Genomic DNA, 112,515 nt, shown 5'->3' on the forward strand with positions numbered 1-112,515 from the left:
CCGGAGGGCGGGCATTTTCTGGAAGCCGAGGGCTTCAAGACCTTTCCACGGGTGCTGGAAGAGCTGAAAAAGGAGATGTCAGTCCGGTAAATGCCTGAGAGCCCCGTTATCCGGGGGCTGACGGGCTTGTGGGTAACTTGGAATGAGCGGTATTAAATTGTGTCAAAGAAAATTAACTAGCTGAATTTAAAGGATTATCCACAAAATTCATGTCTTTTCGGTCAAATTCACAAAGCGCGCGCTTATCAAATACAAAATAACTTATTGATTTCATTTAGCTTAATCCCCATCCCTTGTGGGAGGCGGCGTGCCGGCGATTGAGCGCGAAGCGCTCACGGCAATCGATGAAACACATCTGCTGCACAACCGATCACCGGCAAGCGGGCCCCGGCAAGCCGTCTCCCACCGGTCCCATGTTTGCTGCGTGACAGTGCTCCGCCCTGCAGCGGCGTCAAGGCGGCAGACAGGATTTCTGTCCACAGCGCTTCGCCGGCAGAACCTGCTGCCGGTGTGCAAGATGAGATCGGATGATAATCGTGGGGCTGTGGACAATTTCTGTTGCGAAACAACGGCCGTTGCGGCCGCTGTTTATCCACAAACCGTCTGGTGTGGTCGCGTACGACTACTTGCCGATGCAGAAACTGGAAAAGATCCTGCCCAGCAAGTCATCGGAGCTGAACGCCCCGGTGATCTCGCCCAAGGCTTGCTGCGCATGGCGCAGGTCTTCGGCCAGTAGTTCGCCGGCGCCCGCCAGGGTCAGCTGTGCACGGCCGTGCTCCAGGAAGCGGCTGGCGCGGTGCAGCGCATCCAGGTGGCGGCGACGGGCGCTGAAGCTGCTTTCCGATGTCTGTTGATAACCCATGCAGGCCTTGAGGTGCTCTCGCAACAGATCCAGGCCGGTGCCTGCCGCCTTGGCGCTGAGGCTGATGGTGACATGACCGTCGTCGCTGGTTTCAAGCCCGACCGCATCGCCGCTCAGGTCCGCCTTGTTGCGGATCAGGGTGACTTTGGCCGGGTCTGGACGCTCTTCGAGAAATTCCGGCCACAGGGCAAACGGGTCGCTTGCTTCGGGTGCCGTCGCGTCGACCACCAGCAGGATGCGGTCAGCCTCACCAATGGCCTTGAGGGCACGCTGCACACCGATCATCTCCACCTGATCCTCGGTGTTGCGCAAACCGGCGGTGTCGACCACGTGCAGTGGCATGCCGTCGATGTGGATATGTTCACGCAACACATCGCGAGTCGTGCCGGCAATGTCGGTCACGATCGCCGCTTCACGCCCGGCCAGGGCATTGAGCAGGCTGGACTTGCCGGCATTTGGCCGACCGGCGATCACCACGTTCATGCCGTCCCGCAGCAAGGCACCCTGCCCGGCTTCGCGCACGACTGTGGATAACATCTCGCGCACGCCATCGAGCTTGCCCAGCACCACGCCATCGGCCAGGAAGTCGATTTCCTCCTCGGGAAAGTCGATGGCTGCTTCCACATACATGCGCAGGCCGATCAACAGCTCGGTGAGTTTATCCACACGCTGGGAGAATGCCCCCTGCAGCGAGCGCAGCGCATTGCGGGCAGCCTGGGCCGAGCTGGCCTCGATCAGGTCGGCGATGGCTTCAGCCTGTGCCAGGTCAAGCTTGTCGTTGAGGAATGCCCGTTCGCTGAATTCACCGGGTCGTGCCAGGCGGCACCCCAGTTGCACGCAGCGTTGCAGCAGCATGTCCAGCACCACAGGTCCGCCGTGGCCTTGCAGCTCCAGTACATCTTCACCGGTGAATGAATTCGGGCCGGGAAAATACAGGGCGATGCCTTCGTCCAGCACCTGCCCGTGTGCGTCTTCGAACGGACCGTAATGGGCATAGCGTGGCTTGAGTTCGCGGCCGGTGATGGCGCGTGCGGCCTTGCCGGCCAGCGGACCGGACACACGCACGATGCCGACGCCTCCCCGGCCCTGGGCAGTGGCAATGGCAGCGATGGTCTCACGAGGGGCGTTCATGGCGACTCCTGAAAAACTGACAGATAGCAAAACGCCCCACGAGGGGGCGTCTTGTACAACTTGTTCACAAGGTTAGATCAGACGACTGCTTTCTTGGAAGCCGCTTCGATCTTACGTGTGATGTAGGCCTGTTGCAGGATCGACAGGGTGTTGTTCACAACCCAGTACAGCACCAGACCGGCCGGGAACCACAGGAAGAAGAAGGTGAAGATGATCGGCATCATTTTCATCACCTTGGCCTGCATCGGGTCCGGTGGTGTCGGGTTCAGACGCTGCTGGATGAACATGGTCGCGCCCATGATGATCGGCAGGATGAAGAACGGATCCTTGATCGACAGGTCGGTGATCCACAGGATCCACGGGGCCTGGCGCATCTCGACGCTTTCCAGCAGTACCCAGTAGAGCGCCAGGAACACTGGCATCTGCACGAGAATCGGCAAGCATCCACCCAGCGGGTTGATCTTCTCTTTCTTGTACAGCTCCATCATCGCCTGGGACATCTTCTGGCGATCGTCACCGAACTGTTCTTTCAGCGCAGCCAGCTTCGGTGCCACGGTGCGCATGCGCGCCATGGACTTGTAGCTGGCGGCCGACAGCGGGAAGAACAGACCCTTGATGAGCATGGTCAGGACAATGATCGACCAGCCCCAGTTACCGAGCACGGCGTGGATATGTTGCAGCAGCCAGAAGATCGGCTGGGCAATGAACCACAGGATGCCGTAGTCGACTGTCAGTTCCAGGCCTGGGGATAACTCTTTGAGCACCGCCTGGCTTTTCGGACCGGCATACAGCGTGGCGCCGGTCTGGCCTTGCGCACCAGGCGCTACGGTCACAGTCGGGCTGGTGAAGCCGATGATGTAGTTGCCCTGGCTGTCCTTGCGGGTCTGCATGGCATTGCTGACATTGGACTCGGGGATCCAGGCAGTCACGAAGTAGTGCTGCAGCCAGGCCACCCAGCCGCCTTGCACGGTTTCACGCACCTGACCCTTGTCGATGTCCTTCATCGACACTTTCTTGTACGGCTCCGAAGGTGTCCACAGGGCAGCGCCCAGGTAAGTGGCGGTGCCGGTGGCGGTCGTCGACGATGGATCCGAGCTGGCATCACGCTTCAACTGGCCAAACAGGTTACCCGACCAGGGCTGTGCGCTCTGGTTATCCACAAGGTAGGTGACCTTCAGATCGTAAAGGCCGCGGTCCAGAGTGAAACGCTTGGTGTAATTGACGCCGTTTTCCGAGAATTTCAGGTCGACGACCAGTTCATTCTGGCCGTCAGCCAGTTGATAACTTTTCTGGGTCGACGAATAAACCGGACGACCGGTAGCACGTGCATCCGGACCGTTGGTGCCGGTCAGGCCACTTTGTGCCAGAAAAAGACGTTCGCCCCCGTTATCGAACAGTTGAAACGGGATTTCCGGACGGTCCTGACGACGTGGGTACAGCGGCAAACGCAGCTGGACAACGTCACCACCGACTGGATCGATGGCCAGATCGAGCACGTCTGTGCTGATTTTGATCAGATCCTTGCTGACTGCAACGGGGGTTTCGACAGGCGCCGCAGTGGCTCCGGCCGCAGTCGGTACATCAGCGTTCGCGGCACCATCGGTGGCGGCAGCCGGTACATCGGCATTGGTAGTGGTAGCAGCAACAGTCGGGGTCGGCAAAGCAGCCTGGCCGTAGTCTTCGTTCCATTTCAGAACGCCGACATAGGTCACGATTGCCAGGGCGCCGATCAGGATCGTGCGTTTAATATCCATGATTACTCGGCCATCGAAGAAGATCGGGAGGGAACGGGTGGAACCGGATCATAGCCACCGGGATTCCACGGATGACAGCGACCTAATCGTCTGAGGGTCAGCCAGCCGCCGCGCAGAACGCCATGATGTTCAATGGCTTCCAGGGCGTAGCAGGAGCAAGTGGGGTAGAAACGACAATGACTGGCCATCAATGGGCTGATGGCATAGCGATAGAACTGGATCGGAACGAGTGCCAGTTTACGCATCAGGATTGTCCACCCCTGCAGGTTCGGTTTTCTCTGGAGTCACAGGCCGGCTGCGTGCCAGACGCTTCCAGAGCTTGCCAAAATGCTGGGTCAGTTCTGGATTACCCAGGTCACCCAGCCCTTTACGCGCGACGATCACGATGTCCCAGCCGACCAGGTTGTCCTGGTGCAGGCGAAACGATTCGCGGATCAGGCGTTTCAGGCGATTGCGCTCAACCGAGAGCTTGACGCTCTTCTTACCGATCACAAGCCCGAGACGGGGATGATCAAGGTCGTTGTCGCGTGCAAGGATCAGGAGATTTTTTCCCGGAACCTTGCCGGTGGGGGAGTCAAAGACTGCCTTGAAATGCCGGGGGGTAAGCAGACGCTTTTCCCGACCGTAGTCCTGACTCACCACCTGTACCGGAGAATCAGACGGCCAGACGCTTACGGCCTTTGGCACGACGACGCGACAGAACGGCGCGGCCGTTTTTGGTGGCCATGCGGGCACGGAAACCGTGAGTGCGGGCGCGCTTGATAGTGCTGGGTTGGAAAGTACGTTTCATGGCGTGTTACCTGGTTCGTCGACAACGGGCCGGAATGGCCCCCGTTTTAAGAGACCGGCGATTCTAGAGAAAGCAAGCGGATAGGTCAATTTCCAACCAGCGTTTACTTCAACGAGTTCTCTATAAAGATGCTGCGCGCTGTCCACCAGGTTTCAGCGGTGAGCTGTAAAGCCTGCGTCGTTATAGAAACAAGAAGTCTTTTTATAAAGCTTTTTTGATACAGCTGTTACTCTTACGCACCCCCTCATCTGTGGATAACCATCTGTAAGCCTTTTATTACAAGGTGTACAGCGTTTCAAAAGGTTGTCGAGAAGCGGTGCTCTGGCTGTGCTGCGCCTCCGGATAAGCTGTGTATTAAAGTGCTTTTTATCCACAGGCAGGTTATGCACAGGCTTGACCCCCTACTTATGCAAAGACCTGAAGGGCGGTTATCCACAGGGCTTAAGTGTTGATATTTTCAGCAATCGGAGGGGATAAATTTTTTGGATAAAAGACGGTGCGGCCACCTACATGTGGATAAGTCGGTCGGTGATCGCTACAATGGCCGCTGTTTTTGCCTTAGCGGCTTTCAACTCAGGGGATATCCGTGTCAGTGGAACTTTGGCAGCAGTGCGTGGAGCTTTTGCGCGATGAGCTGCCGGCCCAGCAATTCAACACCTGGATCCGCCCGCTACAGGTCGAAGCCGAAGGCAGCGAGTTGCGCGTCTATGCACCCAACCGCTTCGTGCTCGACTGGGTCAATGAAAAGTACCTGGGCCGCCTGCTCGAACTCATTGGCGAGCACGGTCAGGGCATGGCGCCTGCGCTTTCCTTATTAATAGGCAGCAAGCGCAGCTCGGCGCCCCGTGCGGCACCCAACGCGCCTCTGGCCGCGGCGGCTGCAGCGGCCCAGGGCTCGCCAGCCAGCCCTGCACCGGTCAACAGTGCACCGGCGGTGATCACCACGCCGGCACCGGCACCGGTGCGCCAGGCCGAAAGCGACGAGCCTTCGCGTGACAGCTTCGATCCCCTGGCCGGCGCCGCCAGCCAGCAGGCGCCTGTGCGCGCCGAAGGGCGTACCGTGCAGGTCGAGGGTGCGCTCAAGCACACCAGCTACCTGAACCGCACCTTTACCTTCGAGAACTTCGTCGAGGGTAAGTCGAACCAACTGGCCCGGGCCGCGGCCTGGCAGGTGGCCGACAACCCCAAGCATGGCTACAACCCGCTGTTTCTTTATGGCGGCGTGGGCCTGGGCAAGACGCACTTGATGCACGCGGTGGGCAATCACCTGCTCAAGAAGAACCCCAACGCCAAGGTCGTGTACCTGCACTCCGAGCGCTTCGTGGCCGACATGGTCAAGGCGTTGCAGCTCAACGCGATCAACGAGTTCAAGCGCTTCTATCGTTCGGTCGATGCGCTGCTGATCGATGACATCCAGTTCTTCGCCCGTAAAGAGCGTTCCCAGGAAGAGTTTTTCCATACCTTCAACGCACTGCTTGAAGGCGGCCAGCAGGTCATTCTTACCAGTGACCGCTATCCCAAGGAAATCGAAGGCCTGGAAGAACGTCTCAAGTCGCGTTTCGGCTGGGGCCTGACCGTTGCGGTCGAGCCGCCCGAGCTTGAGACCCGCGTGGCGATCCTGATGAAAAAGGCCGACCAGGCCAAGGTCGAGCTGCCGCACGATGCGGCCTTCTTCATCGCCCAGCGTATTCGCTCCAACGTTCGTGAACTGGAAGGCGCGCTCAAGCGGGTCATTGCCCACTCGCACTTCATGGGCCGCGACATCACCATCGAGCTGATTCGTGAATCGCTCAAGGACCTGCTGGCCTTGCAGGACAAGCTGGTGAGTGTGGACAACATCCAGCGCACGGTGGCCGAGTACTACAAGATCAAGATTTCCGATCTGTTGTCCAAGCGTCGTTCCCGTTCGGTCGCCCGCCCCCGTCAGGTGGCCATGGCACTGTCCAAGGAACTGACCAACCACAGTCTGCCGGAGATCGGCGACGTATTTGGCGGGCGTGACCACACCACGGTGTTGCACGCCTGCCGCAAGATCAACGAACTCAAGGAATCCGACGCGGATATCCGCGAGGACTACAAGAACCTGCTGCGTACATTGACCACATGATGATGCCAGTGCAGTTTATCGAGGCAAGGGACTAGACCATGCATTTCACCATTCAACGCGAAGCCCTGTTGAAACCCCTGCAATTGGTCGCCGGCGTAGTCGAACGCCGCCAGACCTTGCCGGTGCTTTCCAACGTGCTGCTGGTCGTTCAGGGTCAGCAACTGTCGCTGACCGGCACCGACCTTGAAGTGGAACTGGTTGGCCGCGTCCAACTGGAAGAGCCTGCCGAGCCCGGTGAAATCACCGTGCCGGCGCGCAAGCTGATGGACATCTGCAAAAGCCTGCCCAACGACGTTCTGATCGACATCAAGCTCGAGGAGTCGAAGTTGCTGGTCAAGGCCGGTCGCAGCCGTTTCACCCTGTCGACCTTGCCGGCCAACGACTTCCCGACCGTCGAAGAAGGCCCGGGCTCGCTGACCTTCGACCTGGTGCAAAGCAAGCTGCGTCGCCTGATCGAGCGCACCAGTTTCGCCATGGCCCAGCAGGATGTGCGCTATTACCTCAACGGCATGTTGCTGGAGGTCAACAGCGGTGTACTGCGTGCCGTCGCCACTGATGGTCACCGTCTGGCCATGTGCTCGATGGCTGCCGAGATCGGACAGGCCGATCGTCACCAGGTCATCGTGCCGCGCAAGGGCATCCTGGAGATGGCCCGCCTGCTCACCGAGCAGGACGGCATTGTCAGCATCGTGCTGGGCCAGCACCACATTCGCGCCACCACCGGTGAATTCACCTTCACCTCCAAACTGGTCGACGGCAAATTCCCGGACTACGAGCGTGTACTGCCCAAGGGTGGCGACAAGCTGGTACTGGGCGACCGTCAGGCGCTGCGTGAAGCGTTCAGCCGCACCGCGATCCTGTCCAACGAAAAGTACCGTGGCATTCGTCTGCAACTGGCCAGCGGTCAGCTGAAGATCCAGGCCAACAACCCCGAACAGGAAGAAGCCGAAGAAGAAATCGGTGTCGAGTACAACGGCGACTCACTGGAAATCGGCTTCAACGTCAGTTACCTGCTGGACGTACTGGGTGTGATGACCACCGAGCAGGTGCGTCTGATCCTGTCCGACTCCAACAGCAGCGCCCTGGTGCAAGAGTCTGACAATGACGACTCGGCCTATGTCGTCATGCCGATGCGCCTGTGACCCTCTGATGCATAGCGCAGCCTGATGTCTCTCAGTCGCGTCTCGGTCACCGGGGTGCGCAATCTGCACCCGGTGACCTTCTCCCCCTCTCCGCGTATCAACATACTCCACGGCGCCAACGGCAGTGGCAAAACCAGCGTGCTGGAAGCCGTGCACCTGTTGGGTCTGGCGCGTTCGTTTCGCAGCAACCGGCTGCTGCCGGTCATCCAGTATGAACAGCCCAGTTGCACGGTATTCGGTCAGGTCGAACTGATTGAAGGCGGCCACAGCAACCTGGGCATTTCCCGTGACCGTCAGGGTGAATTCCAGATTCGTATCGATGGTCAGAATGCACGAGGCACGGCCCAACTCGCCGAAACCCTGCCACTGCAGTTGATCAACCCGGACAGCTTCCGGCTGCTGGAAGGGGCTCCCAAGATCCGCAGGCAGTTTCTGGACTGGGGTGTGTTCCACGTGGAACCTCGCTTCATGGCCACTTGGCAGCGCCTGCAGAAAGCCCTGCGGCAGCGAAACTCATGGCTGCGGCATGGTACACTTGACACCGCTTCGCAAGTGGCATGGGACCGGGAATTGTGCCTGGCCAGCAACGAAATCGACGAATTCCGGCGCGCTTACATCAAGGCCCTGAAGCCGGTTTTTGAAAAGACATTAAGCGAACTGGTCGACCTTGAAGGTCTGACCCTGAGCTACTACCGCGGCTGGGACAAGGAGAAAGAGCTGGGCACGGTGCTCGCCTCCTCCTTGCAGCGCGATCGGCAGATAGGCCATACCCAGGCCGGGCCCCAGCGCGCAGATCTGCGCCTGAGGCTCGGAGCCCACAACGCGGCCGACATCTTGTCCCGCGGTCAGCAGAAGCTGGTGGTCTGTGCCCTGCGCATTGCGCAAGGCCACCTCGTCAGCCAGGCGCGTCGAGGACAGTGCATCTACCTGGTGGATGACCTGCCCTCCGAACTGGATGACCACCACCGCCGCGCGCTTTGTCGCTTGCTTGAAGACTTACGCTGCCAGGTGTTCATCACCTGTGTAGATCACGAATTATTGATCGATGACTGGCAGACGGAAACGCCAGTTGCCGTGTTCCACGTGGAACATGGCCGTATCACCCAGACCCACGACCATCGGGAGTGATTGCATGAGCGAAAACCAAACGTACGACTCCTCCAGCATCAAGGTGCTGAAAGGACTGGATGCCGTACGCAAGCGTCCCGGGATGTACATCGGCGATACAGACGATGGCAGCGGTCTGCACCACATGGTGTTCGAGGTGGTTGATAACTCGATCGACGAAGCTCTGGCCGGCCATTGCGACGACATCAGTATCATCATCCACCCAGACGAATCGATTACCGTGCGCGACAACGGCCGCGGTATTCCGGTAGACGTCCATAAAGAAGAAGGCGTTTCGGCAGCCGAAGTCATCATGACCGTGCTGCACGCCGGCGGTAAATTTGACGACAACTCCTACAAGGTTTCTGGCGGCCTGCACGGCGTCGGTGTGTCGGTGGTCAACGCCCTGTCCGAACAGCTGCAACTGACCGTGCGTCGCAGCGGCAAGCTCTGGGAACAGACCTACGTGCACGGCGTGCCGCAAGAGCCGATGAAAATCGTTGGCGAGAGCGAAACCACCGGTACCCAGATCCACTTCAAGCCTTCGGCCGAAACTTTCAAGAACATCCACTTCAGCTGGGACATCCTGGCCAAGCGGATTCGTGAGCTGTCGTTCCTCAACTCTGGCGTCGGCATCCTGCTCAAGGACGAACGCTCCGGCAAAGAGGAAATGTTCAAGTACGAAGGCGGCCTGCGTGCCTTCGTCGAATACCTGAACACCAACAAAACGGCCGTGAACCAGATTTTCCACTTCAACGTCCAGCGTGACGACGGCGTGGGTGTCGAGATTGCCCTGCAGTGGAACGACAGCTTCAACGAGAACCTGTTGTGTTTCACCAACAACATTCCACAGCGCGATGGCGGTACGCACCTGGTGGGCTTCCGCTCCGCCCTGACGCGTAACCTGAACAACTACATCGAGCAGGAAGGTTTGGCCAAGAAGCACAAGGTCGCTACCACCGGTGACGATGCCCGTGAAGGCCTGACCGCGATCATTTCGGTCAAGGTTCCGGACCCCAAGTTCAGCTCGCAGACCAAGGACAAGCTGGTCTCGTCCGAGGTCAAGACCGCTGTGGAACAGGAGATGGGCAAGTACTTCTCCGACTTCCTGCTGGAAAACCCGAACGAAGCCAAGGCCGTGGTCGGCAAGATGCTCGACGCTGCCCGTGCCCGTGAAGCCGCGCGCAAGGCCCGTGAGATGACCCGCCGCAAAGGCGCGCTGGACATCGCCGGCCTGCCGGGCAAACTGGCCGACTGCCAGGAAAAGGACCCTGCCCTTTCTGAACTGTACCTGGTCGAGGGTGACTCTGCGGGTGGGTCGGCCAAGCAAGGCCGCAACCGCCGGACCCAGGCCATCCTGCCGCTCAAGGGCAAGATCCTCAACGTCGAGAAGGCCCGCTTCGACAAGATGATCTCGTCCCAGGAGGTCGGCACGCTGATCACCGCGCTGGGCTGCGGTATCGGTCGCGAAGAGTACAACATCGACAAGCTGCGCTATCACAACATCATCATCATGACCGATGCTGACGTCGACGGCTCGCACATCCGTACCCTGCTGCTGACCTTCTTCTTCCGTCAGTTGCCGGAGTTGATCGAGCGCGGCTACATCTACATCGCCCAGCCGCCGCTGTACAAGGTCAAGAAGGGCAAGCAGGAGCAGTACATCAAGGACGACGAGGCCATGGAAGAATACATGACCCAGTCGGCCCTGGAAGACGCCAGCCTGCACCTGAACGAATCGGCCCCAAGCATCTCCGGTGAAGCCCTGGAGCGCCTGGTCAACGAGTTCCGGACCGTGATGAAGACGCTCAAGCGCCTGTCGCGCCTGTACCCTCAGGAGCTGACCGAGCACTTCGTCTACCTGCCGGCGGTGACGCTGGAGCAACTGTCCGACCACGCCGCCATGCAAGACTGGCTGGCCAGGTTCGAAGTGCGCCTGCGCACGGTCGAAAAATCGGGCCTGACCTACAAGGCCAGCCTGCGTGAAGACCGCGAGCGTAACGTCTGGCTGCCGGAAGTCGAACTGATCTCCCACGGCCTCTCCAGCTACGTGACCTTCAACCGCGACTTCTTCGGCAGTAACGACTACCGGACGGTCACCGTGCTCGGTGCCCAGATCAGCTCGTTGCTCGAAGAAGGTGCCTACGTCCAGCGTGGCGAGCGCAAGAAGCCGGTCACCGAGTTCAAGCAGGCGCTTGAATGGCTGATGACCGAAAGCACCAAGCGTCACACCATCCAGCGCTACAAAGGGCTGGGCGAAATGAACCCGGACCAGCTGTGGGAAACCACCATGGACCCGAGCGTGCGTCGCATGCTCAAGGTGACGATCGAAGACGCCATTGGCGCCGACCAGATCTTCAACACCTTGATGGGCGACGCCGTAGAACCGCGCCGCGACTTCATCGAAAGCAACGCGCTGGCCGTGTCCAACCTGGACTTCTGATGTAAGCGCAACAATGAAAAGCCCCTGCCAGCCTCGCTGCCAGGGGCTTTTTCATGCCAGCGCACCGTAGGATCGGCTTCAGCCGCGAACACCCGCCTCCATCATCCCCCGCTCGATCCATCCCGCCAGATCCCGTGGCGCCGGCGAATCGGCATACCCCTGCGCAATCTCGAAAGGATCAATCATTACACCCTGCGGCTCGGCAAACGAAAAGTCCCCTACCCCATACCGGGCAAAGGTCGGCGACCCTGGCACGGTGTCCACCTGCCAACAACCCTGGTAGCGGCAGACCAGATACTCGCCGATGAAATAGCCGATGCGCGTAATGAACCAGGCTCTGTTCTGCTCGCTGATGTGCGCGTGACGAAAGCCGTCATCCAATAGCGGCAAGAACCTCTCCGGCCGGATCAGGACCTCATGCGGCTCGGCAAAGCCCAGGCTGGTGCAGAACTCATGCAGCACCGGCAAGCGCTCAGAGCGGAAGGCATCGAACCCGGCGATGCGCCGTGCAAGCAATGCCTCTGGCGTTTCTTCTGGAGCGTTCATGGCGGTTTGCCCTTCTTCAAGAAATACCTATGAGGGTTTGGATCTACAGCCTGTAGACGTGATACGCATGTTCAAGGATGGGCTCAGACGAACCTGAGCTTCCAGTAGTCCACACCCCTGGCCCAGTACCGATGCGTATCCGGTATGAGGTAATTGAAATCCGCACACTTGGCCAACCAGCCTGGGTGGGCCAGCGATTCGTGAAACCGGTCCTGATTCATGTGCAGGAAAATCTCACGATCAAAGTTGATGTAGAACAGTGGTAACCGTGAAGCCAGGACATTGGCAAGACAGAAATCTTCCCGGCTCAGCGCCACCCCGGACAGATAATGGTCTTCGACTCGTACCAACAAGGCGCACGTTGTCGACGGTATGAAAAAATGTTCAAGGTGCTCGCAGACGACGGCGGTCCCCTGTGGATCATTCAGGTACTGCAGAAAGGTATCGGCCGTAAGCTGTAGCACGCCATTTCTGAATTCCTCGCAGGACCGGGTGTATTGCTCAGGCGTGATATCGCCCTTCTCCAGATAGGCGCTGTAGTCTTTTTCGGCATCAAGGTCGAAATTGTAGGTATGGTCCAGCACCCAATAACACCTGCCTTGATGCACGAAAAAGCAGAGGCTTTTTTCGTGGATAAACAGGTCGGTGAGACAGGACTCATCCAGTTCAGCGGCTGATACCGTGCGAGGGTTCATTGAGGGCTCCTGCTATTGATCACGATGGTCCCGCCCAGCATGTCACCCAGGCGCCGACGATGACCAAAGAACACGAAGATCGCGTCCAGCACGCTGAACAGTATTTTCGGGAAGTTGCGCAGCAATGATCTGAAAGGCGTGCAGTAGGTCTCGAATGGAAACCCCACGACTGACATACGCATCACGCGTTTGCCCGGACTTTGTCCGCGCGGCAGTGCGTCAGCGAATAAAAGATACAGGTAAGGCACCAGAAAAGTGATCGTGAACAGGGTCATTTCAAGGGTGTGTGAAATCGAGACGAAGAACCAGGCTGCCAATAATCCCACTACCTTCTCGGTGACAATGAAAAGAATATGAGCTATCGATACATCAATCATGACCGCGTAAAAGCGCTTCAGGGGCGTGGCCAGATCATAGGTTGAAGGAAGACAGTCATGCATATACGTTTTCATTGATAACACCGGATAGAGTGACTGACGCCGCTACACAAGCGGCTCAGACGGCTTGTTGCCGTGATGGTTCCTGCGAACGACCAAAACTGTGGAGCAATACCCATTTTCAACCGGTGGTGGGATGGGGCCAGACGACCGATTTCCCTACCCGATTTAATCGCATCCTGCACCGGGAGGAACCTTCTTGCCGGTTTGACCCGATGCCAAGTGCGATACGACACGGAGCCTGCCAGCCGATGAAGCTTCTGATTTACTCCGACCTGCACCTGGAATTCGTCGACTTCCAGCCCCCTGCTGTCCAGGCCGATCTGGTGGTGCTGGCCGGGGATATCTCGGTGCGCAGCCGTGGGGTGACTTGGGCGACCGAAACCTTCAACGCTCCGGTGATCTATGCCTGCGGCAATCATGAGTTCTACAAAGGACACATCGATAAGACACTGATCAAGATGCGAGAGACCGCCGCCGGGCATGTGCATGTCCTGGACAACCAGACCCTGATCATTGGCGACACCCGCTTTCTGGTGGCTACGGCCTGGACAGACTTCACCGCCACCGGAAACTATCAGGTCGCAATGGGTGTATGTGCCGAGCGGATGAACGACTTCAAGCGCATTCGGATCGGAGAGCGCTACAGCAAGCTGCGCCCTGTCGACCTCATCGCCCGCAACATCGCTACGCGCCGTTTCCTGGCCGATGAACTTGGTAAGGCATTCGAGGGCAAGACAGTGGTGATCACGCATCACTGCCCGATTCAGGAGGTCGCAGGTAATGATCATGACGGTCACCTGGGCGCGGCCTACTTCAACCAATGGCATGACCTGGTGGCCCAAGCGGATGCCTGGATTTTCGGCCACACCCATCATGCCATCGACACCGTTGTCTCGGGCTGCCGGCTTGTTTCAAATCCGCGAGGCTATCCCGGCGAATGCACGGGGTTTATCCCGGACCTCTTGATTGAAGTCTGAGGCGGTTCGTCTTGAGTCTTTCATGACGCAACGTGTGTGAAACGCGGCTGGCTCATAGGAACCCAGGCCAGCCGGTGTGCAGAGAGAATTAGACCGAGTGTTCCACGTGGAACATATGAGAAATGACCGGGGTGAACAGCATGGCTTTCAGCCTCAGAACGAATACTTCAGCGACAGGATCAGATTCCTCGGCTCGCCATATACGCCGTTCTCGGTGATCGAGGCATAGTACTTCTTGTCGAGCAGGTTGCTGGCATTCAAGGTCGTTGACAGGTTCTGGTTGATGTCATAGCGGGTCATGGCGCTCAGCAACATGTAGCTGCCCTGTTCAGGGTAGCCTTCACCCTCGAAGCCATAGCGGCTTTTCCAGTTGAATCCGCCACCGATTGTGAGCCGGTGCAAAGCCCCCGACAGACGATAGGTGGTGAAGCCTTTGACGTTATGCCGAGGTATGCGGCTCATGGCCCGGTTGCCCTGTGCGTCCTCGCTCAGGCTGTAGGCATAGCCGCCCGCAATGTTCCAGCCTTCGCTCAGTTCGCCATTGGCTTCCAGTTCTACGCCTTCGGTGGTGATGCCTTGCAGCGAGCGGTAGGCGCTGAGGGTGCCGTCGTACTCGGCCACGTTGTCCTGCTCGACCTTGAACAGGGCCAGGTTGGCATTGAGCCGGCCGTTGTTGAAGGCGGCCTTTATCCCGGCTTCATAGGCGGTGCCTTCCTCCGGTTCAAGCGGACTGTTATTGATGTCGCGGACTGTGGCGCTTTGTGGATTGAATATCTGCGTGTAGCTGCCATACAGCGACCATGTGTCGTCCAGATCATAGATCAGGCCGGCAAAGGGTACGACCACACCGCTTTCAGTCTTGTCCTGCCGGCTGCGCACGCCTGTCGTGGAGACGGTGCGGGCATTGCGTTTCCAATCCATGACTCGAGAGCCGATGATGAGGTGAGTGGCATCGGTCAGGCTGAACCGTGAGGTCAGGTAGGCGCTGTACTGGGTTTCTTCGGTCGTGGTCTTGCCCGTGCGGTTGAAGTCCGGGCGGTTTGCACCGCGGCCATTCCAGTCCCACACATTGCCCAGCGTGCCGTCGTAGTTGCTGTTCCAGCTGTACAGCCAGCCATAGTTATCGGACTTGATATCGGTGTGCGACAAAGCCACGCCGGCGACCAGTTCATGCTCGCGGCCCAGGAACGAAAACGGGCCGGTGGCGTAGGCGTCCAGGCTGTTGACCGTATTGGTTTCAACCCACTTGGCCGGCGCAATACTGCTGCCCAGCCCGGTGGTGGCATCGATCTCGCCGTACTGGTAGTAGGAGATCGCATCCTGCTCGTTGCGACTGCGGCTGATTTCAACCTTGCCGTTCCAGCCGTTATCGAAGGCCTGATCCAGCGACACGAAAAGGTTGCTCTGGCGGGTGTCGTAATAGCTCCAGTCTGGCGCGTTGTTATACGAACGCGGCAGCTTGATCCGGGTGCCGGTGCTGTAGTTGTTGTCGTAAAACAATGGCACTCCGCTGCGCAGCGGCTGTTCATTGTCATTGCTCTGGTAGCTGAAACCGACGCTCAGCAAGGTCTGTTCGCTGAGGTCGAACTCAGTGATGCTATAAGCCAGGTCCGCACGGCTTTCATAGCGGTCCAGCCAACTGTTGCGGTCCTTGTGGTCGAGCACCAGGCGGCTGCGAATCGTGCCGGTGCTGTTGAGTGGGCCGGATACATCAGTGCCCACGCCGTACTGGTCCCAGCGCCCTGCCTCGGCACTGACGCTGGCCTGGTTCTGTGCCGTAGGACGCTTGCGAACCATGTTGATGGAGGCGCCCGGGCTGCCCATGCCGCTCATCAATCCGGTGGCGCCACGCACGACCTCGACCCGATCGAACATGGCGGTTGAGGCTTGCAGGCTGAACAGTTTGCTTGACGATTTCGGCAAGCCATCGACCAGATAATTGGAAATCATGAAACCGCGCGAATAGGGCTGGTCCAGGTCGGTGCCAATGCCCTGGTTGAAAGTGCTGATGCCCACCGTCGCCTCCAGCACGTCGGTGATGCTGGACAGCTTTTGATCATCCAGTCGCTGGCGGGTAATCACGGTGACCGATTGCGGTGTTTCCTTGAGGCTCAAGCCCAGTTGGTGGCGCTGCTTGAGGGGCGGGTCGAAACATACGCGCCAGTGTCTTCACTTTGCAGCTCCAGACCGGCGTCCTGAATGCGCGTCGCCCCCAGCTCCACCGCCTTTCCCGTCTCGACCGCCACCGCCAGCGCATAGTTGCCCCCGGTATTGATCGCCTGCAAACCGGTATCCGCCAGCAGCCTGGCCAGGCCCTCACCCACCCCGTAATTGCCATTCAGCCCCGGGCTGCGTTTACCGGCCGTAAGCTGGGCATCGGCCGACAGCAGAATGCCCGCCTCTCTGGCAAAATGATTGAGCGCCTGATCCAGATTGCCGGCAGGAATGGCATAGCCACGGCTCTGCTCACGGCTGGCCGACGGTTCGCCGGCCGCCAGCACCGGCAGGCCCGGGACGGCAGCCAACAGGCCGGTGAACAGCGCGCTGCGCACGCAAAGACTGAGTCGGGAACGATATGGGATGAGTAGATGCGGCACGCTGGGGATCCTCTGACGAAGGCGGCAGGATGAGTTCAAGAGGTATCCCGAGCGAGCATGCAAAACCGACAAGGCCAATCAAAAAAATTGTTGAATAACTGATTCGCAGGAGCGGACGGGCGGCGATCCGCTTCGGCCGGGAAAGCCATTCCCGGCTGAAGTCGGTCCTACAAGGTGGTTATTGCGGTGCGCTCACTGTTACCCAATAACGCGTCAGCCGGTGTACTTCGACCGGTAGCGACTGTTGCAACGCCAGCAGCACCCGGTCGGTATCGGCCAGTGGAAAGACTCCGGTCAGTGGCAGCCCGGCCACTGCCGGGTCGCAACGCAGCACGCCCGGCCGATGGCGCGACAGTTCATGGATGAAGCGCCCCAGCGGCATGCGTTCGGCCACCAGCCGGCCCTGGGTCCAGGCAATGGCATTGGTATCGGCTTCGATGACCTGCCCTGCCCGCTCGGTGCTGAACCAGCACTGCTGCCCGGCATACAAGCGTGTAGCCGCTGCCTTCAAGGGGCGCAGTTCCAGCTCACCCTCGAACAGCGCCACACGGCTGCCACCGTCGACCTCGTACACCGAAAAGCGCGTGCCCAGCGCCTGGATCTCACCAGCCGCTGTCTCGACGATCAAGGGTCCGCGGGCCGGATCATGTCCACTTTGTAGAAGGATTTCGCCACTCAATAACCGAATCCGCCGTTCGCCAGCGCTATAGCGAATATCCACCGCCGTGCCGCTGTTGAGGCTGAGCTGGCTGCCATCGACCAGGGTCTGGTTCATCGGCGTGCCGGCTCCACTGCGCAGGTCGGCCATGGCCTCGCGCCACGGCAGGCGGCTCTGGGCCAGGTAACCGGCACCACCGGCCACCGCCAGCAGGCCCAGCAGCTTGAGCGTCTGGCGCTTGTGGGTATCCGGTTGCTGACGCAACACTGCGCCGGCCATGTCGGCTGGCACGCCGCTCAAGGTGCCCTGCAACTGTTCGAAACGCTGCCAGGCCCTGCGGTGTTCGCTGTCGGCCGCCTGCCATGCATGGAAGCGGCGTTGCTGGTCGGCGTCCAGCTCGCCATTCCAGTGCAGCATCAGCCAGTGGCTGGCCTGCTCGACGACCGCCTCATCGATCGGGGCTTCGCGGGCCGGTTTCATTCGGCGTACAACACCTGGTAACAGGCGCTGATGGCACGCAGCATGTACTTCTGCACCGAGCTGACACTCACTTGCAGGCGCTCGGCAATCTGCGCGTAGTCCAGCCCTTCAAAACGCGACAGCAGGAAGGCTTCGCGCACCCGCGCCGGCATGGCGTCGAGCATGCTGTCGATCTGCAACAAGGTTTCGATGACCATGGCGCGGGTTTCCAGTGACGGCGTTTGCGGTTCCGGCAAGTGGGCCAGGCTGTCCAGGTAAGCCCGTTCGATGCGCTGGCGCCGCCACTGGTCGATCACCAGGTTGCGGGCAATCTGCGCCAGGTAGGTACGGCCCTCATCGATAGCGGGCAAGCGGCGGGTGATCAGCAAACGCAGAAAGGTGTCCTGAGCAACGTCGGCACCGCGTTCATGGTCGCCCAAGCGTTTGCGCAGCCAGCCTTGCAGCCAGCCATGATGATCGCGGTAAAGCATGTCGATGGACGAGGTTTCGATAGGCACCGCGCGGTCCGCCCTGAATGCATTTAAGAATTAGTCGCAATTCTATGATGGCTAAATGCAGATGAGCAATCACGGTACAGATGTGCTGATGACCGGCATAAAAAAACCGGCCCCCGCAAAGGGCCGGTCCAGAGGCTCATGAAAACTTATGCACGTTTTCAGGGTGTTTTGGCCCTTATGAAATAAGTAACCAAATCAATCAGATAGAGCGATTATTTGTGTGTTTCAGAAAATTCGCACACAGGTTATCCACAATTTCACGCAGGGACTTTTTCGTCATTCGTCATCAAGATGGCCGGCGATCCCATGGCCCGTTGCGTGGCTTCGTTCCAGGCCTGGACCCGGTCATTGAGCGCAGCAATGGCGCGTGGTCCGGTGCCTTCGGCGAACATCGGCTCGCCGATCACCACCTCGATGGTGCCCGGCGTCTTGTGCCAGCCTTCCTTGGGCCAGTACTTGCCGGCGTTGTGGGCAATCGGCAGCACCGGCAGGTTGGCGTTCACGGCCAGGGCAGCACCGCCCCGGGAGAATTTGCCGACCTTGCCATAGGGCACGCGCGTGCCTTCCGGAAAGATCAGTACCCAGACGCCGTCCTTGAGCAACTGGTCACCCTTGCGGGCAATCTCTTTGAGTGCCGCCTTGGGGTTGGAGCGGTCGATGGCGATGGGCCGCAGCATGGCCATGGCCCAGCCGAAGAACGGCACATACAGCAGTTCGCGCTTGAGCACCTGGCTGAGCGGCTCGAAGTACGCCGACAGAAAGAAGGTTTCCCAGGTGCTCTGGTGATTGGACACGATCACGCAAGGGGTGGTGGGCACGTTGTGCTCGCCGGTCACCTTGATGTTGATGCCCAGCAGCACCCGTGACAGCAACAGGGCAAACCGGCACCAGTTCACGTTGATGAAGCGGTAGCGGCTTTTGAACGATAAAAACGGTGCGATGAAAAAGCTCAGGGTGCACCAGGCGAAGGCGCTGGTGCCCAGCAGCAGGTAAAAGATAGAGATTCTGAGCGTCCGGATGATCGACATGCCTGCTTTTACCTAGGGGCGTGCGCCCGTTGATGGCCCGTGCCCGGAGTTCGCCGGTCAGGGCGTTACCGGTGACGGTTGTGGATAAGTTCTTCGGCAATGGCCGCCAGATCTTCGAAGATCAGCGTCCCGGCCGGTACCTGGCGGTCCATTGTCCGGCGACCCTTGCCGGTCAGCACCAGCACCGGCTGCGCCTCGACGGCCAGCGCCGCCTGCAGGTCACCGGGGCTGTCACCCACAAACCATACACCGGCAAGGTCGGTGTGGTAATGCCGGGCGATGGTCTGCAGCATGCCCGGCAGCGGCTTGCGGCAGTCGCAGCCGGCATCGGGGCCGTGTGGACAATAAACGATCAGACCCACCTCGCCACCCTGCTCCGCCACTAACATGCGCAACTGCGCATGCATGGCGTCCAGGGTGGCCAGGTCGTAATAACCTCGGGCAATGCCGGACTGGTTGGTGGCCACAGCCACTGTCCAGCCGGCCTTGCTCAATGCTGCGATGGCCTCGATGGAGCCGGGAATGGGAATCCACTCCTCCAGCGACTTGATGTAGGCGTCGGAGTCATGGTTGATCACCCCGTCCCGATCGAGAATCAGCAGCTTCACGCTCTACCCCTCAGCCCAGCAACGAGATGTCGGCCACGCCCAGGAACAGCCCGCGCAGACGCGCCAGCAGCGCATAGCGGTTGGCCCGTACGTTGGCGTCCTCGGCGTTGACCATCACCGCAGCGAAGAAGGCATCGACCGGCTCGCGCAGGCTGGCCAGACGCGCCAGCGACTCGGTGTACTTGCGCTCGGCGGCCAGTGGCTGCACGGCGTGGTCGGCCTGTTGCACGGCCGAATACAGCGAGAACTCGCTGGCGTTGTCGAAGTACTTGGGCTCGACGGTCTGGGCAACCTTGCCCTCGGCCTTGGCCAGCAGGTTCGAGACGCGCTTGTTCACGGCGGCCAGGGCCGCCGCCTGTGGCAGTGCACGGAAGGCCTGCACGGCCTGCACGCGCTGGTCGAAGTCCAGTGCCGAGGCCGGCTGCAGCGCACGCACCGAGAGGTACACGGCCACGTCGATGCCTTCGTCTTCGTAGCGTGCACGCAGGCGGTCGAAAATGAATTCCAGCACCTGTTCGGCCAGGCCGGCAGCCTTGACCTTGGCGCCGAACAGCGTGACCGCGAACTTCACGGTCTCGACCAGGTTGAGGTCGTACTGGGTGTCGATCAGGATGCGCAGGATGCCCAGTGCTGCACGACGCAGCGCGTAGGGGTCCTTGCTGCCGGTGGGCAGCATGCCGATGCCGAAGATGCCCACCAGGGTGTCGAGCTTGTCGGCGATGGCCACGGCGGCACCGGTAACGGTGGTCGGCAGTTCGGCGCCGGCACCGCGCGGCATGTACTGCTCGTTCAGCGCCAGGGCGACATCTTCAGGTTCGCCGTCGGCCTTGGCGTAGTAGTAACCGGCGATGCCCTGCATTTCAGGGAATTCGCCGACCATCTCGGTCGACAGGTCGCACTTGGACAGCAGGCCGGCACGCGCGGCACGCCCGGCGTCGCCGCCGATGCGCGGCGCGATGTAGGCCGCCAGGGTCGAAACGCGCTCGGCCTTGTCGAACACGCTGCCCAACTGGGCCTGGAACACGACGTTCTTGAGGCGCTCGTTGAAGCTTTCGAGCTTCTGCTTCTTGTCCTGCTTGAAGAAGAACTCGGCGTCGGTCAGGCGCGGACGCACGACTTTCTCGTTACCCGAGACGATCTGCGCCGGGTCCTTGCTCTCGATGTTGGCCACGGTGATGAAGCGCGGCAGCAGCTTGCCCTCGGCGTCCAGCAGGCAGAAGTACTTCTGGTTGTCCTGCATGGTGGTGATCAGGGCTTCCTGCGGCACTTCCAGGAAGCGCTCCTCGAAAGAGCACACCAGCGGCACCGGCCATTCGACCAGGCCGGTCACCTCATCGAGCAACTCGGGCGGCACGATGGCGGTGCCCTGGTGCTGGGCGGCCAGTTCGTCGACGCGCTTGGCGATGATCTGCCGGCGCTCGTTGGCATCGGCCAGCACATGCGCGGCGCGCAGGTCGGTCAGGTAACCGGCCGGCGAGCTGATGCGCACGTCTTCAGGGTGGTGGAAGCGGTGGCCACGCGAGTGACGGCCCGAGGTCTGGGCGAGGATCGTGCAATCGATGACCTGGTCACCGAACAGCATGACCAGCCACTGGGTCGGGCGCACGAACTCTTCCTTGCGCGCCGCCCAGCGCATGCGCTTGGCGATCGGCAGGTCGTTGAGCGAGTCTTCGACAATGGTCGGCAGCAGCGACGGGGTCGGCTTGCCGGCAATGCTCTGCACAAAACGCAGCTTGGGGCCGCTCTGGTCGATTTCGGCCAGGTCGACGCCACACTTCTTGGCAAAGCCCAGGGCGGCCTGGGTCGGGTTGCCCTCGGCATCGAACGCGGCCTGGCGTGGCGGACCGTCGAGGGTCACGCTGCGGTCAGGCTGCTGGTCGGCCAGACCGGTCACCAGCACGGCCAGGCGGCGCGGTGCGGCATACACCTGGCTGGCGGTGTAGGTCAGGCCGGCGCCTTGCAGGCCCTTCTCGATGCCGGCACGAAAGGCTTCGGCCAGGCTGCCCAGGGTCTTGGGCGGCAGCTCTTCGGTGCCCAGTTCGACCAGAAAATCTTGAGCACTCATTGTGCAGCCTCCAGCTTGGCCAATACTTCGTCGCGTAGATCAGGCGCCGCCATCGGGAAGCCCAGGCGGGCGCGCGATTGCAGGTAGCTCTGGGCGACCGAGCGGGCCAGCGTGCGCACGCGCAGGATGTACTGCTGGCGGGCGGTCACGGAAATGGCGCGACGGGCGTCGAGCAGGTTGAAGGTGTGCGAGGCCTTGAGCACCATTTCATAGCTTGGCAACGGCAGGTTCAGCTCGATCAGGCGGGCTGCTTCGCTTTCGTAGAAATCGAACAGCTCGAACAGCTTGTCGACGTTGGCGTGTTCGAAGTTGTAGGTCGACTGTTCCACCTCGTTCTGGTGGAACACATCGCCATAGGTGACCTTGCCGAACGGGCCGTCGGCCCACACCAGGTCATAGACCGAGTCCACGCCCTGCTGGTACATGGCCAGGCGTTCCAGGCCGTAGGTGATTTCGCCGGTTACCGGGTAGCACTCGATGCCACCGACCTGCTGGAAGTAGGTGAACTGCGAGACTTCCATGCCGTTGAGCCAGATTTCCCAGCCCAGGCCCCAGGCGCCCAGGGTCGGCGATTCCCAGTTGTCTTCGACAAAGCGCACGTCATGCACCAGCGGGTCGAGCCCGATGCGCTTGAGCGAGCCCAGGTACAGTTCCTGGAAGTTGTCGGGGTTGGGCTTGAGCACCACCTGGAACTGGTAGTAGTGCTGCAGGCGGTTGGGGTTCTCGCCGTAGCGGCCGTCGGTAGGACGACGGCTGGGCTGGACGTAGGCGGCATTCCAGGTTTCCGGGCCGACGGCGCGCAGAAACGTGGCCGTGTGGAACGTGCCGGCGCCTACTTCCATATCGTAGGGCTGAAGGACCACACAACCCTGCTCGGCCCAGTATTGCTGGAGGGCGAGGATCAAGTCTTGGAAGGTACGCACGGCTGGCGTAGGCTGGCTCACAAAATTCACCTGTGCTGGGCTGCGATTCGAAAGGCGGGGAGTATACCCGATTCGGCCGCGCATCGACCCGTGGGAGGGCTATGACACGCTGCTTTTGGTGCAATGAAGATCCGCTGTACATCGCCTACCACGATCATGAGTGGGGCGTGCCGCTGCGCGATGCTCACCGGCTGTTCGAACTGCTGTTGCTCGAAGGGTTCCAGGCCGGGCTTTCCTGGATCACCATCCTCAAGCGCCGCGCCCGTTACCGCGAAGTGCTGTTCGGCTTCGACGCGCCACGGCTGGCGCAACTGACCGATGCCGAGATCGAGGCGCTGATGCAGGACGCCACGATCATCCGCAACCGCCTCAAGCTCAACGCCGTGCGCACCAACGCCCGTGCCTGGCTGGCGCTGCCGGACCCGGTCGGGCTGCTCTGGTCGTTCGTCGATGGCACACCGAAAATCAACCACTTCAAGGACCGCAGCGAAGTGCCGGCCATCACGCCTGAGGCCCAGGCCATGAGCAAGGCCTTGAAGAAAGCCGGCTTCACCTTTGTCGGCCCGACCATCTGCTACGCCTTCATGCAGGCCAGCGGCATGGTCATGGACCACACCACCGATTGCGATCGCTACCCGGTGCTCAGCCGCTGATTGGGTACAATGCCCGCCTTGAACATGAGGAACTGATTCGTGGAAAAATTCAAAGGCGCCTTGATGGTCGGGGCGTTGCGCCTGTTTGCCCTGCTGCCCTGGCGTGCCGTGCAGGCGGTGGGGTCGGCCATCGGCTGGCTGATGTGGAAGCTGCCCAATCGCTCGCGCGAGGTGGTGCGCATCAACCTGGCCAAGTGTTTCCCGGAGCTGAGCCCCGCCGAGCATGAAAAGCTGGTGGGCCGCAGCCTGATGGACATCGGCAAGACCCTGACCGAAAGCGCCTGCGCCTGGATCTGGCCGGCGCAAAAATCCATCGACCTGGTGCGCGAGGTCGAAGGCCTGGACGTGCTCAAGGACGCGCTGGCCTCGGGCAAGGGCGTGGTCGGCATCACCAGCCACCTGGGCAACTGGGAAGTGCTCAACCACTTCTATTGCAGCCAGTGCAAACCGATCATTTTCTACCGTCCGCCCAAGCTCAAGGCGGTCGATGAGCTGCTGCGCAAACAGCGCGTGCAGCTGGGCAACAAGGTGGCGGCCTCGACCAAGGAAGGCATCCTCAGCGTCATCAAGGAAGTGCGCCGTGGCGGCCAGGTGGGCATTCCTGCCGACCCGGAACCGGCCGAATCGGCCGGCATCTTCGTGCCCTTCTGCGCCACCATGGCCCTGACCAGCAAGTTCGTACCCAACATGCTCGCCGGCGGCAAGGCAGTCGGCGTGTTCCTGCACGCCATGCGCCTGCCCGATGGCTCAGGCTACAAGGTGGTGCTAGAAGCGGCCCCGGAAGCGATGTACAGCACCGACACCGCGACCTCGGCCGCGGCCATGAGCCAGGTGGTGGAGAAATACGTACGCGCCTACCCCAGCCAGTACATGTGGAGCATGAAGCGCTTCAAGAAACGCCCCGCAGGCGAAGCACGCTGGTACTGATGTCCATACAACCCTTGTAGGAGCGCGCTTGCCGGTATGCCGGACCACCGCGACCGAGTGCGTAGCGCTCGCAAAAATTGTGTAGACGCTGAAAATTTACGACTGTAAATCTGCGAAACGCTACAAATTTACGATTGTGAACGTATTCAAAATCTGCGAAACGCTACAAATTTACGACTGCTACGCAGCCGGTCGCGGGCAAGCGCGCTCCTACACCAGGGCCCATGCAGGGCTCAGAAGAAGCTCAACCCCACCTGGAACAACCGCTCCGCATCGCGGATGTATTTCTTGTCGACCAGGAACATGATCACGTGGTCGCCCGATTCGATCATCGTGCTGTCATGGGCGATCAGCACTTCCTGGTCGCGGATGATCGCGCCGATGGTGGTGCCGCTGGGCAGGTTGATGTCCTTGAGCGGGCGGCCGATGACCTTGCTTGACTTGGCATCGCCATGCGCCACCAGTTCGATGGCCTCGGCCGCACCCCGGCGCAGCGAGTGCACGCTGACCACGTCGCCCCGGCGCACATGGGCCAGCAAGGTGCCGATGGTGGCCAGCTGCGGGCTGACCGCAATGTCGATTTCACCGCCCTGCACCAGGTCGACATAGGCCGGGTTGTTGATCAGGGTGATGACCTTGCGCGCGCCCATGCGCTTGGCCAGCAGGGACGACATGATGTTGGCTTCGTCGTCGTTGGTCAGCGCCAGGAACAGGTCGGTGTCGCCGATGTTCTCTTCCATCAGCAGGTCACGGTCCGAAGAGCTGCCCTGCAGCACCACGGCGCTGTTGAGGTTCTCCGACAGGTAGCGACAGCGCGCCGGGTTCATCTCGATGATCTTGACCTGGTAGCGGCTTTCGATGGCCTCGGCCAGCCGCTCGCCGATATTGCCGCCCCCGGCGATGACGATGCGCTTGTAGTTTTCGTCCAGGCGGCGCATTTCGCCCATCACTGCGCGGATATGCGCCTTGGCGGCGATGAAGAATACTTCGTCGTCGGCCTCGATCACGGTATCGCCTTGCGGCAGGATCGGCCGGTCGCGGCGGAAGATGGCCGCCACCCGCGTGTCGACGTTGGGCATGTGCGCCTTGAGCTGGCGCAGTTGCTGACCCACCAGCGGTCCGCCGTAGTAGGCCTTGATTGCCACCAGTTGCGCCTTGCCTTCGCCGAAGTCGATGACCTGCAAGGCGCCGGGGTATTCGATCAGGCGCTTGATGTAGTTGGTCACCACCTGTTCGGGGCTGATCAGCACATCCACCGGAATGGCGTCATTGGCGAACAGCTCATCTCGGGTCAGGTAGGCCGCCTCGCGCACCCGGGCGATCTTGGTCGGGGTGTGGAACAGTGTGTAGGCGACCTGGCAGGCGATCATGTTGGCTTCGTCGCTGTTGGTCACCGCCACCAGCATGTCGGCATCGTCGGCACCGGCCTGGCGCAGCACGGTCGGGAACGAGCCCTTGCCCTGCACGGTGCGGATGTCCAGGCGGTCGCCCAGGTCGCGCAGGCGGTCGCCATCGGTGTCGACCACGGTGATGTCGTTGGCTTCGCTGGCCAGGTGCTCGGCCAGCGTACCGCCGACCTGCCCTGCACCGAGGATGATGATTTTCAACCTTTCACTCCAGAGAAAATGCCTTGCCGCAGGATCGGTCGGGCGGTGATCCGCTTCAGCCGCGAAACAGACGGCACCAAGAGGCTGCCCTTCGCGTCTGAAGCCGCTCCTACGACGATTGCGACGATTGCGACGATTGTAGCGATGCGGCGATCTTGATCAGTTTGGCGTAGTAGAAGCCGTCGTGCCCGTCTTGCCGGGGCAATAGCTGACGCCCGTGTGGCTGCTTGAGGCCGGCAGCAGGCTGGCCTTGCTGGCCGGCGATGTCCAGCTCGCGGGCGCCCGGTGTGCGCGCCAGGAAGGCTTCGATCACCTCGGTGTTTTCGGTCGGCAGCGCCGAGCAGGTGGCGTACAGCAGGATGCCGCCTACTTCCAGGGTCGGCCACAGCGCATCAAGCAGTTCGCCCTGCAGGCTGGCCAGCGCAGGGATGTCGTCGGCCTGGCGGGTCAGCTTGATGTCCGGGTGGCGGCGGATCACGCCGGTGGCCGAGCACGGGGCGTCGAGCAGGATGCGCTGGAACGGCGTGCCGTCCCACCATTGCGCGGTGTCGCGGCCGTCGGCGGCGATCAGCTCGGCCGCCAGGCCCAGACGCTCGAGGTTCTCGCGCACCCGTACCAGGCGCTTGGCTTCCAGGTCCACGGCCACCACGGCGCTCAGCGCCGGCTGGATTTCCAGGATGTGGCAGGTCTTGCCGCCCGGTGCGCAGCAGGCGTCCAGCACCCGCTGGCCTGGTGCCAGGTCCAGCAGCTCGGCGGCCAGTTGCGCGGCCTCGTCCTGCACGCTGACCCAGCCTTCGGCAAAGCCAGGCAGCTCGCGCACGTCCTGCGCCTCGGCCAGCACGATGCCGTCCTGGCTGAACGGACTGGCCGAGGCCTCGATGCCGGCGCCTTTGAGGTGCTCAAGGTACTGGTCGCGGGTCTGATGGCGGCGGTTGATGCGCAGGATCATCGGCGGATGGGCATTGTTGGCGGCGCAAATGGCCTCCCAATGCTCGGGCCAGGCGGCCTTGAGGGCCTTTTGCAGCCAGCGCGGGTGCGCGGTGCGCACGACAGGGTCATGCTCCAGCTCGGCCAGCAGGCCTTCGCTTTCGCGTTGGGCGCGGCGCAGCACAGCGTTGAGCAGGGCCTTGGCCCAGGGTTTTTTAAGCTTGTCGGCACAGCCCACGGTTTCACCGATGGCGGCATGCGCCGGCATGCGGCTGTAGAGCAACTGGTACAGGCCGACCAGCAACAGGGCTTCGACATCGGCATCGGCGGCCTTGAACGGCTTTTGCAGCAATCTGGCTGCCAGTGCCGACAGGCGTGGCTGCCAGCGTGCGGTGCCAAAGGCCAGGTCCTGGGTCAGGCCGCGATCGCGCGCCTCGACCTTGTCCAGTTGCGCCGGCAGCGAGCTGTTGAGCGACGCCTTGCCACTGAGTACGGCAGCCAGGGCGCGGGCTGCGGCCAGGCGCGGGTTCATTGGCCCAGTACCGTGCCGCTGGCGAATTTCTCGCGGCGGCTGTTGAACAGGTCGGCAAAGCCCAGGGCCTTGCCGCCGGGCAGTTGCAGGCGGGTCAGGCGCAGGGCCTGTTCGCCGCAGGCGACCAGAAGGCCGTCCTTGCTGGCGTCCAGGATGGTGCCGGGGGCGCCCTGCCCGTCGGCCAGCGTGGCCGCCAGCACCTTGAGCGCTTCGCCATTGAGGGTGCTGTGGCAGACCGGCCACGGATTGAAGGCACGGATGAGTCGCTCAAGCTCGTCGGCCGGGCGGCTCCAGTCCAGGCGCGCCTCGTCCTTGTTGAGCTTGTGGGCGTAGGTGGCCAGGCTGTCGTCCTGGACTTCACCGACCAGCGTGCCGTCGACCAGTCCGGCGATGGCTTGCAGCACGGCAGGCGGGCCCAGTTCGGCGAGCCGGTCGTGCAGCGTGCCGCCGGTGTCCTGGGCGCTGATCGGGGTGATGGCCTTGAGCAGCATGGGGCCGGTGTCGAGCCCGGCTTCCATGCGCATCACGGTCACGCCGCTCTCGGCATCGCCGGCCTGCACGGCGCGCTGGATCGGCGCCGCCCCGCGCCAGCGTGGCAGCAGCGAGGCATGGCTGTTGATGCAGCCCAGGCGCGCGATATCCAGCACCACCTGGGGCAGGATCAGGCCGTAGGCGACCACCACCATCAGGTCGGGCTTGAGCGCCGCCAGTTCGGCCTGGGCCTCGGCGTCACGCAGGGTCGGCGGCTGCAGCACCGGAATGTCGTGTTGCAGCGCCAGTTGCTTGACCGGGCTGGGCATCAGCTTCTGCCCGCGACCGGCCGGACGGTCGGGCTGGGTGTAGACCGCCACGAGGGTGTGCGGGCTGTCGAGCAGGGCTTTCAGGTGTTCGGCGGCAAATTCCGGAGTGCCGGCGAAAACGATGCGCAGTGGCTCAGTCATGAATGTCTCGTTCAGTAAAAAAGCAAAAGGCCCGTGACAGGCCTTTTGGGGGTGATCGCGGATCAGGCGTTCTGCCTGTGCAGTTTTTCCAGCTTTTTCTTGATCCGGTCACGCTTGAGGGTCGACAGGTAATCGACGAACAGCTTGCCGTTGAGGTGATCGCACTCATGCTGGATGCACACCGCCAGCAGGCCTTCGGCAACCATTTCATAGGGCTGGCCTTCGCGGTCCAGCGCCTTGATGCGCACCTGCAGCGGGCGGTCGACGTTCTCGTAGAAGCCGGGCACCGACAGGCAGCCTTCCTGGTACTGGCCCATGTCCTGGGTCAGGGTTTCAAGCTCGGGGTTGATCAGCACCAGCGGCTCGCTGCGGTCTTCGCTGAGGTCCATGACCACCACGCGCTTGTGCACATTGACCTGGGTCGCGGCCAGGCCGATGCCCGGCGCCTCGTACATGGTTTCAAACATGTCGTCGACCAGCTGACGAATGGCATCGTCCACGACCGTCACCGGCTTGGCGATGGTGCGCAGGCGCGCATCGGGAAATTCGAGAATGTTGAGAATAGCCATATACGTAAGTGCTGCACTGTTAGGGTAAAGTCAGGAACGGCTGCCGGTTTGCGCAAGGCAATGCCCGCAGCCCCTTGAATACCACGCTGTCGGACGATTCGTAACAACTGCGATCTGGCGCACTGCTGCGATTTTCAAGCCGTCTTCTATTGTTGACGCGATGCCACATGATAAAGGGATTCACCGCATGAGGAAAACACTACTCGCCCTGCTGCTGTTGACCGCCAGTGGTCTTGCGCAGGCGCAAGTGCAGCTCAGGGAAGGTCATCCGCAGCGTTACACCGTGGTTGCCGGCGACACGCTGTGGGATATTTCCGGCAAATTCCTGCGCGAGCCCTGGCGCTGGAAGGAACTCTGGCGCGCCAACCCGTCGATCCGGGACCCGGACCTGATCTACCCCGGCGACACCCTGTCGCTGACCTACATCAACGGCGAGCCGCATGTGCAACTGACGCGTGGCGAATCACGCGGCACTATCAAGCTGTCGCCGCGCATCCGCAGCACGCCGACGGTCGAGGCCATCCCGAGCATTCCGCTGGGTGCGATCAACGCCTTTCTGATCAGCAACCGCATCGTCGACAGCCCCGAGCAGTTCCAGCAGGCGCCGTACATCGTCGCCGGCAATGCCGAGCGCGTGCTCAGCGGCCAGGGCGACCGCCTGTATGCGCGTGGCAACCTGGATTCTGTGAATCGGGTGTATGGCATTTTCCGCCAGGGCAAGACCTACACCGACCCGGTCACCAGGGAAGTGCTGGGCATCAATGCCGACGATATCGGCAGCGGCGAGGTGGTCGCCACCGAAGGCGATGTCTCGACCCTGGTGCTGCAACGCACCACCCAGGAAGTGCGCCTGGGCGACCGCCTGTTTGCCAGCGAAGAGCGGCCGGTCAATTCGACCTTCATGCCGACGCCGCCGGTCTCGAATATCGACGGGCTGATCATCGACGTGCCGCGCGGAGTGACCCAGGTCGCCGAGTACGACGTGGTGACCCTGGATCGCGGCCGCCGCGATGGCCTCGAAGAAGGCAACGTACTGGCCATCTACAAGACCGGCGAGCAGGTGCGCGACCGTGTCACCGGTGAGCAGGTGAAGATTCCTGACGAGCGCGCAGGGCTGCTGATGGTGTTTCGCACCTATGACAAGCTCAGTTACGCCTTGGTCCTGCACGCCACCCGATCCTTGGCCATTATGGACAAGGTCCGCAATCCATAAACGGGCGTGCCGCTGAGCTGTTTCAGTGGCAAAACCCTCAGTTATCAAATTGTTGTCAACAGAGTTATCCACAGGTTTTGCCGTTGTCAGAAATGCATCACAGATCAGGGACGATCGTATGCCATTGTTTGAAAATACCCCCGTTGCGCCTGCCGAACTGGAAGCGCGGTTGCGTCTGCACCGCCTGCCCGAGATCGGTCCTGCGCGTTTTATCCGGCTCATCGAAGCCTTCGGTTCAGCCTCGGCAGCCTTCAGTGCGCCGGCCAGTGCCTGGCGTTCATTGCGTATTCCGGCAGCGGCCAGCGAGGCGCGGCGCAGCCCTGAAGTGCGCGACGGCGCCAGCGCCGCACTGGCCTGGCTAGAGCGTTCGGGCCAGCATTTGCTGATGTGGGACGACCCGGGCTACCCGGCACTGCTGGCCGAAATTGCCGATCCGCCGCCTTTGCTGTTCATCGCCGGCAACCCTGAATTACTCGACCGGCCACAGCTGGCGATGGTCGGTAGCCGGCGCGCGTCCAGACCGGCGCTGGACACCGCCTGCGCGTTTTCGCGCAGCCTGGCGGCCAGCGGACTGGTGATCACCAGTGGCCTGGCGCTGGGCATCGATGGCGCCGCACACCAGGCTGCGCTGGACGTCGGCGGGGCCACGATCGGGGTGCTTGGCACAGGGCTGGAAAATATTTATCCACAGAAGCACTGCACGCTGGCTGCGCACATGCGCGAGCAGGGCAGCGCGGTGGTTTCCGAGTTTCCACTGGATGCCGGCCCGCAGGCCGCCAACTTCCCCCGGCGTAACCGGATCATCAGCGGCCTGTCACTGGCCGTGCTGGTGGTGGAGGCCAGTGTGCGCAGCGGCTCGCTGATCACCGCCCGGCTGGCAGCCGAACAGGGGCGCGAGGTGTACGCGATTCCAGGCTCCATCCACCACCCGGGGGCACGCGGATGTCACCAGTTGATTCGCGATGGCGCCATTCTGGTCGAAAGTGTCCAGCACATTCTCGAAGGCCTGCGCCACTGGCAAGTGACCAGCCCCGGACACCCCGCGCCCGAAGCCGCCCTGCCCGCACCGGCTGACCATCCCTTGCTGGCGCTGCTGCACGCCGCCCCGCAGACCAGCGAAGCATTGGCCCGAACCAGCGGCTGGCCATTGCCCCGTGTGCTGGGCGAACTGACCGAGCTGGAGCTGGATGGACGCATCAACTGTGAAGCCGGACGATGGTTCGCGTGCGTGCGCTGAGGTTAAACTGCCGCGCATGACTTATCTGGCACGATCTGCACTGGAGAAACGGCAATGATCAGCAGCTGGCGTGTGCAACAAGCCGCCCGGGAAATCCGGGCAGGTGCGGTGATTGCCTACCCGACCGAGGCGGTCTGGGGGCTGGGATGCGATCCTTGGGATGAGGAGGCGGTGTACCGGTTGTTATTGATCAAGTCGCGGCCGCTGGACAAGGGGCTGATCCTGATTGCCGACAACATTCGCCAGTTCGATTTTCTGTTCGAGGATTTCCCCGAGCTGTGGATCGACCGCATGGCCAGCACCTGGCCGGGGCCCAATACCTGGCTGGTGCCGCACCAGAACCTGCTGCCCGAGTGGATCACCGGCCAGCACGAAACCGTCGCCCTGCGCGTGACCGATCACCCGGTGGTACGCGAACTGTGCGCCCTCACCGGCCCTCTGGTGTCCACCTCGGCCAACCCGACCGGCCGCCCCGCGGCTCGCTCGCGGCTGCGCGTCGAGCAGTATTTCCGTGGCCAGGTCGACCTGGTGCTCGGCGGCAGCCTGGGTGGTCGCCGCAACCCGAGCGTGATCCGCGATATCGCCACCGGCCAGGTCGTGCGCGCCGGCTAGGCACGTCATACCCTGGATATGGGCTCGGTACACCACTTGTAGGAGCGCGCTCTGCCCGCGACCGGCTGCGTTAGCAGTCGTAAATTTTCAGCGTTTCATAGATCCCTGATGGGTTAGCAGTCGTAAATTTTCAGCGTTTCGCAGATTTTGCGGTTAACAATCATAAATTTTCAGCGTTTCCGAGATTTCTGCGAGCGCTACGCACTCGGTCGCGGTGGTCCGGCATACCGGCAAGCGCGCTCCTACCTGAGCCGGTGTTTGCGGGGCGCCGCCTTGGCCCTGTGTCAGTGACACAGGGCGGGCTCCCACAGCGAAAGGCTAAGGAATCAGGATCGCGGAACCGGTGGTCCTGCGCTCGGCCAGGTCGATCTGGGCCTGGGCGGCGTCCTGCAGGGGGTACTGCTGGATGTCGTTGACCTTGATCTTGCCGCTGATGAGCATGTCGAACAGTTCGTCGGCCATCGCCTGCAGGTTTTGCGGATTATTGGCATAGCTGCCCAGGGTCGGGCGTGTCACATACAGCGAACCCTTCTGCGCCAGCAGCCCCAGGTGCACGCCGGTGACCGCGCCGGAGGCATTGCCGAAGCTGACCATCAGCCCGCGAGGTGCCACGCAGTCCAGCGAGGCCAGCCAGGTGTTCTTGCCGACGCCGTCATAGACCACCGCGCACTTCTTGCCGTCGGTCAGTTCCAGCACCCGCTTGGCCACGTCTTCATGGCTGTAGTCGATGGTCTCCCAGGCGCCCAGTGCCCTGGCATGGGCGGCTTTTTCTGGCGAACTGACCGTGCCGATCAGGCGCGCCCCCAAGGCCTTGGCCCACTGGCAGGCAATCGAGCCCACGCCCCCGGCGGCGGCATGGAACAGGAAGATTTCGTTGGGCTTGATGGCGTAGGTCTGGCGCAACAGATACTGCACGGTCAGGCCCTTGAGCATCACGGCGGCGGCCTGCTCGAAGCTGATCGCGTCGGGCAGCTTGACCAGGTGCGCTTCGGGCAGCACATGATAATTGCTGTAGGCGCCCAGGGGGCCGGTGCCATAGGCCACGCGGTCGCCGACCTGGAAGCGCGTCACGTCGCTGCCGACCGCCTCGACCACGCCGGCACCTTCGTTGCCCATGCCGCTGGGCAATGGCGAGGGGTACAGGCCGCTGCGGTAATAGGTGTCGATGAAGTTCAGGCCAATGGCCCGGTTGTGCACGCGCACTTCCTGCGGGCCGGGTTCGGCAGGTTGGTAATCGAGGTATTCAAGGACCTCAGGGCCGCCCGTGGTGCTGAACTGGATACGCTTAGCCATTGTTCTCTCCATGATAAGTGCGACACACAATAGCCCTATCGGACCTGTTCACAGGATGCCCGTCAACTGCGAAGGCGCCTGTCGCGATGGTATGCTACGCGGCACTTTGCCTGTGGCCCCGTATTGTCGGGCTTCAGGGCCGTTTCGAGGATTTTCATGAACAGCCATACCGAAGCCGTCAAAGCCTACCTGCTCGACCTGCAGGACCGCATCTGCGCCGCGCTGGAACACGAAGATGGCGGTGCCCGCTTCGTCGAGGACGCCTGGACCCGCCCTGCCGGTGGCGGTGGCCGTACGCGCGTGGTCGAGAACGGCAAGGTGATCGAAAAAGGCGGGGTCAACTTTTCCCATGTGTTCGGCACCAGCCTGCCGCCGTCGGCCAGTGCGCACCGGCCAGAGCTGGCCGGTCGCGGTTTCGAGGCGCTGGGCGTGTCGCTGGTGATTCACCCGCACAACCCGTATGTGCCGACCTCGCACGCCAACGTGCGCTTCTTCATTGCCGAAAAAGAAGGCGAAGAACCGGTCTGGTGGTTCGGCGGCGGCTTCGACCTGACACCCTTCTATGGCGTCGAGGAAGACTGCATTCACTGGCACCAGGTGGCCGAACGCGCCTGCGCGCCCTTTGGTGCCGAGGTGTACCCGCGCTACAAGGCCTGGTGCGACACGTATTTCCACATCAAGCACCGCAACGAGCCACGTGGCATCGGTGGCCTGTTTTTCGATGACCTGAACCAGTGGGACTTCGACACCAGCTTTGCTTTCATGCGCGCCATCGGCGACGCCTTCCTGGAGGCCTACCTGCCCATCGTGCGTCGCCGCAAGGCGGCCGCCTACAGCGTGCAACAACGCGAATTCCAGGAGTTTCGCCGCGGGCGCTACGTCGAGTTCAACCTGGTCTACGACCGCGGCACGCTGTTTGGCCTGCAGTCGGGCGGGCGCACCGAGTCGATCCTCATGTCGCTGCCCCCGCAGGTGCGCTGGGGCTATGACTGGAAAGCCGTGCCAGGCAGTGAAGAGGCGCGCCTGACCGAATACTTCTTGCAGGACCGCGACTGGCTGGGCCTCGCGGTCCATCCGTGATCAACAGGAACCTGTATGGACGCTTACGTTGTCTTCGGTAACCCCATCGGCCACAGCAAGTCGCCGTTGATTCATCGCCTGTTCGCCGAGCAGACCGGCCAACACTTGGACTACCGCACCGCACTGGCGCCGCTGGACGACTTCCCGGCTTTTGCCCGGGCCTTTTTCCAGGCAGGACGCGGCGCCAATGTCACCGTGCCGTTCAAGGAACAGGCCTTCGCCCTGGCCGACAGCCTGACCGAGCGCGCCCGCCGCGCCGGTGCGGTCAACACCCTGGCCCGGCGCGACGACGGCACCCTGCTGGGCGACAACACCGACGGTGCCGGCCTGGTACGCGACCTGACGGTCAATTGCGGCCTTGAGTTGCGCGGCAAGCGGATCCTGCTGCTGGGCGCCGGCGGCGCGGTGCGCGGGGTACTCGAACCCTTGCTGGCCGAGCAGCCCGAAGTGGTGGTGATCGCCAACCGCACGGTGGCAAAGGCCGAGCAGTTGGTGCATGAGTTCGCCGACCTGGGCCCGGTGTCGGCCAGTGGCTTCGACTGGCTCGAAGAGGCGGTGGACGTGATCATCAACGCCACCTCGGCCAGCCTGTCCGGCGAGCTGCCACCGATTGCGCCGAGCCTGATCGCCAGGGATCACACCTTCTGCTACGACATGATGTACGCCAAGGCGCCCACTGCGTTCTGCCACTGGGCCGGCGAGCACGGCGCCGCGCGCGCGGTGGACGGCCTGGGCATGCTCGTCGAGCAGGCCGCCGAAGCCTTCCTGCTGTGGCGCGGCGTCCGTCCCGACTCCGCCCCGGTACTGGCCGAGATGCGCCGGCAGTTGGCGATGTCCTAGGCACTTCATCTGTGGGAGCCAACACAAAATAAATGACTGACTGCCCGCGACCGGCTGCGTTAGCAGTCGTAAATTTTCAGCGTCTACACAATTTTTGCGAGCGCTACGCACTCGGTCGCGGGCAAGCGCGCTCCTACAAGCCGGCGCCTACTGCACTTTCGAAGCGGATCGGGCAGCGCTCGGGCCCTTCGAGCTTGTGCAGTTCCTCGATCACATGAGGCCTGGCATGGCGCAGGATCAGGCTGCGGCCTTGCTGGCCCAGCCGGCGGGCTTCCTGATGCAGCATCTCGACGCCTGAATAGTCGATGAAGTTGATGTGTTGCGCCTCGATCACCACCTGCCGGCCTTCGCTGCGTTGCAGCCGGGTCTGCAAGTAATGGCTGGCGCCGAAAAAGATCGAGCCGCCCACCCGCAGGATTTCCTCGTCGCCTTCGCGCCATTGCTGTACGCGCGGCTGCGAGGTGCGCTTCAGATAAAAGAACAGCGACGCCAGCACACCGGCATAGATCGCCGCCTGCAACTCCAGCACCAGGGTGGCGGCGCAGGTCAGCAGCATGACGAAGAACTCGGCGCGGCTGACCCGGAACAGCGCCGCAATGCCTCGGCGGTCGATGAGCCCCCAGCAGATCAGCAAAATCGACGCAGCCATGGCCGGGATCGGAATGTGCGCGATCAGCGAGGCCCCGGCCACGGCGAACAGCGCCACCCACAGCGCCGAGAACACCCCGGCCAGCGGCGAGCGGGCGCCCGCCTCGAAGCTCAGGGCGGCACGGGTGAAGGAGCCGGCCGACAAGTAGCCGGAAAACAAGGCTCCGGCCATGTTCGATAGACCCTGGGCGCGCACTTCCTGGTTGGCGTTGAGCATCTGCTGCGAGCGGGTCGCCAGCGAGCGGGCAATCGACAGGCTGTTGACCAGCCCGAGCATGCCCACGGCCACGGCGGTGGGCAGCAGGCGAATGATCAGCTCGGCGTCCAGCGGCACCGGGCTGAACGGCGGCAGGTGACCGGCAAAGGCCTTGACCTGTTGCACATGGCCGAACATCGCAGGCCACAGCCAGACCAGCAGGCTGCTGGCCAGCAAGGTGATCATCAGGGTCGGCCACTTGGGCACCAGTGCCTTGAGCACGATGCCCAGGCTCAGGGTCAGCAGGCCCAGGGTCAGGGATGCGGTATCGACCTGGTGACGGTGCTCGATCAGGGCGACCAGGCTGCCCAGGGCGGTGCTTTGACTGGGCAGCTCCAGGCCCATCAGATTGGGCAATTGCCCCAGGGCGATGACCACGGCGGCACCCAGGGTGAAACCGATCACCACCGAATGCGAGACGAAGTTGACCAGCGCGCCGAAGCGCATCAGGCCGAGCAATAACTGGAAGGCGCCGGCAATGAAGGTCAGCAGCAGGATCAGGGTGATGTAGTCCTGGCTGGCCGGCACCGCCAGCGGGCTGACGCTGGCGTACAGCACCACGGAAATCGCCGCCGTCGGCCCACAGATCAGGTGCCAGGACGACCCCCACAGGCAGGCGATCAGCACCGGTACGATGGCCGCGTACAACCCGTATTCCGGTGGCAGGCCGGCGATCAGGGCATAGGCGATCGACTGCGGCAGTGCCAGGATCGCCCCGCTCAGCCCCACCAGCGCATCACGGCCGACGCTCTGACGGGTCTGCTGGGGCAACCAGGCCAGGAAAGGAAAAAGTTTATGGCGCTTGAGCCGGGCCATGAGCCTCTCGTTGTCAATGAATGAGCAAGGTCAGCGTACAACACCCGGCCTGCTGCCCCTACCGGTCGGTCAAGAACAACACGGTCCATGCGGGAGGCAAGCTCTGCCGGCGATGGCTATGGAACAGACGCAGCCGATATATCGGCCTTGCCGGCCTCATCGTCGGATCGCCGCCCGGAGCAAGCCGCCTCCCACCGGGTTGATGTGGCCCTGACTTTCAGGCCTGGCACCAGACTTTGGGAGGCGGCTTGCCGGCGATGGCGATGGAACAGACGCAGCCGATATATCGGCCTTGCCGGCCTCATCGTCGGATCGCCGCCCGGAGCAAGCCGCCTCCCACCGGATTGATGTGGTCCTGAATTTCAGGCCTGGCACCAGACTGTGGGAGGCAGCTCTGCTGGCGATTGCGATTCAGGATGCCGTGAAAATGCGCCGGTATCACTGGCCCGTTCGCGAGCAGAGCTCCCTCCCACAACAATCGGACCCACGTTTGACAGGGCCCGCATCAGCCGTTACAGACTGGCCTTCACCGCCGCCAGCCCGTCCTTGTCGTCGATGGTCTTCACGCCGTCCAGCCATTGCTCCAGCACCGCCGGGTTGGCCTTGATCCAGGCCTTGGCCGCTTGCGGGTTGCTGGTCTTGTTATTGGCCACCTCGGCCATGATGCTGTTTTCCATGTCCAGGGTAAATGTCAGGTTGGTCAGCAGCCTGGCCGCGTTCGGGCAGGCGTCGGCGTAGCCTTTGCGGGTCACGGTGTACACCGAGCCGGTGTCGCCGAAGTACTTCTCGCCGCCCTTGAGGTAGCGCATGCCCTTGACCTGCACGTTCATCGGGTGCGGCGTCCAGCCCAGGAACACCACGAACGCCTTGCGCTTCACGTTGCGGTTGACCTCGGCCAGCATCGCCTGTTCGCTGGACTCGACCAGCTTCCATTGTCCGAGGTTGAATTCGTTGGCCTTGATGATCTCCTGCAACGACAGGTTGGCCGGCGCGCCGGCGCCGATGCCGTAGATCTTGTTATTGAACTTGTCGGCAAATTTCTGCAGGTCGGCAAAATCATGCACGCCGGCCTCCCAGACATAATCAGGCACGGCCAGGGTGAATTCGGTGCCTTGCAGGTTCTTGCTCAGTCGGGTGACGTCGCCGGTGGCGATGAACTTGTCATGAAAGCCCTGTTGGGCCGGCATCCAGTTGCCCAGGAACACGTCAAGCTGCCCGTCCTTGAGCCCGCCATAGGTGATCGGCACCGCCAGCGTATCGACCTTGGCGGTGTAGCCCAGGCCCTCCAGCAGCAATCCGGCGATGGCGTTGGTGGCGCCGATGTCGCTCCAGCCGGGGTCGGCCATCTTCACGGTCTTGCAACTCTGCTCGGCGGCCTGCACGGTCAGGCCTGTGAGGGTCATGACACTGGCCACCAGCACTGCGGATAACGTCTTCATCGAGATGCCCTTTGTTGGTTTTCTGGGTTGGCAGGGTTCAAGGCTGTGGAAAGCGTGCGCGGCGCTCCAGGTCGTCCAGGTCAATGTGGTTGCGCATGTACTGTTGGCTGGCGTCGACCAGCGGCTGGTGATCCCAGCTCTTGAGTTTTCCGGTGGCCAGCGCCCGGGCCACCAGGCGGCGACGGCGCTGGCTGGCGAGCACTTGCTGATGAATGGCCGGGATGTCCCATTTGGCCCGGGCCTCGCCCAGCATCTGTTCGAACAGCGCCTGATGCGCCGGCGACTGGCTCAGCTCTTCGCGTTCCTGCGGGTCGTTGTGCACATCGAACAACAGGCAGGGGTCCGACTCGGAGTAGATGAATTTATAAGCACCGCGACGAATCATCATCAGCGGGCTGGTGGTGCCTTCGGCCATGTATTCACCGAACACTTCGTCATGCCCACCCTCGCCGTTCAAGTGCGGCACCAGCGAGCGCCCGTCCAGCGCCAGGCCACTGTCGGTGTGGCCGCCGGCCAGCTCGACCAGGGTCGGCAGCAGGTCGGCAGTGGACACCGCGGCGCTGACCCGCTTGGCTGCGAACTGCCCCGGCACATGGATCACCAGCGGCACCCGTGCGGCCATTTCGAACCAGTGCATTTTGTACCAGAGGCCGCGCTCGCCGAGCATGTCGCCGTGGTCGCCGGAGAAAACAATGATGGTGTCGTCGGCCAGGCCGGTTTCTTCCAGGGTCTGCAGCAGCCTGCCGATGTTGTGATCAATGTAGCTGCAGGCGCCGAAGTACGCGCGCCGCGCATCGCGAATCTTGTCGACGGGCAACGGCTTGTCCCACAGGTCATAGACCTTGAGCAGGCGCTGCGAATGCGGGTCGAGCGCGTCCTGGTCGGCGTGGGCCACCGGCATCGGAATCTCGTCGTCGCGGTACAGGTCCCAGAACGGCTTGGGAATGGTGTACGGGTCGTGCGGGTGGGTCATCGACACAGTCAGGCAGAACGGCGCATCGCCGTCCTGGCGCACATGGTCGTACAGGTACTGCTGGGCCTTGAACACCACCTCTTCATCGAAATCGAGCTGGTTGGTGCGCACGCAAGGGCCGGCCTGCAGCACCGACGACATGTTGTGGTACCAACTGGGGCGTACGTCCGGCGCGTCCCAGTTCACCGCCCAGCCGTAGTCGGCCGGATAAATGTCGCTGGTCAGGCGTTCTTCATAGCCGTGCAACTGGTCCGGGCCGCAAAAGTGCATCTTGCCGGCCAGGGCCGTGTGGTAGCCCAGGCTGCGCAGGTAGTGGGCGTAGGTCGGGATGTCGGCGGGAAAGTCCGCCGCGTTGTCATAGGCGCCGATCCTGCTGGGCAACTGGCCGCTGACCAGGGTAAAGCGCGACGGCGCACACAGCGGGCTGTTGCAGTAGGCGGCGTCGAACACCACCCCGCTGGCGGCCAGGCGGCTGAGATTGGGTAGCTTGATCGGCGACTCGGCATAGATTGGCAGGATCGGCGCGGCCATCTGGTCGGCCATGATGAACAAAATGTTTTTACGCTTCATTGATCCTGCATCCCATTGCCAGGGTTTATGCGAAAGTGCTGCATTCGAGGATGAAGCCCACGCTTTTTCCGGTAAAGCCCATGCACTGCAATGACTAGGATAAGCACAGCTTATGTTTGAACGCCTTGGCACCCTGTCGCTGGATTTGCTGCGTGCCTTCGAGTCCGCCGCCCGCACGCGCAGCTTCACCGCCGCCGCCATCGAGCTGGGCACCACCCAGCCTGCGGTCAGCCAGCAGATCAAGCGCCTGGAAGAGCAACTGGCCACGCGCCTGTTCGACCGTATCTACCGTGGCATTGCCCTGACCGAGGCCGGCGAGGTGCTGCTTGAATATGTGCAGACGGGTCTGCAGTCGATTGACCTGGGCCTGGAAACCATCACCGGCCAGCACCAGCATGAGGTCTTGCAGGTCGCCACTGATTTTGCCTTTGCCGCCTACTGGCTGATGCCGCGTTTGCATCGCTTCCATGCCAGCCACCCGCACATCGATGTCAGCCTGGTGACCAGCGAGCGCAGCCACAGCATGCTGCGCAGCGATGTCGACGTGGCGGTCCTGTTCGGTGACGGACGTTTTCGCCAGGGTGAAAGCCGCTGGCTGTTCAGCGAAGAAGTATTCCCGGTGTGCAGCCCGCAACTGCTGGCGGGTCGCGAGCGGCCCTTGCCGCTGGAGGCGCTGAACGAACTGCCGTTGCTGCACCTGCGTGGCGAAGGCAGCCACCAGTGGTTCGACTGGGCCGGGGTGTTCCGCGCACTGGGCATCCAGCAGGCGCCGGTGCCGGGGCAACTGCGCTTTGACAACTACACCTTGCTGATCCAGGCCGCCATCGGTGGCCAGGGCGTGGCCATCGGCTGGCGGCACCTGGTCGACGATCTGCTGGCGCAAGGCTTGCTCTGCCGGCCCATCGAAGCCTGCGCAATGTCGGCTTCGGGGTATTACGTGGTGCTGCCGCAGCGCAAGCGCCGCTTGCCGTTGATCGAGCAGTTTGTCGACTGGCTGACCAGTGAGCAGGCGCAAAGCAATCAGACGTCGTCGTGTGCGACCTTGCCGTCGATTGCGGTGTAAAGCACTGGCGTGGCATAACAGGCGCCTGTTCAGGTAGGGAGTACCGCAATGCCGACCATCCAGGGCTACCACGCCCACGTTTACTTCAACGAGCACACCCTCGAGCAGGGCCGCGCCTTGTGCGAGGCGGCCACTGCCGAGTTCGGCATCACGATGGGCCGTGTGCATGAGGGCCTGGTCGGCCCGCACCCGGACTGGAGCTGCCAGCTGTCGTTCGGGCATGAGCTGCTGGCCGACGTGGTGCTGTGGCTGGCGCTCAACCGCAAGGAACTGGTGGTGTTCCTGCACCCGCTGACCGGCGACGACCTGGTCGACCATACCGCCCACGCCATCTGGATGGGTGCGGTGCGACCGTTGAATCTTGAGGCGTTCAGGCTGCCTTGACCGCCTTTCCTACAGGGTATTCAGCCCGTCCTGACAGAAGCGTTTCAGCATTGCGGTGAAACTGGATCCTTATTGAATAAGGACATCGCCATGCTGATACCAAAGACACCCGACTGGGCCCCGAGCAAGAAACGATTGGCCACCCTGGCGTTGCCGGTGGCCTTTCTGGTCGCTTCGCCCCTGCTGTTCAACAGCATGTTTTTCTACAACGAAGCCGGTTACATGACCCATGTGCGCACGATCTTCGGCGACGAGAAGATCGTCGATGATGTCGGCTATGCCACCAAGTGGTTCGGTCGCGCAACGGCGTGGAAAAAAGCCATCAGCGTGCAGTCCGTGCTGGTGCTCGACAAGAAGGACGACAACCCCGAGAACGACGCGCTGGGGGCGACCATCGAGACCTTTCCCATTGTCTTTCTGGGCAATGTCGACGCCAAGGTCGAGTCGTCCGCACGGTTTCGCCTGCCCGGTGGCGAAGCCTTCCTGACCATCGCGCAGGAATACCGCAACCCCGACAACTTCATCCGCAGCGCCCTGCTGCCGGCCATCAAGGAAACCCTGCAGGCCACCGCTTCGCTGATGACCGCCGATGATTACTACGCCGGGGCGCGCAGCGAGTTTGCCGCCGAGTTCGAGAACCAGCTCAACGACGGCCTGTACCTGATCAAGCGCCGGGAAATCCGCACCACCCAGGGCACGGTGCCGCGCCAGACCGCCATTCTCCAGGCCGGCACCGAACAGGGCAGTTTTGGTCATAACACCGGCAGCCAGTACGTGACCGAAAAGGTCACCGATGACAAGAACGTTCCGATCCGCAAGCAGCAACAGTTCCGCCGCTTCGGCGTCGAGGTGGTCGAGGCGCGCATTACCCATATCGACCCCAACCCGCAATACCGCGAGCGCATGGTCAAGGTCCAGCAGGCGCTGGCCGAATTGGCGGTGGCCCGGCAGAACCGCTTGAAGGAAGAGGAAGAAAAGCGCCTGGTGACCGCGCGCGGCGAAAAGGAGGTCGAGGCCAAGCGCCAGGAAACCCTGCGCGACCAGATCGAGCGCACCACCCAGGCCGAGACCGAGAAGCAACTGGCGGTGATCAACGCCGAGCGCGAGCGCAGCCGCGCCGAAATCGAGAAGCAGACCGCCGAACTGCTGCGCGACAAGGCCACCACCACCGCGCAAGCCACCCGCATCACCGCCGACGCCGAAGCCCACGCCCGCGAGGCGTCGATCAAGGCCGATGGCGCGCTGCAATCGAAGCTCGATGCGCTGATCGCGATCAACAAGGCCTGGGCCCAGGCAGCTGCCCAGGCCCCGGTGCCCGGCGTGATGATGGGCAGCGCCGGCTCATCCGCCACCGTAGGGCGTCAGGATGAACTCAGCCAGTTCATGGGCATCCTGGCCACCAAGGCCGCCCGCGACCTGGCGCTGGACATGAAAATGAATCAATAACAGGCCACCCACCTGCCGTGCATGAAAACCACTGCGCAGAAGCGCCCAACGATCGCGAAGGCTGTCTCGTCTGGCAAGGATGGTATCCGGTTGTACGGCCTATGCCTTTCAAGAGCGGTCAATCGCTGATTGACCGTTTGCGGAACGGCGATTGCTTTTACAAAGGCACGCCGCTTTATAGCCATGGCGAAGATCAACCGTTTATGAATATAAGTGAACACTGCTTTATTAACTATGTGTATAGAGTTTGAGACACCGCTCACAACACGCTTTCCTTCGGAATTATCCTACATCCTCATCAGGAAAAGTTTTCTGTCCTCGGGTCGCTAAAGCTAAAGAATTCATACGTCAGAGAACGTCGCCATGAACATCATCGGCATTGCACCTGCCCTCACGTCCATTCAAATGCTGTCCAAGCCCGTCGTGGCGGGCACTGATCAGGATTTACCCGGCACCCAGAAAGCCGAAGATCCCGGGCAGGCTCGGGCAAAAGCGTTTTACAGCCGTGAAGAGGAGCCCTGGAAAGGGAAAACCTATTTTTATTCTGAGTTCGGAGGGCCCAAAGAAGAACGTCCACTGACCAAAGAAATGTACCTCGACGACCTTAAATCCTTTTCAAACCTGGAACTCAGGATCCAGCAATCCATCTACGCACGAATAGTGAATGAGTTGGGCGTCTTTAGGCCTGATCTGGCCAGTAAAAACTTCAGCTATACGTTGGGCGATAATGCCGAAATAAAAATTCTGAACCCTGACCGCTCGTTGAGTGAAAGCGATCTGCACGACCTGGAGAAAATATTTAACAGTCATAGAAAATTCAAAGGCAGTGTGAGTGCATACGCCAAGATGGCAATGAACTTGGTTGACCACGATGACAAGGCATTCGGTGGTAAGTATAAACTGGACCTTTCAAATATCCAGAACATCCTTGATTTCGGAAAGCTCATTATGGAAAAGCCGCAAGGTATGGGCGAAGCACTGGTGCGTCAGGTTCTTGAAAAGGGCGAAAAGCGTGATCAGGCGTTGGTTGATGTCATTGTGTGATTGTGAATGGAACGCTCTGCTGACACGCTACCAGCAGAGCGTTGTTAACCAGTCAGTTTCTTGACCAGTTGACCAACCATCGCTTGCAGACATGCCCAAAATCATAGCGGTGAGGTTTATCAGCGAGGGCACCGGGCAATACATTAAGTGCTTGATAGGCACCCACCTTGTATCGAGTGGCCCACGTATTTCTGCCGTTATTGATATGGACGAACGGTTCAGCGTATTCACCGCCTTCGCAGCGATTGAACTTTATAAGCGCTGCAATCTTTCCGTGACGGTCAGAACTGTACAGCGTTGTATCCGTGTTAACTTCGGCATTGGGACGAAAGGAAAAGGCGACTACCCCACCCTCAAGAGGATGCCCTTTACTGTCGGTAAAACTGACTTCCAGTAGCGCTTCGGTCAATGCCTGAGTGGCTAAAAAAGCCGGTGCGGTCAACCCATGAGGAATAGGCATGAATCCTTTTTCATGATGAAAGTCATAATACATGTGCGGGTAAGAACCGAACGCCAACGTGTAGCCCGCTTTGTCAAACTGGACGCCCCCGACAGCCATCACTCGAACTTCAACGCTCGTTCCCGGTGACAGATTCTCTATTTTTTCAGGCCCATTCCAGTGCTTGGTATTCCATTCTCCACTCGCGATCCGGTAATCAAGTCGCCAGTGTTTGCCATAGGAGCTGGCATCCGGGATGGCCAGTAAGACAGTCTGGCCGCGTACGGCCGTAAAATGATAATGGTGAATCGCCGTCACGCTCTCCAGTTCATTTCTGATCAAGTGAACACGGTCCTCCAGTGTCGTTGCTACAGGCGCTTGAGACGGCGGCTGGTCGGTCGTATTCAACACGATTGCCTGAGCGAATGCCGGCAAGGCGATGACGACTAATACACACGCCAGTAATGCGCTAAAACAGTTTTTGTTTTTATTCATCATTGTAAAGTTCCGCTTGATTAATTAGGTTGATCTTTGGCCATCTGGTTTTAATTCCAGAGCGTGGCTGACGTAATCACCTGCAAACCAAGTGTTCAACAACGATAAAGAAAAATCAGAAACGTCCTACAAGTCACCTCTAAACGCGTAGGCGAGACAGTCGAAAGCTGCCGACACGATCTTGCCCACGCTTCGATCATGCCGGCCCCTTCGCGAGCAGAGCGCCCTCCCCCTGGATCGGTGCCAGGCCAGAAGGCGATAACGGCCCCAGGATCACCCTCAATTCAACACGCCATCCAGAATTGCATACACGATCCCGGTGCCCACCGCGATCAGCACCACGTCGGTGCCCAGGCGGCGCCATTCGTAGCCGTCGTAACGCGGCAGTTGTTGCAAGGCACGGCTGTCCAGGCGCTTGCCGTAGCCCGGAGGCAGCGGCTTGCCCTTGACGATGCGTATGCCCGGCGGCAGCGGCTGGCCACGACCTATGATGTCGCGGTGTTGCTGGAAGGTCTGGCGCACCGGGCCGAAATCCTGCGGCGGACGGTTGCCGCCACGGTTGTCGTGCTGGGCGCCCTTGCCCGGGCCGTTGTCATGACCGCGTCCCGGATTATCGTCCTTGTGGCCCTGGTTGCCACCCTGCTGATGACCGCCGCGCTCGTCCTGGCCCTGATTGCCACGCCCTTCCGGGGGCGCAGCCTGCAACAGCGGGCTGGCGCTGATCATCAGGATACCCAGCCCGGCAATGAAGCGGTTCGGCAGTTTCATGGGTGATGCTCCTTGGTGTACCGCAATGAAAAAGGGTTCGCGACAATGGTCGCGAACCCTTTTGTGTCTTGCTGTATAGAGCGGTCTCAAGCTCCGGAATTCCTCTGTATCAGGAACTTTACCCAGGCTTACAAAACCGTTACCGGAGCGTGTGCGGCTGAAGTCGCACTCATCAAACACAACCTGTGACCGGCCTGAAAATCAACCCCGTAGGAGCGACCAGCGGTGGCGAAGAGGCCGGTTCAAGCCCAACCTCTTCTGTGCCTGGCAAATAGCCTTCGCGACCGTTGGTCGCTCCTGCGGCATACGGCGCAGCAGCGGTCGGCCTCAGCGGCGGGCGTTGCGCACGCCTTCGGCCAGTGCCGCGCACAGGCTCAGCACGCCATCCACTGCCTGCTCGGGCGATGTGGCTTTGGCGATCTGGTCGACCAGGGCCGAACCGACCACCACGCCATCGGCCAGCCGGGCAATCGCCGCGGCCTGTTCCGGGGTGCGGATGCCGAAGCCGACGCTGATCGGCAGCGATGTGTGCCGACGCAGGCGCTCGATGGCCTGGGTCACATGCTCGGTGGTGGCAGAGCCGGCACCGGTCACACCGGCCACCGACACGTAGTAGACGAAACCCGAGCTGCGTGCCAGCACCGTGGGCAAGCGTGCATCGTCGGTGGTCGGGGTGGTCAGGCGGATGAAGTCGATGCCGGCGGCCTGGGCGGGCGTGGCCAGTTCGCCATCGTGCTCCGGTGGCAAGTCGACGATGATCAGGCCATCGACGCCAGCCTCTTTGGCCTGGCTCACGAACGCCTCGACACCAAAGCGGTGGATGGGGTTGTAGTAACCCATCAGTACGATCGGCGTGGTGCTGTCGTCGACACGAAATTCACGCACCATCTGCAGTGTCTTGGCCAGGGTCTGGCCAGCGTCCAGGGCGCGCAGGGTCGCCAGCTGGATGGCCACGCCATCGGCCATCGGGTCGGTGAACGGCATGCCCAGTTCGATCACATCGGCGCCGGCAGCCGGCAGGCCCTTGAGGACCTTGAGCGAGGTGTCGTAGCCGGGGTCGCCGGCGGTGATGAAGGTCACCAGGGCGGCACGGCCTTCGGCCTTGAGCTGAGCGTAACGGTGTTCAAGACGGCTCATGCCAGTGTCTCCTGGGTCTTTTCAGTCGCGGCCATGTGGTTCATCACGGTTTGCATGTCTTTGTCGCCACGGCCCGAGAAGCACACCACCATCAGGTGGTCCTTGCTCAGGGTCGGCGCGCGGCGAATGGCTTCGGCCACGGCATGCGCGGTTTCCAGCGCCGGAATGATGCCTTCCAGGCGGCAGCACTTGTGGAACGCATCCAGGGCTTCGTCATCGGTGATGCTGACGTACTCGACGCGCTTCACTTCGTGCAGGAAGGCGTGTTCCGGGCCGATGCCAGGGTAGTCGAGACCGGCGGAAATCGAATGCGCATCGGTGATCTGGCCGTCCTGGTCCTGCAGCAGGTAGGTACGGTTGCCGTGCAGTACACCCGGCACCCCGCCATTGAGGCTGGCGGCGTGCTTGTCGGTGGTCACGCCATGGCCACCGGCCTCGACGCCGATGATCTGCACGCTGGCGTCATCCAGAAACGGATGGAACAGGCCCATGGCGTTGGAACCGCCACCGACGCAGGCGACCAGGCTATCGGGCAGGCGCCCTTCCTTGTCGTGCATCTGCTCTTTGGTTTCTTTGCCGATCACCGACTGGAAGTCGCGGACCATGGCCGGATACGGGTGCGGGCCGGCTACGGTACCGATCAGGTAAAAGGTGTTGTCGACGTTGGTGACCCAGTCGCGCAGGGCCTCGTTCATGGCGTCCTTGAGCGTGCCGGTGCCGGAGGTGACCGGGACGATCTCGGCGCCCAGCAGCTTCATGCGGAACACGTTGGCCTGCTGGCGCTCGATGTCGGTGGCGCCCATGTAGATCACGCATGGAATGCCGAAGCGCGCCGCGACCGTGGCGGTGGCCACGCCGTGCATGCCGGCACCGGTCTCGGCGATCAGGCGGGTCTTGCCCATGCGCTTGGCCAGCAGCACCTGGCCGATGCAGTTGTTGATCTTGTGCGCGCCAGTGTGGTTGAGCTCTTCGCGCTTGAAGTAGATACGCGCACCGCCCAGGGCATCGCTCAGGCGTTCGGCGTAGTACAGGGGGTTCGGACGGCCCACATAGTCACGCTGGAAATAGGCCATCTGCTCGGCGAATTCGGGGTCGGCCTTGGCCGCTTCGTATTCGCGGTTCAGGTCCAGCACCAGCGGCATCAGGGTTTCGGCGACATAACGACCGCCAAACGAGCCAAACAGGCCGTTGGCATCGGGGCCGCTGCGAAAGTGGGTCTGGGTCATGAACAAGCTCCAGGATCGAAAAAGGTTGAGCCGGATTCGGCAATGGGTTCACTTTACCCAGCGCAGGCCACGCTGAAAACCGATAAGATCGCGGCCACCTGTGAGAAAAACTCACATTTCCAAGCGAGGTCATCATGAGCCGCGACCTGCCCCCTCTCAATGCGCTGCGCGCCTTTGAAGCCGTTGCCCGGTTGGGCAGCGTCAGCCAAGCAGCGGAACAGCTGCACGTGACCCACGGCGCGGTCAGTCGACAGCTCAAGGCGCTTGAAGCGCATCTGGGCATACGTTTGTTCGACAAGGACGGACGCGGCCTGAAACTCACAGATGCCGGCAGCCGTCTGCGTGAGGTCTCCAGTGATGCCTTTGATCGCCTGCGCGGGGTGTGCGCCGAGTTGAGCCAGGACAGCCATGAGGCGCCTTTTGTGCTGGGCTGCTCGGGCAGCCTGCTGGCGCGCTGGTTCATTCCGCGCCTGGGCCGCCTGAATGCCGAATTGCCGGATTTGCGCCTGCACCTGTCGGCCGGTGAAGGCGACCTCGACCCACGTCGTCCGGGGCTGGATGCGTTACTGGTGTTCGCCGAGCCGCCGTGGCCGGCCGACATGCAAGTGCTGGAACTGGCAAGTGAGCGCATCGGCCCGGTGCTGAGCCCGCACTTTTCGCGTTTCGAGGCCTTGCGCCAGGCACCTGCGCAAGCGCTGCTCGATGAATCCCTGCTGCATACCACCTCGCGGCCCCAGGCCTGGCCCAGTTGGGCGCGCCACAACGGCATCGACCCGCAAGCGCTGCGCTACGGGCAAGGGTTCGAGCATTTGTATTATCTGCTGGAGGCGGCCGTGGCTGGCCTGGGGGTGGCCATTGCGCCCGAGCCGCTGGTCAGTGACGACCTGCGGGCCGGGCGCCTGGCAGCGCCATGGGGCTTCAGTGAAACCCCGGCGCAGCTGGCGCTATGGGTGCCCCGGCGGGCCGCTGACGGGCGTGCCCGGCAGTTGGCCCATTGGCTCAGGAACGAGCTGAAGGGCACCGCCTGAACAGGGCGGGCTGATCAGTCGCCGCGCTTGCACAGCAGGTAGGCGGCCAACAGGCCCAGCGCGCCCACGGCGACACCGGCGGTGGTCCATGGATGGTCCTGCGCGTAGTCGCGGGTAGCGATGGCATTTTCCCGGGTCTTGACCTTCACGTCTTCATAGACTTCGCCCAGGTCGCTGAGCAGACCGCGCGAGTGGCCCAGTGCACGTTCGGCGCTGGCCTTGAGGCTCTTGAGGGTCTTGTTCGACTCCTCGGAAGCATCGTTTTTCAAGCCTTCAAGAGACTTGAGCAGACTTTCGATCTCTGCTTCCATGCTTTGCAGCGAAGCCTTGCGGAGTGACGAACTGGCCATGGTGTATCTCCTGCAGTGATGAATGGGGTGTGTTGTGTCCGACTACAGGGTTGGCGGAAAGTGCAGTGGCATTTGCAGCGAGGTGCGCAGTGACATGCACGGTGCGCTGAACTTTTGCCCGGCTTTTCCACACAGATGCAGGGAGCGGCACGACTGCTACGCTCGTCAATGACCTTTGCACGGAGAACTGCCATGAGTGACCATCATACGTACAAGAAAGTCGAGCTGGTTGGCTCGTCGACCACCTCCATCGAGGACGCGATCAACAATGCCATCGATGAAGCGAGTAAAAGCCTGAACCACCTGGAGTGGTTCGAAGTGACCGAGACCCGTGGCCATATCGAAGACGGCAAGGTGGCGCACTTCCAGGTCACGCTCAAGGTCGGCTTTCGCATTGCCAAGAGCTGATTGCCAATAACGCCGGGTGAGCCCGCGACTGAACCTTCAGACCGGCTCACTGCTCTACCTGTTTGTGTCACCCCCTCATTTGATCAGCCCCGCATGCCGGTATCGCCCAGGCGACCTCATGCATGGCGCCTGTACCAGGAGATGTACTCATGAAGCGTTTCATGCTGGCGGTAGGGTTGTTGAGCCTGGCAGGCACTGCCATGGCGGCAGGCAAGCCTTGCGAAGAACTGAAGGCGGAAATCGACGCCAAGCTGCAGGCCAAGGGCGTGACGTCCTACACCCTGGAAGTGGTCGAGAAAGGCAGCACCGCCACCCACCAGGTGGTCGGCAGCTGTGAAGGCGACACCAAGGAAATCGTGTATTCGCGTGACTGAGCCTGATGCACGGCAAGCGCAAACCCCCGGGCCCGGCTGCTACGGAACTGCTGGGCCGGACGGCATGAAACCGCTGGCCCGGACGGCGCGAAACCGCTGGCCCGTACGATACGAAACCGCTGTCCCGGACGGCGCGAAACCGCGGGTGGCGTAGGAGCGCGCTTGCCCGCGACCGAGTGCGAAGCGCTCGCAAAAATCTGTGAAACGCTGAAAATTTACGACTGCTACGCAGCCGGTCGCGGGCAAGCGCGCTCCTACAGGGCACCAGCCTCGACGGTGTTGATCAGTTTTTGGCCACTTCGGCCAGGATCTCGAACGAGCGCAGGCGATCGGCATGTTCGTACAGGTCGCAGGTGAAGATCAGTTCATCGGCGCCGGTCTGTTCCAGCAGCACTTCCAGCCGGGCCTTGACCTTTTCCGGGCCGCCTATCACCGCAAGCCCCAGAAAACTCGCCACCGCTTCACGCTCGTGCGGTAGCCACAGGTCGTCCATCGATTTCACCGGCGGGCGTTGCACCAGGCTGTGGCCGCGCATCAGCGCCAGGATGCGTTGCTGCACCGACGTCGCCAGGTACTCGGCCTGCTCATCGGTGTCGGCCGCCACCAGTGGCACGCCCAGCATCACATAAGGCTGGTCGAGGACCTCGGACGGCTTGAAGTGATTACGGTACACACGAATCGCCTCATGCATGTAGCGCGGTGCAAAGTGCGAGGCAAAGGCGTACGGCAACCCACGCATCCCCGCCAATTGCGCGCTGAACAGGCTCGAACCCAGCAGCCAGATCGGCACCTCGGTGCCGTACCCCGGCACGGCGATCACTCGCTGGTCAGGGGTGCGTGGGCCCAGGTAGCTCACCAGTTCCTCGACATCATCCGGAAAATCATCGGCACTGCCGGAACGCTCGCGGCGCAGCGCCCGGGCGGTCATCTGGTCCGAGCCCGGCGCACGTCCCAGGCCCAGGTCGATACGACCCGGGTACAGGCTGGCCAGGGTGCCGAACTGCTCGGCGATCACCAGCGGTGCATGGTTGGGCAACATGATGCCACCGGCGCCGACGCGAATGGTCGAGGTGCCGCCGGCCAGGTAGCCCAGCAGCACCGAGGTGGCCGAACTGGCGATGCCGTCCATGTTGTGGTGCTCGGCCACCCAGAAACGGTTGTAGCCGAGTTTCTCGACGTGCCGGGCCAGGTCCAGTGAGCGGTGCAGCGCGTCGGCAGGGCCCTTGTCCTGGCGCACCGGCACCAGGTCGAGGGTGGAAATCTTGATATCGGACAAGCGTTTCATAGGCGGCAACAGCTCCTTGAAAGGGTCGGGTGCATCCCCGTAATGACTACAGGTGTAAGGCCGGACCGAGCACTTTTCAATGCCTGGTGCTGAAATTTCCTACTTTGGTAGTAGGAATTAAACCGTTGAACTTTCCATCCCCGGCTATTCTCAGAATCCTTGTCACTGCATAAAACATTGATCCGTCCACGAGGAGACACCATGAGCATCGTCAAGAAAGCATCCGCCCACTGGGCAGGTGATCTGAAAAGCGGTATCGGCAGTATTTCCACCGAAACTGGCGTGTTGCGCGAAGCGCCCTACGGCTTCAAGGCCCGTTTCGAAGGCGGCAAGGGCACCAACCCGGAAGAACTGATCGGCGCGGCGCACGCGGGCTGCTTCTCCATGGCCCTGTCGATGATTCTGGGTGATGCAGGCTTTACCGCCGACAGTATCGACACCGAGGCGCAGGTCACCCTCGATCAGGTAGACGGTGGTTTTGCCATCACCGATATCCATCTGGTCCTCAAGGCCAAAATTCCGAACATCGACGCCAGCAAGTTTGAAGAACTGACCACGAAGGCCAAAGAAGGCTGCCCGGTGTCCAAGGTGCTTAACGCCAATATCACCCTGGAAGCCACCTTGCTCTGATCGCCTCGTGCTGCGACCCGGTTCACGTCCGGGTCGTGTGCTGGCGAACTGCCGCAGAGGATGCAGGTCAAACGGTCATCGGCACAGTTCCTGTGCCTTGCCGTAGCGAAGGAATCGAAGATGAAACGTCTGATTGTCGCACTGACCTGCACCCTCATGGCCACCGGCGCCCTGGCTGCGCCCAAGTCCTGCGATGAGCTCAAGGATGAAATCGAGGCCAGCATCCAGGCCAATAATGTCACCTCCTACACGCTCGAAATCGTCACCAACGACGAGGTTCGCGACCAGAACATGGTCGTGGGCAGTTGCGAGTACGGCAGCAAGAAAATCATCTACCAGAACAACGACCGCTGATCAGATGCACTGGATATGTCCTTCCCGGGCCACCACCTGGCGCTGGGCGTCATAGAGCCTGGCTTCGATGTCATTGGTGAGCGAGCGCACCTCAAGCCGATAGCGCTGGCCGGCCTGGAAATGGTCGTAGTCGACCTCGATAAAGCAGGTGATCTCGGTGAAGTCGTCGCTGAACATGCCCAGCGCCGTGCCGGAACGGTATTCATAGTCGAAACGCACCTGCAACTCGTGCTTGCCGGGCGCGACCTGGAAATAACGCCCGTCCCAGGTGCGCTGGCCGTCGAGCTTGTCGGCCATCACCATCTTGCCGGTCGGGGTCGCAAGATCGACCCAGGCCTGTCCCGGATCATGGTTGGGCAAGGGGCCGGCGCATCCGGCCAGCAGGCCGAGGGCAAGAATCGATACGGTCAGGCGCATGGCAGACTCCGGTTGAATGGGGTGCGATGATAGTGACGTCTTGCGTCGATGTCCTGCCGGACATGTCTTCTTCCTGTTTCAAGGCCGTTTATGCCCGCACTCGATGTTGTGCGCCTGTGGCGCGTCGTGCCCGTCCTGGCGTTGTTGTTGCTCGGCGGTTGTTCCAGCCTCTCCTACTACAGTCAGTTGGCTTCAGGGCAATGGCAACTGTTGCAGGCGCGCACGCCGGTGGCCGAGGTGCTGGCCGACCCGGGCCGCGATCCCCGGCTGCGCCAGCACCTGGCCCTTGCGCAGCAGGCCCGGCGCTTTGCCAGCGAGCAGTTGCACCTGCCGGACAACCAGAGCTACCGGCTGTACGCCGACATCGGCCGCCCCTACGTGGTATGGAACGTATTTGCCACCGAGGAGTTCTCGCTCACACCCGTGACCCACTGTTTTCCGATTGCCGGTTGCGTGGCCTACCGTGGCTATTACAGCCAGGGGCGTGCGCGGGGGGCGGCGGCCTTGCAGAAGCAGGCCGGCCAGGATGTGTACGTGGCTGGCATCGAGGCCTATTCGACCCTTGGCTGGTTCAGCGACCCGATCCTCAACACCATGCTTGGCTGGGGCGATGAGCGCCTGGCCGCGCTGATCTTTCATGAGCTGGCGCACCAGCGCTTCTACGTGCAGGACGACACGGCCTTCAACGAATCCTACGCCAGCTTCGTCGAGCAGCAAGGCGCGCGCCAATGGCGAGCGGCGCGAGGCCTGCCGGCCCAGGATGACATTCGCAGCGCCCAGCGCGACGCCCTGACCGCCCTGGTGCTGGAGGCCCGCCAGCGGCTGCAGGCGCTGTATGCCCAGCCGTTGCCGGCATCGGTGATGCGCGAGCGCAAGGCTGCGCAATTCGAACGCCTGCGCCATGAATACCGCACACTGCGCGACCGGCGCTGGCCGGGCGACACCCGCTTTGACGCCTGGATCAACGCCCCGCTGAACAACGCCCGTCTGCTGCCGTTCGGGCTTTACGAGCATTGGGTGCCGGCGTTTGCAGCACTGTTCGCACAGGTCGGCGGTGATTGGCCCAGGTTTTACGCACGCGTCGAGCACCTGGGCAAACTGACCCCGGCCGAGCGCACGGCGGCCTTGCAGGCACTGATGCCCGCCGTGCAACATCCGTAGGCGCTCCAGCCTCCACGCAACATCCGTAGGAGATCATCCTGTGCCACTGGCACGCTTGCCCGCGACCGGCTGCGTTAGCAGTCGTAAATTTTCAGCGTCTACACAATTTTTGCGAGCGCTGCGCACTCGGTCGCGGGCAAGCGCGCTCCTACAAGGCCATAAACGCCTCATGTAACTGCGCCACCGTCGCAAACCGGTACTCCGGTGCCTCGGCGTCCAGTTCCTGGGCGCTGCCAAAGCCATACTCCACGGCTGCCACCTGCAGCCCGTTGCGCCGGCCACCGATCAAGTCGTGCTTGCGGTCGCCGATCATCAGGGTCTGCTGCGGGTCGAGCCCTTCCTCGGCCAGCAGATGGGCAATCAGCTCGACCTTGTCGGTGCGTGTGCCGTCCAGCTCGCTGCCGTAGATCACTTTGAAGTGCCGGGCAAAGTCGAAATGCCGGGCGATTTCCCGGGCGAATTCCCACGGCTTGGAGGTGGCGACATACAAGGTGCGGCCCTGCCCGCTCAGGGTGTCGAGCAATTGCGGGATGCCTTCGAACACCTGGTTTTCATACAGGCCGGTGACCTTGAAGCGCTCGCGGTAGAACCCCACCGCTTCCCAGGCCCGGGCTTCATCCATGGCATAGAACTGCATGAATGCCTGCAACAGCGGCGGGCCGATGAAGTGCTCAAGCCGGGTAATGTCCGGTTCATCGATGCCCAGCTTGCCCAGGGCAAACTGGATCGAGCGGGTAATGCCCAGGCGCGGGTCGGTCAGGGTGCCGTCGAGGTCGAACAGAATGTTTTGCTGATGCATGCGATGAATGCCTTGGGGTCATGGGCGGTGCGGATTCAGACCTGATCGTAACCCTCGGCCAGGTGCTGATCCTTGAGCTTCACGTAGTTGGCGGCGCTGTAGGGAAAGAAGGCAATTTCCTTTTCGGTCAGGGCCCGCACCTGCTTCACCGGGCGGCCCACGTACAGAAAGCCGCTTTCCAGCACCTTGCCAGGCGGCACCAGGCTGCCGGCGCCGATGATCACCTCATCCTCGACCACCGCGCCGTCCATGACCGTGGTGCCCATGCCCACCAGAATGCGATTGCCGATGGTGCAGCCGTGCAGCATGCACTGGTGGCCGATGGTCACCTCGTCGCCGATCAGCAGCGGGAAGCCGTCCGGGTTGAACGGCCCGGCGTGGGTGATGTGCAGCACGCTGGCGTCCTGCACGCTGGTGCGCGCGCCGATGCGGATGCGGTGCATGTCGCCGCGGATCACGGTCAGCGGCCACACCGAGCTGTCGGCGCCCAGCTCGACGTCACCGAGCACCACCGCCGAGGCGTCGACGAAGGCCCGCTCGCCAAGGTGCGGGGTGTGGTTCTGAAACTTGCGAATGGCCACGATAGCCTCCTTCTTTAGCGGTGATAGGGTGTCAATCAAGGTTTCGGGGCTGCGCGAGGCGGTGATTGTAATTAAGATGGCTCAGTGTTTCTTCCTGCCAAGGTGCAAAACGTGAGCGCGAACAACCCTCTTGTGCAACCGTACGACCTGCCGCCCTTCTCGGCGATCCGTGCCGAACATGTCAAACCGGCCATCGAGCAGATCCTGGCGGACAACCGTGTTGCCATCGCCGATATCCTTGCTCGCCAAGGCAATACCCCCGACTGGGCCGGCCTGATCCTGGCCATGGACGAACTCGACAGCCGCCTGGGCGCGGCCTGGAGCCCGGTGCGTCACCTCAATTCGGTGTGCAACAGCCCGCAGCTGCGCGAAGCCTATGAGTCGTGCCTGCCGGCCCTGAGCGCCTACTCCACCGAAATGGGCCAGAACCGCGCCCTGTTCCAGGCATACGAAGCGCTGGCCGCCAGCCCGCAAGCCGCCGGCTTCGACATTGGCCAGAAGACCATTCTGGAAAACGCCCTGCGTGATTTCCGTCTGTCGGGCATCGACTTGCCACCCGAACAGCAACAGCGCTATGCCGAAGTGCAGAGCAAGCTGTCGGAGCTGGGCAGCCAGTTCTCCAACCAGTTGCTCGACGCCACCCAGGCCTGGACCAAGCTCGTGGCCGATGCCTCGGCGCTGGATGGCCTGCCCGAGTCGGCCATCGCGCAGATGGCGGCCGCCGCCCAGGCCAAGGACCTGGAAGGCTACCTGATCACCCTGGAATTCCCCAGCTACTACGCGGTGATGACCTACGCCAACGACCGTGCGCTGCGTGAAGAGCTGTACACCGCCTACTGCACGCGCGCCTCCGACCAGGGCCCCAATGCCGGGCAGAACGACAACGGCCCGGTCATGGAGCAGATCCTTGATTTGCGCCAGGAGCTGGCCGGCCTGCTGGGCTTTGCCAACTTTGCCGAGCTGAGCCTGGCGACCAAGATGGCCGAGTCCAGCGACCAGGTGCTGAGCTTCCTGCGCGACCTGGCCACACGCAGCAAGCCGTTCGCCGCCCAGGACCTGGAGCAACTCAAGGCGTATGCCGCCGAACAGGGCTGCCCGGACCTGAAAAGCTGGGACACCGGTTACTACGGCGAAAAACTGCGCGAGCAGCGTTATAGCGTGTCGCAGGAAGTGCTGCGGGTGTACTTCCCGATCGACAAGGTGCTGGGCGGCCTGTTCGCCATCGTGCAGCGCCTGTACGGCATCGAGATTGCCGAGCTGACCGGCTTCGACACCTGGCACCCGGACGTGCGCCTGTTTGAAATCAAGGAAAACGGCCAGCACGTCGGCCGCTTCTATTTCGACCTGTACGCGCGCGCCAACAAGCGTGGCGGTGCCTGGATGGACGGCGCCCGCGACCGTCGCCGCACCGCAGGCGGCCAGTTGCAGAGCCCGGTGGCCAACCTGGTGTGCAACTTCACCCCGGCCTCGCCCGGCAAGCCGGCGCTGTTGACCCACGATGAAGTGACCACCCTGTTCCACGAGTTCGGCCACGGCCTGCACCACTTGCTGACCCGCATCGAGCATGCCGGTGTGTCGGGGATCAATGGCGTGGCCTGGGATGCGGTCGAGCTGCCGAGCCAGTTCATGGAAAACTGGTGCTGGGAACCCGAAGGGCTGGCACTGATTTCCGGCCACTATGAAACCGGCGAGCCATTGCCGCAGGACCTGCTGGAAAAAATGCTGGCCGCCAAGAACTTCCAGTCCGGGTTGATGATGGTCCGCCAGCTGGAATTCTCGCTGTTCGACTTCGAGCTGCACGCCACCCACGGCGACGGCCGCAGCGTGCTGCAAGTGATCGAGGGCATACGCGACGAAGTCTCGGTGCTGCGCCCGCCCGCCTACAACCGCTTCGCCAATGGCTTTGCGCACATCTTCGCCGGCGGTTATGCCGCCGGTTACTACAGCTACAAGTGGGCTGAAGTGCTGTCGGCCGATGCCTTCTCGAAGTTCGAGGAAGACGGCGTGCTCAATGCCGAGACCGGCCGGGCCTTCCGCGAAGCCATCCTGGCCCGTGGCGGTTCGCAGGCGCCCATGGTGTTGTTCGTCGATTTCCGTGGCCGCGAGCCGTCGATCGACGCGTTGCTGCGCCATAGCGGGCTGAGTGAGGAGGCGGCATGAGCGACACCCCGCTGATCACCCCGAAGCGCTTCATCGCCGGCGCCGTGTGCCCGGCCTGCAGCGAGCCGGACAAGCTCAAGATGTGGAGCGAGGACGGCGTGCCGCACCGCGAGTGCGTGAACTGCGGCTACAGCGACACGCTCAATGAGCAGGGGCTTTCGATCCCCAAAGAGCTGGGCACGCGGGTCAACCAACCGGTGGTCAAGCCGGCCAACCCCAAGGTTCAGGGTGTGCAGTTCTTCCCGAATCCGAAGTTGAAAAAGCCGGTCGATCCCGACTGATTACAGGCCAGGTCCGGGGCCTTGAGGTCGGGCTCCGGATCGGGCAGCGTTCAATCAAGGCAGCTCATGAACGTGGTTGCCAACTGCAGCAACACATCGTCTTCCGGAATGAAAGCCGGATTGATTTCTTCCTTGTCCACCACTTCATCAAACTCGTTGTCATCGTTCAAACTGGCGACCAGTAGCCAGCAGGTCAACTCACTGTCCTCGAAACACTCGATCAACACTTCAGGACGTTTGCGCCGATTAAAGTTTTCGATCGTCAAACGAATTTCAAGCGTCGCCATGTTTCACCTCGTTTATGTAAATGAACGCGATGACCGTTAGCTGCGTTTGTGTCGATTGAAAAACTGGATTTTTACAAAGGCGTTGGCCAGTGACAGAAGAATCCGCCGGTCCTCATCGCTATCACCTTCCTGCCCATCTATACCCACTGCCCGACGGACCCGGTTGATCGGTTTGTTTCTTCCGAACCCTGAGGCGTGTAATGCGTACCGGCTCATCGTTCACTTTATCTCGGGTCAGGCAGGCAGTTGATCCTGACTGCCGTCCGACGTTAGGCCCCTGTAAGGCCGGGTGTCTACTGACAGAAATGACAGGGCGCAGGCTTTGTCGATAAGGGGCTTATCAGGTCGATCAATACAGCGCTGGCCAGGCAGGATGCCAGCAGATGATCGACTGGGTATTGCAGGCGTGTCGTGCATGGTTTTTTGACTTCAGGTCAAGGCAGGAACCCACAGGCGAACATGACATCGCCTGTCGATTGATACCGTCGCTAATCAAGCGCCCGGATGTTCCTGGGGCGTTGTATCAGCGGCCTCATTCTTTTCGCCAAGATGGATCCGGACAAAGGCATTGGCCAGGTCCCGCAGAATATTATTGTCCTGCCGGTCACCGTAATCGCCATCGCCATCGCCATTGCCATCGGCATCGGCATCGGCATCGGCCCCCACGGTAACCTTGTCGTAGAAGCCGTCGTTCTGCGAAGAGGACACGAAGGCGGCGTAAGCCAGTTTATGGATCACGTAGTCTCGGTCGATAAACGCAGGGCGCTCCTGGCGGACATGAAACTCAATCATTACTTCAGGGTTGTCATCACCGTCCTGATCTTCCAGCGTCAGGATCAAATCATATCTGGCCATCATTCACCTCATTGCGTGCGTCCGTTGAATCGCCCGGGGATCGGGCCTGCTTACCCGCCTGACGTTAGGCCCGGATGCCTGTAGCGCCTACTGACAGAAATGACAGTCAGGCCTGGGTCCGGCTGGGTTTTCTATAAACGGTCAGTGGCACAACGAGACGGGTGGTGTACTGTATATAAAAACAGTTAAAGGCCTTTCTACATGTCCCCTCCTCCGATTCGCGGGCGCGGCACGGTCAGCAATCCGCACAATCGCTTCGCCCCGCAGCGCTCGGTGGTCGAGGACGATGGCTGGTATCAGGAAGCCCCGCTGACCCAGGGCACCGAGGTCATCTTCGAGACCGCCAAGAGCATCATTACCCGCAACACGTCGCCGGACATTCCCTTCGATCGCTCCATCAATCCTTATCGCGGCTGCGAACATGGCTGTATCTACTGCTACGCCCGGCCCAGCCATGCGTACTGGGACCTGTCGCCGGGGCTGGATTTTGAAACAAAGCTGATCGCCAAGACCAACGCTGCCGACCTGTTGGAGCAACAATTGTCGAAACCGGGGTATCGCTGCGCGCCTATCACGCTGGGGGCCAACACCGACCCGTACCAGCCCATCGAGCGCGAGCAGCGCCTGACCCGTGCCACGCTGGAGGTGCTGCTGCGCTATCGCCATCCTGTGACCATCATTACCAAGGGCTCGCTGATCCTGCGTGATCTGGACCTGCTGGCCGAACTGGCGCGCCAGCGGCTGGTGTCGGTGTTCATCAGCCTGACCACGCTGGATGACGCGCTCAAGTGCACGCTGGAGCCACGGGCCGCTTCGCCCAAGGCGCGGCTGCGGGCCATCCGGGTGTTGCGCCAGGCCGGCGTGCCGGTCGGGGTGCTGTGCGCGCCGATGATCCCGATGATCAACGACCACGAACTGGAAGCCTTGATGACCGAGGCCCGGGACGCCGGCGCCCTGAGCGCCAGCTATATTCTGTTGCGCCTGCCGCTGGAGGTCGCACCACTGTTCGAGGAGTGGCTGGCGACGCATTACCCGCAACGTGCCGCCCATGTCATGAGCCTGATCCGCCAGAGCCGCGACGGCGCCACCAACGACAGCCGCTTCGGTTCGCGGATGCGTGGCGAGGGTCCGTTTGCCGATCTGCTGGCGCAGCGCTACAGGCTGGCCATCAAGCGCCTGGGGCTCAACGGACGAGAAAGTTTTGTGCTCGACTGTGACTCTTTTTGCCCGCCCGGCGGTCAGATGTCATTGCTCTAGATTGCAAAGATGGCACTGGGCTATTGACAAGGCCCGATCTAGAGCGGTCGCATTCAGTTTCACTTAAGGTTTGACAGCTAGTCTGCAGTCAGGAATGTCCTTCGCAGGCACGTGCAACGGATCTGTACGTTTTTTCGAGTTGTTTCAGGGCATTGCCGCCATACGAACAAGCATGAAAATCCACACCAATCCGCCAGAGAGGATTCGACATGAGTGACAGGGAAAATCAGCCCTCGGCCAGTCCCCACCCCGAGGTGGAGACGGCCCAAGAGGCTTTCAAGCATATCGTGGACGGCTTCGTGCAGTTTCGTCATGAAGTGTTTCCACAGCAGGAAGAGCTGTTCAAGAAGCTGGCCACCGCGCAGAAGCCACGCGCCATGTTCATCACCTGCGCCGACTCGCGCATCGTGCCTGAGCTGATCACCCAAAGCTCCCCAGGCGACCTGTTCGTCACCCGTAACGTTGGCAACGTCGTGCCGCCCTACGGTCAGATGAACGGCGGCGTCTCCACCGCCATCGAGTACGCCGTGGTGGCTTTGGGTGTGCAGCACATCATCATTTGCGGTCACTCCGATTGCGGCGCCATGCGTGCGGTACTCAATCCGCACACCCTGGACAAGATGCCCACGGTCAAGGTCTGGCTGCGCCATGCCGAAGTGGCGCGCACCGTGGTCGAAGACAACTGCACCTGCGGCGACGAACACGAGAACATGCGTGTGCTGACCCAGGAAAACGTCATCGCCCAGTTGCAGCACCTGCGCACCCACCCTTCGGTGGCCTCGAAGCTGGCTAGCGGTCAGTTGTCGATCCACGGCTGGGTCTACAGCATCGAGACCAGTGAAATCCTGGCCTACGACGCCGAGCAGGACAACTTCCGTCCGCTCGACGGCGACGGCCCGGCCCCGATGGCAACGCCCAAGGCCCGCTTCTTCTGACACCGATGGCCTGCAGGGGGCGCCTGGCCCAGGCCAGGCGCCCCCTGCAGCAGGCATAAGTCAGTACGACCCGTTTAGTCACCCTTAAAAACAGCCATGACCGCTGCGCCTTGTGCGCACCGGCAGGCTTTGTCACGTCTGAAGAAAACCTGGAGAGAGCAGTCATGGATGCATCGGCCACCAAAGGCAGTGCCTCAATCAAATCTGTGCTGCCACGGGAGCTGCTGGCTTCCGTGGTCGTGTTTCTGGTCGCCCTGCCGCTGTGCATGGGCATCGCCATCGCCTCGGGCATGCCACCGGCCAAGGGCCTGATCACCGGCATCATCGGCGGGCTGGTGGTGGGCTTCATTGCCGGCTCGCCGCTACAGGTCAGTGGCCCGGCAGCGGGTCTGGCGGTGCTGGTGTTCGAGCTGGTGCGCGAACACGGCATGGCCATGCTGGGCCCGATCCTGTTGCTGGCCGGCCTGTTGCAGGTGCTGGCCGGACGTTTCAAGCTCGGTTGCTGGTTCCGCGTCACCGCGCCGGCAGTGGTCTACGGCATGCTGGCCGGTATCGGTGTGCTGATCGTGCTGTCACAGTTGCATGTGATGTTCGACAGCGGACCCAAGCCGTCCGGGTTGGATAACCTGATCGGTTTCCCGGCAACCCTGGTGCAGGCCATCGGGCCGGGCACGGGCCTGCAGGCCGGGCTGTTGGGCCTGGGGACCATCGCCATCATGTGGGCCTGGGAAAAGCTGCGCCCGCACTCGCTGCGCTTTGTACCCGGCGCCTTGCTGGGCGTGGGCATCGCGACGGCGGTCAGCCTGTTCATGGCCTTGCAGGTCAAGCGCGTGCAAGTACCGGCCGACCTGAGCGAAGCCATCGACTGGCTGCGCCCGGCTGATCTGGTCAACCTGGCCGATCCGGCCATTCTGATCGCTGCCTTCGCCGTGGCCTTCATCGCCAGCGCCGAGACCCTGTTGTCGGCCGCCGCGGTCGATCGTATGCATAACGGTGTGCGTTCGGACTTCGACAAGGAACTGAGCGCCCAAGGCGTGGGCAACATGCTCTGCGGCTTGCTGGGTGCCTTGCCGATGACCGGCGTGATTGTGCGCAGCTCGGCCAACGTGCAGGCGGGGGCCACCACGCGGATGTCGACGATTTTTCACGGCCTGTGGCTGCTGGCCTTCGTGCTGCTGCTGTCGAGCGTGTTGCAGAGCATTCCGGTGGCCAGCTTGGCAGGCGTGCTGGTGTACACGGGGTTGAAACTGGTCGACCTCAAGGCCTTCCGCGGCCTGGGTCGCTACGGTCGGATGCCGATGTTCACCTATGCGGCTACGGCAGCGGCGATCATCTTCACCGACCTGCTGACCGGTGTGCTGATCGGGTTCGCCCTGACCCTGGTCAAGCTGGCCTTCAAGGCGGCGCGCCTGAAGATCAGCCTGGTGCAGATGCCAGACAGCGAAGAGCTGGAACTGCGCCTGGTCGGTGCGGCCACCTTCCTCAAGGTGCCGGCCCTGACCCAGGTGCTGGGCACTATCCCGGCGGGCAGCACCGTGCATGTGCCGCTGAGCAACCTGACCTACATCGACCATGCGTGCCTGGAGTTGCTCGAACAGTGGGGACGTGCCAATGCCGCCCATGGCACGCGGCTGATCATCGAGCCGCGCGGCCTGAAGCGCCGGCTTGAAGGCCGGGTGCGCACCACCACCGGCATCGGGGCGGGTGCGCTGTAGCCACCGCCTCCTGCCACCCCCTCCCGCAGGAGCGGCTTCAGCTGCGATCCGCCTTGGCCGCGAAGGCTGCCCGCCCCCGGGCAGCCTTACGGGGCCAGGCCTTCCAGGTCCAGGCTGACCCCCAGCTGCATCGACAGGCACGGCCAGCGCTTCCAGGCCGCCTGGGTGCCGGGGCTGGCCAGTTGTTCGCGGTAGGCCTCGACCGATTCCAGAGCAAAGATTTCTTCGTCGAGCAGCGTGTGCACCGCGTGGTGCACCGCTTCATCGAGCTGGTTGGCGAAGCTTTCGCCGATCAACTGGTGAGCAATGACGTTGGCCACCGTCGAGTCCGAAGGAATCAGCGGCTGGCCCAGGTGGCGGATGTACAGGTCGTTGATTTCCTCGACCAGCCGGTGGGCCAGGTAAGCCTCGTCCAGCAGGCTGTCCAGGCCTTCGTGGCCGTCCATGATCGATGGCGGGCTGGTGAAGAACTGGGCGGCAATGCGCAGCACCGGTTTGATCTGCGCTTCGATACCGGCTTCGATCGAGGCATTGTGGGCCGCTTCGAGCAGGTCGGGCACGTGTTCGATATACGCCGAGACAAACCGGGTCAAGACGCTATGGGCATCGCCCTCGGGTAGCGCGATGGCGGGGTGCAGGTGCTGCAGTTGGCTTTCCAGCCGCTGAAACAGTTGGCCGGTCCGGGCTTCATGTTGCTGGGCACGCTGGATCTGCTCACGCAAGGCAGCGATGTTCATGGCGACTCCTGAGGCATAGGCCTGGGTATTTTCTAATGATCAAATGCAAGAAACGGCCTGCCCTCTTCAGACCGTCTTTGCGGCTTCTGGCCTGCAAATACTGGGTCGAACAAAGTTTGACGAATTTTCCTACCTGTATGGGATGACATACATTAGCTCGGTTGACACATTGGCTAAGACCGATTTGTCATAACAGATTCTTTTTTATATGGCTGGGTGGTCAAAAAAGAGCCGGCCGGTCACGCTTTTGCTCTTGCGCCACTGAGCCGATGCGGCTTGGCGAGCTGATACGCCTGTCTATACTGCTGAGCAGGAAGCAGCTGATGGCCTTCAAGGCCCGAGTCAGCCGTCCGCAAGCCGCTCCCTCGAGCGCAGGCTTTCGCTGCCTGCGCAGGCTCATGAGTCTGGGGGGTAAACCCGAATGAGGCGTCAGCCCGGGATAGGCGTATTGGCGGTGCTGTGGGCGAGCGGCGGCCCGGTGCAGGCGGCCTGGACCCTGAACATGACACCCGGTGTCACCGAGGTCAGCCAGGCGGTGCATGGCCTGCACATGACCATCTTCTGGATCTGCGTGGTCATAGGTCTCGTGGTGTTTGCCGCCATGGCCTGGAGCATGTTTGCCCATCACCGCTCGCGCCATGCGCAGCCTGCCAGCTTTCATGAAAACACCCGCATCGAAATTCTCTGGACCGTGGTGCCCTTGCTGATTCTGGTAGGCATGGCCGTTCCGGCCACCCGCACGCTGATCCATATGTATGACACGCGTGAATCGCAGGTCGATGTGCAGATCACCGGCTACCAATGGAAATGGCATTACCGTTACCTGGGTCAGGACGTCGAGTTCTTCAGCAACCTCGCCACCCCGACCGAGCAGGTCCATAACCGCGACGACAAGGGTGAGCATTACCTGCTGGAGGTCGACCAGCCACTGGTGCTGCCGGTGGGCGAGAAAATCCGTTTTCTGGTGACTGGCGCCGACGTGATTCATTCCTGGTGGGTGCCGGCCTTTGCGGTCAAGCGCGACGCCATTCCGGGGTTCGTCAACGAAGCCTGGACGCGCATCGACACGCCGGGCATCTACCGTGGCCAGTGCACCGAACTGTGCGGCAAGGACCACGGCTTCATGCCGGTGGTGGTCGATGCACGGCCTCAGGCCGAGTACCAGGCCTGGCTGAACGAGCGCAAGCAGGAAAGCGCCCGGCTCAAGGAGTTGACCCGCAAGGCGTGGACCCGGGAAGAGCTGATCGCGCAGGGTGAAAAGGTCTATCGCAGTACCTGTGTGGCCTGTCACCAGGCCGAGGGTCAGGGCCTGCCGCCGATGTTTCCGGCGCTCAAGGGCTCGAAGGTCGCCACCGGCCCGATCAAGGCGCACCTCGACATCGTGTTCAACGGCAAGCCGGGCACCGCCATGGCGGCGTTCGGCAAGCAATTGAGCGAAGTCGACATCGCCGCGGTGGTGACCTACGAACGCAACGTCTGGGGCAACAACAAGGGCGACATGCTCCTGCCCAAGGATGTAGCGACCTACAAGCAGGCCCAGAAATGACACACACCAGACCGTGCAGGAAATCCCCCGTCGCCTTGGTGCCACGCTGTCGCGCAGCCAGCATCAGGCTGTGGCACAGGCCCGCACTTCGCGACCGTTGGTCGCTCCTACGGGGTTGGCGGCATGCCCCGAATCCGCTTGTGTGGGAGGCGGCTTGCCGGCGATGGCTGCCGTGCAGGCCCRCACGATGGCGCGGTCTTGCGGGCCTTTCGCGACCGTTGGTCGCTCCTACGGGRTKGRCGGCATGCCYCGAATCCGCTTGTGTGGGAGGCGGCTTGCCGGCGATGGCTGCCGTGCAGGCCCACACGATGGCGCGGTCTTGCGGGCCTTTCGCGACCGTTGGTCGCTCCTACGGGATGGACGGTCTGCCCTGAAATCGGACTCGGCCCACTTTCCGTGGCAAGCGCCCACACTCATCGCGTGTTGACCAGAGGACGCCCCTGATGAGCACCGTCATCGAAGACATCGACCACGATCACGCCCATGGCCCGGCCAAGGGTCTGATGCGCTGGGTGCTGACCACCAACCACAAGGACATCGGCACGCTGTACCTGCTGTTCAGCTTCAGCATGTTCCTGCTCGGCGGCACCTTCGCCATGGTGATCCGCGCCGAACTGTTCCAGCCGGGCCTGCAGATCGTGCAGCCGGAATTCTTCAACCAGATGACCACCCTGCACGGCCTGATCATGGTCTTCGGTGCGGTCATGCCGGCCTTTGTCGGGCTGGCCAACTGGATGATCCCGCTGATGATCGGCGCCCCCGACATGGCCCTGCCGCGCATGAACAACTTCAGTTTCTGGATTTTGCCAGCCGCCTTCCTGATGCTGGTCTCGACCCTGTTCATGCCCGGCGGCGGGCCCAACTTCGGCTGGACCTTCTATGCGCCGCTGTCGACCACCTACGCGCCGCAAAGCGTGACCTTCTTTATTTTCGCCATCCACATGCTGGGCATCAGTTCGATCATGGGGGCGATCAATGTCATCGCCACCATTCTCAACCTGCGCGCCCCGGGCATGACCCTGATGAAGATGCCGCTGTTCGTCTGGACCTGGCTGATCACCGCCTTCCTGCTGATCGCGGTGATGCCGGTGCTGGCCGGCTGCGTGACCATGATGCTGCTGGACATCCACTTCGGCACCAGCTTCTTCGATGCCGGCGGCGGCGGCGACCCGCTGTTGTTCCAGCACGTGTTCTGGTTCTTCGGCCACCCGGAGGTGTACATCATGATCCTGCCGGCCTTTGGCGCGATCAGCTCGATCATCCCGGCGTTCTCGCGCAAGCCGTTGTTCGGCTATGCCTCGATGGTCTACGCCACGGCGGCCATCGCCCTGCTGTCGTTCCTGGTGTGGGCGCACCACATGTTCGTGGTTGGCATCCCGCTGATCGGCGAGCTGTTCTTCATGTACGCCACCATGCTGATCGCGGTGCCCACCGGGGTGAAGGTGTTCAACTGGGTCAGCACGATGTGGCGCGGCTCGCTGACCTTCGAGACACCGATGCTGTTTGCCGTGGCGTTCGTGATCCTGTTCACCATCGGCGGCTTCTCGGGGCTGATGCTGGCCATCGCGCCTTCGGACTTCCAGTACCAGGACACCTATTTTGTGGTCGCGCACTTTCACTACGTGCTGGTGCCGGGGGCGATCTTCGGCATCTATGCCTCGGCCTATTACTGGCTGCCCAAGTGGACCGGGCACCTGTATGACGAAACCCTGGGCAAGCTGCATTTCTGGCTGTCGTTCGTGGGCATGAACCTGGCGTTCTTTCCCATGCACTTCATTGGTCTTGCCGGCATGCCGCGCCGGGTGCCGGACTACAACCTGCAGTTTGCCGACTTCAACATGGTGTCCTCGATCGGGGCCTTCACCTTCGGGGTCACTCAGTTGTTGTTCCTGTTCATTGTCATCAAGACCATCCGGGGCGGTGCACCGGCCCCGGCCAAACCCTGGGATGGCGCTGAAGGGCTGGAATGGAGCGTGCCGTCGCCGGCGCCCTATCACACGTTCAGCACCCCGCCGGTGATCAAGTGATGCGCCGGCCAGCAGCGGTGAACCGCGTGGTCATCCGGCTCGTGATGGTCGTGGTGGCGATGTTCGGCTTCGGCTTTGCCCTGGTGCCGTTGTACGAGGTCATGTGCCAGGCCTTCGGCATCAACGGCAAGACCGGTGGGCAGTACCGCGGCGAACAGGTGGTCGACGAGGCGCGCGAAGTGCGGGTGCAGTTCGTCACCAGCAACGCGGCCGGCATGAGCTGGGCGTTCTACCCCGGCAGCAGCGAACTGCGGGTGCACCCGGGGGCGGTCAACGAGATGCTGTTTGTCGCGCACAACCCCACCGGACAGACCATGACCGCCCAGGCCGTGCCCAGCGTGGCACCGGGCACGGCAGCAGCCTGGTTCCACAAGATCGAATGCTTCTGCTTTACCCAACAGGTGTTGCAACCGGGCGAGCGTATCGAAATGCCGGTGCGTTTCATTGTCGACCGCCAGTTGCCGGCCGAGATCAAGCAACTGACCCTGGCCTACACCCTGTTCGACATCACCCAACGCCGGCCCAAGGCAGCACGGGTCGAGACCCTCGCCGCCGGCAACGGCCCGACGGAGGCGCCATGAGCACTGATCATTACTACGTCCCGGCCCAGAGCAAATGGCCCATCGTCGGCACGCTGGCGCTGTTAGTGTCCATGTTCGGCCTGGCCACCTGGTTCAACGACCTCAAGACCGGGCACGCCGGTTCCTACGGGCCCTGGCTGGTGCTGGCCGGCGCCCTGCTGGTGGCCTGGATGATGGCCGGCTGGTTCGGTGCGGTGGTGCGCGAGAGCCGCGCCGGGCTGTACAGCGCCCAGCTGGATCGTTCGTTTCGCTGGGGCATGGGCTGGTTCATCTTTTCCGAGGTGATGTTCTTTGCCGCCCTCTTCGGCATGCTGTTCTATATCCGCTACTGGACCGGTCCCTGGCTGGGCGGCGAAGGCAGCAACGGCATTTCCAACATGCTCTGGCCGGAGTTTCGCTACCAGTGGCCGCTGCTCGACAACCCCGACCCCAAGCGCTACCCGGCGCCGGCCGGCACCATCGACCCCTGGACCCTGCCGCTGATCAACACCGTGCTGCTGGTGACCTCCAGCGTCACCCTGGCCCTGGCGCACCACGCCTTGAAGCACGACCGGCGCCGGGCGCTCAAGCGGTGGCTGGCCACCACCGTGCTGCTGGGCGCGGCCTTTCTGGCCCTGCAAATCACCGAATACCTGCACGCCTACCACGAGCTGGGGCTGACCCTGGGGTCAGGCATCTACGGTGCGACGTTTTTCATGCTCACCGGCTTTCATGGCCTGCATGTCACCATCGGCGCGCTGATTCTGCTGGTGGTGTTGTTGCGCATCCTGCGCGGGCATTTCGATGCCCGGCATCAGTTTGGTTTTGAAGCGGCGAGCTGGTACTGGCACTTCGTCGATGTGGTATGGATCGGCCTGTTTGTCTTTGTCTATGTGATCTGACTGTAGGACGTGTAGGACCGACTTCAGTCGGGAAATCGGCACCACCGCGGCGCGCTTTTCGCGGCTAAAGCGGATCGCCGCCCGGCCGCTCCTACGGTCGGGAAGCCGGCACTCTCAAGGGATTGGACGCAACATGAAACGCTTCACGCTGCACCCGCTGCCTACCGTGCTGCTGGTGTTGGTGCTGCCGGTACTGCTGTTGCTCGGGCTGTGGCAGTTGCACCGGGCGCAGGACAAATACAACCTGCTGACCTTGCAGGCCGAGCAGCAGGTCATGGCCCCCCGTGCGCTGGATGAGCTGTTGCCCGTGGCTGACCCGGCCTGGCGACGGGTGCGGTTGCAAGGGTTCCTGGATGCCGAACACACGCTGTTGCTGGACAACAGCAGCCGCGATGGCCGGGCCGGCGTCGAACTGCTGCAACCGTTGCAGGATCAGCTCAGCGGCCTTTGGGTGCTGCTCAACCGCGGCTGGTTGCCCTGGCCGGATCGGCGTGAGCCACCGGTGTTCACCACCCCCGACACGCGTCTGGATGTTGAGGCCTGGATTTACGTGCCCCCCGGCCCTGGCTTTCATCTGCAAGCCGACGTGCCTTCTGCGTACTGGCCGCAACTGGTCACCCAGGTCGAGCCTGCGCAGCTCTGGCGTGAACTGGGGCGCGCCGGCTATGCCCATCAATTGCGCCTGCTGCCGGGGCCGGCGGCCTATCGGGTCGACTGGCCGGTGGTGAACATGGCACCGGCCACGCATCGCGGCTATGCCGTGCAGTGGTTCAGCCTGGCCGCCGCCTTGCTGGTGCTCTATGTGTACCTGGGCTTCCATGTGCCAACGGGGCGACGGGCATGAGTGCCGTGTTGCCGCCGCGTACCCGACGCCTGGGGCGTGTGCAACTGGTGCTGCTGGTGGCCGGGTGCATCCTGCCGATGATCCTGGCGACCAGCATGTACCGCTGGCAATTCTGGGTGCCGGACAGCCGTACCTGGCACGGTGAGCTGATCGCCAATGGCCAGGGCCGCCTTGAGCTGGGCGTGGCAACCACCGATGCGCGCTGGCAGCTGCTGGTGACCGACAGCGGGTCGTGTGCCAGTGCATGCCGGCAACTGGTGTACCTGGCCAGGCAGGTCAATGTCGGGCTGGGCCGTGAGGCCAGCCGGGCCAGCCATGCCCTGGCCAGTGCCACGCCGCCCGACAGCGACTATGCCGCGACCCTGGCGAGCGAGTACCCGCAGTTGCAGCGCTACCCGCTCGACCTGCAGCGCTATCGGCCTGTTGCACCGGCCACTGCACCTGCCTGGCTGTGGATCGTCGACCCGCACGGCAATCTGGTGCTGCGTTATGGCGCAGGCGTCAGCGGCCAGGATGTGCTGCGCGACCTGAGGCACTTGCTCAAGCTGTCGAAGATCGGTTGAAAGGAGGCTGCCATGCGCCGCTACGGTTATCGCCTGGCCCTGTTTGCCACCGTCCTGGCGCTGCTGGTGGTGCTGCTCGGCGCCTGGACCCGGCTGACCCATGCCGGGCTCGGCTGCCCGGACTGGCCGGGCTGCTATGGCTTGCTTACCGTGCCCACCGGCGAGGTACAGAGGGCCCAGGCTGCGCTGGATTTTCCTCATGCGCCGTTGCACCCGGACAAGGGCTGGAACGAGATGATCCATCGCTATGGCGCCGGGCTGCTGGGCCTGATCATCAGCGTCCTGGCCTGGCAGGCCTGGTGCCAGCGCCATCAGGCCCGGCAACCGTTGGTGCTGGCGCTGCTGTTAGTGGCGCTGGTGTGTGCCCAGGCGTTGTTCGGCATGTGGACCGTGACCCTCAGGCTCTGGCCACCGGTGGTCACCGTGCACCTCTTGGGCGGGCTGGCAACCCTGAGCCTGCTGCTGGTGCTGACCTTGCGCCTGAGCGGCACGGCACCACCCTCCGTCTGCCCGACAGTCACCGTACGGCGCCTGGCATGGCTGGCCCTGGCCTTTGTGGTGGGGCAGATCGTGCTTGGTGGCTGGGTCAGCACCCATTACGCGGCGATGGCCTGCCCGGACTTGCCGACCTGTCAGGGCCAATGGTGGCCGGCCACCGACTTTGCCAGCGCCTTTCTCTGGCACCCGCCGATCGGCCCCGATTACCTGGGTGGCCTGCACGGCAGCGAAGCCCGCACCGCCATTCATATGGCTCATCGCCTGGGCGCGCTGCTGGTGAGCCTGGTGGTGCTTGCGCTGTGTTGGCAACTCAAGCGCGCCGGCTGGTATCGGCTGGCGCTGCTACTGGGTGCCGCTTTGCTGCTGCAAGTGGCGCTGGGGCTGGGCAACGTGCTGGCACAAGTGCCGCCCTGGCTGGCGCTGGCCCACAGTGCGGGCGCGGCGCTGCTGTTGCAGGTCATGACCCTGGTGCATTACCGCCTGTGGCAGGCCGGTCATGTCACACGGGGCGGTATTTGTTAGGCTTGCCCTTCTCGCCGGCCGAGCGTAGGCACCTGAGCCGCTCAGCCGTTCAGCGCACTGCATGGACCCGATGATGACCCGCACCCAGAAAACCGCCTTTATCCTTGTGGCCATTGTGGCCGTGATTCTTGGCCTGACCGTGCAGCGCGTGCTGTCGGGCCGCAGCGGCGCCGACCAGGCCGCGCTGGTGGACGCCGGCATTATCCTGCTGCCGCAGGCCCGCACCGTTCCCGACCTGAAAATGACCGACCAGAACGGCGAGCCGGTGGCGGTCGATCAACTGAAGGACAAATGGACGCTGGTGTTTCTGGGCTACACCTATTGCCCGGACATCTGCCCCGCCACCCTGGCCCAGCTGCGCCAGATCAAGGGCGAACTGCCCAAGGACGTCGCCGGCCGGTTGCGCGTGGTGCTGGTCAGCGTCGACCCGGATCGCGACACGCCCGAGCAGTTGAAAAAGTACCTGGCGTATTTCGACAAGGACTTCATCGGCCTGAACGCGCCGGTCAACCAGTTGAAAACGCTTGCCAATGCCCTGAGCATTCCGTTCATCCCCGCCGACACCCGCAAGCCAGGCTACACCGTGGACCACAGCGGCAACCTGGCCCTGCTGGGACCGGACGGCAAGCAACACGGTTTTATTCGTGCACCGCTGAACGTCAAGAAGCTGAGCGAGCGGCTGCCGGGGTTGTTGGCGTTGTAGGGCTGCGTGTGCTGGTCGGATAGCCGGCAGGGAATTTTTGAACAGAAACTTGATAAAAAGCGCACGCAATGCGAACGTAACGACAAATGTCTTTACAGGAGCCGTGTCCCATGGCCTCGATCAATATCCGTGTCGATGATGATTTGAAAACCCGCGCTTACCGCGAACTGGAGCGCCTGGGAGTAACGCCATCAGAACTCATGCGCCAGGCACTGCAGTACGTTGCCGAGCGTGGCCAGCTTCCCTTTCGACCGGTATTGATGACCGAGGAGGATGAGGCGCTCATGAAAACCGTGCGTGAGCGCCTCGCTTCACCTCAGCGTGTCAAGGTATCGCTGGATGATCTATAGCCTTGAATTTGATCAACGCGCGCTGAAGGAATGGCACAAGCTGGGGGACACAGTCCGACAGCAATTCAAGAAGAAGCTGGCTGAAATCCTGGAGAGCCCGCGCATTGAGGCCAACCGCCTGCGCGAGCTGCCCGATTGCTACAAGATAAAACTGCGCAGCGCGGGTTATCGCTTGATCTACCAAGTGATAGACCGGGAGATCGTGGTGTTCGTGGTGGCTATCGATAAGTGTGAACATGAAGCTGCGTATCGAAAAGCGTCAGAACGAACAAAATGATCCAAGGGCGACTTCACTGAAAAAGTGCCCTCAGGACCCGCCCGGCCGCTCCTGCAAATGATTCTGGCGTGTACCAATCAGAACGCCGGCACGACCGCGCCTTTGTATTTCTCGGCGATGAAGGCTTTGACTTCCGGGCTGTTCAGTGCGGCGGCCAGTTTCTTGATGGCGTCGGCGTCCTTGTTGTCCGGGCGGGCGACCAGGAGGTTGGCGTACGGCGACTCGGCGCCTTCGATGGCCAGGGCGTCCTTGGTCGGGTCCAGCTTGGCGCCCAGCGCGTAGTTGGTGTTGATCAGCGCCAGGTCGACCTGGGTCAGTACGCGCGGCAGGGTGGCGGCTTCCAGCTCACGGAACTTCAGGTTTTTCGGGTTCTCGGCCACATCCTTGGGGGTCGCCAGGATATTGGTCGGGTCCTTGAGGGTGATCAGGCCGGCCTTGGCCAGCAGCAGGAAAGCACGGCCTTCGTTGGTGGCGTCGTTGGGCAGGGCCACGGTGGCGCCGTTGGGCAGGTCGTCGAGCTTCTTGAATTTCTCGGAGTAGGCGCCGAACGGCTCGACGTGCACCTTGGTCACGCTCACCAGGTTGGTGCCCTTGCCCTTGTTGAACTCATCCAGGTACGGCTGGTGCTGGAAGAAGTTGGCGTCCAGGCGCTTTTCGGCCACTTGCACGTTGGGCTGCACGTAATCGGTGAAGACCTTGATCTTCAGGTCCACGCCTTCCTTGGCCAGGGTCGGCTTGAGGAATTCCAGGATCTCGGCCTGCGGAATGGCGGTGGCGGCGATGCTCAGGGTTTCATTGGCCTGGGCAGACAGCGCGGTCATGGCAGCAAATACGGCAACCAGCTTTTTCATGCAACAGCTCCTTGATTGGGCCCGCATCCGGCGGGCTACGACTAACGCAATGCAATTAACGGTGTGAAAAATACGCCACCAGGCGGTCGCCGACGGTTTGCAGGATCTGCACCAGCACCAGCAGCAGTACGACCGTGACGAACATGACATCGTTCTGGAAACGCTGGTAACCGTAGCGGATCGCCAGGTCCCCCAGCCCGCCGGCACCCACGGCGCCGGCCATGGCGGTGAACGACACCAGGGCAATGGCGGTGACGGTGATGGCCGCCAGGATGCCGGGCCGTGCCTCGGGCAGCAGCGCCTTGACCACGATCTGCGTGGTGCTGGCGCCCATGGCCTGGGTGGCCTCGATGATGCCCTTGTCGACCTCGCGCAGCGCGGTCTCGACCAGCCGGGCAAAGAACGGCGTGGCGCCGGCGATCAGCGGCGGCAAGGTGCCGAGGATGCCCAGCGAGGTGCCGGTGATGATCTGCGTCAGCGGCATCATCACGATCAGCAGGATGATGAACGGCAGGGCCCGCAGCATGTTCACGATCAGCCCGACGGTGGCGTACAGCGGCTTGTTCTCCAGCAGCTGGCGCGGCGAGGTGAGAAACATCAGCACGCCCAGCGGCAGGCCCAGCAGCACGGTAAAGCCCAGCGACACGCCCAGCATGATCAGGGTGTCGCCGGTGGCCAGCCAGATTTCATACCAGTCGACGTTGGAAAACAGGTTCACGAAAGCGTCCATCAGCGCAGCACCTCCATATGGACATCAGCGGCGCTGAAGCGGGCGAAGGCGGCGTCCATGTCGCCGCCGGTGATGGCCAGGGTCAACTGGCCGTAAGGTACATCCTTGATGCGGTCGATCCGCCCGGCCAGGATGCTGTAGTCGACGCCGGTCTCGCGCGCCACGGTGCCCAGCAGCGGCGCGTAGGTGGCCTCGCCCTGGAAGGTCAGGCGCACGATGCGGCCCTGCACATGGGCGAAATCTTCGCGCTGCTCGTTCTCGTCGAGGTGCTCGTCTTCCTGCACGAAGCGCTTGGTGGTCGGGTGCTGTGGATGCAGGAACACATCGGCCACCCGGCCCTGCTCGACGATGACGCCGGCGTCCATCACCGCGACCTGGTCGCAGACCCGGCGGATCACGTCCATTTCATGGGTGATCAGCACGATGGTCAGTTTCAGCTCGCGGTTGATCTCGGCCAGCAGTTGCAGCACCTGCGCAGTGGTCTGCGGGTCCAGGGCGCTGGTGGCTTCGTCGCACAACAGAATCTTCGGACGGGTGGCCAGGGCGCGGGCGATGCCGACGCGCTGCTTCTGGCCGCCGGACAATTGCGCCGGGTATTTCTTTGCATGGGCGCTCAGGCCCACGCGCTCGAGCAACTCGGCAACGCGCTGGTCGATCTGCTCGCGCGGCAGGTCGCCGGCCAGCGTCAGCGGCATGGCGACGTTGTCGGCCACAGTGCGCGAAGACAATAGGTTGAAGTGCTGGAAGATCATCCCGACCTGGCGGCGAAAGCGCCGCAGGCCATTGGCGTCCAGCGCGGTCACGTCTTCACCGTCGACGGTGATACGCCCGCCGCTGGGATTTTCCAGGCGGTTGATCAGGCGCAACAGGGTGCTTTTACCGGCACCGGAGTGGCCGATCAGGCCATACACCTGGCCGGCCTCGATGCGCAGGCGGGTGGGGTGCAGGGCTGGGATGTCCTTACCGGCGACCCGGTAGGTTTTCTGGACGTCAAGAAACTCGATCACTAACCAAACCTTTTAGGGCGAACCTTGTGGGTGCGTGTACAGGGGGCGCATGGGCGACGATCCGCTCTGGCCGCCATACTGTTCGTTCAAGGCACTGCGGGATTCGCGGGAGGCCGCTCTCTGGCGATAGCTGCGGCAAACGCTCAGCAGATGGGCCGGTTTTACTGGCCCTGCCGCGGGCAGAGCCCCCTCCCACAAAGACCGTATGTTCTCGGTCAAACAGTATCTATCGAGCGGTAATCCGCTTTGGCTGCCAATGGCAGCACCACGCTGCCGTGCCCGGCCGGATAAGCCGGGCGCGCATTTTAGCCTGTCCGCGCCGTGCGGCTTAGCATTTATTTCCAGTACAAGCTGCTCAATGGCTATAACGCGACCGGTGGGAATATCCACAGTGAAATTCAGTGAACGGCTTTGTTTGCTCCCGGTCACTCCTTGTACACCGTGATTCATACCTCGCTGACAGGGCCGCCATGTGACGGGTTCTGCGCGACTGACGCCACGATCGAGGAGCTGTATCGATGAGCAACAAGACCCAGAACCCCGTCACCCCGACGCCTGCCAGCGAACTGGCCGGTACCGACACGCTTGACCGGGGTAACCGCAACGCCAAGCTCGACAGCCTGGAGGCCGTGCGTTCCGACGCCACCGGCCAGGCGCTGCGCACCAACCAAGGTGTGAAGATCGCCGACAACCAGAACACCCTCAAGGCCGGCAGCCGGGGTCCGTCGCTGCTGGAAGATTTCATCATGCGCGAAAAGATCACGCATTTTGACCACGAACGCATTCCAGAGCGCATCGTCCATGCCCGTGGCACCGGCGCGCACGGTTACTTCCAGACTTACGAGAACCACAGCGCGCTGAGCAAGGCCGGCTTTCTGCGCGACCCGGGCAAAAAGACCCCGGTGTTCGTGCGCTTCTCCACCGTGCAGGGCCCGCGTGGTTCGGGCGACACTGTGCGCGATGTACGTGGCTTTGCCGTGAAGTTCTACACCGACGAAGGCAATTTCGACCTGGTGGGCAACAACATGCCGGTGTTCTTCATCCAGGACGCCATCAAGTTCCCGGACTTCGTGCATGCGGTCAAACCCGAGCCGCACAATGAGATTCCTACCGGCGGCTCGGCCCACGACACCTTCTGGGATTTCGTCTCGCTGGTGCCGGAGTCGGCGCACATGGTGATCTGGGCCATGTCCGATCGCGCCATCCCGAAAAGCCTGCGCAGCATGCAAGGTTTTGGCGTGCACACCTTTCGCCTGATCAACACCGAAGGCAAGGCCAGCTTCGTCAAGTTCCACTGGAAGCCCAGGTTCGGCGTGTGTTCGCTGGTCTGGGACGAAGCGCAGAAGCTGGCGGGCAAGGACACCGATTTCCACCGCCGTGACCTCTGGGAGTCCATCGAAATGGGCGACTACCCCGAATGGGAACTGGGCGTGCAAATTGTTGCCGAGGAAGACGAGCACAAATTCGACTTCGACCTGCTCGACCCGACCAAGATCATCCCTGAAGAACTGGTGCCGGTGACGCCGCTGGGCAAGATGGTCCTGGACCGCAACCCGGACAACTTCTTTGCCGAAGTCGAGCAGGTTGCCTTCTGCCCGGGCCATATCGTGCCCGGCATCGACTTCTCCAACGACCCGCTGCTGCAGGGCCGGCTGTTTTCCTACACCGACACGCAGATCAGCCGCCTGGGCGGGCCGAACTTCCATGAAGTGCCGATCAACCGTCCGGTGGCGCCGAACCACAACAACCAGCGCGACGCCCAGCACCGCAGCACCATCCATAAGGGTCGTGCGGCCTACGAGCCGAATTCCATCGACGGTGGCTGGCCGAAGGAGACTCCGGCCGGTCCTCAGGATGGCGGCTTCGAGAGCTATCAGGAACGCATCGAGGCGCACAAGGTGCGCGAGCGCAGCGAGTCGTTCGGCGATCATTTCTCGCAGGCCACGCTGTTCTTCAACAGCATGAGCGAGCACGAAAAAGAGCACATCATCGCCGCCTACAGCTTCGAGTTGGGCAAGGTCGAGCGCGAGCACATCCGTGCACGCCAGGTGAACGAGATCCTGGCCAATATCGACCTGACCCTGGCTGCCCGCGTGGCCGCCAACCTGGGCCTGCCGGCGCCTAAGGCCGGCACGGTCGCGGTGGTCAAGACTTCGCTGAAGGAATCCCCGGCCCTGAGCCAGGCCAATCTGTTGCCGGGCGATATTGTCTCGCGCAAGGTGGCGGTGCTGGTGGCCAACGGGGTCGACGGCAAGGCGGTCGAAGCCATCAAGGCCGCGCTGATGGCCAAGGGCGCGCACGCCAAGGTGCTGGGGCCGACCTCGGCACCGGTGACCACCGCCGATGGCCAGACCCTGCCAGTGGATGCGTCAGCCGAGGGCTTGCCGTCGGTGGCCTTCGATGCGGTGTTCGTGCCCGGTGGCGCCGAGTCGGTGAAAGCGCTGAGCACTGACGGCGTGGCTTTGCACTACCTGCTCGAAGCCTACAAGCACCTCAAGGCCATTGCCGTGGCGGGTGAAGCCAAGGAGCTGCTGACCCAGCTGCGTCTGGAGGAAGACGCCGGGCTGCTGGTGGTGTCCGATGCCGCGTCGACCGAAGCGTTCCTGAACGCCATTGCGCAACACCGGGTCTGGGCGCGCGAGCCCAAGGCCAAGGCTGTGCCGGCATAATTGAGTCGCGCGCCTGGGTGAACGCTGTTGAAGGGCGTCCCCAGGCGACGGGGCCAGACTGGCACGTCCGCTTGGTCGAGCGGCTTGTTCAGAGGCGCGCAGGCGTCAGGACAATCCGGGCCGGCTGGTGGCGGTCGATCTGCCGATGCAGGTCGAGCTCGAAATTCGGATTGATCCGGGTCACCCGTTTGCCCAGCAGGTTCGCCAGCCACGGGTAGTCGGCCGTGCGTGGCACTTCGATCAGCACATCGCAATTGAAGTTGACGATGTCGCTGGCAATCGCGTCCAGTTGCTTGCGCATCCGGGCGATGTCCGTGGTGTTCAACTCGATGACCGTGCTCGGTGCGTCCAGGTCGACCAGCCGGGCAACGCGCCGTGCCTCGGCGGCGCGCAGCTCGGCCTCGGCTTTTTCCAACTCAGCCTTGCGCGCCTGCGCGATGGCGCCGTTGACGCCGCTGGTCAGGGCCGGTGCCGTTGGCATCAGCGCCCGGGCACGGCTCAGGGCGGTGGTGGCGGCATTCACATCACCCTTTTGCAGACCGATCTGGCTGCGGCTCAGGTAGGCCTCGGCCAGTTGGCGTTGCAGTTGCTCCAGGCGCGGATCGTTCGGTGTGGCGGCTTGCAGCGCCGTCAACTGGTCTTCGGCCGTGGCCAGTTCGTTGCCGGCAATGCTCTGCTCCAGCTGGACGAAGCTGTCCGTCTGCTGCGCCGCAGGGGCGCCGGCGTCTGCCGGTGGCATGCTTTGGCAAGCACCCAGCAGCACGGAAAATGCGACTAGCAGCAGATGACGGGAGGTGGGCAGCTTCATTCCTGCGATTCTCTTGATTGCGCAAAAAACGAGCAAGTCTACACCGACCGCCGGGGGAGAACAAAACTGAGCAGAAACAGGGCCGCTGCCGCGACCACGATCGAGGGACCGGCCGGGGTGTCCTTGAGCCAGGAAAGCGCCAGCCCGGCGCACACCGCGACCACCCCCAGCACACTGGCGCCCAGGGCCATCTGCTCCGGCGAGCGGGCATGACGCTGGGCGGCGGCGGCCGGAATGATCAGCAGCGAGGTGATCAACAGCACCCCGACGATCTTCATCGCCACGGCAATCACCACGGCCATCAACAGCATCATGGTCAGGCGCAGGGTCAGCACCGGCAGGCCTTCGACCCGGGCCAGTTCCTCGTGCACGGTCACGGCCAGCAACGGTCGCCACAGCGCGATGATCAACGCCAGCACCAGCGCACTGCCGCCCAGGATCCACGCCAGATCGGTCGGGCTGATCGCCAGCAGGTCGCCGAACAGGTAGGCCATCAGATCAATGCGCACCTCATGCATGAAGCTCAGCACCACCAGCCCCAGTGACAGGGTGCTGGGCGCCAGGATGCCCAGTAACGTATCGCTGGCCAGCGGCTGGCGCTGTTGCAGGGTCACCAGCAGGATGGCCAGCAGCAGGCAGCCGACGGTCACGGCCAGCGTGGGGCTGATGTCGAGCAGAAAGCCCAGCGCCACCCCGAGCAGGGCGGCATGCGACAAGGTGTCGCCAAAATAAGCCATGCGCCGCCACACCACGAAAGAACCCAGGGGACCTGCAACCAGGGCCAGGGCAATGCCGGCGAGCAAGGCGTACATAAGAAAATCAGCCATGCTTGCAGCCGTCTCCATGAACGTGTGGAACGTGGGGTTTGAAACGCGGGGCGCCTGCTGCCGCCTCGTCGACCACCTCGCCATGCAGGTCGTGGGCATGGTCGTGGTGGTGGTGATAGATCGCCAGGCTCGGGGCGTTGTGGCCGAACAGCTCGACGAACGCCGGATCATGGCTGACTTGCTCGGGGTGTCCGGAGCAGCACACATGGCGGTTCAGGCACACCACCTGGTCGGTGGTGCTCATCACCAGGTGCAGGTCATGCGAGACCATCAGCACGCCACAGCCATGGCGGTCGCGCAGGCGGGTGATCAGGCTGTACAGCTCGGCTTGCCCGGCGACATCCACGCCTTGCACCGGCTCGTCGAGCACCAGCAGTTCCGGCTCGCGCAGCAGCGCCCGGGCCAGCAGCACGCGCTGCATCTCACCCCCGGAAATGCCCTGCAACGGGCTGTCGATGACTTTGCCGGCGCCGACTTCTTCCAGTGCGGCCATGGCCTTGGCGCGGTCGACGCCCGGCACCAGGCGCAGGAAGCGCAGCACCGACAGCGGCAGGGTCTGGTCGACGTGCAGTTTTTGCGGCATGTAGCCCACGCGCAGTTTCGGCTTGCGCCAGACGCTGCCGGAGGTGGGCTTCAGCAGGCCGAGCACGGCCCGCACCAGCGTGGTCTTGCCGGCGCCGTTGGGGCCGATCAGGGTGACGATCTCGCCGGGGCTGACGCTCAGCGCGATGTTGTCCAGCACGCTCTGCCCGGAGAGGGTGACCGCCACCTGTTCCAGGCGGATCAGGGGTGTGCTCATCAGGCCACCTTGCACCCGGCGCACACGCCGACGATCTCGATGGTCTGGCCTTCGACCGCAAAGCCCACTTCGGTGGCGGCATTGACCACCGCGTCACTGATGGCCGGGTGTTGCAGCTCGATGGCGGCATGGCACTGGCGGCAGATCAGGAACTGGCCCTGGTGTGCGTGGGTCGGGTGGTTGCAGCCGGTAAAGGCGTTGAGTGAAGAGATGCGGTGCACCAGGCCATGCTCAAGCAGGAAATCCAGTGCCCGGTAAACGGTCGGCGGTGCGGCGCGGCGGCCGTCTTCTTCGCTGAGCACGCCCAGAATGTCATAGGCGCCCAGCGGCTTGTGGCTTTGCCAGACCAGTTCCAGCACGCGACGGCGCAGAGCGGTCAGGCGCAGGCCCTTGCCGGCGCACAGTGTATCGGCCACGGTCAGGGCGTCGTGCACGCAATGGGAGTGATCGTGAGGGCGACTGGCCAGGGGAGTAATAGGCATGGGCGGCGACGATATTGGCTGGAGACGTTATTATGTTACCTGTTCCTGCCCGATATGAGTGTTTCTCGTGCGCCGACTTTTTACGTTTTTACTATTGGCTGCCGGCGTCTCGGCCGCTGCCACCGTCCAGGCCGACGTCAAGGTCCTGACCAGCATCAAGCCGCTGCAACTGATTGCCGCGGCGGTTCAGGACGGTATCGGCCAGCCCGATGTGCTGTTGCCGCCCGGTGCGTCGCCGCATCACTACGCCCTGCGTCCATCCGACGTACGGCGGGTGGGCGAAGTCGATCTGCTGTACTGGATCGGCCCGGACATGGAAGGCTTTTTGCCGCGTGTACTGGGCAGTCGCAGCCTGCCCACCGTGGCGGTGCAGGATTTGCCCGGCATGAAGCTGAGGCATTTTGCCGCCGACCAGACCTCGCATGCCGATCATGACCATGAGCATGACGACCACGATCACCAGGACCCGGGCTATGAGGAGCACGACCACGATCATCGTCCCGGCAGCCTGGATTCGCACCTGTGGCTGTCGACGGTCAACGCGCGGGTGATCGCCGCGAAGATGGCCACCGACCTGAGTGCCGCCGACCCGGCCAATGCCGTCCGCTATGCCAGCAATGCCAAAGCCTTCGAGCAGCGCCTCGATGCGCTGGATACACGCATCAAGGCGCGGGTCAGCGGTGTAGGCGACAAGCCGTGGTTCGTGTTTCACGAAGCCTATGACTATTTTGAACAGGCCTACGGCCTCAAGCACACCGGGGTGTTCAGTGTCGCAAGCGAAGTGCAGCCAGGCGCGAAGCATGTCGCCGCGATGCGTGAGCGCCTGAAAGAGGCGGGCGCAACGTGCGTGTTCAGCGAACCGCCGCTGCGCCCGAAACTGGCCGAGACCCTGACCGCCGGGCTGCCGGTCAAACTGGCCGAACTCGACGCGCTGGGCGGCTACACCGAGGCCACCGCCCAGGGCTATGAGCAGTTGCTGGAAAAAATCGGCAACGACCTGGCCGGCTGCCTGGAAAGCCTTTAGTACTCACATGCCCTTTTCGCGACGGTGATCGCTCCCACAGCGTCAAGCCCCACAGCCAGGCGCCATACGACCTCGTAGGAGCGACCAACGGTCGCGAATGCAGTCTGACAGGCAAAAAAAGCGGTTGAACGTACCTGCCTTTTCGCGACCGTGGGTCGCTCTCACAGGGTCACGTCCTGCAGCCAGTACCGGTTACAGCGCCATCGGCAACGCGAGGCTCACGTCCTGGCGCTGTTGCAGGCGTTGTTCGAATTCGGCCGGGTCGTGGATCAGCACGTCCTGCCCGGCAAAGGTCTCGGCGGCGATCAGGCGTGACAGCCAGAAGCGCACGCAGGCAATGCGCAGCATCACCGGCCATAGCTGCGCTTCGGCGGTGGTGAACGGTCGACGCGCCGCGTAGGCCCCCAGGAAGGCCCGGGCGCGGGGCAGGTCCAGTTGGCCGTCAGCATGCGAACACCAGTCGTTCAGGGCAATGGCCAGGTCATACAGCATCGGCCCCGAGCAGGCATTGTAGAAGTCGATCACCCCGGTCAGGTGCGTGCCTTCGAACAGCGCGTTGTCGCGGAACAGGTCGGCATGCAGGTTGGCGCGTGGCAGCGCCAGGATCGCGGCAAAGTGTGTTTCGATCTCTTGCAGCGTGGCGTCCAGCAAGGCGGCCTGCGGCGCGCCCAGGTGCGAAAGAAAGTTGCGTCCCTCGCTGAGCATCCACTCCAGGCCCCGGTCGGTCTTGCGTTCCAGCACCTTGTCGCGGGTGGCCAGGTGCAGGCCGGCCTGCAGCTCGCCGATGGCGATGCAGTGCTGGGCGTTGGGTTGCTGGATGTGCTTGCCCGACAGGCGTGGCTGCAGTAATGCAGGCTTGCCCTTGAGCTCGCGCAGGGCCGCGCCTTCGGTGGTGCGCAAGGCGTAGGGCACCGGCAGGTCGGCGTCATGCAGCACATCGAGCAGGTCGATGAAGAACGGCATTTCCTGCACCGGCCCGCGCTCGACCAGGGTCAGGACGAACTCGCCCTGCTCCAGGCTGATGAAGTAGTTGGTGTTCTCGCTACCGGCGGCGATGCCCTGATAGTCAAGCAGGCGACCAAGCCCGTAAGCCGAAAGAAAGGTTTCCAGCTCGGGCCGGGTCAGGGGGGTAAAGACGGACATATCAGCGACTGCCAGCTCAAATAATGAATGTAAGGGTTACCAGCTGAATATTTCCCACTGCGGGATCAGCATGTCCGGTTGGTCCGAACGAATGAAGTTGGGACTGGTGCCATCGGCACGGACCAGAAAATACGGCTTGCCGTGCTTGGGTGTGATCTTGACCGCATACAGAAAACCATTCTGGCGATACTCCTGAATGGTCCGGTCACCCTCGGTTCGGATCGTCACTTCCGGGTCGGCGGACGGTGCTTCCTCTGCCGCCATCGCCATCAAGGGCGCGCTCAGCAGTACGCAGGTCACGAACAGGCGATTGAGCGTGCGCATGATAACCTTGTCCTTTTGTTGTCTACGGTCCACGCATTCTAGCGCCGACCCCGCCGAAAAGGTTGATTCTGCTCATGAGCCAAGCACCCCTCGTCCTGGTGGACGGTTCGTCCTACCTGTACCGCGCCTTTCACGCCCTGCCGCCACTGACCACCTCCAAGGGCTTGCCCACCGGGGCGGTCAAGGGTGTGCTGAACATGCTCAAGAGCCTGCGCAAGCAGTACCCGGGCAGTCCGTTCGCGGTGGTGTTCGACGCCAAGGGCGGGACCTTTCGCGACGAGCTGTTTGCCGACTACAAGGCCAACCGGCCGAGCATGCCTGATGACCTGCGGGTGCAGGTCGACCTGTTGCACGCCTGCGTAAAGGCCCTGAGCTACCCGTTGCTGTGCGTCGAAGGGGTCGAGGCCGACGACGTGATCGGCACCCTGGCGCGTAGCAGCGCCGCCGCCCAGCGCCCGGTGATCATCTCGACCGGCGACAAGGACATGGCGCAGCTGGTCGACGGCCACATTACGCTGGTGAACACCATGACCGGTAGCGTGCTGGACGTGGCTGGCGTGAAAGAGAAATTCGGCGTCGGTCCCGAGCACATCATCGATTTCCTGGCGCTGATGGGCGACAAGGTCGACAACATTCCCGGCGTGCCGGGCGTGGGTGAGAAGACCGCCACTGCCCTGCTGACAGGCATCGGCGGCGGGCTGGCCGAGCTGTATGCCGACCTCGACGCCGTGGCCGCCCTGCCGATCCGCGGCGCCAAGACCCTGGGCGCCAAGCTGGCCGAGCACCGCGACATGGCGTTTCTGTCCCATGAGCTGGCGACCATCAAGATCGACGTGCCACTGGACGTGAAACTCGATGAACTGGTGATCGGCGAGCCGGACCGCGAAAAGCTCATCGAGCTGTACACCGAGCTGGAGTTCAAGAGCTGGATCAACGATGTGGAGCGCGATGCGCGCCGCTCCGGCCAGGAAATCGTCCAGCCCGAGGTGGCGCCCAGCGATCACACCGGCTACGAGACCATCCTCGACCAGGCGCGCTTCGACGCCTGGCTGGAAAAACTGAACAAGGCCGAACTGATCGCCTTCGACACCGAGACCACCGGCCTTGATGCGCAAAAAGCGCAACTGGTCGGCCTGTCGTTTGCGGTCAAGCCCGGTGAAGCGGCCTATATCCCGCTGACCCACTCTTACATGGGCGTGCCCGACCAACTGGACCGCGACACCGTGCTGCGGGCGCTCAAGCCGCTGCTCGAGGACCCGGCCAAGGCCAAGGTCGGGCAGAACGCCAAGTACGACATCAATATCCTCGCCAACTGCGCCATCGGCGGTGACCACGCCAACGGCATCACCGTGCGTGGCGTGGCGTTCGACACCATGCTCGAGTCCTATGTGCTCAACTCGGTGGCCACCGCCCACGACATGGACAGCCTGGCGCTCAAGTACCTGGGCCAGAAGACCATCAGCTTCACCGAGATCGCCGGCAAGGGCAAAAAACAGCTGACCTTCGACCAGATCGCCCTGGAACAGGCCGGCCCCTATGCCGCCGAAGATGCCGACGTGACCCTGCGGCTGCACCAGGTGCTGTCTGAAAAACTCAAGGCCGAAGCCGGCCTGGGCACGGTGTTGAGCGACATCGAGATGCCGCTGGTGCCGGTGCTGGCGCAGATCGAGCGCGAGGGCGCGCGGGTCGACGCCAACCTGCTCGGCGTGCAGAGCGTCGAGCTGGGTAACAAAATGGTCGAGCTGGAGCGCCAGGCCTTCGAGCTGGCCGGCGAGGAATTCAACCTCGGCTCGCCGACCCAACTGGGCAAGATCCTCTACGACAAGCTGCAACTGCCGGTGCTGGGCAAGACGCCGACCGGCAAGCCGTCGACCTCCGAGGAAGTGCTGGTCAAATTGTCCGAGCAGGGCCATGAACTGCCCACGCTGCTGCTGCAGTACCGTTCGATCAGCAAGCTGAAAAGCACCTACACCGACACCCTGCCGGGGCAGATCAACCCGCGCACCGGGCGTGTGCACACCTCCTACAACCAGGCTGGCGCTGCCACCGGGCGTTTCTCGTCCAGCGAACCGAACCTGCAGAACATCCCGGTGCGCACCGCCGAAGGCCGGCGCATTCGCCAGGCCTTCATCGCCTCGCCGGGCTACAAGCTGCTGGCAGCGGACTATTCGCAGATCGAACTGCGGATCATGGCCCACCTGGCCAAGGACGAAGGCTTGCTGCACGCCTTCCAGAACGGCCTGGACGTGCACCGGGCCACTGCCGCCGAGGTCTTCGGTGTCGAGCTGGATCAGGTCACCAACGACCAGCGCCGCAGCGCCAAGGCGATCAACTTCGGTCTGATCTACGGCATGGGCGCCCAGGGCCTGGCGCGGCAGATCGGCGTCGACGGCAAGCAAGCCAAGGCCTACATCGACCGTTACTTCGCCCGCTACCCCGGCGTGCGTGAGTACATGGAGCGCACCCGTGAGCAGGCTGCCGAGAAAGGCTATGTCGAAACCCTGTTCGGTCGACGCCTGTACCTGCCGGATATCAACTCCAACAAGCCACAACTGCGCGCCGGTGCCGAGCGCACGGCGATCAACGCGCCGATGCAGGGCACGGCTGCCGACATCATCAAGAAAGCCATGGTGGCGGTGAACACCTGGCTCAACGAATCAGGCCTGGACGCCCGGGTGATCCTGCAGGTGCACGATGAACTGGTGCTGGAAGTGCGCGAGGATCTGGTCGAGCGCATCAGCGAGGAGATTCGCCCGCACATGAGCGGCGCCGCGCAACTGGACGTGCCGCTGGTGGTGGACGTGGGCGTGGGTGATAACTGGGACGAGGCACACTGATACAGATCAGCCTGCGCGAAGGCGCTCTGCTCGCGACAGGGCCGGTAAAACCTGTGCATCTGTTGCGTGTGTAACACCGTAATCGCCGGCAAGCCGCCTCCCACAGTCTGATGCCAGGCCCGAAATCCGGGGCGACATCCAACGGGTGGGAGGCGGCTTGCCGGCGATGAGGCCAGCAAGGCCCATACACCTGCTGCGCCTGTTACATAGCCATCGCCGGCAAGCCGCCTGCCACAGGTCTTGTGCCTGGCACAAAATCCGGGATTTCATCGAACATTGTGGGAAGGAGCTCTGCTCGCGATGGCGATGAGGCAGGCGATAAAAATGCGGCAGGTTCGCTGCCGCTATCGCCAACAGAGCGGCCTCTCACCATGCCGAGCGGGCAACATGAACATTTGTTCATCTCAGGAACTTAGCGCCCCAGGGCCCGGTCAGAGTTCACGATTGGCTCGCAAGGCCTTTCATGCTCCTATGTTGTGTTAAGTGTTGGCAGATATCCGGACCCCTCCCTGAGGGTCTGGACCTTGAACCCCGAACTTCCCCCTCCCCATACGAAGTCCGGGGTTTTTTTTTGCCTGCGATTTGCCTGCAGATCTATTCGGTGACGGCAACCGGCGCTTTGTCCGGCAGTTCGAGCCAACCGGCCAGCCTGGTATAGGCTTCTTCAAGGCCTGTGCGTTTGGGTGCCGAGAACAGCTGGATGGTCACGCTGTCGCCCCAGCCCTTGCGGATCTGTGCCTGGACCTTGAGCAGGGTGTTCTTGGCCGCGCCGTGGGTCAGCTTGTCGGCCTTGGTCAGCAGGATATGCATCGGCATGCCGCTGGCCACCGACCAGTCGAGCATCATGTTGTCGAAGTCGGTCATCGGGTGGCGCACGTCCATCAGCAGGATCACGCCCTTGAGGCTTTCGCGGCTGCCCAGATAGGCTTCCAGGTGACGCTGCCAGTGTTGCTTGAGCGGGATCGGCACCTTGGCGTAGCCATAACCGGGCAGGTCGACCAGGCGCCGCTCGTCGTCCAGGCGGAAGAAGTTCAGCAACTGGGTGCGCCCCGGCGTTTTCGAGGTGCGGGCCAGGCTGGCGTGGGTCAGGGTGTTCAGGGCGCTGGACTTGCCGGCGTTGGAGCGGCCGGCAAACGCCACTTCGAAGCCCGCATCATCGGGGCACTGGTCGACCTTGGCGGCGCTGAGCATGAACTTGGCTTGCTGGCAGAGGCCGAGGATGGGGTTCTTGAGTTGCATGTGATTTCCGGTAATGGCCCTGCTGCAAGGGGTGCGGCAAGAGGTGTCAGGTGCATTGAAGCGAGAAACGGACGTGTGCACCGCGTGCGCGCAGTTTTTACACATTCCGGTGCGCATTAGACCGCAGTCCGCTTTCAACCTGAAAGGTTTTTGCTGAGCAACCCGCCCAAGGGTGGGGCCGGCCGGCGTAAACATGGCCAAAGACGGCACTGACAGCGCGTGAGCCTGCACTGCCTGACGTTTCACTCTATAGCCGATGTGGATGACCCGATGAACACACTGCTTGCAAGTCTGCTGTTGGCCCTGGGAACCTGCGCCTCGGTGCAGGCGGCAGGCCTGGCGGGCAATGTCGAGGCCGGCCAGGACAAGATAGCCGTCTGCACGGCCTGTCATGGCCCGGACGGCAACAGCCCGCTGGCCAGTTTCCCCAGGCTCGCCGGTCAAGGTGAGCGCTACCTGCTCAAGCAACTGCGCGAGATCAAGAGTGGCCAGCGCGTGGTCCCGGAAATGACCGGCCTGCTCAATCCGTTGAACGACCAGGACCTGGCCAACATGGCTGCCTGGTACGCCCGTCAGAAGCCCCCCGTAGGCGCCGCCGACCCCGCGCTGGTCGCCCGTGGCCAGGCACTGTTTCGCGGCGGCAAGCCGGAGCAGGACGTGCCGGCCTGTACCGGCTGCCATCTGCCCGATGGCAGCGGCATTGTGTCGGCCGGCTTCCCGCGCCTGGGTGGCCAGCACGCCGACTACATCAAAAGGCAACTGATGGCCTTTCGCGAAGGCCAGCGCGTCAACGACGGTGACACGCAGGTCATGCGCACCATTGCCAGTCGCTTGAGCACCCAGGACATCGAAGCGCTGGCCCAGTACATCCAGGGCTTGCATTGAGCCGCGGCTCTGCCGCCATCTGCAGGACCCGCAGGACCGGCTTCAGCCGGGAAAGCCACACCACCGATCCAGGCCTTTCCCCGCTGAAGCGCATCACAGCCCGCCCGCCAAAAAAGCCTGGCCTGGTCTACCCTTTTTTCTGACCGCCAGCGTTACACTACCGAACTCGCTGGGTGCCGGCCGGTCGAAAAGCCGTCGCTGCACGCGATCCCTATTCTGCTCAGGAGTAAAGCATGCGTAACCTGATTCTCAGCGCCGCCCTGGTTGCCGCCAGCGTGTTTGGTATGACCGCACACGCCGCCCAGCCAGTCGTGGCTGACAAACCGTACGTCGAGCTGAGCAGTGCCGTGCCGGTGGCCGAACCTGGCAAGATCGAAGTCGTCGAGCTGTTCTGGTATGGCTGCCCGCACTGCTACGCGTTCGAGCCGAAAATCAATCCATGGGCTGAAAAACTGCCGTCCGACGTCAACTTCGTGCGCATTCCTGCCTTGTTCGGTGGCCCGTGGGACGCTCACGGCCAGATGTTCATTACCCTTGAAACCATGGGCGTGGAGCACGAGGTGCATGCCGCCGTATTCGATGCCATCCAGAAGCAGCGCAAGCAACTGGTCAAGCCTGAAGACATGGCCGAGTTCCTGGCCACCCAGGGCGTGGACAAGGAAAAATTCCTCCAGACGTTCAATTCCTTCGCTGTCAAAGGCAAGATGACCCAGTACAAGGAACTGGCCAAGAAGTACGAAGTGACTGGCGTACCGACCATGATCGTCAACGGCAAATACCGCTTCGACCTCGGCACCGCCGGTGGACCTGATGGCGCACTCAAGGTTGCCGATGAGTTGATCGCCAAAGAACGCGCCACTGCCAAGTCCGGCCAGTAAGCCGCTGCCATGCGCCGCTGGGGCAGAGGTACCGAACGTGTCGCCGGCCCGCGTGATGCGCGGGTCAACGAAGACCACCTGACCGACAGCGGCCTGCCGGATGACGGCCGCCTGCGGCTGCTCAGCTTCAATATCCAGGTGGGTATCACGACCCAGCGCTACCACCATTACCTGACCCGCAGCTGGCAGCATGTGCTGCCGCACGGGGGGCGCTCCGGCAACCTGCAGAAGATCGGCCAACTGATCGGCGACTTCGACCTGGTGGCCCTGCAGGAAGCCGACGGCGGCAGTCTGCGTTCGGGTTATATCAACCAGGTCGAGCACCTGGCGCAACTGGGCGGTTTCCCGTACTGGTATCAACAGCTCAATCGCAACCTGGGGCGCCTGGCGCAGCACAGCAACGGCGTGCTCAGCCGCCTGCGGCCCTGGGCGATCGAAGATCATCCGTTGCCCGGTCCGGCCGGGCGCGGCGCCATTCTCATGCGCTTTGGCGAGGGTGAGGATGCGCTGGTGGTGGTGATGATGCACCTGGCGCTGGGCGCGCGTACCCGGACCTTGCAACTGGCCTACATTCGCGACCTGATCGGCGATTATCGCCACCAGGTCCTGATGGGCGACATGAATACCCATGCCGTCGACCTGCTGGAACATTCGCCCTTGCGCGACCTGGGCCTGCTGGCTCCGCAGATCGAGGCCACGTTCCCGAGCTGGCGGCCGCAACGCTGCCTTGATCATATTCTGCTCAGCCCGACTCTGACTCTGGAACGGGTTCAGGTGCTGGCCCAGCCCATTTCCGACCATTTGCCCGTGGCGGTCGAGATTCGCCTGCCTGCCTCGCTGCGAGGTGACCACCTGCCTGTGCCCAGCACGCTTGATGGCGGATCGCCCGCATGAGTGACGACGCCGAGCGTTGGAAAGAGAAATACCTCAAGGGCATCGAACAACAGGACCGCCTGGAAAAGCGTTGGCAGGCGCGGCTCGACTTGCTGCGTCGGGGGCTGGTGCGCAGCAGCCTGGCGGCTGAAGGCACCGACCGGGCGGTCGACGCCTGCATGAAGGAAATCCGCGAGATCGTCCGCAAGGACGATATGGACGCCGGGCTTGCCGGCCTGATTCCACGCCTGGAAAAAGCCGTGCTCGACTCCGAACAGCGCCGCGAGGTACGGATCGGGCAAATCAGCAGTGCGCTGACTGAGCTGGTGGCACAGTTGCAGGCCCTGCCCCTGCCCCGTGAGGTGCGCAAGCCGCTCAAGCGCTTTGCCAAGGGCCTTGAGGAACGCGCCGGTCAGGCCCGTGAGCTGCCCCTGTTACTCGGCGAACTCAAGGAGCTGCAAAGCAAGGCCCTGGGAGCGCTCGAGCACAAGGATGAACCGCATCGTCCGGGTCTGTTGCAGCGTCTGTTCGGCAGTCACGATCAGCCTGCCACTGCCACTGCCACTGCCACTGCCACTGCCACTGCCGAGCCTGCGTTTGCCAGCGTCCTGGCCGCTGCCCAGACAGCGCCGCCGGCACCGGCCAATGACATGGCGGCCCCGCAGGATGACCCGCTGGATGATGAGCCGGCTCCGACGGTGGCGAGTCCGGTAGCAGAGCCGGCGCCTCTGGCCCCTTTACCGGCGGCAGCCGCCCCGGCCTTGCAGGCTGCGGCGATGGTCGATACGCCTGTGCCGTCGGCGTTGCCCGCTGAGCCGCAGCCAGCAGCCGCTGTGGCCGAAAGTACGCTTGTCGAGCCTGCCGGCAGCCCGTTGCCCACCGTTTCCGATGCCGAGCCTGTCGACCCGCCCGCCGTGGCGGCCGAGCCTGAAGCCCAGCATGACGAGCCCACGCCAGCATCCGTCCCGGCCTTGGCCCACGAGTTCGATACGTCTGTAACTGAAGCCGAGACCATCGAGCCCGAGCCTGTCGCCGGCCCGGTGCCTGACGTACCTGTGCCTGCCGTGAGTGCCGAAACCGGACTTGCAGTCGCGCCCGGCACGCCCGAACCTGAAGCCGAAGCCGAAGCCGAAGCCGAAGCCGAAGCCGAAGCCGAAGCCGAAGCCGAAGCCGAAGCCGAAGCCGAAGCCGAAGCCGAAGCCGATCCCGATTACGCCCTGCCCGCCTCCACCGAACCCAGCTACAGCTCGGTGGCCGCGCATATCGAGCAGACCCTGCTGGGGCTGCTGGGCGACCTGAACCTGCCCGAACATCATCGCCCACAAGCCGAAGCCCTGCGCCAGCGGCTTGAACATGGGCTTAACTGGTACGAATTGCTGCCGATCCTCGATGACCTGGCAGTTTTCATGCTGGCGATCACCGACAGTGGCCAGCACGAGTTCGAGGCTTATCTCAAGCAGCTCAACCAGCGCCTGGATTATTTCCAGAGCAGCCTGCAGGTGGTCAGCGACGGGCATGCTGCCAGCCATTCCTCGGCTCGCCACTTTGACAGTCAACTGCGTGAACATGTCGATGATCTGCAAACCAGCGTGCAGGACGCCTCGGACCTGTCCAGCCTCAAGCGTGTCCTGGAAAATCGCCTCGAAGGCCTGATCGGCGCGATGGACGCCCATCAGCGCCAGCGTGACGAGCGTGAGCGTGAAGTGGCCGAACGTCTGCAAGGCCTGGCCACTCGAGTGGCGAGCATGGAGCAGGAAGCGCTGGGGTTTCGGGCCAACCTCGAAGAACAGCGGCGCAAGGCGCTGATCGACCCGCTGACCGGGCTGCCCAACCGTGCCGCCTGGGGCGAGCGCCTGGAGCGCGAAGTCATGCTCTGGCAGCAGAACAAAAACAGCCTGCTGCTGTGCATGATGGACCTGGACCATTTCAAGCGCATCAACGACAGCTACGGGCACCTGGCCGGCGACAAAGTGCTGAAGATCGTCGCCAAGGCCCTGCACAAGCACCTGCACGGTCGCGGCTTCCTGGCCCGCTTCGGCGGTGAGGAGTTCGTGCTGTTGATGCCGGCCACGCCCGTCGACACAGGCCTGCAGTTGCTTGATGAATTGCGCGCCACCGTGGAGCGTTGCCCTTTCCACTTCAAGGGCGAGCCGGTCACCATCACGGTGTCGATCGGCATGACCGTGCTGCGCAGTGGTGAACGCAGTGACGTGGCGCTCAAGCGTGCCGACCAGGCCCTGTACCGGGCCAAGGAAAGCGGTCGCAATCGGGTGGAACAGGGCTGACGGAAACATGTCGTAGGCATCGACGTCACGCGTCAGGTGGCGGCTCCGTTATCATGGCGCGTCTTGTGCCACTTACCAGTAGTAGTCCCTCTATGAAGTTGTTTTTCGCTGCCTTGTCGTTGCTCGTCCTGTCCGCCTGTTCCAGTGGTCCGAAGCTGGATACCCGCCACCCTTCGGTCAACTTCGACAACCGTATCCAGTACGTGGTCCTGCACTACACCTCCGCGTCCCAGGAGCAATCCCTGAAATTGCTCACCCACGGTCAGGTCAGCAGCCATTACCTGATCGGCGATGACAAGGCGGCCACCATTTTCAAGCTGGTCGACGAAAGTGCCCGCGCCTGGCACGCCGGCGACAGTTCATGGGAGGGCCGGACCTGGCTCAACTCCAGCTCCATCGGCATCGAAATCGTCAATCCGGGCTTCACCGACAGTCCGACCGGCCGGCTCTGGTATCCCTACAGTGAAGCGCAGGTGCAGGCGCTGATCGTCCTGCTCAAGGACATCGTCAAGCGCAATGGCATGCCGGTCAAAAACATCATTGGCCACAGCGACATTGCCCCGATGCGCAAGCTCGACCCTGGTCCGTTGTTTCCATGGAAGCGCCTGGCCGAGGCAGGCCTGGGCATCTGGCCCGACGAACGGCAAGTCGCGCAGCGCCAGGCTGCGCTGGCCTACGCGCTGCCCGACATGCTCTGGTTTCAGCAGCAACTGACACGCCTGGGTTACACCACGCCGCAGACCGGCGTGCTGGACGTCGAAACACGCAACGTTCTGGCGGCGTTCCAGATGCGCTTCAGGCCGGCGCGTTACGACGGTGAGCCAGATGCCCAAAGCGCCGCCATCCTGCAGGTGCTCAACAAGACGCACTGAGCGGCGCCATGACAGCGTGCCATTGGCCGGCGCGTTGCTATACCTGAGGGTGACTCCCTCACGTGCAGCACCACCATGCGTCTTGCCTCCCTGATCCACCACCCCTGGCGACTGGCTTTGCTGGTCGCCGCATTCAGCGCGCTGCTGTCGGCCAGCCTGCTGATTGCCCTGTGCAATGGCACGCTGGCCTGGCTATGGGTGCGCCGACGCACGGCGCCGCGTCGTGCGCTGGACGCTGCGTTACGCCACGGTGAAATCAAGGTGCTGTACCAGCCGATCTTCACGCTCGACACCCGCCAGTGTGTCGGTGCCGAGGCACTGGTTCGCTGGAAACGCGCCGATGGCACCGTCACCCACCCGGACCTGTTCATTCCACTGGCCGAGCACACCGGGCAGATCCGTCAGATCACCGATTTTGTCCTGCGCCGCCTGCTCGAGCAGCTTGGCTCGTTGCTGCGCAATCATCCGCATTTGTATGTCTCGGTGAACCTGGCCGCGTGCGATGTCATGAGCCCACGCATCGGCCGGGTGGTTGGCCGCTTGCTGGCCCGGCATCAGGTGGCGGCGCGACAGATTGCCTTCGAGGTGACCGAACGCAGCCTGGTCGATGCCATGAAGGCCTGCAATCACCTGCAAAATCTGCGTGAGCGTGGCCATAAAGTACTGATCGACGACTTCGGCACCGGGTACTGCAGCCTGGCGTATCTGCAGAGCCTGCCGGTGGACTGTCTGAAAATCGACAAGGCATTCATTGATGCGCTGGGCCATGACGCGGCCAGCAGTGGTGTGGCTCCACATATCATTCGCATGGCCCATGCCCTGCAATTGCGGGTCATCGCCGAGGGCGTGGAGTTCGAGTCGCAGGCTGTGTTGCTGAGCGGCGAAGGCGTGATGCATGGCCAGGGCTGGCTGTTTTCACGTCCCGTGACCGCGGCTGCGCTGGTCGAGCTGGTCAACGGCGGGGGTTATATGGACACCCCCGAAAAAGGCGTGGCGTAGGGCAATAGCTTTTAATACCACCCCTATTGCTTGCCTGGCTCATTGATTGCCCCCCTATTGCGCACTGCATGACACAGCGCCAAGGCGGAGCGCTGTCGCGCAGCAACCATGGGGCCCGGTAGGAGCGCGCTTGCCCGCGACCGGCTGCGTTAGCAGTCGTAAAATTGTGGCGTTTCATAGATCCCTGATGGGTTCGCAGTCGTAAATTTTCAGCGTCTACACAATTTCTGCGAGCGCTTCGCACTCGGTCGCGGGCAAGCGCGCTCCTACAACCGGTGAATTTAATATCCAGTAAAGTTTTTTAGAGCAACCATCGCCAGGCCGTTCCTGCGCAGGATCCGTCAGTAGGGCAACGCCATATAAAACTGGGTTCCCTGCCCAGGCCTTGAGTAGACACCCATCCGTCCACCGTGCAACTGGACGATTTCCTTGCACAGGGCCAGTCCCAGCCCCGCACCACCCTTCTTGCGGCCGACCTGCACGAAGGGCTCGAAAATCCGCGCCTGGTTGCCATAAGCAATGCCTTCGCCGTTGTCTTCGATGCTCAGGATCGCCCGTTCGCCGTGGCGCCGTGCCTGCAAGCGGATAAGGCCGTTTTCCGGGGTGTGGCGCAGGGCGTTGTCCAGCAGGTTGTCCAGCACCCGTTCCAGTTGCGACTGGTCGGCGTGCAGGCGTGGCATGTTCTCCTGGATATCCAGTTGCAACACGATGTCCTGTTCTTCAGCCCGATCGGCAAAGCGCAGGCGCACCTCTTCCATCATCTGCTCGATCGAGCACGGTGCCAGCTTGAGCTTCTGCAGGCCGCTCTGGTAACGGGAGAAATTCAGCAGGTCGTTGATCAGTTGCATCAGGCGCTGCATTTCTTCCTTGACCGTATTGAACAGGTCAGCCTCGCGGCTTTCTTCGGCAAAGTGCACGCGCTCCTGCAGCAGGCCGAAGGCCATGTGCATGCCGGTGACCGGCGTACGCAGCTCGTGCGAGGCGCGCAGGACGAACTCGCTGCGCACCCGCTCGAAGGCCCGTTGTTCGGTGACGTCGTGCAGCACCATCACGGCGCCGAGGATGTCGCCGTTGGCGTGGCTGACCGGGGTCAGGCTGTAGGTCAGCAGCCGTGATTCGCCATCGATGTCGATGGCCAGGTCGTCCGGGGCACGCTCAAGCGTGCCGCCGCGCAGGCTCAACAGGATTTCCTGGTCCAGTTCCGGACGCGCCAGGGCTTCGCCAGGGCGTTGGCCCAGGCGGCTCTCATTCCAGCCCAGTTGGCGCTGGGCCACCGGGTTGAGGTGTTCCAGTTGCCCTTGGCGGTCGATCATCAGCAGGCCATCGTCAATGCTGTCGAGCACCGCTTGCAGGCGTTGCTGGCCGGCCACCAGCTCATCGATATTGGTTGCCTGGTGCTTGCGCAAGGCCTCGGCCATGAGTCCGAAGCGCCGGGTCAACTGGTTCATTTCAGTGGCGGCAGAGATGGGCAGCGTCACCTCGAAATCGCCCTGGCCGATCTTGTCCGCCGCCTTGGCCAGCGCCTCGATAGGGGTGCCGAAACGCCGCGCGATACCGTTGGCGGTGACAAAGCCGATGCACAGCACCGCCAGCCCCACCAGGCCCAGCAGGGCGGCGATCCAGTAGGCGCGCTCACGGGCGTTGCGCTCGGCTATGTTGATGTTGTCCAGTGCTGTCCGGTAGGCATCGAGCAGGTCATTGCGCAGGCTGTTGAAGCTGGCGCTGAGTTCAGGGTTGCGGCGGATGCCCAGCTCGTTCGGGTTATTGCGCCAGTAAGCGTCGAGAAATTTCTGGTAATTGGCCAGCGCTTCCTCAAACCCGCTGCGGGTGCGGTTGAGACGGTCGTGTTCCACGCCCTGGGTCAGCAAGGCTTGAAACTGACCCTGAGCCTTTTCCAGACGCTCCGGTGGCGTGTCGGCATCGAGCATCATCACCAGCTGATCGCCCAGGTTCTGGCGCAGCTTCAGGCCCAGGTCCAAGGTCACGAAATTGCCCTGGATCATCGATTCCTGGGTGCGGGCCATCTGCACCACGCTGACCAGGCCCAACAGCAGTCCAAGCAGCGCCACCGTGATCAACGCGGAAATGCTCAGGAACAGACGTGTACGCAGCTTGATTGCCAATTTCATGCAACACCGATAACAGGCTTACAGGTTGTACTGCTTGCGTTTGCGATACAGGGTCGAGGCATCGATACCCAATGTCTTCGCCGCTTGGTCCAGCGTGTCGCTGGTGGCCAGCACCGCACCGATATGAGCCTTTTCCAGCTCGTCCAGGCTCATCGAGGCGCCGACCCGCGGGGCATTGCTGACCGGTTGCTCGGCCATGCCCAGGTGGGCGACCTCCACACGGTCTTGCGGGCAGATGATGCTGGCGCGCTCGATGACGTTACGCAGTTCGCGAATGTTGCCTGGCCAACGGTAGTTGAGCAGCGCCGAACGTGCTTCCTCGCTGAAGCCGCGTGCCGGGCGCGAGTAGTCCTTGACGAAGCGGGCCAGGAAACGGTCCGCCAAGGTCAGGATGTCTTCGCTGCGCTCGCGCAAAGCCGGCAGGTGCAGGGTGATGACGTTCAGGCGGTACAACAGGTCTTCACGGAAGCGGCCGCTGCGCACCATGTCTTCCAGGTTCAGGTTGGTGGCCGCCAGAATGCGCACATCGGCACGGCGGGTGACCGGGTCACCGACCCGCTCGTATTCCTTGTCCTGAATGAAACGCAGCAACTTCGGTTGCAAGGTCAAGGGAAAATCGCCGATCTCGTCGAGAAACAGCGTGCCGCCATCGGCCTGGTTGACCCGGCCCAGAGTGCTTTCGCTGGCCCCGGTAAACGCCCCGCGGCTGTGCCCGAACAGTTCGCTTTCCATCAGCTCGGCGGTCAGCGACGGGCAGTTGATGGTCACGCAGGACTTCTTGGCACGCTTGCTCCAGCCGTGGATCGCACGGGCCAGTTCACCCTTGCCGGTGCCCGACTCGCCCAGGATCAGGATGTTGGCGTCGGTGACCGCCACCTGGCGGGCGGTTTCCAGAATCGACATCATCATCGGGCTGTGTGAGTCCAGCCCGTCCTTGGGTTTGCGGATCTCGCCTTCGAGTGCTTCCAGGCGGGCCGACAGATGCCGCACCTCCAGTTGCTTGGCCGTGGCCAGGCGCAACTGGTCGGGGCTGCAAGGCTTGACCAGATAATCGGCAGCACCGGCCTGGATGGCGTCGACTGCCGTGTCGATGGCCGAGTGCGCGGTCACGATGACCACGCGCATCCACGGCGCCTGCACACGCATCTGCGCCAGCACATCAAGTCCGTTGTCTTCGCCAAGGCGCAAGTCCAGAAAGCACAGGTCGAAGACCTGGCGCTGCATCAGTGCGTCGGCTTGCGCTGCGCTGTTGGCGGTGGCCACGTTGTAGCCTTCGTCTTCCAGGCAATACCGGAAGGTGCGAAGGATCGCGGATTCATCATCCACCAGCAGAATACGGCCCTGATTCTCAGTGGCTGCTTCCATGTTTCCTACGCTCCTAAGTGAATAGTCTTGGTTAGTCTCGGAATCATCGGGCAAGTTGCATGGTCAATTCTGATTGATTATGCGGCAAGGATGGTAGCTATGTGCTTTTGCATCGGCTACCAGGCGCATTCGACCGCCCGCTTGTCGCAAAAACCGCTCAGGCCGTGCTGCGCAGGTCGTGCGCGCGGTTCTGACCCGCCTGCAAAGGAGAACCGCATGCATCCGCTCAAGAACATCGCCCTGGCCACCGCCACCACGCTGCTGCTGGGTTCGTACACCCTGATGGCCCAGGCCGCATCGGAACAGGCTGCCGGGCCATTGCTCGAAGCCCGCCAGGAAGGTTCGATCTGGACCGCCATTGCCTTGAACAAGCACTTGAGCCCACTGGATATCAAGGTTGATGTCGAACAAGGCACCGCCAGGCTGTCGGGCAAGGTCGAGAACGAGGTCGAGCGTGAGCTGGCTGAGCGTATTGCGCTGGATGTGCAAGGCATCGACAAGGTCGACAACCAATTGCAGATCGATCCCCAGCTCACCAGCGAGCCTGGCAGCCGCTCCGCCCTCGCCCAGCGTTTCGAAGACGCTACGCTGGTGGCCACGGTCAAGTCCAAGCTGCTGTGGAGCAACGTGACTCAGGGCATGGACATTGATGTGGCCAGTGCCGACGGCGTGGTGACCCTCAAGGGGCGTGCCCAGAGCCCCGAAGCCAAGGAGCTGGCCGGTAATCTGGCTACCAATACCGACGGGGTGGTCAGCGTCAATAACCTGATCAGCCTCAGTGCGGCCGACTCGATTGCCGCCAAGACCCAGCCGCAGGCGCTGAGCGCGACTGAACAGATGAGCGATGCCTGGGTGACCAGCAAGGTCAAATCCAGCCTCATCTATAGCCGCAACCTCGACGGCCTGAATATCAAGGTCGACACCCGTGAAGGCGTGGTCACCCTCAATGGCGTGGTGGCCAATTTTGCCGAAAAGGAACTGGCTGTCGAAATCGCCCGCAATATCCGTGGCGTCAAAGGTGTGAATGCCGATGCCTTGAAGGTGATGGCACGCACGACGTGATGGCATTGTGAGTCGACCCTTGGTATTCGTGCAGAACGCACGATGCCAAGGGCCCAATCGTGCAGCTTGCTTGCAGCACGATTTTCAATTTTTCTATAACTAACTGTTTTTATTAGGTTTTTTTCAACAAAAAAACTGGCATGCAGACTGCAATACTTCTATCGACAAAGGTCGGAAGGCTCCGGTCGACAAGAATGTTGGAGGGTATGTATCAATGAACAGCCTGCGCATTGCCCAATTGCATCTCTCGCCCCTGCGGGTTCAGCAAGGTCTCTTCGCCAGTCTGATCGTGCTGCTTGTCCTGCTCGGTGCCCAGCAGCTGCAACGCTGGGAACAGGCGCAGCAAGCGGTGGCGATTCATCAGACGTTCATGTCCCATGCCCTGCCTTCGAGTCAACTGCACACGCCGGTTTCCGCACCCGCCACCGCCAACAAGATGCCGGTCGATCGACTGGTGTCGCAGGACGTACCAGCACAGCCCTATCAGCAGCGCTGGGTTTTCTGACCTGATCGAATTCACCAAGCAGTCAAGGAGTATCACCATGTTGAGTTGGGCTATCACGTTTCTGATCATCGCCATCGTTGCGGCAGTACTGGGCTTCGGTGGTATCGCAGGCACGGCTACCGGTATCGCGAAGATTCTGTTCGTCGTATTCCTGGTGATGTTCGTCGTGTCGTTCTTCTTCGGTCGTCGCGGTCGAGGCTAAGGTGCACACCGCCATTCCTGCATTGGCAGCCGCCCTGTTGATGGGCGGCAGTGCCGCGGCTCTGGCCGCCAATGATGGACAGACACGGGCCAACGAATTGCTGCAAAGCTCCCCCGAGTATCGCCAGGCCTGGACCAAGGTCGTGCAAAAGGAGGAGCGGTTACCCGAATGGGTCATGAACCTGTCGGGAACATCCGAACAAATGACGGCCACCACTGAAGACGGCGACCGGTATCTGGTGGGGCCGCTGTGCGAGACCGCTGATACCTGCCGCAGCAAACGTCTGATCGTGGCAGCCAGCATGGATGACAAGGACGACATATACGCCATGTTGGTCGAAGTCCCTGCCGGGCTGCCGTCTGACAAGTCGCCCACAAGGCATGCGGATTATCGGTTCCTGGGCAAGCCTGACGAGGGCGTGCAAAAGCTGCTTAAAGAGCAGCTTAAAAAGGACCCGAACTGGTACTGACAGGCGGCAAGAATGTTCACAGGTAAAGAACGGTGCCTGTCCAATCGTTTCTTTATCAACGCTGTGTGGCCTGAGGAGGGTACGCACATGACCAGGGGGCCGGGACGTATTGATCGTTGCATGATCGGTGTGACCTAGGGGTACAGGGAGTGCCTCCGATAAGGGCCGGGTCAGGTGAAGCGCCATGCCAGTCGAATACGATTCGTTGTAATCATCGGCTCGTGTGGCGCTTTTTAATGCCTGGGATTTTGATTCAGGACGTTGCGGCGTCCTATGCTCGCGACCGTATATCCAGTAAATCACGTAGGGCTTTTCGCCAAACCCTCTCAATTCGGGCCATGGCGCCCCGCCACCCCTTGCCAGCCTGCAGGCGACGTTTCAGCCACGTCTGCGCCCTATCACGGCATCATTCTCAGCCGCTGCCAATGACTGCTTGTCAGTTTTCCTATGCCGATTCTGCATGACTTAGGCCGATATGGCATTAGACGTGTCTTTCTGCCGCCGGAATAGTTGCGCCTTTTTTCGCCTGCCATTGAGCTCGGACGCTCGCTTGCGGTGACTTCCTGTGGGCTGTCCGGGGCTTTATTTCCATGACGCGTACCTGCTGCGGAACAAGGCAGGGCGACGCCATGGTTCCCGGGCGGTCCAGGCACTTCGCATATAGGTAACGACATGAAGAAGGCAAAACTGAGTCTGGCCTGGCAGATTCTGATCGGACTGGTGCTGGGCATCGCCTTGGGCGCCCTGCTCAACCACTTCAGTGCCGAGAAGGCCTGGTGGATCAGCAATATCCTGCAACCGGCAGGCGATATTTTCATTCGCCTGATCAAGATGATTGTGGTGCCGATCGTGGTCGCCTCGCTGATCGTCGGCATCGCGGGTGTGGGTGATGCCAAGAAGCTGGGCAGCATCGGTCTGAAGACCATCCTCTACTTCGAGATCGTGACCACTATTGCCATCGTCGTCGGCCTGGTGCTGGGCAACCTGTTCCAGCCGGGCGCCGGGATCGACATGAGCACCCTGGGCACGTCTGACATCTCCAAGTACATGGCGACCACCGCCGAAGTGCAGCATGACCATGCCTTTATCGCCACGATCCTCAACCTGATCCCGTCGAACATCTTTGCCGCCGTGGCCCGTGGCGACATGCTGCCGATCATCTTCTTCTCGGTGATGTTCGGCATGGGCCTGGCCAGCCTGCAAGCCGAAGTGCGCGACCCGCTGGTGAAGATGTTCCAGGGCGTGTCGGAGACCATGTTCAAGGTCACCCACATGATCATGGCCTACGCGCCGATCGGTGTGTTCGCACTGATCGCCGTCACCGTGGCCAACTTCGGTTTTGCCTCGCTGCTGCCGCTGGCCAAGCTGGTGATCCTGGTCTACGTGGCCATCGCCTTCTTCGCCCTGGTGGTGCTGGGCCTGATTGCCCGCCTGTTTGGTTTCTCGGTGATCAAGCTGATGCGCATCTTCAAGGATGAGCTGATCCTGGCCTATTCCACCGCCAGCTCCGAAACCGCCCTGCCGCGCATCATCAGCAAGATGGAAGCCTATGGTGCGCCCAAGGCCATCTGTAGCTTCGTGGTGCCGACCGGCTATTCGTTCAACCTTGACGGTTCGACCCTGTACCAGAGCATTGCAGCGATCTTCATTGCCCAGCTGTATGGCATCGACCTGTCGCTGGGCCAGCAACTGATGCTGGTGCTGACCCTGATGGTCACCTCCAAGGGCATCGCCGGCGTGCCGGGCGTGTCCTTCGTGGTACTGCTGGCGACGCTGGGCAGTGTGGGCATCCCGCTTGAAGGCCTGGCCTTCATTGCTGGTGTCGACCGCATCATGGACATGGCGCGCACCGCCCTCAACGTGATCGGCAACGCCCTGGCCGTGCTGGTGATCTCGCGCTGGGAAGGCCTGTACGACGACGCCAAGGGCGAGCGCTACTGGAACTCGCTGCCCCACTGGCGCAGCAAGGATCCGCAGCCGGTGGCCGTGCCGGCCGACTGATCGCTTCTGCGCCTGGCAATCAGCATTCGCGACCGATGGTCGCTCCTACGGTGTCTGTGTCGACTCCCATTCAGAGCCTGGCACATTCGTAGGAGCGACCAACGGTCGCGAAAGGTCCGCAGGACCGACACCGCCGTCCTGGCATTTCCCTCCCTGCGCCCTGACCGTTATCATCCCCGCCTACTTTGCGGGGGTGTGTGATGCTCAATGGCCTGTGGCTTGGTTTTTTCGTCGTGGCGATGGTGGCCGCGATGGCGCAATGGCTGGTCGGCGGTAATGCGGGTGTGTTTGCCGCGATGGTCGAGAGCATCTTCGGCATGGCCAAGCTGTCGGTCGAGGTCATGGTCCTGCTGTTCGGCACCCTGACCCTGTGGCTGGGCTTCTTGCGCATCGCCGAGCAGGCCGGCATCGTCGACTGGCTGGGCAAAGCCCTGAGCCCCTTGTTTCGCCGCTTGATGCCTGAGGTGCCCGCCGGGCACCCGGCGCTGGGGCTGATCACCCTCAACTTCGCTGCCAACGGCCTGGGCCTGGACAATGCCGCCACGCCCATCGGCCTAAAGGCCATGAAGGCCCTGCAGGAACTCAACCCGAGCAAGACCATCGCCAGCAACGCACAGATCCTGTTTCTGGTGCTCAATGCCTCGTCACTGACCCTGCTGCCGGTCACCATCTTTATGTACCGCGCCCAGCAAGGTGCCGCTGACCCGACCCTGGTGTTCCTGCCCATCCTGCTGGCCACCAGCGCCTCGACCCTGGTGGGCCTGCTGTCGGTGGCGATCATGCAGCGCCTGCGTCTGTGGGACCCGGTGGTGCTCGCCTACCTGGTGCCCGGCGCACTGCTGCTGGGTGGCTTCATGGCGTTTCTGGGCACCCTGTCGGCCACGGCCCTGGCCGGTCTGTCGTCGATCCTGGGCAACCTCACCCTGTTCGGCTTGATCATGCTGTTCCTGCTGGTCGGGGCGTTGCGCAAGGTCAAGGTCTACGAGTCGTTCGTCGAAGGTGCCAAGGAGGGCTTCGACGTGGCCAAAAACCTGCTGCCCTATCTGGTGGCCATGCTCTGTGCGGTCGGTGTGCTGCGTGCGTCGGGTGCGCTGGATTTCGGCCTGGAAGGCATCCGGCACCTGGTCGGCTGGCTGGGCTGGGACACCCGCTTTGTCGAGGCGTTGCCTACCGCGATGGTCAAGCCGTTCTCCGGTAGCGCCGCGCGGGCGCTGTTGATCGAGACCATGCAAGTCCAGGGGGTCGACAGCTTTGCCGCGCTGGTGGCCGCCACCATCCAGGGCAGCACCGAAACCACGTTCTATGTGCTGGCGGTGTATTTCGGTGCCGTGGGCATCCAGCGTGCCCGGCACGCGGTGGGCTGCGCCCTGCTGGCCGAGTTTGCCGGTGTGGTGGCCGCCATTTTCGTCTGCTACTGGTTCTTCGGCGCCACCGCCAACTGACCCTCAGGGCGCCTGGGCGGGCGCCGGTTGTGATCCAGGCGCTGGCTCCTGCTGCTGTTTTTCTTCGGGTTCCGCCTCGGCCGGCGCTGCGTCGGCTGCCGGCGCCTCGTCCCCGCCCCCGTCGCCACCCGGCTTGAGCTTGATGATGCGCCCGTCCGGCCGGGTCACCGCCGGCTGGTCGCTGTCGGTGACTTCAAAGCGCAGCACGCCAATCATCTGCCCGTCTTCGGTCAGGACCCTCACCTGCCAGCGCCCGGCCACCTCGGGCGGAAAATTGCGCTTGTGCGTCCAGGCGCGGTAACCCTCCTTGCGCCCGCCATGAATGTCCAGGGCGATGCGATCGACCTCCTCACCGTCACGCCGCCATACATGGTAGATGCGCTCCTCAAGCCCGCGCGGCGCATTGATCGAGGTGTAGGCGTAGAGCCCTTCGCGGCGCAACTGGCTGGCGCTGATCTGGCGAATGGTGTCGCCGGGGGTGCGGGTCTTGTTGTCAAACGTGGTGCTGACCGCCACTTCGGTCAGCCACAAGGTGGCCGGCGGCACCCAGGAGCGCAGCATCCAGCCGGCACCGCCCGCGGCCAGCGTTACCAGCACCAGCGCCACGCCACGGCGCCAGGTGTTGATTGGAAAGCTCGATGCCAGGCTGGGGAACGACAGCAGCATGGCAATGCCCAGCGCCAGCTTGTAGCTCTGGGTAGTGGTCAAATGCAGGATGATCGGTAGTGCCGTCAGCAGCGCGGCAAACAGGGTCAGGGTGTGCAACGCCATGAACAGCCAGCGCCGTGGCGCCAGCCAGCGGTAGTACAAGGGGTCAATGATCGAAATCAGCCCGGCAGCGCCCAGCAGCGCCGTGAATGCGGCCTGGCCGCTGTTCCAGGTGGTGGTCACGAAAAAGAACGGCAAGACGAAGAACAGGCTTTCCTGGTGGATCATCTGCGTGCCGTAGCGCAGCAACCCCTGCGGTACCTCTTTGCCAAAGGTCTTGCGAAACAGGCTGACCACGCTGTTTTCGACCATCAGCCAGACCCAGCTGAGCAGCATCACCACCGCGATCCAGTTGGCCAGCCCGGCCTGGCGGTCGACCAGGATGAAGCTGCCGACCCCGGAGATGAAACCACCCAGCGCGATGATCCCCGGATAACGCTGCATCAGGCCCAGCACACGGTTGAGCATGGAATTCCAGTTGGGCATTTGACTTCACTTCATGAGAGGCGGCATGGAATCGTGGCGCTGCGGTTAACTGTAGGACCGGCTTCAGCCGGGAATGGTGCCGTCGCGGCTGAAGCGGATCGCGGCTGAAGCCGCTCCTGCAGCATGGCACCTGGCTATAGCCTATCGCGACTTGGGCTTTCTGCCATATCGATACCACCACCCGCCGGCCAGCAGCAGGACCACCAGCCACAGAACGCCCACTGCCAGCCAGTACAGGCCGTCGTAGCTGAAGCGTGGTTGCTGAATGCGTACATAGCCAGGCTGCTCCAGCAACTGGCGCAGGGCCTGGTTGGTGCTTTCCAGGCTCACGGCCTTGATGCGTTTGGCCGGATCGCTGAAGCGGCCGTCTTCGTAGTCGTTAAGCGCGCCCCAATAATAGTCGGCCAGCGCACTGTTGCCCTGCACGGCCCAGGCCTGGCGGTCGATGGCGACTTGCTTGAGGCGCGCAAAGCTGTCGGCTTGCAGGCCGTCGCGGCGCAATTGCACCAGCAGCGCGTTAATGGCCTGTTCGGCCTGTTCCAGATCGCTGCGATCGACATCGACGATCAGGCTCATCAGGCCTGTGTCGCCAAACACTTCGCGCTCCACCGACGGGCCGTAGGACAGCCCGCGCTTCAGGCGCAGTTCGCTGTACAGCGCCCACTCCAGGTTGGCCTTGACCAGTTCCCAGGTTTCGTCGTGCTGATCAGCCAGCGGTGGTTCGCGAAAGATCAGATGCAGGCGGGCGTTCTCGCCCAGCATGCCGCGCGGCAGGATGCGGCGTTTTTCGGCCGGGTGTCCGGCACTGGCCAGTGCCCGGCGCTCGACCGGCTCGGTGGCAGCAAGCTTGCCATAGACGCGCTGCACATAACCGGGCAGCAGCTTGTCGAGGTCGCCGACCACAATCAGGGTCATATTGTTGGCCGCGTACCAGGTCGCCAGCGCTTCTTGCAGCGCCTGCAGCGGGATGTCGTCGACTTCGGAGCGGGCGGCGCATTTCAGCCCCATCTCACTGGCCAACTGGTTGCTGGCACTGTGGCTGGGGTCGCGCTGGTCGAGCAGCTTTTGCAGGCGCGAGGTATGGCCGCCGTCTTCGCGGGCGACGATGCGCCTGACCGTGTCCAGGCGTTCCTGGGTCAGCTCGGTGCGGGTCAGCACGTCCATCAGCAGGTCGAGCACCTTGCGCTGGTTGCGCGCCGGGGCCTCGATCACGAAAGTGGTATCGGCGTTGCTGGTAAAGGCATTCCAGTCGCCCCCAAGGGCCTGCATGCGCTCTTCCAGGCCGCCTTCGCCGCTGTCGTCGATGCCGCTGAACATCAAGTGTTCAAGCAGGTGCGGGAGCTCCTTGGCCTCGCATGGAAAGTCATCGAAGCCGACGCCGACCACCAGCCGGATCGCCACATGGCCCTTGTCGTAGCCGGGCTTGAGCAGCACCTGCAAGCCATTGGGCAACAGATAGCCCTGGGCTTGCAGGCGGTCCAGGGCAAGCGCCGGCAGCGCGCCGAGAAGCAGACAGATGAACAGCAGGCAACGCATAAAGCGGCTTTTCCTTGCGGGCCGGTTGAATTCAACAGACTTCGCTGCCGCCGGTCGGTTCAGATCGATTGTTCGGCCACGCTGCTTTCGCCCTCGCTGGACAGCGCGCCGGTATCGACCGTTTCGAGCACCGCGTAGGCGCTGCTGCAGAACAGCGAATTGAGGCGTTTCATGTCGGCCATGATTTCCAGATGCAGCGAACTGGTTTCCAGACTCTGCACCACTTTACGTTGCAATCGGTTGACATGCGCATGCGCCAGGCGCCGTTCCAGTGCGCGAAAGCGACGTTTTTCACGCAGCAACTGGCGAGCACTCTGCGGGTCGCCGCTCAGGAACACCGACAGGCCCAGGCGCAGGTTGGACTGCAACTGGGTGTGCAGGTCCGACAGCTCCTCAAGGCCGACCTCGGAAAACGAGCGGCGCTGGGCGGTCTTCTGCTGCTGGATCTTGCGCAGCATGCGCTCGATCAGGCCGCTGGCCATTTCCAGGTTGATGGTCAGCTCGATGATCTCGGCCCAGCGCCGGTTGTCCTGCTCGCCCAGCTCTTCGCGGGGCATTTGCGCCAGGTACAGCTTGATGGCGCTGTACAGGGCTTCGACGTCTTCGTTGAGGCGGCGCATTTCCAGGCTGACGGTGGTCTGCGTGCCGCGCAGCACGCCTTGCATCGAGGCCAGCATGCTTTCGAGCAGGTCGCCCATGCGCAGGGTCTCACGCACGGCATTGGCCAGCGCCAGGCTGGGGGTGTCCAGCGCTGTCAGGTCAAGGTGCCGGGCGCGTGCGGGGCCGGTGGTCTCGGCCGGTTGTTGCAGCAGGCTGGCGCACAGCCGTGCCATCGGGCTGACAAAGGGCAGCATCAGCAGGCAGCGGGCGGTGTTGTAGAGCACATGAAAACCGATCACCAGCTCCTGCGACGAGAACCCCAGGCTGTCGAGCCAGTTCACCAGCGGGTCGAGCACCGGCATGATCAGCACCAGGCCCAGCAGTTTGAACAGCAGGCTGCCCAGCGCCACCTGGCGCCCCGGCACGTTCTGCATGCTGGTGCTGAGAAAGGCCAGCAGGCCGCTGCCGATATTGGCGCCCACCACCAGGCCGATGGCCACGTGCAGGCTGATGATGTCGGCCCCGGCCAGGGTCGCGGTGAGCAGCACTGCTGCCAGGCTGGAGTAGGAAATCAGGGCGAACAGCGCGCCAACCAGCGCATCAAGCAGGAAATCGCCGGTCAGCGAAGCGAACAGCACCTTGACCCCGCTGGCCTGGGTGATCGGCGCGGCGGCGCTGACGATCAGTTGCAGCGCCAGGATGATCAGGCCCAGGCCGATGGCGACCCGGCCCAGTTGTCCGGCGCGGGTCTGCTTGCGTGACAGGAAGAACACCACGCCCAGGAAGATCAGCAGCGGCGACAGCCACGACAGGTCGAAGGTCAGTACCCGCGACATCAGGGCGGTGCCGACATCGGCCCCGAGCATGATCGCCAGCGCCGGCGGCAGGGTCATCAGGCCCTGGCCCACGAACGAGGTCACCAGCATGGCCGTGGCGTTGCTGCTCTGCACCACGGCGGTGACCAGGATGCCGGCGATGAAGGCCAGCGGCCGGCGTGACATGTTCTGGCCCAGGACACGGCGCAGGGGCGTGCCGTACACGCGCAGGATGCCGGTACGCACAATATGGGTGCCCCAGATCAGCAGGGCCACGGCAGACAATAGATCGAGCAGGGTCAGCATCAGCCAAGGCCCCCTGAGGTGGTCGGTGTTGGAGTCACGAGCGAAGCGAAAGGAATAACGGACGCTCAACTAAGCTTTAGTCGGCTTTGAGCCGTGCCGCCAGCATCGCACAGGCGGCAGGTCATTGAAATAATTCTGTAACATTTGCCGGCCCGTGCGGTGATCCGCGCAGGACCGGTTTCAGCCGGGAGCCCGCCACCCATGATAGAGTGGTGGCCCCTTCACGGCCAAAGCGGATCGCCGCCCGGCCGCCTCTACACGCGCGCCCTCAGGTCAGGCGTTGGCCAGTTCGGCCTCTTTGGCTTCGGCCTTCTTGCGGGCCATCGCGGTGCGCATCTTGATGTTGATCGCTTCGACCGCCAGCGAGAACGCCATGGCGAAGTACACGTAGCCCTTGGGCACATGCACGTCGAACGCCTCGGCGACCAGCACGGTGCCGACCACCATCAGGAACGACAGGGCGAGCATTTTCAGCGACGGGTGCTTGTCGATGAAATCGCTGATCGCGCCCGAGCAGAGCATCATCACCAGCACCGCGACGATGATGGCCGCGACCATGACCGGCACATCAGAGACCATGCCTACGGCCGTGATCACCGAGTCCAGCGAGAACACGATGTCGATGATCGCGATCTGCACGATGGTGTAGAGGAAAAAGCCGCCGGTGCCCTTGGGCTCGTCGCTGCTCTCTTCCTCGCCTTCCATGCCATGAAAGATCTCTTGCGAGCTCTTCCAGAGCAGGAACAGGCCACCGAAGAACAGGATCAGGTCACGGCCGGAAATGCCCTGGCCAAAGACCGTGAACAAGTCGGTGGTCAGGCGCATGACCCAGGTGATCGACAGCAGCAACAGGATGCGCGTGACCATTGCCAGCGCCAGGCCGAACAGCCGGGTGCGTTGCTGCATGGCCTTGGGCATGCGGCTGACCAGGATCGAGATCATGATGATGTTGTCGATGCCCAGGACAATTTCCAGGGCGGTCAGGGTAAAGAAAGCAACCCATATCTGCGGGTTGAGTAGCCATTCCATCAGGTGTTTTCCTCAAGCGATAAAAAATCGCCGCCAGCGTGGGCTGACGGCGATCAGGGGGTGTCACGAAAAGGTCAGACGCTGCTGACGAGCGGGAAGATACCCATCACCAGGGCGGCGACCAGAATGCACATGCACACCAGGATCGCCCACTTGAGGGTAAAGCGCTGGTGGTCACCGAAGTCGATACCGGCCAGGGCCACCAGCAGGTAGGTCGACGGCACCAGCGGGCTGAGCAGGTGCACCGGCTGGCCGACGATCGAGGCGCGGGCCATTTCGACGGCGGTGATGCCGTAGTGCGAGGCGGCTTCGGCCAGGACCGGCATCACGCCGTAGTAGAACGCATCGTTGGACATGAAGAAGGTGAACGGCATGCTCACCAGCGCGGTGATCACCGCCAGGTAAGGACCCAGGGCATCGGGGATCACGCCCAGCAGGCTCTTGGACATGGCGTCGACCATGCCGGTGCCGGTCAGGATGCCGGTGAAGATACCGGCGGCGAAGATCAGGCCGACCACGGACAACACGCTGCCGGCGTGAGCCGAGACGCGGTCTTTCTGGTCCTGCAGGTTCGGGTAGTTGATGATCATCGCGATGCTGAAAGCCACCATGAACAGCACCGGCAGCGGCAGCAGGCCCATGATCAGCGTGACCATCAGGGCGAAGGTCAGGGCACCGTTGAACCAGATCAGTTTTGGACGACGGGCGTCAGGGAACTGCGAGACGCTGATTTCGCTATGGTCGATTTCATCGCCGGCCAGTTGCAGCACGCCCAGGCGGGCCCGCTCACGCTTGCCGTAGAAGTACGAGATGGCCAGCAGGCAGACGACGCCGACCGCCATGGCCGGGATCATTGGTACGAAGATGTCCGAAGCGTCCACGTGCAGGGCGCTGGCGGCGCGGGCCGTCGGGCCGCCCCAGGGGGTCATGTTCATGATCCCGCCGGCCAGGATGATCAGGCCGGCCATGATGCGCGGGCTCATGCCGACACGGCTGTACAGCGGCAGCATGGCCGCTACGCAGATCATGTAGGTAGTGGCGCCGTCACCGTCGAGCGAAACCACCAGCGCCAGTACGGCGGTGCCGACCGAAATGCGCATCGGGTCGCCCTTGACCATTTTCAGGATCTTGCGCACCGCCGGGTCGAACAGACCCGAGTCGATCATCAGCGCGAAGTAGAGGATGGCGAACATCAGCATCACGCCGGTGGGCGCCAGCTTGGTGATACCGGCCAGCATCATCGGGCCGATCTGCGGACCGAAACCGCCGAACAGGGCGAAAATGATCGGCACCAGGATCAGGGCGATCAGCGCGGTCATGCGCTTGCTCATGATCAGGTACATGAAGGCAATGACCATGGTAAAGCCGAGGAAGGTCAGCATGGCGAAACTCCAGACGTAAGGCGGCCAGGGAACCGGAAAAGGAAAAGGTCAGTTCGGGTCAGCGAGGGGCTGTCTGGGGTCGGGGCGTGGCGAGGGTGTACACGGAGGTAGGAGCAAGCATTTCAATCACCGTTATTCTTGTTGAGTGGCTCAGGCGCTCTTGGCAGTCGCCCTGGCTTACCGGTCTATGCCGGTGCTGGAGGCGATCCTAATCCCCCAAGCTTTCAACCACCTTTCACTCATATTGAATCCGCAGTAGGAGCGCGCTTGCCCGCGACCGGCTGCGTCAGCAGTCGTAAATTTTCAGCGTCCATACAATTTTTGCGAGCGCTGCGCACTCGGTCGCGGGCAGAGCGCGCTCCTACACGGGCAGCCCTCCAGATAGATTATGGATCCATTGAATATTATTAAGGGCGATTATCGGCTGTTTTTATTTGACTCAATCCATGGTTTGGCGATTCAATGGATCCATTAAATAAAAACAAACAAAACCGGAGAGCCTGTCTCATGTATCCGAAAAATACCTGGTACGTCGCCTGCACCCCTGATGAAATCGCTGAAAAGCCATTGGGGCGGCAAATCTGTGGTGAAAGGATGGCGTTCTACCGCGGCCCGGAAAACCGCGTCGTCGCCGTCGAGGATTTCTGCCCGCACCGCGGCGCGCCGTTGTCGCTGGGCTATGTCGAGAACGGCCTGCTGGTGTGCGGCTACCACGGCCTGGCCATGGGCGCCGATGGCAAGACCGCCTCGATGCCCGGCCAGCGGGTACGGGGCTTTCCGTGCAACAAGACCTATGCCGCCGAGGAACGCTACGGTTTTATCTGGGTCTGGCCGGGCGATCAGGCCCAGGCCGATGCAGCGCTGATTCCGCACCTGGAATGGGCGGTCAGCGAGCAGTGGGCCTATGGCGGCGGGCTGTTTCATATCGGCTGCGACTACCGGCTGATGATCGACAACCTGATGGACCTGACCCACGAAACCTACGTGCACGCGTCCAGCATCGGCCAGAAAGAGATCGACGAAGCGGCGCCGGTGACCCAGGTCGAAGGCGACGAGGTGATCACCGCCCGGCACATGGAAAACATCATGGCCCCGCCCTTCTGGCGCATGGCGCTGCGCGGCAACAACCTGGCCGACGATGTGCCGGTGGACCGCTGGCAGATCTGCCGCTTCACCCCGCCCAGCCATGTCCTGATCGAAGTGGGCGTCGCCCATGCCGGCCACGGCGGCTACCACGCCGAGGCGCGTTACAAGGCGTCGAGCATCGTGGTCGATTTCATCACCCCCGAGACCGACACCTCGATCTGGTACTTCTGGGGCATGGCGCGCAACTTCAACCCGCAAGACGAGGCGCTGACCGCCACCATTCGCGAAGGCCAGGGCAAGATCTTCAGCGAAGACCTGGAGATGCTTGAACGCCAGCAGCAGAACCTGCTGCGTCACCCTGAACGCAACCTGCTCAAGCTCAATATCGACGCCGGTGGCGTGCAGTCGCGCAAGGTGCTCGAACGCATCATCGCTCGCGAGCAGGCCTCGCCGCTGATTGCCGTTGCCCAATGAACCCGGCCCGAGGAAGTGAAATGATCGACGTCATGGTGATTTCCCGCCGCGAAGAAGCCCCGGGCATTTGCAGCTACGAGCTGGCCCGGCCCGACCGTAGCCCGTTGCCGGCCTTCACGGCCGGGGCGCACATTGATGTGCACATTCCAGGCGATGCCGGGCTGGTGCGTCAGTATTCGCTGTGCAATGCGCCCAGCGAACGGCACCGCTACCAGATCGGCGTGCTCGACGACCCGGCGTCGCGCGGCGGCTCTGCTGCCCTGCACCGCCTGTTGCAGGCGGGCATGAGCTTGCGCATCAGCGAGCCGCGCAACTTGTTTGAACTGGCCCCCGAGGCCCGGCGCAGCCTGCTGTTCGCCGGCGGCATCGGCATTACCCCGATCCTGTGCATGGCCGAGCACCTGGCCGCCAGCGGCGCGGACTTCGAACTGCATTATTGCGTGCGCGCCCGCGACCGTGCCGCGTTCGCAGCCCGGTTGCTGGCCTGCGCCTTTGCCGATCGTGTCCACCTGCATGTGGATGAAGAGCCCGCCACGGCCCTGCAGGCCGCCCAGGTGCTGGCCGCGCCGCAGCCGGATGTGCACCTTTACGTGTGTGGCCCCGGTGGCTTCATGCAGCATGTGCTCGACAGCGCCCGGGCCCAGGGCTGGACCGAAGCCAACCTGCACCGTGAATACTTTGCCGCTGCCCCGGTGGACACCAGCGCCGATGGCTCGTTCTCGATCAGGGTCAACAGCACCGGCCAGGTGTTCGAGGTGCCGGCCGACCAGAACGTCATCCAGGTGCTGGAGCTGCATGGCATCGAGGTGCCGGTGTCGTGCGAGCAAGGCGTATGCGGCACCTGCCTGACCGGCGTGCTCGAAGGTGTGCCGGAGCATCGCGACCTGTACCTGACCGAAGAAGAACAGGCCCTGAACGATCAGTTCACGCCCTGCTGCTCGCGGGCCAGGACACCGCTGCTGGTGCTGGACCTCTGAACAAGTCAGGACCGGCTT

General features: G+C 62.4%; 107 protein-coding genes and 1 pseudogene (1 of these 108 only partly in view). 55 read left to right on the plus strand and 53 right to left on the minus strand.

What is annotated here, in order from left to right:
- Window positions 1–90 carry the final stretch of an RBBP9/YdeN family alpha/beta hydrolase gene (locus ASF84_RS21845; protein WP_056840963.1) on the plus strand. The gene continues 558 nt to the left of window position 1, outside the view, so only the last 90 of its 648 coding nucleotides appear in the window; its start codon lies off the left edge, out of view; its stop codon occupies window positions 88–90.
- A 532-nt stretch (window positions 91–622) separates the two neighbouring features.
- Here ASF84_RS21845 and mnmE read toward each other — a convergent pair.
- From mnmE to rpmH, 5 genes are all read right to left on the minus strand, one after another.
- Window positions 623–1,993, minus strand: a complete 1,371-nt coding sequence (gene mnmE / locus ASF84_RS21850) for a tRNA uridine-5-carboxymethylaminomethyl(34) synthesis GTPase MnmE (protein WP_056840964.1) — start codon at window positions 1,991–1,993, stop codon at window positions 623–625.
- Between the two features lie 77 nt (window positions 1,994–2,070).
- Window positions 2,071–3,747: a membrane protein insertase YidC gene (gene yidC / locus ASF84_RS21855; RefSeq protein ID WP_056840965.1), complete on the minus strand. Its 1,677-nt coding sequence runs from the start codon at window positions 3,745–3,747 to the stop codon at window positions 2,071–2,073.
- Between the two features lie 2 nt (window positions 3,748–3,749).
- Complete coding sequence (yidD, locus tag ASF84_RS28695) at window positions 3,750–3,992, minus strand: membrane protein insertion efficiency factor YidD (protein WP_082481769.1); 243 nt, start codon at window positions 3,990–3,992, stop codon at window positions 3,750–3,752.
- Window positions 3,985–4,386, minus strand: coding sequence for a ribonuclease P protein component (gene rnpA, locus ASF84_RS21860; protein WP_056841500.1), 402 nt, complete (start codon window positions 4,384–4,386; stop codon window positions 3,985–3,987). The genes yidD and rnpA overlap by 8 nt, the downstream gene beginning before the upstream one ends.
- Before the next feature lie 16 nt (window positions 4,387–4,402).
- Window positions 4,403–4,537 carry a 50S ribosomal protein L34 gene (rpmH, locus tag ASF84_RS21865; RefSeq protein WP_002551315.1) on the minus strand — a complete coding sequence of 45 codons (135 nt, stop codon included), beginning with the start codon at window positions 4,535–4,537 and terminating at the stop codon, window positions 4,403–4,405.
- Between the two features lie 586 nt (window positions 4,538–5,123).
- On the opposite strand from rpmH, the gene dnaA reads away from it, so the two are divergent.
- Genes dnaA through gyrB form a run of 4 tightly spaced genes read left to right on the plus strand, consistent with a single transcriptional unit; the run spans window position 5,124 to window position 11,336 of the window.
- The gene (gene dnaA / locus ASF84_RS21870; RefSeq protein WP_056840966.1) at window positions 5,124–6,644 is read left to right on the plus strand and encodes a chromosomal replication initiator protein DnaA; all 1,521 of its coding nucleotides are present in this window, start codon (window positions 5,124–5,126) and stop codon (window positions 6,642–6,644) included.
- A 38-nt stretch (window positions 6,645–6,682) separates the two neighbouring features.
- Window positions 6,683–7,786, plus strand: coding sequence for a DNA polymerase III subunit beta (gene dnaN / locus ASF84_RS21875; protein WP_056840967.1), 1,104 nt, complete (start codon window positions 6,683–6,685; stop codon window positions 7,784–7,786).
- Between the two features lie 24 nt (window positions 7,787–7,810).
- Window positions 7,811–8,914, plus strand: a complete 1,104-nt coding sequence (recF, locus tag ASF84_RS21880) for a DNA replication/repair protein RecF (RefSeq protein ID WP_056840968.1) — start codon at window positions 7,811–7,813, stop codon at window positions 8,912–8,914.
- A gap of 4 nt (window positions 8,915–8,918) precedes the next feature.
- Window positions 8,919–11,336 (plus strand): DNA topoisomerase (ATP-hydrolyzing) subunit B, encoded by a 2,418-nt coding sequence (gene gyrB, locus ASF84_RS21885; RefSeq protein ID WP_056840969.1) that lies wholly within the window; start codon window positions 8,919–8,921, stop codon window positions 11,334–11,336.
- A 78-nt stretch (window positions 11,337–11,414) separates the two neighbouring features.
- On the opposite strand, the gene ASF84_RS21890 is transcribed toward gyrB, so the two are convergent.
- The 3 genes from ASF84_RS21890 to ASF84_RS21900 form a co-directional block, all read right to left on the minus strand.
- Entirely contained in the window at window positions 11,415–11,882 is a 468-nt protein-coding gene (locus ASF84_RS21890) for a hypothetical protein (RefSeq protein WP_056840970.1), read from the minus strand.
- A gap of 83 nt (window positions 11,883–11,965) precedes the next feature.
- Window positions 11,966–12,577, minus strand: a complete 612-nt coding sequence (locus tag ASF84_RS21895; RefSeq protein WP_056840971.1) for a hypothetical protein — start codon at window positions 12,575–12,577, stop codon at window positions 11,966–11,968.
- The gene (locus tag ASF84_RS21900; RefSeq protein ID WP_056840972.1) at window positions 12,574–13,029 is read right to left on the minus strand and encodes an RDD family protein; all 456 of its coding nucleotides are present in this window, start codon (window positions 13,027–13,029) and stop codon (window positions 12,574–12,576) included. The genes ASF84_RS21895 and ASF84_RS21900 overlap by 4 nt, the downstream gene beginning before the upstream one ends.
- A 236-nt stretch (window positions 13,030–13,265) precedes the next feature.
- On the opposite strand from ASF84_RS21900, the gene ASF84_RS21905 reads away from it, so the two are divergent.
- Entirely contained in the window at window positions 13,266–13,994 is a 729-nt protein-coding gene (locus tag ASF84_RS21905) for a metallophosphoesterase (protein ID WP_056840973.1), read from the plus strand.
- Between the two features lie 153 nt (window positions 13,995–14,147).
- On the opposite strand, the gene ASF84_RS21910 is transcribed toward ASF84_RS21905, so the two are convergent.
- From ASF84_RS21910 to glyQ, 8 genes are all read right to left on the minus strand, one after another.
- Window positions 14,148–16,109, minus strand: coding sequence for a TonB-dependent siderophore receptor (locus ASF84_RS21910; protein ID WP_056840974.1), 1,962 nt, complete (start codon window positions 16,107–16,109; stop codon window positions 14,148–14,150).
- Window positions 16,106–16,591: an STN domain-containing protein gene (locus tag ASF84_RS29265; protein WP_162241275.1), complete on the minus strand. Its 486-nt coding sequence runs from the start codon at window positions 16,589–16,591 to the stop codon at window positions 16,106–16,108. The genes ASF84_RS21910 and ASF84_RS29265 overlap by 4 nt, the downstream gene beginning before the upstream one ends.
- Before the next feature lie 178 nt (window positions 16,592–16,769).
- A complete protein-coding gene (locus ASF84_RS21920) occupies window positions 16,770–17,729 on the minus strand; it encodes a FecR domain-containing protein (protein ID WP_056840976.1) in 960 nt (319 codons plus the stop codon).
- On the minus strand, window positions 17,726–18,226 hold the full coding sequence (locus tag ASF84_RS21925; RefSeq protein ID WP_442963080.1) for a sigma-70 family RNA polymerase sigma factor: 501 nt from the start codon (window positions 18,224–18,226) through the stop codon (window positions 17,726–17,728). Before ASF84_RS21925 ends, ASF84_RS21920 begins: the two co-directional genes overlap by 4 nt.
- 257 nt (window positions 18,227–18,483) lie before the next feature.
- Entirely contained in the window at window positions 18,484–19,254 is a 771-nt protein-coding gene (locus ASF84_RS21930) for a lysophospholipid acyltransferase family protein (protein WP_056840977.1), read from the minus strand.
- A 65-nt stretch (window positions 19,255–19,319) separates the two neighbouring features.
- Window positions 19,320–19,862, minus strand: coding sequence for a D-glycero-beta-D-manno-heptose 1,7-bisphosphate 7-phosphatase (gene gmhB / locus ASF84_RS21935; protein WP_056840978.1), 543 nt, complete (start codon window positions 19,860–19,862; stop codon window positions 19,320–19,322).
- A 10-nt stretch (window positions 19,863–19,872) separates the two neighbouring features.
- Window positions 19,873–21,927: a glycine--tRNA ligase subunit beta gene (gene glyS, locus ASF84_RS21940; protein ID WP_056840979.1), complete on the minus strand. Its 2,055-nt coding sequence runs from the start codon at window positions 21,925–21,927 to the stop codon at window positions 19,873–19,875.
- Window positions 21,924–22,871, minus strand: a complete 948-nt coding sequence (gene glyQ / locus ASF84_RS21945) for a glycine--tRNA ligase subunit alpha (protein WP_056840980.1) — start codon at window positions 22,869–22,871, stop codon at window positions 21,924–21,926. The genes glyS and glyQ overlap by 4 nt, the downstream gene beginning before the upstream one ends.
- An 80-nt stretch (window positions 22,872–22,951) precedes the next feature.
- On the opposite strand from glyQ, the gene ASF84_RS21950 reads away from it, so the two are divergent.
- A complete protein-coding gene (locus tag ASF84_RS21950) occupies window positions 22,952–23,503 on the plus strand; it encodes a DNA-3-methyladenine glycosylase I (RefSeq protein ID WP_056840981.1) in 552 nt (183 codons plus the stop codon).
- Window positions 23,504–23,542: 39 nt separating this feature from the next.
- Complete coding sequence (locus ASF84_RS21955; RefSeq protein ID WP_056840982.1) at window positions 23,543–24,430, plus strand: lysophospholipid acyltransferase; 888 nt, start codon at window positions 23,543–23,545, stop codon at window positions 24,428–24,430.
- 233 nt (window positions 24,431–24,663) lie between these two features.
- Here the strand turns inward: ASF84_RS21955 and trkA are convergent, their stop codons facing one another.
- The 4 genes from trkA to def form a co-directional block, all read right to left on the minus strand.
- A complete protein-coding gene (gene trkA, locus ASF84_RS21960; protein WP_056840983.1) occupies window positions 24,664–26,037 on the minus strand; it encodes a Trk system potassium transporter TrkA in 1,374 nt (457 codons plus the stop codon).
- A 109-nt stretch (window positions 26,038–26,146) separates the two neighbouring features.
- On the minus strand, window positions 26,147–27,496 hold the full coding sequence (gene rsmB, locus ASF84_RS21965) for a 16S rRNA (cytosine(967)-C(5))-methyltransferase RsmB (protein ID WP_056840984.1): 1,350 nt from the start codon (window positions 27,494–27,496) through the stop codon (window positions 26,147–26,149).
- Complete coding sequence (fmt, locus tag ASF84_RS21970) at window positions 27,493–28,437, minus strand: methionyl-tRNA formyltransferase (RefSeq protein ID WP_056840985.1); 945 nt, start codon at window positions 28,435–28,437, stop codon at window positions 27,493–27,495. The genes rsmB and fmt overlap by 4 nt, the downstream gene beginning before the upstream one ends.
- A 62-nt stretch (window positions 28,438–28,499) precedes the next feature.
- Complete coding sequence (def, locus tag ASF84_RS21975; RefSeq protein WP_056840986.1) at window positions 28,500–29,006, minus strand: peptide deformylase; 507 nt, start codon at window positions 29,004–29,006, stop codon at window positions 28,500–28,502.
- Between the two features lie 187 nt (window positions 29,007–29,193).
- On the opposite strand from def, the gene ASF84_RS21980 reads away from it, so the two are divergent.
- The 3 genes from ASF84_RS21980 to ASF84_RS21990 all read left to right on the plus strand — a co-directional run bounded on the left by ASF84_RS21980 (window position 29,194) and on the right by ASF84_RS21990 (window position 32,068).
- A complete protein-coding gene (locus ASF84_RS21980) occupies window positions 29,194–30,219 on the plus strand; it encodes a LysM peptidoglycan-binding domain-containing protein (protein WP_056840987.1) in 1,026 nt (341 codons plus the stop codon).
- 118 nt (window positions 30,220–30,337) lie between these two features.
- Window positions 30,338–31,456 carry a DNA-processing protein DprA gene (gene dprA / locus ASF84_RS21985; RefSeq protein ID WP_056840988.1) on the plus strand — a complete coding sequence of 373 codons (1,119 nt, stop codon included), beginning with the start codon at window positions 30,338–30,340 and terminating at the stop codon, window positions 31,454–31,456.
- A 54-nt stretch (window positions 31,457–31,510) separates the two neighbouring features.
- The gene (locus ASF84_RS21990) at window positions 31,511–32,068 is read left to right on the plus strand and encodes an L-threonylcarbamoyladenylate synthase (RefSeq protein ID WP_056840989.1); all 558 of its coding nucleotides are present in this window, start codon (window positions 31,511–31,513) and stop codon (window positions 32,066–32,068) included.
- 318 nt (window positions 32,069–32,386) lie between these two features.
- On the opposite strand, the gene ASF84_RS21995 is transcribed toward ASF84_RS21990, so the two are convergent.
- Window positions 32,387–33,361 (minus strand): NADPH:quinone reductase, encoded by a 975-nt coding sequence (locus tag ASF84_RS21995; RefSeq protein ID WP_056840990.1) that lies wholly within the window; start codon window positions 33,359–33,361, stop codon window positions 32,387–32,389.
- A 156-nt stretch (window positions 33,362–33,517) separates the two neighbouring features.
- Between ASF84_RS21995 and hemF the strand changes: the two genes are divergently transcribed.
- Window positions 33,518–34,441: an oxygen-dependent coproporphyrinogen oxidase gene (gene hemF / locus ASF84_RS22000; RefSeq protein ID WP_056840991.1), complete on the plus strand. Its 924-nt coding sequence runs from the start codon at window positions 33,518–33,520 to the stop codon at window positions 34,439–34,441.
- 15 nt (window positions 34,442–34,456) lie between these two features.
- The gene (aroE, locus tag ASF84_RS22005) at window positions 34,457–35,281 is read left to right on the plus strand and encodes a shikimate dehydrogenase (protein ID WP_056840992.1); all 825 of its coding nucleotides are present in this window, start codon (window positions 34,457–34,459) and stop codon (window positions 35,279–35,281) included.
- Window positions 35,282–35,414: 133 nt separating this feature from the next.
- On the opposite strand, the gene ASF84_RS22010 is transcribed toward aroE, so the two are convergent.
- The 3 genes from ASF84_RS22010 to betC form a co-directional block, all read right to left on the minus strand.
- Window positions 35,415–37,001, minus strand: coding sequence for a SulP family inorganic anion transporter (locus ASF84_RS22010; protein ID WP_056840993.1), 1,587 nt, complete (start codon window positions 36,999–37,001; stop codon window positions 35,415–35,417).
- Window positions 37,002–37,513: 512 nt separating this feature from the next.
- The gene (choX, locus tag ASF84_RS22015) at window positions 37,514–38,440 is read right to left on the minus strand and encodes a choline ABC transporter substrate-binding protein (RefSeq protein ID WP_056840994.1); all 927 of its coding nucleotides are present in this window, start codon (window positions 38,438–38,440) and stop codon (window positions 37,514–37,516) included.
- A gap of 37 nt (window positions 38,441–38,477) precedes the next feature.
- Complete coding sequence (gene betC, locus ASF84_RS22020) at window positions 38,478–39,983, minus strand: choline-sulfatase (RefSeq protein ID WP_056840995.1); 1,506 nt, start codon at window positions 39,981–39,983, stop codon at window positions 38,478–38,480.
- Window positions 39,984–40,095: 112 nt separating this feature from the next.
- Between betC and ASF84_RS22025 the strand changes: the two genes are divergently transcribed.
- The 4 genes from ASF84_RS22025 (at window position 40,096) to ASF84_RS22040 (ending at window position 43,920) form a co-directional block, all read left to right on the plus strand.
- Window positions 40,096–41,046: a choline sulfate utilization transcriptional regulator gene (locus ASF84_RS22025; protein ID WP_056840996.1), complete on the plus strand. Its 951-nt coding sequence runs from the start codon at window positions 40,096–40,098 to the stop codon at window positions 41,044–41,046.
- A gap of 48 nt (window positions 41,047–41,094) precedes the next feature.
- Entirely contained in the window at window positions 41,095–41,430 is a 336-nt protein-coding gene (locus ASF84_RS22030) for a DOPA 4,5-dioxygenase family protein (protein ID WP_056840997.1), read from the plus strand.
- Window positions 41,431–41,520: 90 nt separating this feature from the next.
- On the plus strand, window positions 41,521–42,876 hold the full coding sequence (locus ASF84_RS22035) for an SPFH domain-containing protein (RefSeq protein ID WP_082481774.1): 1,356 nt from the start codon (window positions 41,521–41,523) through the stop codon (window positions 42,874–42,876).
- 363 nt (window positions 42,877–43,239) lie between these two features.
- Window positions 43,240–43,920: a hypothetical protein gene (locus ASF84_RS22040; protein ID WP_056840998.1), complete on the plus strand. Its 681-nt coding sequence runs from the start codon at window positions 43,240–43,242 to the stop codon at window positions 43,918–43,920.
- A 52-nt stretch (window positions 43,921–43,972) separates the two neighbouring features.
- Here ASF84_RS22040 and ASF84_RS28700 read toward each other — a convergent pair whose 3' ends face one another.
- The 4 genes from ASF84_RS28700 to trpB all read right to left on the minus strand — a co-directional run bounded on the left by ASF84_RS28700 (window position 43,973) and on the right by trpB (window position 47,985).
- Entirely contained in the window at window positions 43,973–44,857 is an 885-nt protein-coding gene (locus ASF84_RS28700) for a fibronectin type III domain-containing protein (protein ID WP_236709464.1), read from the minus strand.
- Between the two features lie 276 nt (window positions 44,858–45,133).
- On the minus strand, window positions 45,134–45,622 hold the full coding sequence (locus tag ASF84_RS22050; RefSeq protein ID WP_056841000.1) for an anti-virulence regulator CigR family protein: 489 nt from the start codon (window positions 45,620–45,622) through the stop codon (window positions 45,134–45,136).
- Between the two features lie 327 nt (window positions 45,623–45,949).
- Window positions 45,950–46,759 (minus strand): tryptophan synthase subunit alpha, encoded by an 810-nt coding sequence (gene trpA, locus ASF84_RS22055; protein WP_056841001.1) that lies wholly within the window; start codon window positions 46,757–46,759, stop codon window positions 45,950–45,952.
- Window positions 46,756–47,985, minus strand: a complete 1,230-nt coding sequence (gene trpB, locus ASF84_RS22060) for a tryptophan synthase subunit beta (RefSeq protein ID WP_056841002.1) — start codon at window positions 47,983–47,985, stop codon at window positions 46,756–46,758. Before trpB ends, trpA begins: the two co-directional genes overlap by 4 nt.
- Before the next feature lie 134 nt (window positions 47,986–48,119).
- Between trpB and ASF84_RS22065 the strand changes: the two genes are divergently transcribed.
- On the plus strand, window positions 48,120–49,013 hold the full coding sequence (locus tag ASF84_RS22065) for a LysR family transcriptional regulator (RefSeq protein ID WP_056841003.1): 894 nt from the start codon (window positions 48,120–48,122) through the stop codon (window positions 49,011–49,013).
- A gap of 14 nt (window positions 49,014–49,027) precedes the next feature.
- On the opposite strand, the gene ASF84_RS22070 is transcribed toward ASF84_RS22065, so the two are convergent.
- Window positions 49,028–49,363 carry a DUF883 family protein gene (locus ASF84_RS22070; RefSeq protein WP_056841004.1) on the minus strand — a complete coding sequence of 112 codons (336 nt, stop codon included), beginning with the start codon at window positions 49,361–49,363 and terminating at the stop codon, window positions 49,028–49,030.
- Between the two features lie 192 nt (window positions 49,364–49,555).
- Between ASF84_RS22070 and ASF84_RS22075 the strand changes: the two genes are divergently transcribed.
- Together ASF84_RS22075 and ASF84_RS22080 are read left to right on the plus strand one after the other, a co-directional pair.
- Entirely contained in the window at window positions 49,556–49,771 is a 216-nt protein-coding gene (locus ASF84_RS22075) for a dodecin (RefSeq protein WP_056841005.1), read from the plus strand.
- Window positions 49,772–49,920: 149 nt separating this feature from the next.
- A complete protein-coding gene (locus ASF84_RS22080; RefSeq protein ID WP_056841006.1) occupies window positions 49,921–50,145 on the plus strand; it encodes a DUF1161 domain-containing protein in 225 nt (74 codons plus the stop codon).
- 283 nt (window positions 50,146–50,428) lie between these two features.
- On the opposite strand, the gene ASF84_RS22085 is transcribed toward ASF84_RS22080, so the two are convergent.
- Window positions 50,429–51,430, minus strand: coding sequence for an LLM class flavin-dependent oxidoreductase (locus tag ASF84_RS22085; RefSeq protein WP_056841007.1), 1,002 nt, complete (start codon window positions 51,428–51,430; stop codon window positions 50,429–50,431).
- 201 nt (window positions 51,431–51,631) lie between these two features.
- On the opposite strand from ASF84_RS22085, the gene ASF84_RS22090 reads away from it, so the two are divergent.
- Both ASF84_RS22090 and ASF84_RS22095 read left to right on the plus strand, forming a co-directional pair.
- Window positions 51,632–52,060: an OsmC family protein gene (locus ASF84_RS22090; RefSeq protein ID WP_056841008.1), complete on the plus strand. Its 429-nt coding sequence runs from the start codon at window positions 51,632–51,634 to the stop codon at window positions 52,058–52,060.
- Between the two features lie 120 nt (window positions 52,061–52,180).
- On the plus strand, window positions 52,181–52,414 hold the full coding sequence (locus tag ASF84_RS22095) for a DUF1161 domain-containing protein (protein ID WP_056841009.1): 234 nt from the start codon (window positions 52,181–52,183) through the stop codon (window positions 52,412–52,414).
- On the opposite strand, the gene ASF84_RS22100 is transcribed toward ASF84_RS22095, so the two are convergent.
- Entirely contained in the window at window positions 52,415–52,831 is a 417-nt protein-coding gene (locus ASF84_RS22100) for a PA0061/PA0062 family lipoprotein (protein WP_056841010.1), read from the minus strand.
- A gap of 90 nt (window positions 52,832–52,921) precedes the next feature.
- Between ASF84_RS22100 and ASF84_RS22105 the strand changes: the two genes are divergently transcribed.
- Window positions 52,922–53,992, plus strand: a complete 1,071-nt coding sequence (locus ASF84_RS22105) for an aminopeptidase (protein ID WP_056841011.1) — start codon at window positions 52,922–52,924, stop codon at window positions 53,990–53,992.
- A 148-nt stretch (window positions 53,993–54,140) separates the two neighbouring features.
- Here the strand turns inward: ASF84_RS22105 and ASF84_RS22110 are convergent, their stop codons facing one another.
- Window positions 54,141–54,791, minus strand: a complete 651-nt coding sequence (locus tag ASF84_RS22110) for an HAD family hydrolase (protein ID WP_056841012.1) — start codon at window positions 54,789–54,791, stop codon at window positions 54,141–54,143.
- A 35-nt stretch (window positions 54,792–54,826) separates the two neighbouring features.
- Entirely contained in the window at window positions 54,827–55,372 is a 546-nt protein-coding gene (locus ASF84_RS22115) for a gamma carbonic anhydrase family protein (RefSeq protein ID WP_056841013.1), read from the minus strand.
- 111 nt (window positions 55,373–55,483) lie between these two features.
- Between ASF84_RS22115 and prlC the strand changes: the two genes are divergently transcribed.
- Complete coding sequence (prlC, locus tag ASF84_RS22120) at window positions 55,484–57,532, plus strand: oligopeptidase A (RefSeq protein ID WP_056841503.1); 2,049 nt, start codon at window positions 55,484–55,486, stop codon at window positions 57,530–57,532.
- Entirely contained in the window at window positions 57,529–57,813 is a 285-nt protein-coding gene (locus ASF84_RS22125) for a YheV family putative zinc ribbon protein (RefSeq protein WP_056841014.1), read from the plus strand. Before prlC ends, ASF84_RS22125 begins: the two co-directional genes overlap by 4 nt.
- A gap of 50 nt (window positions 57,814–57,863) precedes the next feature.
- On the opposite strand, the gene ASF84_RS22130 is transcribed toward ASF84_RS22125, so the two are convergent.
- Both ASF84_RS22130 and ASF84_RS22135 read right to left on the minus strand, forming a co-directional pair.
- The gene (locus ASF84_RS22130) at window positions 57,864–58,100 is read right to left on the minus strand and encodes a hypothetical protein (protein WP_056841015.1); all 237 of its coding nucleotides are present in this window, start codon (window positions 58,098–58,100) and stop codon (window positions 57,864–57,866) included.
- 492 nt (window positions 58,101–58,592) lie between these two features.
- Entirely contained in the window at window positions 58,593–58,958 is a 366-nt protein-coding gene (locus tag ASF84_RS22135) for a hypothetical protein (RefSeq protein WP_156684347.1), read from the minus strand.
- A gap of 198 nt (window positions 58,959–59,156) precedes the next feature.
- Between ASF84_RS22135 and ASF84_RS22140 the strand changes: the two genes are divergently transcribed.
- The 3 genes from ASF84_RS22140 (at window position 59,157) to ASF84_RS22150 (ending at window position 62,862) form a co-directional block, all read left to right on the plus strand.
- Window positions 59,157–60,212 carry a PA0069 family radical SAM protein gene (locus ASF84_RS22140; RefSeq protein ID WP_056841017.1) on the plus strand — a complete coding sequence of 352 codons (1,056 nt, stop codon included), beginning with the start codon at window positions 59,157–59,159 and terminating at the stop codon, window positions 60,210–60,212.
- Between the two features lie 209 nt (window positions 60,213–60,421).
- Window positions 60,422–61,147: a carbonic anhydrase gene (locus ASF84_RS22145; protein WP_056841018.1), complete on the plus strand. Its 726-nt coding sequence runs from the start codon at window positions 60,422–60,424 to the stop codon at window positions 61,145–61,147.
- Window positions 61,148–61,311: 164 nt separating this feature from the next.
- A complete protein-coding gene (locus ASF84_RS22150) occupies window positions 61,312–62,862 on the plus strand; it encodes a SulP family inorganic anion transporter (protein ID WP_056841019.1) in 1,551 nt (516 codons plus the stop codon).
- An 86-nt stretch (window positions 62,863–62,948) separates the two neighbouring features.
- Here the strand turns inward: ASF84_RS22150 and ASF84_RS22155 are convergent, their stop codons facing one another.
- Window positions 62,949–63,599 carry a hypothetical protein gene (locus ASF84_RS22155; protein WP_056841020.1) on the minus strand — a complete coding sequence of 217 codons (651 nt, stop codon included), beginning with the start codon at window positions 63,597–63,599 and terminating at the stop codon, window positions 62,949–62,951.
- Between the two features lie 421 nt (window positions 63,600–64,020).
- On the opposite strand from ASF84_RS22155, the gene coxB reads away from it, so the two are divergent.
- The 10 genes from coxB to ASF84_RS22205 all read left to right on the plus strand — a co-directional run bounded on the left by coxB (window position 64,021) and on the right by ASF84_RS22205 (window position 72,391).
- Window positions 64,021–65,145 (plus strand): cytochrome c oxidase subunit II, encoded by a 1,125-nt coding sequence (gene coxB / locus ASF84_RS22160; RefSeq protein ID WP_056841021.1) that lies wholly within the window; start codon window positions 64,021–64,023, stop codon window positions 65,143–65,145.
- Between the two features lie 443 nt (window positions 65,146–65,588).
- Window positions 65,589–67,172 carry a cytochrome c oxidase subunit I gene (ctaD, locus tag ASF84_RS22165; RefSeq protein ID WP_056841022.1) on the plus strand — a complete coding sequence of 528 codons (1,584 nt, stop codon included), beginning with the start codon at window positions 65,589–65,591 and terminating at the stop codon, window positions 67,170–67,172.
- Window positions 67,172–67,753 (plus strand): cytochrome c oxidase assembly protein, encoded by a 582-nt coding sequence (locus ASF84_RS22170; protein WP_056841023.1) that lies wholly within the window; start codon window positions 67,172–67,174, stop codon window positions 67,751–67,753. Before ctaD ends, ASF84_RS22170 begins: the two co-directional genes overlap by 1 nt.
- Window positions 67,750–68,634 (plus strand): cytochrome c oxidase subunit 3, encoded by an 885-nt coding sequence (locus ASF84_RS22175; protein ID WP_056841024.1) that lies wholly within the window; start codon window positions 67,750–67,752, stop codon window positions 68,632–68,634. Before ASF84_RS22170 ends, ASF84_RS22175 begins: the two co-directional genes overlap by 4 nt.
- Before the next feature lie 133 nt (window positions 68,635–68,767).
- Entirely contained in the window at window positions 68,768–69,478 is a 711-nt protein-coding gene (locus ASF84_RS22180) for an SURF1 family protein (protein WP_056841025.1), read from the plus strand.
- Window positions 69,475–70,041 (plus strand): hypothetical protein, encoded by a 567-nt coding sequence (locus ASF84_RS22185; RefSeq protein ID WP_056841026.1) that lies wholly within the window; start codon window positions 69,475–69,477, stop codon window positions 70,039–70,041. The genes ASF84_RS22180 and ASF84_RS22185 overlap by 4 nt, the downstream gene beginning before the upstream one ends.
- A gap of 12 nt (window positions 70,042–70,053) precedes the next feature.
- On the plus strand, window positions 70,054–71,061 hold the full coding sequence (locus ASF84_RS22190) for a COX15/CtaA family protein (RefSeq protein WP_056841027.1): 1,008 nt from the start codon (window positions 70,054–70,056) through the stop codon (window positions 71,059–71,061).
- A 73-nt stretch (window positions 71,062–71,134) separates the two neighbouring features.
- The gene (locus tag ASF84_RS22195) at window positions 71,135–71,764 is read left to right on the plus strand and encodes an SCO family protein (protein ID WP_056841028.1); all 630 of its coding nucleotides are present in this window, start codon (window positions 71,135–71,137) and stop codon (window positions 71,762–71,764) included.
- Between the two features lie 110 nt (window positions 71,765–71,874).
- Window positions 71,875–72,114 (plus strand): type II toxin-antitoxin system RelB/DinJ family antitoxin, encoded by a 240-nt coding sequence (locus ASF84_RS22200; protein ID WP_056841029.1) that lies wholly within the window; start codon window positions 71,875–71,877, stop codon window positions 72,112–72,114.
- Window positions 72,104–72,391 (plus strand): type II toxin-antitoxin system RelE family toxin, encoded by a 288-nt coding sequence (locus ASF84_RS22205; RefSeq protein WP_056841030.1) that lies wholly within the window; start codon window positions 72,104–72,106, stop codon window positions 72,389–72,391. The genes ASF84_RS22200 and ASF84_RS22205 overlap by 11 nt, the downstream gene beginning before the upstream one ends.
- Window positions 72,392–72,468: 77 nt before the next feature.
- Here the strand turns inward: ASF84_RS22205 and ASF84_RS22210 are convergent, their stop codons facing one another.
- The 3 genes from ASF84_RS22210 to ASF84_RS22220 are packed head-to-tail and all read right to left on the minus strand — an operon-like array spanning window position 72,469 to window position 74,979.
- Entirely contained in the window at window positions 72,469–73,242 is a 774-nt protein-coding gene (locus ASF84_RS22210; RefSeq protein WP_056841031.1) for a MetQ/NlpA family ABC transporter substrate-binding protein, read from the minus strand.
- Between the two features lie 55 nt (window positions 73,243–73,297).
- Window positions 73,298–73,972, minus strand: coding sequence for a methionine ABC transporter permease (locus ASF84_RS22215; RefSeq protein WP_056841032.1), 675 nt, complete (start codon window positions 73,970–73,972; stop codon window positions 73,298–73,300).
- Window positions 73,972–74,979 carry a methionine ABC transporter ATP-binding protein gene (locus ASF84_RS22220; protein ID WP_056841033.1) on the minus strand — a complete coding sequence of 336 codons (1,008 nt, stop codon included), beginning with the start codon at window positions 74,977–74,979 and terminating at the stop codon, window positions 73,972–73,974. The genes ASF84_RS22215 and ASF84_RS22220 overlap by 1 nt, the downstream gene beginning before the upstream one ends.
- A gap of 518 nt (window positions 74,980–75,497) precedes the next feature.
- Here ASF84_RS22220 and katE point away from each other — a divergent pair.
- Entirely contained in the window at window positions 75,498–77,648 is a 2,151-nt protein-coding gene (gene katE / locus ASF84_RS22225) for a catalase HPII (RefSeq protein WP_056841034.1), read from the plus strand.
- Window positions 77,649–77,736: 88 nt separating this feature from the next.
- Here katE and ASF84_RS22230 read toward each other — a convergent pair whose 3' ends face one another.
- Genes ASF84_RS22230 through ASF84_RS22245 form a run of 4 tightly spaced genes read right to left on the minus strand, consistent with a single transcriptional unit; the run spans window position 77,737 to window position 80,564 of the window.
- On the minus strand, window positions 77,737–78,456 hold the full coding sequence (locus ASF84_RS22230; RefSeq protein WP_056841035.1) for a PA5502 family lipoprotein: 720 nt from the start codon (window positions 78,454–78,456) through the stop codon (window positions 77,737–77,739).
- 38 nt (window positions 78,457–78,494) lie between these two features.
- Window positions 78,495–79,283, minus strand: coding sequence for a zinc ABC transporter permease subunit ZnuB (gene znuB / locus ASF84_RS22235; protein ID WP_056841036.1), 789 nt, complete (start codon window positions 79,281–79,283; stop codon window positions 78,495–78,497).
- Complete coding sequence (gene znuC, locus ASF84_RS22240; RefSeq protein WP_056841037.1) at window positions 79,276–80,082, minus strand: zinc ABC transporter ATP-binding protein ZnuC; 807 nt, start codon at window positions 80,080–80,082, stop codon at window positions 79,276–79,278. The genes znuB and znuC overlap by 8 nt, the downstream gene beginning before the upstream one ends.
- Window positions 80,082–80,564 carry a Fur family transcriptional regulator gene (locus tag ASF84_RS22245; protein WP_056841038.1) on the minus strand — a complete coding sequence of 161 codons (483 nt, stop codon included), beginning with the start codon at window positions 80,562–80,564 and terminating at the stop codon, window positions 80,082–80,084. Before ASF84_RS22245 ends, znuC begins: the two co-directional genes overlap by 1 nt.
- A 94-nt stretch (window positions 80,565–80,658) precedes the next feature.
- On the opposite strand from ASF84_RS22245, the gene znuA reads away from it, so the two are divergent.
- Window positions 80,659–81,588, plus strand: coding sequence for a zinc ABC transporter substrate-binding protein ZnuA (gene znuA, locus ASF84_RS22250; RefSeq protein ID WP_236709474.1), 930 nt, complete (start codon window positions 80,659–80,661; stop codon window positions 81,586–81,588).
- A gap of 192 nt (window positions 81,589–81,780) precedes the next feature.
- On the opposite strand, the gene ASF84_RS22255 is transcribed toward znuA, so the two are convergent.
- Together ASF84_RS22255 and ASF84_RS22260 are read right to left on the minus strand one after the other, a co-directional pair.
- Window positions 81,781–82,731, minus strand: coding sequence for a homoserine kinase (locus ASF84_RS22255; protein WP_056841039.1), 951 nt, complete (start codon window positions 82,729–82,731; stop codon window positions 81,781–81,783).
- Between the two features lie 36 nt (window positions 82,732–82,767).
- A complete protein-coding gene (locus ASF84_RS22260) occupies window positions 82,768–83,055 on the minus strand; it encodes a DUF2782 domain-containing protein (protein WP_056841040.1) in 288 nt (95 codons plus the stop codon).
- Window positions 83,056–83,129: 74 nt separating this feature from the next.
- On the opposite strand from ASF84_RS22260, the gene polA reads away from it, so the two are divergent.
- A complete protein-coding gene (gene polA, locus ASF84_RS22265; RefSeq protein WP_056841041.1) occupies window positions 83,130–85,892 on the plus strand; it encodes a DNA polymerase I in 2,763 nt (920 codons plus the stop codon).
- A 594-nt stretch (window positions 85,893–86,486) separates the two neighbouring features.
- Here the strand turns inward: polA and yihA are convergent.
- The gene (gene yihA / locus ASF84_RS22270; RefSeq protein ID WP_056841042.1) at window positions 86,487–87,131 is read right to left on the minus strand and encodes a ribosome biogenesis GTP-binding protein YihA/YsxC; all 645 of its coding nucleotides are present in this window, start codon (window positions 87,129–87,131) and stop codon (window positions 86,487–86,489) included.
- A gap of 270 nt (window positions 87,132–87,401) precedes the next feature.
- On the opposite strand from yihA, the gene ASF84_RS22275 reads away from it, so the two are divergent.
- The 6 genes and pseudogenes from ASF84_RS22275 to ASF84_RS22300 all read left to right on the plus strand — a co-directional run.
- Window positions 87,402–88,016, plus strand: coding sequence for a c-type cytochrome (locus ASF84_RS22275; protein WP_056841043.1), 615 nt, complete (start codon window positions 87,402–87,404; stop codon window positions 88,014–88,016).
- 233 nt (window positions 88,017–88,249) lie between these two features.
- Entirely contained in the window at window positions 88,250–88,894 is a 645-nt protein-coding gene (locus tag ASF84_RS22280) for a thiol:disulfide interchange protein DsbA/DsbL (RefSeq protein ID WP_056841044.1), read from the plus strand.
- Window positions 88,895–88,903: 9 nt separating this feature from the next.
- Window positions 88,904–89,788 (plus strand): endonuclease/exonuclease/phosphatase family protein, encoded by an 885-nt coding sequence (locus ASF84_RS22285; protein WP_056841045.1) that lies wholly within the window; start codon window positions 88,904–88,906, stop codon window positions 89,786–89,788.
- A complete protein-coding gene (locus ASF84_RS22290; RefSeq protein ID WP_056841046.1) occupies window positions 89,785–92,052 on the plus strand; it encodes a GGDEF domain-containing protein in 2,268 nt (755 codons plus the stop codon). The genes ASF84_RS22285 and ASF84_RS22290 overlap by 4 nt, the downstream gene beginning before the upstream one ends.
- A 92-nt stretch (window positions 92,053–92,144) precedes the next feature.
- The gene (locus ASF84_RS22295; protein ID WP_056841047.1) at window positions 92,145–92,924 is read left to right on the plus strand and encodes an N-acetylmuramoyl-L-alanine amidase; all 780 of its coding nucleotides are present in this window, start codon (window positions 92,145–92,147) and stop codon (window positions 92,922–92,924) included.
- A gap of 141 nt (window positions 92,925–93,065) precedes the next feature.
- A pseudogene (locus tag ASF84_RS22300) lies at window positions 93,066–93,923 on the plus strand (EAL domain-containing protein); the annotation flags it as partial.
- A gap of 341 nt (window positions 93,924–94,264) precedes the next feature.
- Here the strand turns inward: ASF84_RS22300 and ASF84_RS22305 are convergent.
- Together ASF84_RS22305 and algB are read right to left on the minus strand one after the other, a co-directional pair.
- Complete coding sequence (locus ASF84_RS22305) at window positions 94,265–96,052, minus strand: KinB sensor domain-containing domain (RefSeq protein ID WP_056841048.1); 1,788 nt, start codon at window positions 96,050–96,052, stop codon at window positions 94,265–94,267.
- Between the two features lie 18 nt (window positions 96,053–96,070).
- On the minus strand, window positions 96,071–97,417 hold the full coding sequence (gene algB, locus ASF84_RS22310; RefSeq protein ID WP_056841049.1) for a sigma-54-dependent response regulator transcription factor AlgB: 1,347 nt from the start codon (window positions 97,415–97,417) through the stop codon (window positions 96,071–96,073).
- Window positions 97,418–97,633: 216 nt separating this feature from the next.
- Between algB and ASF84_RS22315 the strand changes: the two genes are divergently transcribed.
- The 6 genes from ASF84_RS22315 (at window position 97,634) to ASF84_RS22335 (ending at window position 103,098) form a co-directional block, all read left to right on the plus strand.
- On the plus strand, window positions 97,634–98,479 hold the full coding sequence (locus tag ASF84_RS22315; protein ID WP_056841050.1) for a BON domain-containing protein: 846 nt from the start codon (window positions 97,634–97,636) through the stop codon (window positions 98,477–98,479).
- A 214-nt stretch (window positions 98,480–98,693) separates the two neighbouring features.
- Entirely contained in the window at window positions 98,694–98,984 is a 291-nt protein-coding gene (locus ASF84_RS22320) for a hypothetical protein (protein ID WP_056841051.1), read from the plus strand.
- A gap of 37 nt (window positions 98,985–99,021) precedes the next feature.
- Window positions 99,022–99,186: a DUF1328 domain-containing protein gene (locus tag ASF84_RS28705; protein ID WP_002555679.1), complete on the plus strand. Its 165-nt coding sequence runs from the start codon at window positions 99,022–99,024 to the stop codon at window positions 99,184–99,186.
- A 40-nt stretch (window positions 99,187–99,226) separates the two neighbouring features.
- Window positions 99,227–99,655, plus strand: coding sequence for an inhibitor of vertebrate lysozyme family protein (locus ASF84_RS22325; protein WP_082481814.1), 429 nt, complete (start codon window positions 99,227–99,229; stop codon window positions 99,653–99,655).
- Window positions 99,656–100,327: 672 nt separating this feature from the next.
- Window positions 100,328–101,656 carry a glutamate/aspartate:proton symporter GltP gene (gltP, locus tag ASF84_RS22330; protein ID WP_056841053.1) on the plus strand — a complete coding sequence of 443 codons (1,329 nt, stop codon included), beginning with the start codon at window positions 100,328–100,330 and terminating at the stop codon, window positions 101,654–101,656.
- Window positions 101,657–101,856: 200 nt separating this feature from the next.
- Window positions 101,857–103,098, plus strand: a complete 1,242-nt coding sequence (locus ASF84_RS22335) for a nucleoside recognition domain-containing protein (protein ID WP_056841054.1) — start codon at window positions 101,857–101,859, stop codon at window positions 103,096–103,098.
- 3 nt (window positions 103,099–103,101) lie between these two features.
- Here ASF84_RS22335 and ASF84_RS22340 read toward each other — a convergent pair whose 3' ends face one another.
- The 5 genes from ASF84_RS22340 to ASF84_RS22360 form a co-directional block, all read right to left on the minus strand.
- Entirely contained in the window at window positions 103,102–104,292 is a 1,191-nt protein-coding gene (locus ASF84_RS22340) for a DUF5924 family protein (protein WP_056841055.1), read from the minus strand.
- 141 nt (window positions 104,293–104,433) lie between these two features.
- Window positions 104,434–105,828, minus strand: coding sequence for a M16 family metallopeptidase (locus ASF84_RS22345; protein ID WP_056841056.1), 1,395 nt, complete (start codon window positions 105,826–105,828; stop codon window positions 104,434–104,436).
- A 59-nt stretch (window positions 105,829–105,887) separates the two neighbouring features.
- Window positions 105,888–107,549, minus strand: coding sequence for a Na/Pi cotransporter family protein (locus ASF84_RS22350; protein WP_056841057.1), 1,662 nt, complete (start codon window positions 107,547–107,549; stop codon window positions 105,888–105,890).
- Window positions 107,550–107,822: 273 nt separating this feature from the next.
- Window positions 107,823–108,578 (minus strand): TerC family protein, encoded by a 756-nt coding sequence (locus ASF84_RS22355; protein WP_056841058.1) that lies wholly within the window; start codon window positions 108,576–108,578, stop codon window positions 107,823–107,825.
- Between the two features lie 74 nt (window positions 108,579–108,652).
- Window positions 108,653–109,960, minus strand: coding sequence for a CitMHS family transporter (locus ASF84_RS22360; RefSeq protein ID WP_056841059.1), 1,308 nt, complete (start codon window positions 109,958–109,960; stop codon window positions 108,653–108,655).
- 507 nt (window positions 109,961–110,467) lie between these two features.
- Here ASF84_RS22360 and ASF84_RS22365 point away from each other — a divergent pair.
- Window positions 110,468–111,520 (plus strand): aromatic ring-hydroxylating oxygenase subunit alpha, encoded by a 1,053-nt coding sequence (locus tag ASF84_RS22365; protein WP_056841060.1) that lies wholly within the window; start codon window positions 110,468–110,470, stop codon window positions 111,518–111,520.
- Between the two features lie 20 nt (window positions 111,521–111,540).
- On the plus strand, window positions 111,541–112,497 hold the full coding sequence (locus tag ASF84_RS22370; protein ID WP_056841061.1) for a PDR/VanB family oxidoreductase: 957 nt from the start codon (window positions 111,541–111,543) through the stop codon (window positions 112,495–112,497).
- Window positions 112,498–112,515: the final 18 nt, after the last annotated feature.

The organism is Pseudomonas sp. Leaf127 (assembly GCF_001423155.1).
Taxonomy (GTDB): domain Bacteria; phylum Pseudomonadota; class Gammaproteobacteria; order Pseudomonadales; family Pseudomonadaceae; genus Aquipseudomonas; species Aquipseudomonas ovata.

Coding starts and splice junctions, on each gene's coding strand:
- mnmE (WP_056840964.1), bottom strand. CDS start 1,993: ATGAACGCCCCTCGTGAGACCATCGCTGCCATTGCCACTGCCCAGGGC.
- yidC (WP_056840965.1), bottom strand. CDS start 3,747: ATGGATATTAAACGCACGATCCTGATCGGCGCCCTGGCAATCGTGACC.
- yidD (WP_082481769.1), bottom strand. CDS start 3,992: ATGCGTAAACTGGCACTCGTTCCGATCCAGTTCTATCGCTATGCCATC.
- rpmH (WP_002551315.1), bottom strand. CDS start 4,537: ATGAAACGTACTTTCCAACCCAGCACTATCAAGCGCGCCCGCACTCAC.
- dnaN (WP_056840967.1), top strand. CDS start 6,683: ATGCATTTCACCATTCAACGCGAAGCCCTGTTGAAACCCCTGCAATTG.
- recF (WP_056840968.1), top strand. CDS start 7,811: ATGTCTCTCAGTCGCGTCTCGGTCACCGGGGTGCGCAATCTGCACCCG.
- gyrB (WP_056840969.1), top strand. CDS start 8,919: ATGAGCGAAAACCAAACGTACGACTCCTCCAGCATCAAGGTGCTGAAA.
- ASF84_RS21890 (WP_056840970.1), bottom strand. CDS start 11,882: ATGAACGCTCCAGAAGAAACGCCAGAGGCATTGCTTGCACGGCGCATC.
- ASF84_RS21895 (WP_056840971.1), bottom strand. CDS start 12,577: ATGAACCCTCGCACGGTATCAGCCGCTGAACTGGATGAGTCCTGTCTC.
- ASF84_RS21900 (WP_056840972.1), bottom strand. CDS start 13,029: ATGAAAACGTATATGCATGACTGTCTTCCTTCAACCTATGATCTGGCC.
- ASF84_RS21905 (WP_056840973.1), top strand. CDS start 13,266: ATGAAGCTTCTGATTTACTCCGACCTGCACCTGGAATTCGTCGACTTC.
- ASF84_RS21920 (WP_056840976.1), bottom strand. CDS start 17,729: ATGAAACCGGCCCGCGAAGCCCCGATCGATGAGGCGGTCGTCGAGCAG.
- ASF84_RS21930 (WP_056840977.1), bottom strand. CDS start 19,254: ATGTCGATCATCCGGACGCTCAGAATCTCTATCTTTTACCTGCTGCTG.
- glyS (WP_056840979.1), bottom strand. CDS start 21,927: ATGAGTGCTCAAGATTTTCTGGTCGAACTGGGCACCGAAGAGCTGCCG.
- ASF84_RS21950 (WP_056840981.1), top strand. CDS start 22,952: ATGACACGCTGCTTTTGGTGCAATGAAGATCCGCTGTACATCGCCTAC.
- rsmB (WP_056840984.1), bottom strand. CDS start 27,496: ATGAACCCGCGCCTGGCCGCAGCCCGCGCCCTGGCTGCCGTACTCAGT.
- fmt (WP_056840985.1), bottom strand. CDS start 28,437: ATGACTGAGCCACTGCGCATCGTTTTCGCCGGCACTCCGGAATTTGCC.
- def (WP_056840986.1), bottom strand. CDS start 29,006: ATGGCTATTCTCAACATTCTCGAATTTCCCGATGCGCGCCTGCGCACC.
- ASF84_RS21980 (WP_056840987.1), top strand. CDS start 29,194: ATGAGGAAAACACTACTCGCCCTGCTGCTGTTGACCGCCAGTGGTCTT.
- dprA (WP_056840988.1), top strand. CDS start 30,338: ATGCCATTGTTTGAAAATACCCCCGTTGCGCCTGCCGAACTGGAAGCG.
- ASF84_RS21990 (WP_056840989.1), top strand. CDS start 31,511: ATGATCAGCAGCTGGCGTGTGCAACAAGCCGCCCGGGAAATCCGGGCA.
- ASF84_RS21995 (WP_056840990.1), bottom strand. CDS start 33,361: ATGGCTAAGCGTATCCAGTTCAGCACCACGGGCGGCCCTGAGGTCCTT.
- hemF (WP_056840991.1), top strand. CDS start 33,518: ATGAACAGCCATACCGAAGCCGTCAAAGCCTACCTGCTCGACCTGCAG.
- aroE (WP_056840992.1), top strand. CDS start 34,457: ATGGACGCTTACGTTGTCTTCGGTAACCCCATCGGCCACAGCAAGTCG.
- ASF84_RS22010 (WP_056840993.1), bottom strand. CDS start 37,001: ATGGCCCGGCTCAAGCGCCATAAACTTTTTCCTTTCCTGGCCTGGTTG.
- choX (WP_056840994.1), bottom strand. CDS start 38,440: ATGAAGACGTTATCCGCAGTGCTGGTGGCCAGTGTCATGACCCTCACA.
- betC (WP_056840995.1), bottom strand. CDS start 39,983: ATGAAGCGTAAAAACATTTTGTTCATCATGGCCGACCAGATGGCCGCG.
- ASF84_RS22025 (WP_056840996.1), top strand. CDS start 40,096: ATGTTTGAACGCCTTGGCACCCTGTCGCTGGATTTGCTGCGTGCCTTC.
- ASF84_RS22030 (WP_056840997.1), top strand. CDS start 41,095: ATGCCGACCATCCAGGGCTACCACGCCCACGTTTACTTCAACGAGCAC.
- ASF84_RS22035 (WP_082481774.1), top strand. CDS start 41,521: ATGCTGATACCAAAGACACCCGACTGGGCCCCGAGCAAGAAACGATTG.
- ASF84_RS22040 (WP_056840998.1), top strand. CDS start 43,240: ATGAACATCATCGGCATTGCACCTGCCCTCACGTCCATTCAAATGCTG.
- ASF84_RS28700 (WP_236709464.1), bottom strand. CDS start 44,857: ATGATGAATAAAAACAAAAACTGTTTTAGCGCATTACTGGCGTGTGTA.
- ASF84_RS22050 (WP_056841000.1), bottom strand. CDS start 45,622: ATGAAACTGCCGAACCGCTTCATTGCCGGGCTGGGTATCCTGATGATC.
- trpA (WP_056841001.1), bottom strand. CDS start 46,759: ATGAGCCGTCTTGAACACCGTTACGCTCAGCTCAAGGCCGAAGGCCGT.
- trpB (WP_056841002.1), bottom strand. CDS start 47,985: ATGACCCAGACCCACTTTCGCAGCGGCCCCGATGCCAACGGCCTGTTT.
- ASF84_RS22065 (WP_056841003.1), top strand. CDS start 48,120: ATGAGCCGCGACCTGCCCCCTCTCAATGCGCTGCGCGCCTTTGAAGCC.
- ASF84_RS22070 (WP_056841004.1), bottom strand. CDS start 49,363: ATGGCCAGTTCGTCACTCCGCAAGGCTTCGCTGCAAAGCATGGAAGCA.
- ASF84_RS22075 (WP_056841005.1), top strand. CDS start 49,556: ATGAGTGACCATCATACGTACAAGAAAGTCGAGCTGGTTGGCTCGTCG.
- ASF84_RS22080 (WP_056841006.1), top strand. CDS start 49,921: ATGAAGCGTTTCATGCTGGCGGTAGGGTTGTTGAGCCTGGCAGGCACT.
- ASF84_RS22085 (WP_056841007.1), bottom strand. CDS start 51,430: ATGAAACGCTTGTCCGATATCAAGATTTCCACCCTCGACCTGGTGCCG.
- ASF84_RS22090 (WP_056841008.1), top strand. CDS start 51,632: ATGAGCATCGTCAAGAAAGCATCCGCCCACTGGGCAGGTGATCTGAAA.
- ASF84_RS22095 (WP_056841009.1), top strand. CDS start 52,181: ATGAAACGTCTGATTGTCGCACTGACCTGCACCCTCATGGCCACCGGC.
- ASF84_RS22100 (WP_056841010.1), bottom strand. CDS start 52,831: ATGCGCCTGACCGTATCGATTCTTGCCCTCGGCCTGCTGGCCGGATGC.
- ASF84_RS22105 (WP_056841011.1), top strand. CDS start 52,922: ATGCCCGCACTCGATGTTGTGCGCCTGTGGCGCGTCGTGCCCGTCCTG.
- ASF84_RS22110 (WP_056841012.1), bottom strand. CDS start 54,791: ATGCATCAGCAAAACATTCTGTTCGACCTCGACGGCACCCTGACCGAC.
- ASF84_RS22125 (WP_056841014.1), top strand. CDS start 57,529: ATGAGCGACACCCCGCTGATCACCCCGAAGCGCTTCATCGCCGGCGCC.
- ASF84_RS22130 (WP_056841015.1), bottom strand. CDS start 58,100: ATGGCGACGCTTGAAATTCGTTTGACGATCGAAAACTTTAATCGGCGC.
- ASF84_RS22135 (WP_156684347.1), bottom strand. CDS start 58,958: ATGATGGCCAGATATGATTTGATCCTGACGCTGGAAGATCAGGACGGT.
- ASF84_RS22140 (WP_056841017.1), top strand. CDS start 59,157: ATGTCCCCTCCTCCGATTCGCGGGCGCGGCACGGTCAGCAATCCGCAC.
- ASF84_RS22145 (WP_056841018.1), top strand. CDS start 60,422: ATGAGTGACAGGGAAAATCAGCCCTCGGCCAGTCCCCACCCCGAGGTG.
- ASF84_RS22150 (WP_056841019.1), top strand. CDS start 61,312: ATGGATGCATCGGCCACCAAAGGCAGTGCCTCAATCAAATCTGTGCTG.
- ASF84_RS22155 (WP_056841020.1), bottom strand. CDS start 63,599: ATGAACATCGCTGCCTTGCGTGAGCAGATCCAGCGTGCCCAGCAACAT.
- coxB (WP_056841021.1), top strand. CDS start 64,021: ATGAGGCGTCAGCCCGGGATAGGCGTATTGGCGGTGCTGTGGGCGAGC.
- ctaD (WP_056841022.1), top strand. CDS start 65,589: ATGAGCACCGTCATCGAAGACATCGACCACGATCACGCCCATGGCCCG.
- ASF84_RS22170 (WP_056841023.1), top strand. CDS start 67,172: ATGCGCCGGCCAGCAGCGGTGAACCGCGTGGTCATCCGGCTCGTGATG.
- ASF84_RS22175 (WP_056841024.1), top strand. CDS start 67,750: ATGAGCACTGATCATTACTACGTCCCGGCCCAGAGCAAATGGCCCATC.
- ASF84_RS22180 (WP_056841025.1), top strand. CDS start 68,768: ATGAAACGCTTCACGCTGCACCCGCTGCCTACCGTGCTGCTGGTGTTG.
- ASF84_RS22185 (WP_056841026.1), top strand. CDS start 69,475: ATGAGTGCCGTGTTGCCGCCGCGTACCCGACGCCTGGGGCGTGTGCAA.
- ASF84_RS22190 (WP_056841027.1), top strand. CDS start 70,054: ATGCGCCGCTACGGTTATCGCCTGGCCCTGTTTGCCACCGTCCTGGCG.
- ASF84_RS22195 (WP_056841028.1), top strand. CDS start 71,135: ATGACCCGCACCCAGAAAACCGCCTTTATCCTTGTGGCCATTGTGGCC.
- ASF84_RS22200 (WP_056841029.1), top strand. CDS start 71,875: ATGGCCTCGATCAATATCCGTGTCGATGATGATTTGAAAACCCGCGCT.
- ASF84_RS22205 (WP_056841030.1), top strand. CDS start 72,104: ATGATCTATAGCCTTGAATTTGATCAACGCGCGCTGAAGGAATGGCAC.
- ASF84_RS22210 (WP_056841031.1), bottom strand. CDS start 73,242: ATGAAAAAGCTGGTTGCCGTATTTGCTGCCATGACCGCGCTGTCTGCC.
- ASF84_RS22215 (WP_056841032.1), bottom strand. CDS start 73,972: ATGGACGCTTTCGTGAACCTGTTTTCCAACGTCGACTGGTATGAAATC.
- katE (WP_056841034.1), top strand. CDS start 75,498: ATGAGCAACAAGACCCAGAACCCCGTCACCCCGACGCCTGCCAGCGAA.
- ASF84_RS22230 (WP_056841035.1), bottom strand. CDS start 78,456: ATGAAGCTGCCCACCTCCCGTCATCTGCTGCTAGTCGCATTTTCCGTG.
- znuB (WP_056841036.1), bottom strand. CDS start 79,283: ATGGCTGATTTTCTTATGTACGCCTTGCTCGCCGGCATTGCCCTGGCC.
- znuC (WP_056841037.1), bottom strand. CDS start 80,082: ATGAGCACACCCCTGATCCGCCTGGAACAGGTGGCGGTCACCCTCTCC.
- ASF84_RS22245 (WP_056841038.1), bottom strand. CDS start 80,564: ATGCCTATTACTCCCCTGGCCAGTCGCCCTCACGATCACTCCCATTGC.
- ASF84_RS22255 (WP_056841039.1), bottom strand. CDS start 82,731: ATGTCCGTCTTTACCCCCCTGACCCGGCCCGAGCTGGAAACCTTTCTT.
- ASF84_RS22260 (WP_056841040.1), bottom strand. CDS start 83,055: ATGCGCACGCTCAATCGCCTGTTCGTGACCTGCGTACTGCTGAGCGCG.
- polA (WP_056841041.1), top strand. CDS start 83,130: ATGAGCCAAGCACCCCTCGTCCTGGTGGACGGTTCGTCCTACCTGTAC.
- yihA (WP_056841042.1), bottom strand. CDS start 87,131: ATGCAACTCAAGAACCCCATCCTCGGCCTCTGCCAGCAAGCCAAGTTC.
- ASF84_RS22275 (WP_056841043.1), top strand. CDS start 87,402: ATGAACACACTGCTTGCAAGTCTGCTGTTGGCCCTGGGAACCTGCGCC.
- ASF84_RS22280 (WP_056841044.1), top strand. CDS start 88,250: ATGCGTAACCTGATTCTCAGCGCCGCCCTGGTTGCCGCCAGCGTGTTT.
- ASF84_RS22285 (WP_056841045.1), top strand. CDS start 88,904: ATGCGCCGCTGGGGCAGAGGTACCGAACGTGTCGCCGGCCCGCGTGAT.
- ASF84_RS22290 (WP_056841046.1), top strand. CDS start 89,785: ATGAGTGACGACGCCGAGCGTTGGAAAGAGAAATACCTCAAGGGCATC.
- ASF84_RS22295 (WP_056841047.1), top strand. CDS start 92,145: ATGAAGTTGTTTTTCGCTGCCTTGTCGTTGCTCGTCCTGTCCGCCTGT.
- ASF84_RS22305 (WP_056841048.1), bottom strand. CDS start 96,052: ATGAAATTGGCAATCAAGCTGCGTACACGTCTGTTCCTGAGCATTTCC.
- algB (WP_056841049.1), bottom strand. CDS start 97,417: ATGGAAGCAGCCACTGAGAATCAGGGCCGTATTCTGCTGGTGGATGAT.
- ASF84_RS22315 (WP_056841050.1), top strand. CDS start 97,634: ATGCATCCGCTCAAGAACATCGCCCTGGCCACCGCCACCACGCTGCTG.
- ASF84_RS22320 (WP_056841051.1), top strand. CDS start 98,694: ATGAACAGCCTGCGCATTGCCCAATTGCATCTCTCGCCCCTGCGGGTT.
- ASF84_RS28705 (WP_002555679.1), top strand. CDS start 99,022: ATGTTGAGTTGGGCTATCACGTTTCTGATCATCGCCATCGTTGCGGCA.
- ASF84_RS22325 (WP_082481814.1), top strand. CDS start 99,227: ATGGGCGGCAGTGCCGCGGCTCTGGCCGCCAATGATGGACAGACACGG.
- gltP (WP_056841053.1), top strand. CDS start 100,328: ATGAAGAAGGCAAAACTGAGTCTGGCCTGGCAGATTCTGATCGGACTG.
- ASF84_RS22335 (WP_056841054.1), top strand. CDS start 101,857: ATGCTCAATGGCCTGTGGCTTGGTTTTTTCGTCGTGGCGATGGTGGCC.
- ASF84_RS22340 (WP_056841055.1), bottom strand. CDS start 104,292: ATGCCCAACTGGAATTCCATGCTCAACCGTGTGCTGGGCCTGATGCAG.
- ASF84_RS22345 (WP_056841056.1), bottom strand. CDS start 105,828: ATGCGTTGCCTGCTGTTCATCTGTCTGCTTCTCGGCGCGCTGCCGGCG.
- ASF84_RS22350 (WP_056841057.1), bottom strand. CDS start 107,549: ATGCTGACCCTGCTCGATCTATTGTCTGCCGTGGCCCTGCTGATCTGG.
- ASF84_RS22355 (WP_056841058.1), bottom strand. CDS start 108,578: ATGGAATGGCTACTCAACCCGCAGATATGGGTTGCTTTCTTTACCCTG.
- ASF84_RS22360 (WP_056841059.1), bottom strand. CDS start 109,960: ATGCTGACCTTCCTCGGCTTTACCATGGTCATTGCCTTCATGTACCTG.
- ASF84_RS22365 (WP_056841060.1), top strand. CDS start 110,468: ATGTATCCGAAAAATACCTGGTACGTCGCCTGCACCCCTGATGAAATC.
- ASF84_RS22370 (WP_056841061.1), top strand. CDS start 111,541: ATGATCGACGTCATGGTGATTTCCCGCCGCGAAGAAGCCCCGGGCATT.